General features: G+C 46.0%; 113 protein-coding genes and 2 pseudogenes (1 of these 115 only partly in view). 89 read left to right on the forward strand and 26 right to left on the reverse strand.

Translation table 11 applies throughout. The features are described from left to right. Together ACQY69_RS09025 and ACQY69_RS09030 are read right to left on the reverse strand one after the other, a co-directional pair. Positions 1-124: the 5' portion of an MFS transporter gene (locus ACQY69_RS09025; RefSeq protein ID WP_428260197.1), read on the reverse strand. 1,145 nt of this gene lie to the left of the window's left edge; the window shows 124 of its 1,269 coding nt (coding positions 1-124); its start codon is at positions 122-124; its stop codon lies beyond the left edge, outside the window. Between the two features lie 333 nt (positions 125-457). Next, complete coding sequence (locus ACQY69_RS09030) at positions 458-1,009, reverse strand: S24 family peptidase (protein WP_428260198.1); 552 nt, start codon at positions 1,007-1,009, stop codon at positions 458-460. Between the two features lie 211 nt (positions 1,010-1,220). On the opposite strand from ACQY69_RS09030, the gene ACQY69_RS09035 reads away from it, so the two are divergent. From ACQY69_RS09035 to ACQY69_RS09175, 29 genes and pseudogenes are all read left to right on the forward strand, one after another. Beyond that, positions 1,221-1,445, forward strand: coding sequence for a DUF739 family protein (locus ACQY69_RS09035; protein ID WP_428260199.1), 225 nt, complete (start codon positions 1,221-1,223; stop codon positions 1,443-1,445). A gap of 188 nt (positions 1,446-1,633) precedes the next feature. After that, positions 1,634-3,841 carry a polysaccharide biosynthesis protein gene (locus ACQY69_RS09040; RefSeq protein ID WP_428260200.1) on the forward strand — a complete coding sequence of 736 codons (2,208 nt, stop codon included), beginning with the start codon at positions 1,634-1,636 and terminating at the stop codon, positions 3,839-3,841. Next, positions 3,842-4,678 carry an aldolase/citrate lyase family protein gene (locus ACQY69_RS09045; RefSeq protein ID WP_428260201.1) on the forward strand — a complete coding sequence of 279 codons (837 nt, stop codon included), beginning with the start codon at positions 3,842-3,844 and terminating at the stop codon, positions 4,676-4,678. Further along, on the forward strand, positions 4,675-5,835 hold the full coding sequence (locus ACQY69_RS09050) for a hypothetical protein (protein ID WP_428260202.1): 1,161 nt from the start codon (positions 4,675-4,677) through the stop codon (positions 5,833-5,835). Before ACQY69_RS09045 ends, ACQY69_RS09050 begins: the two co-directional genes overlap by 4 nt. Continuing rightward, a complete protein-coding gene (locus ACQY69_RS09055) occupies positions 5,828-7,360 on the forward strand; it encodes a lipid II flippase MurJ (RefSeq protein ID WP_428260203.1) in 1,533 nt (510 codons plus the stop codon). Before ACQY69_RS09050 ends, ACQY69_RS09055 begins: the two co-directional genes overlap by 8 nt. Positions 7,361-7,371: 11 nt before the next feature. Beyond that, positions 7,372-7,938, forward strand: a complete 567-nt coding sequence (locus ACQY69_RS09060) for a sugar transferase (RefSeq protein WP_428260204.1) — start codon at positions 7,372-7,374, stop codon at positions 7,936-7,938. Positions 7,939-7,959: 21 nt separating this feature from the next. Continuing rightward, complete coding sequence (locus ACQY69_RS09065; RefSeq protein ID WP_428260205.1) at positions 7,960-9,141, forward strand: CDP-glycerol glycerophosphotransferase family protein; 1,182 nt, start codon at positions 7,960-7,962, stop codon at positions 9,139-9,141. A gap of 22 nt (positions 9,142-9,163) precedes the next feature. After that, the gene (locus ACQY69_RS09070) at positions 9,164-10,060 is read left to right on the forward strand and encodes an ATP-grasp domain-containing protein (protein WP_428260206.1); all 897 of its coding nucleotides are present in this window, start codon (positions 9,164-9,166) and stop codon (positions 10,058-10,060) included. A gap of 30 nt (positions 10,061-10,090) precedes the next feature. Further along, complete coding sequence (locus tag ACQY69_RS09075; RefSeq protein ID WP_428260207.1) at positions 10,091-11,071, forward strand: NAD-dependent 4,6-dehydratase LegB; 981 nt, start codon at positions 10,091-10,093, stop codon at positions 11,069-11,071. 8 nt (positions 11,072-11,079) lie between these two features. Beyond that, positions 11,080-12,234, forward strand: coding sequence for a LegC family aminotransferase (locus ACQY69_RS09080; RefSeq protein ID WP_428260208.1), 1,155 nt, complete (start codon positions 11,080-11,082; stop codon positions 12,232-12,234). Continuing rightward, entirely contained in the window at positions 12,224-13,267 is a 1,044-nt protein-coding gene (locus ACQY69_RS09085) for a sugar phosphate nucleotidyltransferase (RefSeq protein ID WP_428260209.1), read from the forward strand. The genes ACQY69_RS09080 and ACQY69_RS09085 overlap by 11 nt, the downstream gene beginning before the upstream one ends. A 14-nt stretch (positions 13,268-13,281) precedes the next feature. After that, a complete protein-coding gene (locus tag ACQY69_RS09090; protein WP_428260210.1) occupies positions 13,282-13,971 on the forward strand; it encodes a cytidylyltransferase domain-containing protein in 690 nt (229 codons plus the stop codon). An 18-nt stretch (positions 13,972-13,989) separates the two neighbouring features. Then, the gene (locus ACQY69_RS09095) at positions 13,990-14,562 is read left to right on the forward strand and encodes a NeuD/PglB/VioB family sugar acetyltransferase (RefSeq protein ID WP_428260211.1); all 573 of its coding nucleotides are present in this window, start codon (positions 13,990-13,992) and stop codon (positions 14,560-14,562) included. Between the two features lie 9 nt (positions 14,563-14,571). Continuing rightward, positions 14,572-15,570, forward strand: a complete 999-nt coding sequence (gene neuB / locus ACQY69_RS09100) for an N-acetylneuraminate synthase (protein WP_428260212.1) — start codon at positions 14,572-14,574, stop codon at positions 15,568-15,570. Further along, entirely contained in the window at positions 15,567-16,454 is an 888-nt protein-coding gene (locus ACQY69_RS09105; RefSeq protein WP_428260213.1) for a hypothetical protein, read from the forward strand. Before neuB ends, ACQY69_RS09105 begins: the two co-directional genes overlap by 4 nt. 14 nt (positions 16,455-16,468) lie before the next feature. Then, positions 16,469-17,626: a UDP-N-acetylglucosamine 2-epimerase gene (gene neuC / locus ACQY69_RS09110; RefSeq protein ID WP_428260214.1), complete on the forward strand. Its 1,158-nt coding sequence runs from the start codon at positions 16,469-16,471 to the stop codon at positions 17,624-17,626. Next, positions 17,623-18,285, forward strand: coding sequence for a PIG-L deacetylase family protein (locus tag ACQY69_RS09115; protein ID WP_428260215.1), 663 nt, complete (start codon positions 17,623-17,625; stop codon positions 18,283-18,285). Before neuC ends, ACQY69_RS09115 begins: the two co-directional genes overlap by 4 nt. 43 nt (positions 18,286-18,328) lie before the next feature. Next, the gene (gene galE / locus ACQY69_RS09120; RefSeq protein ID WP_428260216.1) at positions 18,329-19,342 is read left to right on the forward strand and encodes a UDP-glucose 4-epimerase GalE; all 1,014 of its coding nucleotides are present in this window, start codon (positions 18,329-18,331) and stop codon (positions 19,340-19,342) included. 13 nt (positions 19,343-19,355) lie between these two features. Beyond that, positions 19,356-20,480: a UDP binding domain-containing protein gene (locus tag ACQY69_RS09125; protein WP_428260217.1), complete on the forward strand. Its 1,125-nt coding sequence runs from the start codon at positions 19,356-19,358 to the stop codon at positions 20,478-20,480. A gap of 22 nt (positions 20,481-20,502) precedes the next feature. Beyond that, positions 20,503-21,402 carry a sugar phosphate nucleotidyltransferase gene (locus ACQY69_RS09130; protein WP_428260218.1) on the forward strand — a complete coding sequence of 300 codons (900 nt, stop codon included), beginning with the start codon at positions 20,503-20,505 and terminating at the stop codon, positions 21,400-21,402. Positions 21,403-21,417: 15 nt separating this feature from the next. Continuing rightward, positions 21,418-22,680, forward strand: a complete 1,263-nt coding sequence (locus ACQY69_RS09135) for a glucose-6-phosphate isomerase (protein WP_428260219.1) — start codon at positions 21,418-21,420, stop codon at positions 22,678-22,680. A gap of 142 nt (positions 22,681-22,822) precedes the next feature. Then, positions 22,823-23,542 carry a hypothetical protein gene (locus tag ACQY69_RS09140; RefSeq protein WP_428260220.1) on the forward strand — a complete coding sequence of 240 codons (720 nt, stop codon included), beginning with the start codon at positions 22,823-22,825 and terminating at the stop codon, positions 23,540-23,542. 11 nt (positions 23,543-23,553) lie between these two features. Next, a pseudogene (locus tag ACQY69_RS09145) lies at positions 23,554-23,643 on the forward strand (UDP-N-acetylglucosamine 2-epimerase); the annotation flags it as partial. Positions 23,644-23,656: 13 nt separating this feature from the next. Beyond that, positions 23,657-24,742 (forward strand): TIR domain-containing protein, encoded by a 1,086-nt coding sequence (locus ACQY69_RS09150; protein ID WP_428260221.1) that lies wholly within the window; start codon positions 23,657-23,659, stop codon positions 24,740-24,742. Positions 24,743-24,822: 80 nt separating this feature from the next. Next, entirely contained in the window at positions 24,823-25,332 is a 510-nt protein-coding gene (gene tnpB / locus ACQY69_RS09155; RefSeq protein WP_428257568.1) for an IS66 family insertion sequence element accessory protein TnpB, read from the forward strand. Positions 25,333-25,409: 77 nt separating this feature from the next. Further along, positions 25,410-26,996: an IS66 family transposase gene (gene tnpC / locus ACQY69_RS09160; protein WP_428259588.1), complete on the forward strand. Its 1,587-nt coding sequence runs from the start codon at positions 25,410-25,412 to the stop codon at positions 26,994-26,996. Further along, complete coding sequence (locus ACQY69_RS09165; RefSeq protein ID WP_428260222.1) at positions 26,972-27,241, forward strand: hypothetical protein; 270 nt, start codon at positions 26,972-26,974, stop codon at positions 27,239-27,241. Before tnpC ends, ACQY69_RS09165 begins: the two co-directional genes overlap by 25 nt. Before the next feature lie 126 nt (positions 27,242-27,367). Further along, positions 27,368-27,823: a hypothetical protein gene (locus tag ACQY69_RS09170; RefSeq protein WP_428260223.1), complete on the forward strand. Its 456-nt coding sequence runs from the start codon at positions 27,368-27,370 to the stop codon at positions 27,821-27,823. Between the two features lie 83 nt (positions 27,824-27,906). Further along, on the forward strand, positions 27,907-29,736 hold the full coding sequence (locus tag ACQY69_RS09175; protein WP_428260224.1) for an SIR2 family protein: 1,830 nt from the start codon (positions 27,907-27,909) through the stop codon (positions 29,734-29,736). 47 nt (positions 29,737-29,783) lie between these two features. On the opposite strand, the gene ACQY69_RS09180 is transcribed toward ACQY69_RS09175, so the two are convergent. Both ACQY69_RS09180 and ACQY69_RS09185 read right to left on the reverse strand, forming a co-directional pair. Continuing rightward, on the reverse strand, positions 29,784-30,680 hold the full coding sequence (locus ACQY69_RS09180; protein ID WP_428260225.1) for an IS3 family transposase: 897 nt from the start codon (positions 30,678-30,680) through the stop codon (positions 29,784-29,786). Next, positions 30,677-30,967, reverse strand: a complete 291-nt coding sequence (locus ACQY69_RS09185; protein WP_428260226.1) for a transposase — start codon at positions 30,965-30,967, stop codon at positions 30,677-30,679. Before ACQY69_RS09185 ends, ACQY69_RS09180 begins: the two co-directional genes overlap by 4 nt. A 787-nt stretch (positions 30,968-31,754) precedes the next feature. Here ACQY69_RS09185 and ACQY69_RS09190 point away from each other — a divergent pair. After that, a complete protein-coding gene (locus tag ACQY69_RS09190) occupies positions 31,755-31,958 on the forward strand; it encodes a hypothetical protein (protein ID WP_428260227.1) in 204 nt (67 codons plus the stop codon). Positions 31,959-32,080: 122 nt separating this feature from the next. On the opposite strand, the gene ACQY69_RS09195 is transcribed toward ACQY69_RS09190, so the two are convergent. Further along, positions 32,081-32,290, reverse strand: coding sequence for a hypothetical protein (locus ACQY69_RS09195; protein WP_428260228.1), 210 nt, complete (start codon positions 32,288-32,290; stop codon positions 32,081-32,083). After that, positions 32,287-32,508, reverse strand: a complete 222-nt coding sequence (locus tag ACQY69_RS09200) for a DUF3791 domain-containing protein (protein WP_428260229.1) — start codon at positions 32,506-32,508, stop codon at positions 32,287-32,289. The genes ACQY69_RS09195 and ACQY69_RS09200 overlap by 4 nt, the downstream gene beginning before the upstream one ends. 356 nt (positions 32,509-32,864) lie before the next feature. Between ACQY69_RS09200 and ACQY69_RS09205 the strand changes: the two genes are divergently transcribed. The 4 genes from ACQY69_RS09205 (at position 32,865) to ACQY69_RS09220 (ending at position 39,988) form a co-directional block, all read left to right on the forward strand. Then, on the forward strand, positions 32,865-33,248 hold the full coding sequence (locus ACQY69_RS09205) for a hypothetical protein (RefSeq protein WP_428260230.1): 384 nt from the start codon (positions 32,865-32,867) through the stop codon (positions 33,246-33,248). A gap of 5 nt (positions 33,249-33,253) precedes the next feature. Continuing rightward, positions 33,254-36,763 (forward strand): hypothetical protein, encoded by a 3,510-nt coding sequence (locus tag ACQY69_RS09210; RefSeq protein ID WP_428260231.1) that lies wholly within the window; start codon positions 33,254-33,256, stop codon positions 36,761-36,763. 151 nt (positions 36,764-36,914) lie between these two features. Continuing rightward, the gene (locus tag ACQY69_RS09215; RefSeq protein ID WP_428260232.1) at positions 36,915-38,615 is read left to right on the forward strand and encodes an AAA family ATPase; all 1,701 of its coding nucleotides are present in this window, start codon (positions 36,915-36,917) and stop codon (positions 38,613-38,615) included. Positions 38,616-38,692: 77 nt separating this feature from the next. Beyond that, on the forward strand, positions 38,693-39,988 hold the full coding sequence (locus tag ACQY69_RS09220) for a phosphatidylinositol-specific phospholipase C domain-containing protein (protein WP_428260233.1): 1,296 nt from the start codon (positions 38,693-38,695) through the stop codon (positions 39,986-39,988). Positions 39,989-40,374: 386 nt separating this feature from the next. On the opposite strand, the gene ACQY69_RS09225 is transcribed toward ACQY69_RS09220, so the two are convergent. Further along, the gene (locus ACQY69_RS09225; protein WP_428260234.1) at positions 40,375-40,575 is read right to left on the reverse strand and encodes an AAA family ATPase; all 201 of its coding nucleotides are present in this window, start codon (positions 40,573-40,575) and stop codon (positions 40,375-40,377) included. Between the two features lie 388 nt (positions 40,576-40,963). On the opposite strand from ACQY69_RS09225, the gene ACQY69_RS09230 reads away from it, so the two are divergent. From ACQY69_RS09230 to rpsI, 7 genes are all read left to right on the forward strand, one after another. Next, positions 40,964-42,106, forward strand: a complete 1,143-nt coding sequence (locus tag ACQY69_RS09230; RefSeq protein ID WP_428260235.1) for an LCP family protein — start codon at positions 40,964-40,966, stop codon at positions 42,104-42,106. 11 nt (positions 42,107-42,117) lie between these two features. After that, entirely contained in the window at positions 42,118-42,852 is a 735-nt protein-coding gene (locus ACQY69_RS09235; RefSeq protein ID WP_428260236.1) for a CpsB/CapC family capsule biosynthesis tyrosine phosphatase, read from the forward strand. A 53-nt stretch (positions 42,853-42,905) separates the two neighbouring features. Next, positions 42,906-43,634, forward strand: coding sequence for a YveK family protein (locus tag ACQY69_RS09240; protein WP_428260237.1), 729 nt, complete (start codon positions 42,906-42,908; stop codon positions 43,632-43,634). After that, the gene (locus tag ACQY69_RS09245; protein ID WP_428260238.1) at positions 43,635-44,321 is read left to right on the forward strand and encodes a polysaccharide biosynthesis tyrosine autokinase; all 687 of its coding nucleotides are present in this window, start codon (positions 43,635-43,637) and stop codon (positions 44,319-44,321) included. A 57-nt stretch (positions 44,322-44,378) separates the two neighbouring features. After that, positions 44,379-44,858: an HTH domain-containing protein gene (locus ACQY69_RS09250; RefSeq protein WP_428260239.1), complete on the forward strand. Its 480-nt coding sequence runs from the start codon at positions 44,379-44,381 to the stop codon at positions 44,856-44,858. Positions 44,859-45,246: 388 nt separating this feature from the next. After that, positions 45,247-45,675: a 50S ribosomal protein L13 gene (gene rplM / locus ACQY69_RS09255; protein WP_428260240.1), complete on the forward strand. Its 429-nt coding sequence runs from the start codon at positions 45,247-45,249 to the stop codon at positions 45,673-45,675. 19 nt (positions 45,676-45,694) lie between these two features. After that, a complete protein-coding gene (gene rpsI, locus ACQY69_RS09260) occupies positions 45,695-46,090 on the forward strand; it encodes a 30S ribosomal protein S9 (protein ID WP_428260241.1) in 396 nt (131 codons plus the stop codon). Positions 46,091-46,290: 200 nt separating this feature from the next. Here rpsI and ACQY69_RS09265 read toward each other — a convergent pair whose 3' ends face one another. Together ACQY69_RS09265 and ACQY69_RS09270 are read right to left on the reverse strand one after the other, a co-directional pair. Further along, on the reverse strand, positions 46,291-47,337 hold the full coding sequence (locus ACQY69_RS09265; protein WP_428260242.1) for a tyrosine-type recombinase/integrase: 1,047 nt from the start codon (positions 47,335-47,337) through the stop codon (positions 46,291-46,293). Positions 47,338-47,364: 27 nt separating this feature from the next. Beyond that, complete coding sequence (locus tag ACQY69_RS09270; RefSeq protein ID WP_428260243.1) at positions 47,365-47,898, reverse strand: helix-turn-helix domain-containing protein; 534 nt, start codon at positions 47,896-47,898, stop codon at positions 47,365-47,367. A gap of 90 nt (positions 47,899-47,988) precedes the next feature. On the opposite strand from ACQY69_RS09270, the gene ACQY69_RS09275 reads away from it, so the two are divergent. From ACQY69_RS09275 to ACQY69_RS09315, 9 genes are all read left to right on the forward strand, one after another. Then, a complete protein-coding gene (locus ACQY69_RS09275) occupies positions 47,989-48,261 on the forward strand; it encodes a hypothetical protein (RefSeq protein ID WP_428260244.1) in 273 nt (90 codons plus the stop codon). Between the two features lie 80 nt (positions 48,262-48,341). Continuing rightward, the gene (locus tag ACQY69_RS09280; protein WP_428260245.1) at positions 48,342-49,322 is read left to right on the forward strand and encodes a DUF6017 domain-containing protein; all 981 of its coding nucleotides are present in this window, start codon (positions 48,342-48,344) and stop codon (positions 49,320-49,322) included. A 117-nt stretch (positions 49,323-49,439) separates the two neighbouring features. Further along, positions 49,440-49,637 carry a hypothetical protein gene (locus ACQY69_RS09285; RefSeq protein WP_428260246.1) on the forward strand — a complete coding sequence of 66 codons (198 nt, stop codon included), beginning with the start codon at positions 49,440-49,442 and terminating at the stop codon, positions 49,635-49,637. Positions 49,638-49,740: 103 nt separating this feature from the next. Then, positions 49,741-50,778 carry a MobA/MobL family protein gene (locus ACQY69_RS09290; RefSeq protein ID WP_428260247.1) on the forward strand — a complete coding sequence of 346 codons (1,038 nt, stop codon included), beginning with the start codon at positions 49,741-49,743 and terminating at the stop codon, positions 50,776-50,778. An 88-nt stretch (positions 50,779-50,866) separates the two neighbouring features. After that, entirely contained in the window at positions 50,867-51,196 is a 330-nt protein-coding gene (locus ACQY69_RS09295; RefSeq protein ID WP_428260248.1) for a hypothetical protein, read from the forward strand. A gap of 67 nt (positions 51,197-51,263) precedes the next feature. Next, complete coding sequence (locus ACQY69_RS09300; RefSeq protein ID WP_428260249.1) at positions 51,264-51,836, forward strand: DUF4304 domain-containing protein; 573 nt, start codon at positions 51,264-51,266, stop codon at positions 51,834-51,836. Positions 51,837-51,873: 37 nt separating this feature from the next. After that, entirely contained in the window at positions 51,874-52,095 is a 222-nt protein-coding gene (locus ACQY69_RS09305; protein ID WP_428260250.1) for a hypothetical protein, read from the forward strand. Between the two features lie 39 nt (positions 52,096-52,134). Next, the gene (locus ACQY69_RS09310) at positions 52,135-52,383 is read left to right on the forward strand and encodes a hypothetical protein (RefSeq protein WP_428260251.1); all 249 of its coding nucleotides are present in this window, start codon (positions 52,135-52,137) and stop codon (positions 52,381-52,383) included. Positions 52,384-52,487: 104 nt separating this feature from the next. Further along, a protein-coding gene (locus ACQY69_RS09315) for an IS3 family transposase (RefSeq protein ID WP_428260252.1) occupies positions 52,488-53,911 on the forward strand; the annotation gives its coding sequence in 2 pieces (ribosomal slippage) (positions 52,488-52,977 and positions 52,977-53,911; 1,425 coding nt in all). 304 nt (positions 53,912-54,215) lie between these two features. Here ACQY69_RS09315 and ACQY69_RS09320 read toward each other — a convergent pair. After that, positions 54,216-55,028: a MerR family transcriptional regulator gene (locus tag ACQY69_RS09320; protein WP_428260253.1), complete on the reverse strand. Its 813-nt coding sequence runs from the start codon at positions 55,026-55,028 to the stop codon at positions 54,216-54,218. An 83-nt stretch (positions 55,029-55,111) separates the two neighbouring features. Between ACQY69_RS09320 and speB the strand changes: the two genes are divergently transcribed. Further along, positions 55,112-56,032 (forward strand): agmatinase, encoded by a 921-nt coding sequence (speB, locus tag ACQY69_RS09325; protein WP_428260254.1) that lies wholly within the window; start codon positions 55,112-55,114, stop codon positions 56,030-56,032. 321 nt (positions 56,033-56,353) lie between these two features. Here speB and ACQY69_RS09330 read toward each other — a convergent pair whose 3' ends face one another. Next, on the reverse strand, positions 56,354-57,700 hold the full coding sequence (locus tag ACQY69_RS09330; RefSeq protein WP_428260255.1) for an MATE family efflux transporter: 1,347 nt from the start codon (positions 57,698-57,700) through the stop codon (positions 56,354-56,356). A 2-nt stretch (positions 57,701-57,702) separates the two neighbouring features. After that, a complete protein-coding gene (locus ACQY69_RS09335) occupies positions 57,703-58,143 on the reverse strand; it encodes a MarR family winged helix-turn-helix transcriptional regulator (RefSeq protein WP_428260256.1) in 441 nt (146 codons plus the stop codon). Between the two features lie 317 nt (positions 58,144-58,460). On the opposite strand from ACQY69_RS09335, the gene ACQY69_RS09340 reads away from it, so the two are divergent. The 7 genes from ACQY69_RS09340 (at position 58,461) to ACQY69_RS09370 (ending at position 65,113) form a co-directional block, all read left to right on the forward strand. Next, positions 58,461-58,934: a pyridoxamine 5'-phosphate oxidase family protein gene (locus ACQY69_RS09340; protein WP_428260257.1), complete on the forward strand. Its 474-nt coding sequence runs from the start codon at positions 58,461-58,463 to the stop codon at positions 58,932-58,934. Positions 58,935-59,529: 595 nt separating this feature from the next. Next, complete coding sequence (locus ACQY69_RS09345) at positions 59,530-59,958, forward strand: DMT family transporter (RefSeq protein WP_428260258.1); 429 nt, start codon at positions 59,530-59,532, stop codon at positions 59,956-59,958. 1 nt (position 59,959) lies between these two features. Further along, complete coding sequence (locus ACQY69_RS09350) at positions 59,960-60,274, forward strand: DMT family transporter (RefSeq protein WP_428260259.1); 315 nt, start codon at positions 59,960-59,962, stop codon at positions 60,272-60,274. Between the two features lie 45 nt (positions 60,275-60,319). Next, positions 60,320-60,898, forward strand: coding sequence for a TetR/AcrR family transcriptional regulator (locus ACQY69_RS09355; protein ID WP_428260260.1), 579 nt, complete (start codon positions 60,320-60,322; stop codon positions 60,896-60,898). 122 nt (positions 60,899-61,020) lie between these two features. Then, positions 61,021-62,697 carry a putative manganese-dependent inorganic diphosphatase gene (locus tag ACQY69_RS09360; RefSeq protein ID WP_428260261.1) on the forward strand — a complete coding sequence of 559 codons (1,677 nt, stop codon included), beginning with the start codon at positions 61,021-61,023 and terminating at the stop codon, positions 62,695-62,697. A 127-nt stretch (positions 62,698-62,824) separates the two neighbouring features. Next, complete coding sequence (locus ACQY69_RS09365; RefSeq protein ID WP_428260262.1) at positions 62,825-63,319, forward strand: GNAT family N-acetyltransferase; 495 nt, start codon at positions 62,825-62,827, stop codon at positions 63,317-63,319. 102 nt (positions 63,320-63,421) lie between these two features. Beyond that, complete coding sequence (locus ACQY69_RS09370) at positions 63,422-65,113, forward strand: amidohydrolase (protein WP_428260263.1); 1,692 nt, start codon at positions 63,422-63,424, stop codon at positions 65,111-65,113. 188 nt (positions 65,114-65,301) lie between these two features. Here the strand turns inward: ACQY69_RS09370 and ACQY69_RS09375 are convergent, their stop codons facing one another. Next, positions 65,302-66,657: a butyryl-CoA:acetate CoA-transferase gene (locus ACQY69_RS09375; protein WP_428260264.1), complete on the reverse strand. Its 1,356-nt coding sequence runs from the start codon at positions 66,655-66,657 to the stop codon at positions 65,302-65,304. An 846-nt stretch (positions 66,658-67,503) separates the two neighbouring features. Further along, positions 67,504-69,033 (reverse strand): PucR family transcriptional regulator, encoded by a 1,530-nt coding sequence (locus ACQY69_RS09380; RefSeq protein ID WP_428260265.1) that lies wholly within the window; start codon positions 69,031-69,033, stop codon positions 67,504-67,506. Between the two features lie 189 nt (positions 69,034-69,222). On the opposite strand from ACQY69_RS09380, the gene ACQY69_RS09385 reads away from it, so the two are divergent. The 7 genes from ACQY69_RS09385 (at position 69,223) to ACQY69_RS09415 (ending at position 76,927) form a co-directional block, all read left to right on the forward strand. Continuing rightward, positions 69,223-70,578 (forward strand): APC family permease, encoded by a 1,356-nt coding sequence (locus ACQY69_RS09385; protein WP_428260266.1) that lies wholly within the window; start codon positions 69,223-69,225, stop codon positions 70,576-70,578. A gap of 75 nt (positions 70,579-70,653) precedes the next feature. Beyond that, positions 70,654-71,298 (forward strand): cyclase family protein, encoded by a 645-nt coding sequence (locus tag ACQY69_RS09390; RefSeq protein WP_428260267.1) that lies wholly within the window; start codon positions 70,654-70,656, stop codon positions 71,296-71,298. Positions 71,299-71,319: 21 nt separating this feature from the next. Beyond that, positions 71,320-72,729: an aminotransferase class I/II-fold pyridoxal phosphate-dependent enzyme gene (locus tag ACQY69_RS09395; protein WP_428260268.1), complete on the forward strand. Its 1,410-nt coding sequence runs from the start codon at positions 71,320-71,322 to the stop codon at positions 72,727-72,729. A 312-nt stretch (positions 72,730-73,041) separates the two neighbouring features. Then, entirely contained in the window at positions 73,042-73,950 is a 909-nt protein-coding gene (locus ACQY69_RS09400; protein WP_428260269.1) for a Rossmann-like and DUF2520 domain-containing protein, read from the forward strand. Then, positions 73,947-74,780, forward strand: a complete 834-nt coding sequence (gene panB / locus ACQY69_RS09405; protein ID WP_428260270.1) for a 3-methyl-2-oxobutanoate hydroxymethyltransferase — start codon at positions 73,947-73,949, stop codon at positions 74,778-74,780. Before ACQY69_RS09400 ends, panB begins: the two co-directional genes overlap by 4 nt. 1 nt (position 74,781) lies before the next feature. Further along, positions 74,782-75,663 carry a pantoate--beta-alanine ligase gene (gene panC, locus ACQY69_RS09410; RefSeq protein ID WP_428260271.1) on the forward strand — a complete coding sequence of 294 codons (882 nt, stop codon included), beginning with the start codon at positions 74,782-74,784 and terminating at the stop codon, positions 75,661-75,663. Between the two features lie 451 nt (positions 75,664-76,114). After that, positions 76,115-76,927, forward strand: coding sequence for a hypothetical protein (locus tag ACQY69_RS09415; RefSeq protein WP_428260272.1), 813 nt, complete (start codon positions 76,115-76,117; stop codon positions 76,925-76,927). A gap of 84 nt (positions 76,928-77,011) precedes the next feature. Here ACQY69_RS09415 and ACQY69_RS09420 read toward each other — a convergent pair whose 3' ends face one another. After that, complete coding sequence (locus ACQY69_RS09420; RefSeq protein ID WP_428260273.1) at positions 77,012-78,082, reverse strand: branched-chain amino acid aminotransferase; 1,071 nt, start codon at positions 78,080-78,082, stop codon at positions 77,012-77,014. Between the two features lie 283 nt (positions 78,083-78,365). Here ACQY69_RS09420 and ACQY69_RS09425 point away from each other — a divergent pair, with 283 nt between their 5' ends. The 7 genes from ACQY69_RS09425 (at position 78,366) to ACQY69_RS09455 (ending at position 88,370) form a co-directional block, all read left to right on the forward strand. Then, positions 78,366-79,019, forward strand: a complete 654-nt coding sequence (locus ACQY69_RS09425; protein WP_428260274.1) for a SanA/YdcF family protein — start codon at positions 78,366-78,368, stop codon at positions 79,017-79,019. Positions 79,020-79,057: 38 nt separating this feature from the next. Continuing rightward, positions 79,058-80,323 carry a DUF362 domain-containing protein gene (locus ACQY69_RS09430; RefSeq protein WP_428260275.1) on the forward strand — a complete coding sequence of 422 codons (1,266 nt, stop codon included), beginning with the start codon at positions 79,058-79,060 and terminating at the stop codon, positions 80,321-80,323. Between the two features lie 146 nt (positions 80,324-80,469). Further along, complete coding sequence (locus ACQY69_RS09435; protein ID WP_428260276.1) at positions 80,470-81,663, forward strand: aminotransferase class V-fold PLP-dependent enzyme; 1,194 nt, start codon at positions 80,470-80,472, stop codon at positions 81,661-81,663. Positions 81,664-81,763: 100 nt separating this feature from the next. Beyond that, a complete protein-coding gene (locus ACQY69_RS09440; protein WP_428260277.1) occupies positions 81,764-82,138 on the forward strand; it encodes a hypothetical protein in 375 nt (124 codons plus the stop codon). Between the two features lie 24 nt (positions 82,139-82,162). Then, complete coding sequence (locus tag ACQY69_RS09445; RefSeq protein ID WP_428260278.1) at positions 82,163-84,982, forward strand: FAD-dependent oxidoreductase; 2,820 nt, start codon at positions 82,163-82,165, stop codon at positions 84,980-84,982. Beyond that, a complete protein-coding gene (locus tag ACQY69_RS09450) occupies positions 84,979-86,157 on the forward strand; it encodes an NAD(P)/FAD-dependent oxidoreductase (RefSeq protein WP_428260279.1) in 1,179 nt (392 codons plus the stop codon). The genes ACQY69_RS09445 and ACQY69_RS09450 overlap by 4 nt, the downstream gene beginning before the upstream one ends. Positions 86,158-86,414: 257 nt before the next feature. Continuing rightward, entirely contained in the window at positions 86,415-88,370 is a 1,956-nt protein-coding gene (locus ACQY69_RS09455; RefSeq protein ID WP_428260280.1) for a leucine-rich repeat protein, read from the forward strand. Between the two features lie 473 nt (positions 88,371-88,843). Here the strand turns inward: ACQY69_RS09455 and rlmH are convergent, their stop codons facing one another. Continuing rightward, positions 88,844-89,323 (reverse strand): 23S rRNA (pseudouridine(1915)-N(3))-methyltransferase RlmH, encoded by a 480-nt coding sequence (gene rlmH, locus ACQY69_RS09460; RefSeq protein WP_428260281.1) that lies wholly within the window; start codon positions 89,321-89,323, stop codon positions 88,844-88,846. A gap of 1 nt (position 89,324) precedes the next feature. Then, entirely contained in the window at positions 89,325-90,119 is a 795-nt protein-coding gene (locus ACQY69_RS09465) for an MBL fold metallo-hydrolase (RefSeq protein WP_428260282.1), read from the reverse strand. A 162-nt stretch (positions 90,120-90,281) separates the two neighbouring features. Here ACQY69_RS09465 and ACQY69_RS09470 point away from each other — a divergent pair, with 162 nt between their 5' ends. Together ACQY69_RS09470 and ACQY69_RS09475 are read left to right on the forward strand one after the other, a co-directional pair. Then, positions 90,282-90,833, forward strand: coding sequence for a ribonuclease H family protein (locus ACQY69_RS09470; RefSeq protein WP_428260283.1), 552 nt, complete (start codon positions 90,282-90,284; stop codon positions 90,831-90,833). A gap of 186 nt (positions 90,834-91,019) precedes the next feature. Next, a complete protein-coding gene (locus tag ACQY69_RS09475; RefSeq protein WP_428260284.1) occupies positions 91,020-92,429 on the forward strand; it encodes a metallophosphoesterase in 1,410 nt (469 codons plus the stop codon). Here the strand turns inward: ACQY69_RS09475 and ACQY69_RS09480 are convergent. The 6 genes from ACQY69_RS09480 to ACQY69_RS09505 form a co-directional block, all read right to left on the reverse strand. Beyond that, on the reverse strand, positions 92,397-92,720 hold the full coding sequence (locus tag ACQY69_RS09480; RefSeq protein ID WP_428260285.1) for an ArsR/SmtB family transcription factor: 324 nt from the start codon (positions 92,718-92,720) through the stop codon (positions 92,397-92,399). The two genes, ACQY69_RS09475 and ACQY69_RS09480, sit on opposite strands and share 33 nt — an antisense overlap. Before the next feature lie 116 nt (positions 92,721-92,836). After that, positions 92,837-93,781 carry a DDE-type integrase/transposase/recombinase gene (locus ACQY69_RS09485; protein ID WP_428260286.1) on the reverse strand — a complete coding sequence of 315 codons (945 nt, stop codon included), beginning with the start codon at positions 93,779-93,781 and terminating at the stop codon, positions 92,837-92,839. Positions 93,782-93,920: 139 nt separating this feature from the next. Beyond that, positions 93,921-95,222 carry an O-acetylhomoserine aminocarboxypropyltransferase/cysteine synthase family protein gene (locus ACQY69_RS09490; protein ID WP_428260287.1) on the reverse strand — a complete coding sequence of 434 codons (1,302 nt, stop codon included), beginning with the start codon at positions 95,220-95,222 and terminating at the stop codon, positions 93,921-93,923. A gap of 173 nt (positions 95,223-95,395) precedes the next feature. Next, positions 95,396-95,842 (reverse strand): RrF2 family transcriptional regulator, encoded by a 447-nt coding sequence (locus ACQY69_RS09495; RefSeq protein WP_428260288.1) that lies wholly within the window; start codon positions 95,840-95,842, stop codon positions 95,396-95,398. Positions 95,843-96,333: 491 nt separating this feature from the next. After that, entirely contained in the window at positions 96,334-97,464 is a 1,131-nt protein-coding gene (locus ACQY69_RS09500; RefSeq protein ID WP_428260289.1) for a glycoside hydrolase family 3 protein, read from the reverse strand. Between the two features lie 26 nt (positions 97,465-97,490). Further along, positions 97,491-98,132: a biotin transporter BioY gene (locus ACQY69_RS09505; protein ID WP_428260290.1), complete on the reverse strand. Its 642-nt coding sequence runs from the start codon at positions 98,130-98,132 to the stop codon at positions 97,491-97,493. A 206-nt stretch (positions 98,133-98,338) separates the two neighbouring features. On the opposite strand from ACQY69_RS09505, the gene dapA reads away from it, so the two are divergent. The 5 genes from dapA (at position 98,339) to ACQY69_RS09530 (ending at position 104,090) form a co-directional block, all read left to right on the forward strand. Continuing rightward, positions 98,339-99,217, forward strand: coding sequence for a 4-hydroxy-tetrahydrodipicolinate synthase (gene dapA / locus ACQY69_RS09510; protein ID WP_428260291.1), 879 nt, complete (start codon positions 98,339-98,341; stop codon positions 99,215-99,217). A gap of 179 nt (positions 99,218-99,396) precedes the next feature. Beyond that, positions 99,397-99,834: a MarR family winged helix-turn-helix transcriptional regulator gene (locus tag ACQY69_RS09515; protein ID WP_428260292.1), complete on the forward strand. Its 438-nt coding sequence runs from the start codon at positions 99,397-99,399 to the stop codon at positions 99,832-99,834. Next, positions 99,831-101,570 carry an ABC transporter ATP-binding protein gene (locus tag ACQY69_RS09520; protein ID WP_428260293.1) on the forward strand — a complete coding sequence of 580 codons (1,740 nt, stop codon included), beginning with the start codon at positions 99,831-99,833 and terminating at the stop codon, positions 101,568-101,570. Before ACQY69_RS09515 ends, ACQY69_RS09520 begins: the two co-directional genes overlap by 4 nt. Next, positions 101,570-103,399, forward strand: a complete 1,830-nt coding sequence (locus tag ACQY69_RS09525) for an ABC transporter ATP-binding protein (RefSeq protein ID WP_428260294.1) — start codon at positions 101,570-101,572, stop codon at positions 103,397-103,399. Before ACQY69_RS09520 ends, ACQY69_RS09525 begins: the two co-directional genes overlap by 1 nt. A gap of 88 nt (positions 103,400-103,487) precedes the next feature. After that, a complete protein-coding gene (locus ACQY69_RS09530; RefSeq protein WP_428260295.1) occupies positions 103,488-104,090 on the forward strand; it encodes a DUF4825 domain-containing protein in 603 nt (200 codons plus the stop codon). A 131-nt stretch (positions 104,091-104,221) separates the two neighbouring features. Here the strand turns inward: ACQY69_RS09530 and ACQY69_RS09535 are convergent, their stop codons facing one another. Continuing rightward, the gene (locus ACQY69_RS09535) at positions 104,222-104,602 is read right to left on the reverse strand and encodes a GIY-YIG nuclease family protein (RefSeq protein WP_428260296.1); all 381 of its coding nucleotides are present in this window, start codon (positions 104,600-104,602) and stop codon (positions 104,222-104,224) included. A 175-nt stretch (positions 104,603-104,777) separates the two neighbouring features. Here ACQY69_RS09535 and moaA point away from each other — a divergent pair, with 175 nt between their 5' ends. The 9 genes and pseudogenes from moaA (at position 104,778) to ACQY69_RS09580 (ending at position 112,476) form a co-directional block, all read left to right on the forward strand. Continuing rightward, positions 104,778-105,731, forward strand: a complete 954-nt coding sequence (gene moaA / locus ACQY69_RS09540) for a GTP 3',8-cyclase MoaA (RefSeq protein WP_428260297.1) — start codon at positions 104,778-104,780, stop codon at positions 105,729-105,731. A gap of 2 nt (positions 105,732-105,733) precedes the next feature. After that, positions 105,734-106,234, forward strand: a complete 501-nt coding sequence (moaC, locus tag ACQY69_RS09545) for a cyclic pyranopterin monophosphate synthase MoaC (RefSeq protein ID WP_428260298.1) — start codon at positions 105,734-105,736, stop codon at positions 106,232-106,234. Continuing rightward, a pseudogene (locus tag ACQY69_RS09550) lies at positions 106,213-106,698 on the forward strand (MogA/MoaB family molybdenum cofactor biosynthesis protein); the annotation flags it as partial. The gene moaC and the pseudogene ACQY69_RS09550, both read left to right, overlap by 22 nt. A 24-nt stretch (positions 106,699-106,722) precedes the next feature. After that, on the forward strand, positions 106,723-107,148 hold the full coding sequence (locus ACQY69_RS09555; protein WP_428261044.1) for an MOSC domain-containing protein: 426 nt from the start codon (positions 106,723-106,725) through the stop codon (positions 107,146-107,148). Positions 107,149-107,231: 83 nt separating this feature from the next. Continuing rightward, entirely contained in the window at positions 107,232-108,590 is a 1,359-nt protein-coding gene (locus tag ACQY69_RS09560) for a rubredoxin-like domain-containing protein (protein ID WP_428260299.1), read from the forward strand. A gap of 9 nt (positions 108,591-108,599) precedes the next feature. Continuing rightward, positions 108,600-109,445, forward strand: coding sequence for a deoxyribonuclease IV (locus tag ACQY69_RS09565; RefSeq protein ID WP_428260300.1), 846 nt, complete (start codon positions 108,600-108,602; stop codon positions 109,443-109,445). An 18-nt stretch (positions 109,446-109,463) separates the two neighbouring features. Then, positions 109,464-109,994 (forward strand): TetR/AcrR family transcriptional regulator, encoded by a 531-nt coding sequence (locus ACQY69_RS09570; protein WP_428260301.1) that lies wholly within the window; start codon positions 109,464-109,466, stop codon positions 109,992-109,994. A gap of 113 nt (positions 109,995-110,107) precedes the next feature. After that, positions 110,108-111,934: an ATP-dependent zinc metalloprotease FtsH gene (gene ftsH, locus ACQY69_RS09575; RefSeq protein WP_428260302.1), complete on the forward strand. Its 1,827-nt coding sequence runs from the start codon at positions 110,108-110,110 to the stop codon at positions 111,932-111,934. After that, entirely contained in the window at positions 111,934-112,476 is a 543-nt protein-coding gene (locus tag ACQY69_RS09580) for an HdeD family acid-resistance protein (protein ID WP_428261045.1), read from the forward strand. Before ftsH ends, ACQY69_RS09580 begins: the two co-directional genes overlap by 1 nt. Positions 112,477-112,572: 96 nt before the next feature. On the opposite strand, the gene ACQY69_RS09585 is transcribed toward ACQY69_RS09580, so the two are convergent. Beyond that, the gene (locus tag ACQY69_RS09585) at positions 112,573-113,751 is read right to left on the reverse strand and encodes a cation diffusion facilitator family transporter (protein ID WP_428260303.1); all 1,179 of its coding nucleotides are present in this window, start codon (positions 113,749-113,751) and stop codon (positions 112,573-112,575) included. A gap of 5 nt (positions 113,752-113,756) precedes the next feature. Next, complete coding sequence (locus tag ACQY69_RS09590; protein ID WP_428260304.1) at positions 113,757-114,047, reverse strand: TIGR03905 family TSCPD domain-containing protein; 291 nt, start codon at positions 114,045-114,047, stop codon at positions 113,757-113,759. Positions 114,048-114,120: 73 nt separating this feature from the next. On the opposite strand from ACQY69_RS09590, the gene ACQY69_RS09595 reads away from it, so the two are divergent. Beyond that, positions 114,121-115,167: a DUF3048 domain-containing protein gene (locus tag ACQY69_RS09595; protein WP_428260305.1), complete on the forward strand. Its 1,047-nt coding sequence runs from the start codon at positions 114,121-114,123 to the stop codon at positions 115,165-115,167. The last annotated feature ends 176 nt before the right edge of the window (positions 115,168-115,343 follow it).

Genomic DNA, 115,343 nt, shown 5'->3' on the forward strand with positions numbered 1-115,343 from the left:
GAACGAAGACACTGGTAAGGGATACGAATCCCACGTAAGCAAAAGTCATCAAGATAAGTCCTAAGAACACCACGATCCAACCGTAGAAGAACCGCCCGTTCTGCGTAAATTGGATATCCTTCATAAGTAATACCTCCTAAATAAATGTAAAAATGAAACGTATCGAGGATAGAAATAATTCACGCATATAACTAAAGCAAGTTCCGTGCCAAGAGGCTGGAAATGGGTGTGGGAATAGGTGTGAGAATGGGCGTGGAAATGGCAGGAGTGCCCAAAGGGTGTGGGCCCTGTGGAAATGGCGGGGCGTCAGCGGCTCCGATGGGACAACAAAAAAATGCATCAAAAATTGATGCATGTGATGCATAAATTTATACAGCGCCGCGAAAAATAATCGTATACAGATGATCGTTGTCGTAGGTGAATTGTTTGCGGTGCGCCCGGATAGAAAAGTGACAGGTTATAAGTTTTGAAGGGGCAGCGTGACCTCGGTGGCAACACCTTCGATTTTCAGCGAACCGTCCGAGAGGGCGGAGCTTTCGTATATCAGAGGCGGGTATTCATCAGAGGGCGAAGCGGCGATGAATACCAGCAGATCTTTGTGTCTGTAGAACTTACGGAGATAAGGGCTTGAATCTCCGGCGGAGAAACAAACCACCTGGCCGGATTCGATGGAGTCGGTTTTCCGGATCAAAACGCGGGATCCCTTCAGTATGTGCATGCTCAGCATGCTGTCATCCGGTGCAGTAAAATAGAAGGCATCCGAGGAACCATGAGAGGCTTTTGCAGACACTCTTTCCCGTGGGACGTCATATCCCATGAGCCACGCTTCCGAAACGTTGAGGGCGCGTGCCAGTTCATAGAGGTTTTGCTGCTTAGGAGCGAAAGAACCGCTCAGATATTGACTCATGGCGCTTTTTCCGATACCGGTCTTTCTGCACAAATCGACCTGCCTGATATTGTTTTCTTTTATAACGAGATTAAGTCTTTCCGAAAAAGTAGCTTTTCCCATCTTTTACCTCTTGTTTATAAGCTTCGTAAATATTATAATAGCAAATTTAAAAAACATCAACCAGACAAAAACCATAATTGTGTACAATCTCATCCTTAAAGACTGGATGTTAAATGATGACGAAATTTGTAGAAGGGGGTATTGCTTTTTGTGTAGGGGGTGTATATAATAGTTTATAACTTCTAAACAAAAGAAAGACGAGATGATGTCCATGATTTACAGGTTCAACTATGAAAAGCTTGTCGGTGCGGTCGATGATAAGGGGATGACCAGCAGCGAGGTGGCTGCTTCCCTGGACATCCCGGAACGGCATTATCTCCTGAAATTATGTAATTGCGAGGAGTTTACGATGGAGGAGATAAGCATACTGGCAGACCAGATATTAGAAATATCCCCTGAAGAAATTCCTGAATACTTTTTTTGCAGAGAGATGTAGCGGATAATGAATATGTCATGGCTCTTGCTGCACTGCGGGAAGGGCTATGTTTGTCTGCGAATTTTGTTTAGATAAACTGAAATTTTGTCGGGTAGAGGGCATGAGAACGCAAGGGAACAGAGAGGATACCGAAGATACTTGAAGCAAGGACGCAGTGAAAAGGGCTGCAGTATATAGAACAGGATAATATGAACTACAATCGTGCAGAAATGAGAAAAAAGAAATGGGAACATTGGAAGACTGTTGCCATATACCTGATGATCTACGATATTATCGTGGTAAACGGTTCCTATTTTGCCGGCCTTCTGCTGAGGTTCGATCTGACCTATTCTGCCATCCCGGCGGAATATCTCAACGCTTTTTTTAGATTCGCCCCATTCTACACTGTCTTTTCTCTGATAGTCTTCTGGTTATTCAATCTGTACAACAGCATGTGGCGCTTTGCCGGTTTCAGTGAGCTTAACCGCATCCTGGCGGCGTCCGGGATAACCACGGTTTTCCATGTGATAGGGATAACCGTCTTCGTGCTGCGGATGCCCATTTCCTATTATATCTTCGGCGCGGTGATACAGTTCTGCCTGGTGACGGCCATAAGATTTGCATACAGGTACATAAACCTGGAGCGGGCCCGCAGGGAAAAGAACACGAATGCGTCTCACAACGCCATGATAATCGGAGCAGGCGCTGCGGGACAGGTGATATTGAAGGAGCTTAAAAGTTCCAACGGCGCGGTGGCAAAGCCGCGCTGCGTGATAGATGATAATCCCAACAAGTGGGGCCGCCGGATAGAGGGCATCCCCATCGTAGGCGGCAGGGAAAGCATCCTGGAGGCCGCGGAAAAATACGGGATAGATCAGATAATGCTGGCCATGCCGTCAGCGTCGGCGGAGAAACGGCGGGACATCCTGGACATCTGCAAGGAGACTGGGTGCGAGCTGAAGATACTGCCGGGGATATACCAGCTGGCCAACGGCGAACTGACCCTGAGCAAGATGAAGCCGGTGGCGGTGGAGGACCTGCTGGGCAGGGAGACCATCAAGGTGGATCTGGATGAGATAATGCGGGAGCTGGAGGGGAAGACCATTCTGGTGACCGGCGGCGGAGGGTCCATCGGAAGCGAGCTGTGCAGACAGATCGCAGGACGAAGGCCAAAGCGGCTGATAATCTTCGATATATATGAAAACAACGCTTATGAGATAGAACAGGAGCTGAAGCGGAAGTATCCGCAGCTGGCACTCACCGTGCTGATAGGTTCGGTGAGGGACAGCAGGCGGATGGAGCTGGTCTTCAGGAAATACAGGCCGGACATCGTCTATCATGCGGCCGCTCACAAACATGTGCCGCTGATGGAGACGAGCCCTGCCGAAGCCATAAAGAACAACGTGGTGGGAACCTACGTGACAGCCTACTGGGCCATGAGGTGTGAGGCGAAACGCTTCGTCCTCATCAGCACCGACAAGGCAGTCAACCCTACCAACATCATGGGAGCCAGCAAGCGGCTGTGCGAGATGGTGATACAGTGCATGGACGCCGTCAGCAAGGAAGGCAGGACAGACCTGCTGCCCAGGATGGAAATAGGGATGATGGGAAGCGTTGGCGGTGCCGGTACAGTGTCGGCGGACGAGGAAGGCGGCCTGGGAGATGGAGTTAGAAGTATGACTTTGGGAGCCATGGCCGCGACTGATGATAACTTCGACAGCAAAATCCCTGCCGTAGCCACAGTCGCAGCCGCGGCAGGCGGCATCAGAAGAATGATCCCGGAGGCGGCAGGCGGCACCTTAAGCAGCCGTACATCGGAAACGGATGACTGCGTGAAGATAGCCTGCGTCAGAAACAAGGATCGAAAGGGTACCCAGTTTGTGGCGGTCAGATTCGGCAATGTGCTGGGGAGCAACGGCTCGGTCATCCCGCTGTTCAAGAAGCAGATAGCGGCAGGCGGGCCTGTGACGGTGACCCATCCCGATATCATCAGATATTTCATGACCATACCGGAAGCCGTCAGCCTGGTATTGCAGGCAGGAGCCTATGCCTGGGGCGGGGAAGTGTTCGTGCTGGACATGGGCGAGCCGGTGAAGATAGACACCCTGGCCAGGAACCTGATAAAGCTGTCAGGCTACAAGCCGGACGTGGACATCAAGATAAAATACGTAGGACTTCGGCCGGGTGAAAAGCTTTTCGAGGAAAAGCTGATGGCTGAAGAAGGATTGAAAAAGACAGACAACGAGCTGATACATATAGGAAAGCCGATACCATTCGATACGATGGACTTCTTGAAGAAGCTGGAAAGGCTGGCCTACGCCAGCTACGAAGGCATGGGAGACATCGTCGGGATGGTGGAAGAGATGGTGCCGACCTTTCGGCCCGAGGATAAATTCCATAAATATAGGAAAGCGTGAATGAAAATGCTGAAACTTATGTATATTACAAATAACCCTCAAATTGCGGCCATTGCAGAAGAGACAGGCGTAGATATAGTATTCGTAGATTTAGAGTATATGGGTAAAAAAGAAAGACAACATGGGATGAATACAGTGGTTTCTAATCATAAGGAAAGTGATATTGAACCTATTGCTCAAATACTAAATAAATCTGAAGTATTGGTTAGGGTAAATCCAATAAATGATGACTCTTTTAGGGAAATAAATTCTGTAATATTAAAGGGTGCACAAAAAATAATGTTACCAATGTTTAAAACCCCAGAAGAAGTTAAAACATTTATAGAAATTGTTGATGGAAAAGCTGTAACGGTATTATTGCTAGAGCACATTGATGCGGTACGGTGCCTTGATGATATATTACAGATTCAAGGGATAGATGAGATACATATTGGATTGAATGATCTTCACTTATCAATGCAAATGGATTTTATGTTCGAACCGTTTGCAAATGGAATGGTAGAAAATATAGTAAAAAAGATTAAAGAAAAAGACATTCCGTTTGGAATAGGAGGTATTGCAAGATTAGGTCAGGGTTTATTGCCATCAGATATTATAATTGCGGAACATTATAGACTTGGGTCTTCGGCGGCTATTCTTTCACGAACGTTTTGTGATTTGAAAAAGGTAAAAACATATCATGAAGTAAAAGCGTTATTTGAACAAGGAGTTAAAGATATAAGAAAATATGAAGAAACATTGCTGAAAAAAGACAATGATTTTTTTGAAAAAAACAAAGAACTTATGGACGATAAAATTAATGAAATAGTTAATAAAAAAGGACTGGGGACAGAATGAGAAGCTATAAAATATATGTTCCAAGAAATATAATATTAATTTCTCTAATTATTATATTCATATATATCGCATTTTTTTTTGATAGTTGTGGACTGTTTTGTGTTACAACAGGCTTATTGATTATTGTTGTTGGAAGAAACAGCTTGAGAAACAAGGTTTTTTCATTTTTCACCCTTTGTTTGGTAATATGTGGAGTATATTTAGGGATATACGCTTTCGATTTTATACCACAAGCGTATACCTTGTTAAATATAAATAAAAATGTGGTGTTCTGGTTGCAATCAGGTCATATACACGCAATAAGATTATTGATAGCCTATCCATCATATATAATGTCACAGATTTTTGAAATAGAGTTAAATCTAGCATTTGGATATTATTGTGCAATAGTGTTTTCGATGTTGTACTATTATTTGACATTGCTTTTGGAATTATATGGTAACATGCGGAAAAAAATAGATAATTATGTGCTCCTCATATTTATATTACTTTTGTGTGCGGTAATGAATGGTAGAATTAGTTTTGCATTTTTGGGGTTTGCAATATTATTACGTGAAATGACAGCGTGTTATTGTGAAACAAAACCAAATAAATGGTTAAATCGATATATGAAGGTAATTATAGGCGTTGTTTTAAGTGCGGTTAGTAGCGGTACGATGGTTATAGCAATAAGTTTTACTATAGTGATGTTTATAATGCGAATTATAAAATATAAGACTTTAGGAAAAATTCATTGGGAAGCGATTAGACTGCTAGCAATATGTACAATTTTTTCCGCATTATTACATCGTGGAATGAATTATGTTCTATTTATGATAAATAAAAATTTGACTTTCTTTGATGGTAGTGTATTTAAATTGTTGCAACATGGTTTGGGAAGAATTTTCGGTAATATATCAGGTTCAATTGCCTTAATGGTATGTGTATTTGGAATCGTTGCAATTATTATTAATATTATAGTTTTGCTAAAAATATATCGAAAACAAAAGGATACTTTTCCTTTAGTGTTGGGAAGTAATATGGCACTTTATGGATTACTGGCGGGATTCTCTACAGGATCTATAAGTTTAGTTCCCTTGGTAATAATTATTTTGATTAAAGGAAAGGGGGAAATTGTAATGGAATCGAATGCTGTAGAAAGGATTATAAATGTTTAATAGCAAGAGTATTTCGGGCTCTATAAAAATTGTAATTATAACATTACTGGCAGTTAAACTTGTAGGGTTTTTAAAACAAGCAGTTATTGCGGCATATTTTGGAACATCGGGAGAAATAGACAAATTTCTGTTAGTATCAGAAACAATGGAACAATTCGGAGGTGCAATTTGTTCAGCTATTGCCATAACATTTTTAACAATATACACAGAAGTATTACTTAAAGGAGGAAGAAAGGAAAGTAATAAGTTAATATCTAATGTACTTAGCTTTATTTTACCAGCAGTGATTTTTCTCGCAATAATTTTTATAATTTTTTCAGATCAAATAGCCAACATTATTGCACCAGGATATGATAAAAGCGAAAATGCAATTGTGTCTAAGTACATAAAAATTTTTGCCGTAACACTAATAAACATATTTATATATTACGTATGTAATTCAATACTTGAAGCGGAGAAAATATTTTTTCCCGGGAAAGTTGTAGGAGTGATAAGAAGCTTTTGTATAATAATTTCAATCATAATGTTGTCAAAAAGGTTAGGTATTGATGCAATGCTCGTAGGTACTATGGCATATTATCTGCTAGAAAGTGCGTTTATTTTTATATGTGTAGTTAAAAAAATCGGGTTTTATTTTTGCAAACCATGGAAGGACGAAAGAGTTAAATACTTACTTAAAATAAGTATACCGCTTCTAATAAGCAATGGCATTTTACAGATTCAGGGAATAATAGATAAGGCTATTGCATCAGGATTACCAGAAGGAGGGGTATCAACATTATCATATAGTGGTTATCTTTATAATACGACACATAGTGTTTTAATAGGAAGTATTTGTGCGGTTATATTTTCATATTTTACATCATATGTGGCAGAAAAAAGTAATGATATTTTATTAGAAACCATGTACAGGTGTATAAGAAGTCTGACTTTAATTTTAGTATTTGTTACACTTATTTTTATTGGATATTCATTTGATATAGTTGAAGTAATATATGAAAGAGGAGCCTTTGGTGCATCAGCAACAGAGGATGTTTCGACAGCATTCTGTATGTACAGTATAAGTCTTGTTTTTGTAGGAATTAGAGACATAATAGTAAGAGCCCATTATGCTCATAAAAATAATAAAAAGCCAATGATAAATGGGATTATTGGAGTTATTATAAATTGTTCCGTTAGTATTTTATTAGCTCAGATATGGGGATTTGCAGGAATAGCATTAGGGACAAGTCTTTCATACATAGCAATAGCCGTATTATCCTGCTTTACAATTAAAAGTGATATACAAGAATTTAGAATTATGAAATTAGCGCCTTTCTTTATAGATGTAATAATAATTTCTGTAGGTGTAGTTGTTACAATGTTCTTATGTAATAAATTTATTAATACTAGTATAACTATTATGGATTTTATAATCAAGGTATGCATAACAGGCTTAGTATATATTTGCGGAGTATTTTTATTAAAACTTGAAGAAAGTAACAAAATCAGATCTGCAATATTAAAATTATTGAAACATAATTAGGGAGAAATACTATGTACAAAAAAATTTTTAAAAGAATATTGGACTTGTTGTTTGGGGTCGTTATAGGAGCTATACTAATAATCCCTATAATGTTAATTTATGTATTAATAGTGCTAATGGAAGGTAAACCAGGTATTTTTAAGCAAATAAGAATAGGGCAAAATGAGAAACCATTTTGCATATATAAATTTAGAACCATGGTTAATAATGCGGAAATGATAGGACCGCAATGTACAAAAATAGGAGATAAAAGAATTACAAAAATTGGTAAATTTTTAAGAAAAACAAGTTTAGATGAGCTTCCGCAGATTTTAAATATCATAAAGGGAGATATGAGTTTTGTTGGCTTTAGGCCTGGAGTTCCTGAAAATTATAAGGATACAGATTATCATTCAAGAATGTTTGATGTCAAACCCGGGATTACCGGATATGCGCAAGTTAATGGTAGGAGCAGCATGACGTTAGAAGAAAAGAGAAAATGGGAACAGAAATATATTCAAGATATTTCCTTTAAAACGGATCTAAAAATCATTTTTAAAACTATTGTTTGTGTCTTAAAAAGAAGTGGGGTCACTTAAAAGAAAAAGGTGTTGTGTTGTATGAAAAAAAGAGTGTTTATGGTGTCCTATGGTGGCGGTCATGCAAATATTATTCGTAATATTTATCTTGAATTAAGCAAAGATAGCAATATTGAGATCATATATCTTGCTTTGACGACAGCACCGAATCAGCTAAAGGGGAGGAGTGTTAAATATATTACAGTGAGGGATGCGGCAAAACTCCTTTCTGACAGGGAAGATGTTAAGAAATTAGGAATTTTATATGGTGAACCTTTCCATAATTCACAAATAGGCGTGTCATTAGAAGATACTATCTATTATTACGGTATAGGAATGCATGATCTCATTCAAGAATATGGTAAATATATAGCAGAAGAAAAATTGGAGAGATATGGGAGAAAGATATTTCTGCCGGTTGATTCCATGAAAGAGATTGTAAAAAGCATTAATCCTGATGTCTGTGTTATTACGGCAAGTCCTAGAATGGAAATGGCAACAGGGATTGCTGCTGATGGATTGGGAATACCTGTTGTACGAATTAATGATTTGCCTATTTGCGAAAAGCTTAGTCATAATTGTATCCTTTGTGTAATGAATGAGTGGGCAAAAGCGTACGCAATAGAAAAAGCAGGCGTTTTGGAAGAAAATATTAGAGTAACAGGACAGCCCGTTTTCGATGAAGATGAAGTGGAGCCTGAATGGCTTGCTGAATTTAATAAAGAAGCAGCGAAGTATAAAAGAACAGTTGTGTTTTTTACAGAAAACGGGAAAAATCAAAAAAAAGAGTTGGACAGCTTATATGAAATAGCGGAAGAATTAAAAGATGTTTTGTTTATTGTGAAGATTCATCCGAATCAAGAAGTGGAAAGCTTTTGTGATTCTCCTCAAAAAAACGTTTGGATCAAAAAAGGGTTGGCAAAGAATTATCTGCATGTAGCAGACGTGGTTATCACTACATTTTCGACAACAGGTATGGAAGCGGCTATGAGAAAGATACCATTAATTGAGATTAGGTTTGACGAGGAGACATATGCACTTGATTATGCAGAAATGGGGATAGCGCAGTTGGCAAGAAACAAAGTGGAATTATTTAATGAAATCAAGGCATTGCTTGATACATCCAGCAAAGAATATAAAAGCCTGATGAAACGCTACAAATTATTTAAGAAAATTCCCAATGCAAGCAGAAATATCTGTGCCGTTATTAAAGAACAGCTCTAAATGAATAGAAGGAGGACGAGCTTTGATTGGATTAATAGCAGGGAAAAGCGGAGATTCATTAACAGACGAATTGCATAAGAGAGGATACTCTGTAGCTATTGTTTGTGGCAAAGATAATGAACCGGGGGTCGACAAAGCAGACACTAGTTTGGTTGCGGACTTATCAAGGCACGAAGAGATATATGATTTTTTTTCTTCGCATTCAATATGTAAAGTGATTTTTGGCACAGGGCATAGGTTGGCATTTGATTTAGCAGAATACTTAATTTCAAAGGGATTTCTCGTCAATATTGATGTAGAAAAAAGCAGTATGGCAAAAGATAAATGGAGATTTAAAAAAGCGCTGAATAGTATAAATGTAAATACTCCTCAGGCTGTCATAATAAATAGTGTTAATGAATGTGAACGAATTGAAACTTTTGGATTTCCATGTGTTGTCAAGTCCGTAATAGATACGGTTTTACCATGTAAAGTTGACAATGTATTTGAATTGAGAGAAGCAATTGCTGAAGTTTTAAAAACAAAATCACAAGCATTCGTAGAAAAATATATTGATGGTAATGATTGTACAGTAATGGTTGCAAGTGACGGTTATACGGTTAGAAATTATGGAGTTACATATTATAGTAAGGCTAAAGAGTATAAATTAAGAGGATTCAATAACGCTCATTCAAATAGAATGACTTCAAAAGAAGAAAGAAAAGTATGTGAAATTGCAGAGAAAATTGTTTGCCAATTACAATTTAAAGGGCTTGTTAGGGTGGATTTTATCATCTCTGATGAAGTATATGTATTGGAGTTAAACTCTGTTATTGTAACGGGATATACAGGAAGTGCCTATCCTTTTTTTGAAAAAGGAGGTATCAACGTAGCCAGTTTGGCTATTGACACGGCATTGTCTATATTGAATGAGAAATAAAAGTGTTTATGTAATACAAGGAGAAGCAAAATGGAAAAAATACTTGTAACCGGGGCTGATGGATTCATAGGGAGTCATTTAACAGAAGAACTCGTAAGAAGAGGATACAACGTTAAAGCTTTTGTATACTATAATTCCTTTAACAATTGGGGGTGGTTAGATACTACGCCTAAAGAAATATTGGATGAAATAGAGATTTTCCAAGGGGATATAAGAGACCCAAACGGTGTACGTGAAGCAATGAAGGACGTAAATGCAGTTTTCCATTTGGCAGCGCTGATTGCAATTCCGTTCAGTTATCATTCTCCTGATACATATGTTGATACGAATATCAAAGGGACATTGAATGTTTTACAGGCTGCCAGGGATATGAATATTGAAAGGATTTTAGTGACATCTACGTCAGAAGTTTATGGAACGGCGCAGTATGTACCAATAGATGAACATCATCCGTATCAAGGACAGTCACCGTATTCAGCAACTAAAATAGGAGCAGATAGGTTAGCGGAGTCGTTCTATAGATCTTTCGATTTGCCGGTAACCATTGTCAGACCATTTAATACATATGGGCCGAGACAGTCTGCAAGAGCTGTTATACCAACGATAATAACACAATTATTGGCAGGTAAAACAGAAATAAAGCTGGGGGCACTGACTCCGACGAGAGACTTTAATTATGTTTTGGATACTGTCAATGGATTTATCGAGATATATAAATCTAAAAAGACGATAGGCGAAGAGATAAATATTGCCACACAGAAGGAAATTTCAATAGGACAATTGGCGGAGGAACTTATAAGACAAATAAATCCAAATGCAAAGATAATCTGTGATGAAGAAAGGCTGAGACCTGAGAAAAGTGAAGTCAACAGATTGCTCGGATCAAACTCAAAGATAAGAGAACTCACAAATTGGAAGGCTAAATATACCTTTGAAGAAGGGCTTGCAGAAACTATCGAGTTTTTAAAAAATAATTTGGATAAATATAAGATAGATATATACAATTTATAGGAGAAAAGATGAGTAGAGAGTTCATTCCATTATCAGTGCCTAATATAAAAGGAAACGAATTGAAGTATATTACTGAAGCAATAAAAACTGAATGGGTTTCAACAGGTGGCTCATTTATAAATGATTTTGAACGGCGTACTACTGAATATGTTAAATCTGTTGGAGCAGTAGCTTGCCAAAGTGGAACCGCCGGCATACACTTGGCTCTTGTTGCAAACGGGATCGGTGCAGATGATACTGTCATAGTTCCTGCATTAACATTTATAGCAGCAGTAAATCCTGTCTCATATGTTGGAGCTGAACCGGTATTTATGGATTGTGATGACTCCTTATGTATGGATATGGATAAAGTAGAAGGATTTTGTGAAGAACAGTGTATTTTTTCGGATGGGAAGCTTGTGAATAAAGCGACCGGTAGACAAGTAAAAGCCATGATAGTTGTTCATGTGTTCGGTAATATGGCTGATATGGAAAAAGCCGTAGATATAGCTAACAAATATAACCTTATTCTTGTTGAGGACGCTACAGAAGCATTAGGAAGCTATATTAACAAAGGGAAATTTGAAGGAAAATATGCAGGAACTATAGGAAACGTTGGGATATATTCCTATAATGGCAATAAAATCATAACCACCGGGGGTGGTGGGATGGTTGTATCAAATGATGATAAATTGCTGGAACGTATAAGATATCTATCCACACAAGCAAAGGACGATCCGTTGTATTATATCCATGATAATATCGGATATAATTATAGAATGACAAACCTTCAGGCAGCAGTAGGGTTGGGACAAATGGAAAAGCTTGAAGACTTTATAAAAATAAAAGAAAAGAATTACCGAATGTATAGCGATTTGGGAATAGATTTAATAAAATTCAGAGATAACACACGCCCGAATTATTGGTTTTACAGTTATATTACAGAACACCGGGATAAATTGATAGAGTATTTGGATAGTGTCGGTATACAAACACGACCGATATGGAATTTGATTTGTGACCTAAAGCCGTATAGAAAATGTATAAAATATAAGATAGAAAAAGCAAAACAGTATTGGAATGAAGTGGTAAATATTCCATGCAGCACTAATCTGCATGAGAGCGATCTGGAACGAGTTGCATCTGAGATCAAGAAATTTGAAAGGACAGCAAATGGATATTAAAGAATATATTGCAAGCCCGGAAATATCAGTATTAGATGCGATGCAGGCCATAAATTCGAATGCTAGAGGTGTCATATATATATGTGATGACAATAGATTGTTGGGTGTAGTTACTGATGGAAATATAAGAAGGCATATTTTAAGTAATGGCGCTCTTGATATAAATATATCTGAAATAATGAATACGACTCCAAAGGTCATAAAGCAAAGCGATGATGTGGATTGTTATAGATATATGGAAGAAAACAACATTACTTCTGTTCCAATTGTAAATAGTAAGGGAAATGTCATAACAATTAAATTTTTAAACGCTGAGACTGCATATAGGTCGAGCGATCTGCATATTCCGGTTGTGATAATGGCTGGAGGTAAAGGGACACGGTTAAGTCCTTATACTGATGTATTGCCGAAACCATTGATTCCTGTGGGAAATGAAACGATAACCGAGTTAATAATATCACGCTTTCAAAAATTTGGGTGCAATGAGTTCAATATGATTGTAAACTATAAACGTAATCTGATAAAGGCGTTTTTTTCTGAAGCTGACAAATCATCCAACATTAAATTTACTGATGAAGAGAATTTTCTCGGGACTGCAGGGGGGCTCAAGCTAATAGAAAGTGATTATAAGTCGACATTCTTTCTTACTAACTGCGATATTTTAGTTGAGGCTGATTACGGGGACATATTGGAGTATCATAAGATAAACAAGAATATTTTAACCATGGTCTGTGCTGCGAAAAAAGTAGAAATACCCTATGGAACGATCGAGCTCAATAGCGAAGGGAATATAGTAAAGTTAGAAGAGAAACCAAGTTTTTCTTTTATGGCGAATACTGGTTTTTATGTTATAGAACCAGAATTTATAAAGTATATTCCAGAAAATACATTCGTACATATAACGGAAATAATTGAAAAATGTATAGACATGGGAGAGCGTATTGGGATGTATCCCATTAGTGAGAATGCGTGGTTCGATATGGGGCAAATGGGTGAATTGGAGAGAATGAAGCGATATTTAGAAAAAATGTAACAAGGATGCCGATGATGAAAACATTAGGAATTATTACTGCCAGAAGTGGCTCGAAAGGTCTCAAGGATAAAAACATCAAGATGTTGAACGGGAAAGAGTTGATTGCCTATACTATAGAGGCGGCTATTTCTTCAAAGTGTTTTGATACTGTGATGGTTTCTACTGATTCAGAGAAATACGGGAAGGTAAGTATGAAATATGGTGCAGAAGTCTCTTTTTTGAGAAGTCAAAAGACTTCTGCTGACGAAGCGACAACGAAGGAAGTAGTAATCGAAGTTTTAGATAATTACCAAAAACAAGGGAAAGCATATGATAGATTCGTGATATTGCAGCCGACTTCTCCGTTGCGTACGTCTCGAAATATTCAGGAAGCAGTAGATTTGTTTGATAAGTTATCAGCAAAAGGCGTTGTTAGCGTATGTGAGGTTGAACATTCGCCTCTTTGGTGCAATACGCTGCCAAAGGACAAGTCTTTAAAGGGATTTTTGCAAACTAATCAGAATTATAGACGGCAAAATCTTGAGACATACTATAGGCTAAATGGTGCAATATATTTGTATGATACGGAGTACTATTTAAATAGTGAAGATGTATATGGGGATAAAGTTTTTGCCTATATAATGAAAAGAGAGGAGTCCGTAGATATTGATACACAACTAGATTTCGACTTCGCGGAATTGCTAATGGTGAAAAGATCAAATTGAAATTCAGGTGGATGATATATGGATAATATAATTTTAGTTGGATTTGGTGGCCATGCGAAAAGCTTGGCAGATTCAATTAAAAGAGGAAATACATATAATATAGTAGGCTATACGGATATAGAGGACAAGAATGAATCAGAGTATTGCTATTTAGGAACAGATGATGTGTTACAAGAGTACTATCATAAAGGTATCCAATATGCAATAATTGGATTGGGGTATTTAGGAAAAGGTAATACACGCGAGATGTTGTATAATAGACTGAAGAAAATAGGATATGAGTTGCCCGTAATTATAGATCCTTCGGCAATTGTTTCTAATACTGCGAGTCTGGGAGAAGGAACATTTATCGGAAAGGCTGCTATTATAAATGCACATGTTAAAATTGGTAATGCGGTTATAGTCAATACTGGAGCAATAGTGGAACATGAATGTGAAATAGATGATTTTTCTCATATAGCTGTTTCTACAGTATTATGTGGAAATGTAAAAATAGGAAGAAGCTCTTTTGTAGGAGCTAATGCCACAGTTATTCAAGACATGGAGTTAAGAAGTGGCAGTATTGTACCAGCAGGGGAGACAGTAAGGTAGGAGATTTATATGGAGCATGTTTGTATTATAGCTGAAGCAGGTGTAAATCATAATGGAGACTTTAATCTTGCAAAAAAAATGATAGATGCAGCTAAAAAAGCTGGAGCTGATTATATTAAATTCCAGACATTTAGAACTTCGCAGTTGGTATCAAAAAATGCAGCAAAAGCGGATTATCAGAAAAAAAATGGAAAAAGCGAAGAAAGCCAGTTTGAAATGCTTGAAAAATTGGCTTTAACCAACGGGGATTTTATTGCACTTAAAGAATATTGCCAAGATGTTGGAATAGGATTTATATCGACGCCTTTTGATTTGGCGAGTATAGATTTCTTGGAAAAATTGAATATGGATTTTTGGAAAATCCCTTCTGGAGAGGTGACCAATCTTCCATATCTTGAAAGAATAGGGGGAACTGGTAGGAAAATTATTATGTCTACAGGTATGTGTAATATTTTTGAAATCAAAGATGCTTTAAAAGTGCTGGAAAAGAGCGGAGCAGGTGAAATCGTATTATTACATTGTAATACCGAATACCCGACCCCTTTTGAAGATGTGAATTTGAATGCAATGAGATATATTGAAAGTGTGACAAATAAGAAAGTAGGATATTCAGATCATACAATAGGGCTGGAAGTTCCTATTGCAGCAGTAGCTCTTGGCGCAGTAGTTATTGAAAAACACTTTACTTTAGATAGAAATATGGAAGGGCCGGATCATAAGGCTAGCATTGAAATGAGTGAATTGGCGTCAATGATAAGATCCATAAGGAATGTAGAGAAGGCTCTTGGAAAAGGTATGAAGGAGCCGACTGCTTCGGAGAGGAAGAATATATTGGTTGCGAGGAAAAGTATAGTTGCCAAGAAAGCAATAAAAAGAGGAGAAATTTTTACTGAAGAAAATATAACCGTAAAAAGGCCTGGAACAGGTATAAGCCCTATGAAATGGTATGAAGTGATTGGAAAAAGGGCAAAACGGGATTTCCAAGAGGATGAGTTGATAGAAATATGAATAGGAAAATTGTATACAGAAAGGCAAACTATAAAAATTCATACGAAAAAGAAGAAATTAAGAGGCTTTATAGTGAGATTTTTGACATTGATATTTCAGATAAATATGATTTATGGTTTAAGACAAATGCTTATGGTGAACCATTAGGAATATTAGCTATTGATGAAGAAGCAAATAAAGTAGTAGGGCATTTTGCTACTAGTATGTTTTTAGCAAATATAAATAGCAAACTTATTAATTTCAGAATGTCTATGGGATTTATGACAGACGTAGCGTATAGGGGAAATGGGATTGCGCTAAATTTATATAAGAGACTAAAAGAAGAAATTATATTAGAGGGTAAAGCAAAATTTATTATAGGATTTCCAAACGATGTTTCGGTAAATATGCATTTAAAAAAAATGGAGTATTCTTTATACCGTGAATTTAATTTTGTGAAAATCCCTTTTTTAAAATGTACGAGCAAATTTAAGCATATAGAGTTGAATGAAATTAAAGAAACCGATATAGGTAATAAAACTTGTAATGCAATTGTTCATAATAAAGAATATTTATTGTGGAGATTTAAAGGAACTCAGTACATTAAATGTATTTCTAGTGATAATAAACTTTTTGTATATACAAAATTTAGAAATAAGATAGATTTATTATATTGGGATCAGAATGTCGTTGAGAAAGATATTCTTGAGTTAGCAGGATTTTTATATGAAAACGAAAAAGTTAACTCAGTAGAAACATGGAATTCAGCAGAGTTTTTAGATAGATATCCTAAAGGAGAAAGAAAATATCATATGTGTATTAATTATCTTAATCTTGATAGTGATATGAGAAATAGAATTGATAAAAATTGGCTATTTTATATGGGAGATTGTGAATTGTTTTAGGGGGATTGCAATATATGAGAATATTATCTATAACTGGCAATCGTGCAGATTACGATTTGATGTCATATTTATATAAATATTTTAATAACGATCCAGATATTGATTTTGGGCTCATAGTTACAGGGGCTCATCTGACTACAGGATATGAAGCTTCTATAGAAGCAATAAAGAAAGACGGAAATAAAATAGTTGCGAAAATAGCAGATATTTTTAATTCGGACACAAGAAGTTCACGTGCAAAAAGTACAGGTGTTTTAATTTCTGGTCTCACAGATTTTGTTGATCAGTTTAATCCGGATATAGTAATAGCGCCGGGTGATAGAGAAGAAGTTATCGCGATGGGTATAGTTGCTTCATATATGCAGATACCATTTGTTCATTTCTTTGGAGGGGATTTTGCTGAGTCTGGTCATGTTGATAATATGATACGGCATGCATCTTCTAAGATGGCCTCGGTTCATATGGTATCGCTAGAAGAACATAAAAGAAGACTGATTAGTCTTGGGGAAGATGAAAAGAGTATTTTCAATATAGGTAGTGTAGCACTTGATAAATTCAAAGAAGAACCATATGTTTGTAGAGATGATTTGTTAAAAAGATTGGGAATAGAAGAATTTAGTCAATATGCGTTATTAATTTATCATCCCCCAGCCGAAATTCAGGCAGAGAATGAAGAAATATCAAAAATAATGGAAGTTTTAAGTAGGAAGAAGATTAAAACGGTAGTAAGTTATCCAAATACGGATTTTAACAATAGTAGTATTATTAAAGTATATGAGGAATATAAAGGAAATGATAATTTTTTCTTTTATAAGAACCTTGACAGAAATACATTCGTAAATTTATATAGAAATGCAGCTTTTCAAATAGGGAATTCTAGTTCAGGTGTGTGTGAAGCAGCATCGATTCCCATACCAGTTATTAATATTGGGACTCGTCAAAAAGATAGAGGCAACACTGAAAATGTAATGTATTTAGAAGATGTTTCATATGGGCTGGAAGAAGCAATAGAGTGCGTTATGAGTGATGAATATCGACAGTCGATAAAAGGCATAAAAAATATTTTTGGAGATGGGGATAGTTCACAAAGAGCATATGAATTGATTAAGAAAATAGACTTTTCAAGATGGTTATTGAAAGTATATGACCCACTTAAGGAGGAAGCGCAATGAGTATTTTGGTAATATCTCCTCATATGGATGATGAAACTCTTGGGGCCGGCGGAACTATTTTAAAATATACAGATGCGGGAGAAAAAGTATATTGGCTTAATATATCTAATACAAAAGAAGAATACGGGTATTCAGAAGAACTTTGTAGAAAAAGAGAAAAACGGTATTATGAAGTTATTAGAAGATTACATATAACGGATGCTGTTGATTTTAAATTACAACCAGCCCATTTGGAAAAGTATGATACGGGGGAAATTATAAATAAAATTGGAAATATCGTAGATCGTATTAAACCTGAAATAATAATAACAACAAGTCCCGGAGATGTTCATTCGGACCATAAGACGGTTTTTTCGTGGGCAAAAGCTTTTAGTAAATCTTTTAGAAATCCATGGCTTAAGAAGTTTCTTCTGATGGAAATTGTATCAGAAACTGATTTTGCTTTACCTATGGGATCATTTATACCAAATTATTTTGTTGATATCAGCGATTTTTTGGAAGATAAAATTGAGGCGCTGAAAATCTATGAAGGAGAAATGGGGGAACATCCATTCCCGAGGAGTGTGAAGAATATCAAAGCATTAGCAGTTAATAGAGGTACAATAGCTGGAACTAAATATGCGGAAGCATTCATGTTGTTGAGATGCATCGAAAAGTAAAGTTGGTTGAAGGAAAAGAAATAAGCTTTAGGAAGGTGAAATTATGTCAATTTTATTAACAGGTGGTACAGGCTATATAGGTAGCCACATATGCGTTGAATTGCAGCAAGCTGGATATGATACCGTAATTATCGATAATCTCTCAAATTCATTAAAAGAAGTTCTTAATAGAATAGAAAAGATAACGCGCAAAGCGCCTTTTTTTTTTGAAGGAGATATTCTTGATGAGGACTTATTGAAGAAAATATTTGAGGAAAAAGATATCGAGGCAGTAATTCATCTGGCCGGGCTTAAGGCTGTCGGCGAGTCTGTGGAGAAACCGCTGTACTATTATATAAATAATATTAAAGGGACTCTGACACTTTTAGATGTGATGGATAGGTATGGATGTAAGAATATGATTTTTTCCTCATCTGCTACTGTCTATGGAGAACCGGCGGAGATTCCTATAACAGAACAATGTCCTAAAGGCAGATGTACTAACCCATATGGCTGGACTAAATCAATGCAGGAGCAGATCTTAATAGACATACAGGCTTCAGATCCAGATTGGAATGTGGTCATCCTCAGATATTTTAATCCTGTAGGAGCCCATGAAAGTGGACTTATAGGCGAGGCCCCTAATGGGATCCCCAACAATCTCATGCCCTATATTTTACAGGTGGCGCTTGGCAAGCAAAAGGAATTAAGAGTATTCGGAAATGATTATGACACTCATGATGGAACGGGAGTCAGGGATTACATACATGTAGTTGACCTTGCAAAAGGCCACGTCAATGCTATTAAAAAACTGGATGAAAAATCGGGGCCGGGAATTTATAACCTGGGAACAGGTAAAGGCTATAGCGTGCTGGATATAGTGAAGAATTTTGAGAAAGCGACAGGTGTACACGTACCTTATTCCATAAAACCAAGGAGACCGGGAGATATAGCAACATGCTATTGTGCTCCGGAGAAAGCTGAACGAGAATTGGGATGGAAAGCGGAACATGATATTTTTGATATGTGCAAAGATGCATGGAATTGGCAGATAAACAATCCCAATGGGTATTTATAATTAGGATATCAATATGAAAATAACAGTCATAGGAACGGGATACACGGCACTTGCAGAAGCTGCCGTTCTTTGTTGTGAAAATGATGTAAAGATATTGAGCGATGGCGATATCGATAAGAATGTTCTTGTCCATGCGGCGGAATACGGTCAGCCGGATCTCGCCTCGCATATTACCGACGATGTCTCCATTGCCCTCGAAGGAGCGGAAATCGTTTTTATCAGCAATATTGTATCTTACGATACTGAACTCAATATGTATGATACCCATGATATGGATATGTATATAAATCTGACTGTAAGAACTGCTCCCCAGGCTGCTATCGTTTTGAGAAGTGATGTGCCTGTAGGATACACCGACCGGATCAGACAAAGGTATCCTGAAACTGATATTTCCTTCGTGCCGGATTTCAGCAAAGAAGGAAGTTCGTTACAGGATGCTTTTCATCCGTCGAGGCTTGTCATAGGAGGGGGTAGCCCCGAATTGCAGGAGCAGATCGTGTCTTTGCTGGGACGTTCTTGCGAGGTAGTAGTTACGGACTCCAATGAAGCGGAAAGCGTTAAACTTTTTGCCAACGCATACCTGGCTATGAGGGTCGCGTATTTCAATGAGCTTGATACATATGCTGAGCTTCGAGGACTGGATGCGCAGGCCATCATCAAATCTGTGTCTCTTGATCCGAGGGTCGGTGATCTGTACAACAATCCTTCCTTTGGATATGGAGGACGATATCTGGTCGAGGGAACATGCAGACTCAGACATGATTTCGCCGATATTCCGGAGCGCATAGTGGATGTGGTGGAGGTTTCTAATGAGGTGAGGAAAGCTCATATCGCTGATATGATAATGGAAAGGAAGCCGACCTGCTGCGGGATATATGGTCTCAGTATGAAAACAGGCTCCAAGGACTTCAGGTGTTCGGCGGTCGAGGGAGTTATCAAACGGTTGCAGGCGCGAGGAGTTCGCGTCGTGATTTTTGAGCCTATGATAAACACGGAGAGATACTTGTCTTCGGATGTAATCGCAGACTTTGATATATTCTGTGAAATGAGCGATGTGATCGTTGCCAACAGAGTAGATGCGAGGATAAAAAAATATAGAGAAAAGCTGTATACCAGAGATATATTCGAAAGGGACTAGTGGAATATAAGAGGAGCATGAAATGAAAAAACCTAAATTAGTGGTCATGGCAGCAGGTTTGGGCAGCAGATTCGGCGGTCTTAAGCAGATGGAACCCATAACGGATGAAAACGAGATAATCCTGGATTTTGCTTGCTATGATGCAGTAAAGGCCGGATTTGAAGATATCATTTTCGTCATTAAACCGGAGATGGAGGAATTATTTGAAGAACGGGTTCTTGCGCCAATGGAAAAACATGTGGACACATCATACGTCTTCCAGTCAATGGAGCAGTTACCTGAGGGATACTCTGTGCCTGAAGGACGGAGTAAACCGTGGGGGACATGTCATGCTGTGATGGCAGCGCGAGATTTGCTCGATGGTCCCTTTGCGGTAATAAACAGCGACGATTACTATGGAAAAGACGCGTTCAAAAAAGTATATGACTTCATGACGGCAAATAGCGACGAGAATACCTTCTGCATGGCAGGTTATCGCGTGGAAAACACCTTGTCAGATCAAGGGGCGGTGACTCGTGGTATATGTGAAACGGAGAACGGATATGTGACTCAAATAGATGAGACGCGTGGAATAGAGCGCGGGAAAGACGGAAAGATCATCGATGCTGAGGGGCATGAAATTGCTGAAGGGACTATTGTATCCATGAACTTCTGGGGGTTTACGGAGAAAATGATGGATGAAATGGTTTCCAGATTTCCAGTGTTTCTCGACAATGATGTCGCTGATGATCCGATGAAAGCCGAATATCTGTTGCCTGTTGAAGTCGGCAGATTGCTGAGCGAAGGCAAGTGCCGTGTTCGAGTCCTTGAAACTGCAGATAAATGGTACGGTGTTACATATAAGGAAGATAAGGAAATCGTGACAGAAGCATTCAAGAAGATGAAGGCGAGCGGCAAATATCCGCAAAAGTTATGGAAATGATTTTAAGGAGCTGTTATGAGAATCAAGATTGCTGAAGCAGGAATAGATAACGAGATATTGAAACAACGCTGTGAAGAAATGGCGCAGTGGCATGGGTTGTTGATGTCTGATGATAAAACTCATCTTGGAGCTAATTTCAAAGGTTGGGTAAAACTTCCGGAAACGATAGATGAGAAATTGGTTGATGATATCATAAATACTGCAGAAAAAATCAAGGAAAAGTGCACGCTTTTCATAGTTGTTGGCATCGGAGGTTCGTTTCTCGGTGCTCAAGCGGTGATAGATGCATTTAATGGAAGTCGTGAAGGCTGGCCGGAGATCGTCTTTGCGGGATTTAACATGAACGGTGCCTATATCAATAAATTGAAAAAGCGTATAGCACGCGAATCTGTATGCATGTGTGTCATAAGCAAATCAGGTCGTACCGTTGAGCCATTGCTTTCCTATGCGGTGTTTAAAGAATTGATATTTGGCAAGTATGGATATAAGGAAGCGCGTAAGCGAATATATGTGATAACAGATGAGACGAAAGGCGATTTGCGGCCGGAAGCTTTCGAAAATCAGTTTAAATCCTTCAATATCCCCGAGGATATCGGAGGCAGGTATTCTGTCCTAACAGCTGTAGGACTGTTGCCGATAGCGGTAGCAGGCCATGATATCAGGAAGCTTCTTGATGGAGCCCATGATATGCAGCTCAGCGATTGGAGTGCTGGCAGCGAACTGGTTCCCTATGGGGCCGTGAGAACATTGCTCCAGGAGGAAGGAAAATTTCTGGAGCTTTTTGAATACTTTGAAGGAAATCTCCGGTATTTTGGGGAATGGCTCAAACAGCTATTTGGCGAAACCGAAGGAAAGGATGGCAAAGGAGCATATCCGGCGTGCCTTTTCTTTTCCAGAGATCTCCACAGCATTGGGCAATTTTTGCAGCAAGGCCGACAGATGTTTTTTGAAACGATGATAAGGATAGATAAACGCAATGATGATGTTATTATCCCGTGGCCAGCAGGATACCCATATGCAGGAAAAACCATGGAGCAGATCAATGGATGCGCGGAAGAGGGCGTCATACGCGCTCATATAAAGGCCGGGATTCCGGTGAATGAGATACACATCGATGAGCTTAACGAATTCACTTTAGGGCAGATGATATATTTCTTCGAGATGTCAGCAGCGCTGTCCGCATATGTCATGGGACTGAATCCATTTGATCAGCCGGGAGTGGAAGCATATAAGACAGAGATGAAGCGCCTTATAGAGGATTTGAAAGTCTCCAGATAGTATGCGAAAGCCGATGCCGGAGGCGTTGCCTTTAAAGTGATACATCCATTAGGTCCTTAAAAGTATATACTAAAGATACTTGAGGTGAGCAATTGTGTACGTATACTATTCTTTGGGCGGATGAGAAAGGAATAAGTCTAAAGTGAGTACAGGAATATATATTGCAATCATAAGCATAATTATAAGTGTGTTAATTCCAACATTGTTTAGGATAATTAAGCATGAAACAAAATTAGCAAAAGTTATATGTGTTTTATGTGTAATTGCCGGTATAATAGCAACAATGTATTATTTAAAAGACGATATAACAGATGGTCCAGAGAAAGGAACCACGGAATCTTCAGAAAGAACAACAGAAACTTCCTCAGAAAGAACAGATGAAATAGAATACGAAGAAGTGAGTTTGTTTTCGTTAGATACTTATTACCAGAATACAGATTTTATAGTAGTGGACAACTATTATCAGAAGGCTAATACTGGTGAGCTTTTTGGGGAAGTGATGTCTTATCGGTATAATTGGGCTATTGATGACGATATTACCTCTGTTCAAGAATACAAGCTTGATAAGAAATATGTATCATTTTCGGGAACACTTTTTCTGCCATTTGAGTCGAGAAGTGTTACTGAGCCAGATTATCCATCAGTATTTAAAATATATGGGGATGAAGATTTATTGTATGAAGCGCCTAATTTTATAAGTGGACAAGATCCCGTAGAATTTGAAAAAGACCTTTCAGGATATGAAACGCTAAAGATATTGATGGGAGGTGGATGGTATAAAGGAGATGGGAGTGGTCTTAAACCTCTTATTTGCTTAGCGAATCCAATACTTGTGCGGGAAGTAACGCACGATGAGGATTAGACTATGAATGGTATATTGAGGAGAATGTAAGTACTAAAGTTGTAAAGATCATCCAGAGTTACACCGGAGTGGTGGATAGGATGGTTTGGAGGAAGTATTGAATTAAGGAACAATATGAGCAACGTATTCATTGCATGGAATGACTTGAAGTTAGCGGAAAAAGTAAAGCGAGAGCTTGAGGAAAATCACCCGGAAGATTCCTTTATAATTGGGACGCAGACACAGACAATCAGGCATCTTGGAACAGCCGCGATGGAAGAAATCAAGCAGAGCGAGTATGCGATAATTTTGATCTCGAAGAGCAATAAAGTTGTGAAAAATGGAAACGATGAGGAAATATTCTTCAGCCCCAATGTATTTTTTGAACTGGGATACTGCAGCGCACTTATGCGGAGCGAGAATGTATTGATTTTTACAATAGGTATCAGACCGGAAGATTTACCAGTGGATATAAAGGGAGACCGAGTGAATCCGATAACGGGGTCCCTTGCAAATGTGGCCGGGAAAATCGTAAAGATATTTGGCAGTAAAATAGAGAATAAAAAGTCACCTGAAGATATTTTCAACGATTGGCCGTCTATAAAGAAACAGCTGACGGATATCGCCCCAATTGTCAGTGAGAAGCAGAAGAGAGAGCATATTCTCCACAGTATACAATCTTCTCTCTACTATGGAGAGTTATCTCGCCTATGTGAAGTTACAAAGAATATCAGAACCTCCGACCCTGAGTTGCTGGCGATAAAAGGCATCATAGATCTGGTAGAACGTCATTACGATGACGTTAGGTATTCCGATGATCTTGACGTATTAGAATATGACGGCTCCAATCCATGGATAAAAATAATTGGAAATAATTACATTGCTCTAAGATATAAAAAGCAATACAGAGGCACCTCTGAAGTAAGATATTTAGATAGCGCAGAGAGATGTATAAAAACCGCTATAAAAGAGACTGATGCGGAAGGAGATGGGTTCTATACTCAGATTTGGAAATCGTATCTATACTATAACTATGCGAGAATCTGCGAATTATTCGAAGACAGAACCGATGAGACAAAAGAGTATTATAAGCGGGCAGTCGAATGTAATGCGGAAGCTTTACGTGGATATAGAAAAGGCCTCAGGGGTTTAGACTGGCAGTTGGTAATCATGCTGAGTTTGAAACAGGAATGTTTATTGAGAAAAGTTGATTTTTTGTAAGGGTCAAAACATAGGCACATTGAAAAAAAGAGAACAAGGTAGTATGCTACTAAGTAGCAACTACAGGAGGAATAGCACATATGTGGCGAACATCGGATGAGTGGGAGAAAATAATCAAGGAAGCGTATACAAGTGACCTTCCCTTAAAAAGATGGTGCCTGGAACATAATATAAAAGATATTACCTTTAGAAAGGCCCGGGAAAGGCTCCTTCGAGAAGGGAAATTACGATTTATGGAAGAAAAAGTCCTGTTGCCCATAGATGAGAGTAGGAAGTGGGTACGATTGCCATCAGAAAACATCCGGGCAATTCTCGTTTTAGAACCTATCAGAGGGAATCTGTCTATGGAGTCCATGGCATCTATCATAGCGTTCGATCTGGATCTGCCCCTGATACCGGGGCAGATATTCTTCTTCATAGAAAAGAAATGGAAACAGATCTATGCGCTGAAGATATGCAAGAATGGATATTGCCTTTTCAGCAGAAAGCTCGAATACGGAACATTTTACTGGCCAAAATCTCACAGTTACGCCCGTGATTTCATGTACAGATATGAATATGACAGGCTTCTCAAAACCATTGAAAATTAATATGGAAGGATCCTTAAAACCATGGAATAGTCCTTAAAATCATTGAAATTTCAATGGTTTTTTGATATAATAAAGTCATGAAACAGATAGATCTTTCATCCATGACAAAAGCAGAATTGGAAAAATATGCACTGGACACCTCAAGAAAACTGGATGAGGTTTCAGCAGAGCTTGAATATTACAGAAAGATGTTTCGCCTTAGTCAGGCTAAGAGGTTCGGAAGAAAAAGCGAAAAGTCTTTAATAGATGACGGGCAGCAGGAGTGCTTTTTTAATGAAATAGAGAAAGAAGCCGATCTGAGGTTGCCGGAGCCAAAAGCGGAGAAAGCATGTCCTGTTCGCAAGATTAAACGAAAGGGAAAGAAAGACGCTTTTATCAGTGCCTTAAGAAAAACGGATCCTGTAGAATATGTGCTTACAGAAGAAGAGCAGCTCTGCCCTGTATGCGGCCATAAGCTTCATGAGATGACCAAAAGGATCCACCGCGAAGTGGAGATCATCCCGGCAAAGGCAGTTGTGCGTGAGCATATACAGCATATATACAGCTGCAGGAACTGTGAAAAAAACGGAACCGAAGCTACGATCATCGCCTCTCCAATGACGAGATCTCTGCTTCGTGGAAGCATTCTGTCACCGTCACTTGGTGCATACGTCATAACAAGGAAATATGAAAACCGTGATCCTCTGGATAAGATATCTAAAGATCTTAAGCGCTATGGTGTAAACATCAGCAAAGCAACTCTTTCAAACTGGATGATACTTCTTACGCAGAATTATCTTAAGGCTGTTTACGACAGGATGTACGAGAAGCTCCTGTCATATGATATCATCCAGGCTGACGAGACGAGCCTGTCGGTGCTGAGGGATAAGACGCGGGAAAAGAGCTACATGTGGATGTTCCGAAGCGGAAAGGGTATATCACCTATCGTGCTTTATCATTATGCGGATGGCTCTCGTGCAGGCTATGTCCCGGAAACATTCCTTAAAGAATATCACGGATACCTGCAGACAGACGGATATCAGGGCTACCTGAGTGTGAATGATGATATCATCCACGTAGGCTGTCTGGCCCATGCGAGGCGGTATTATGCAGACGCGCTAGAGGTGTTAAATGATAAAGGAAGTCCCGGGGCCTTAAAGATAAAGGAAGGGATCGTATGGTGTGATAAGCTGTTTCTTTTAGATGCCAAGTGCCATGAATTATCTACCGAAGAAGAACGAAGTGAATTCAGAAAGACCACGATGCGGAAGGTATTTGAGGGCTTCTTTGCGTGGGCGGAAGAAGAATCACAAAAGCCACTTCCCAAGGGGCTTTATCTTAAAGCGCTGAATTACACGATAAACCAGAGGAAACCATTGATGAATACCCTCCTTGATGAGAGGCTTGAGGTTTCCAATAACAGGAGTGAACGTGCGATAAAGCCGTTTGTGATGGGCCGTAAGAACTGGCTGTTCTGCAATACGCCAAGAGGGGCAAAGTCAAGCGCAATTCTGTATAGCATTGTGGTAAGCGCCATAGAAAATGATCTGCTGCCATTTGAATATCTGAGCTATCTGCTTGACCAGCTCCGTAGGATCGATCTGAATGATAAAGAAGCCATAGACAGCCTTATGCCATATTCAGAGCAGTTACCTGATACATGCAGAAGAAAAGAAAACGAATAAAGAAAAAGTCCCCTTGTTCACATCTCTGTGAACAAGGGGATTGTTTTACCTTGTGCCTATGTTTTGACCCTTACGATTTTTTAAAATATAGATATAATATCAAAGAACTGACGAAGGAAGAGGCGAAAAAAGAACTAAACGTTTTAGAGGGCGAAAAAAAGGAGATAGAAGAGAGCCTGAAGAAAAGAGAGTACGTATGGGAGTTATTGGAACAGCGAATCGCAGATCTTAGGAAGCAGTTGTAGGGTGGTAGGGAGGAGTATTACGGAGACAAGCCTTTTGTTTTCCTCGGCGATGCTGTTGCCCTTTCCCACTTTAAAATAGCAGCCATTACAAAAAACATAAGCCAAAATTCGAAAGGAGAGATTGCGATGTATGAAGAAATCCCTATTGAAGAATTAGTAAAATTCCAGCATAAGGGGGGGGTGAAGGAGCGCGTCATTAGTGACGCTGACTACGCCTGCTCTTACATTTGCCGCCTGTCAGGCGGATTTATCTTGTTCGGCGGTTGGCTGAAGGTTTTCGTTGGAGACTTCCTGGGAGATGGAATAGAGCGGGAAGCTTATTGTACCATGGGCGGATTGGGCATTTCGGTCTATAGCGATACAGGCACCTTTACATGCTCCAATGGTGGATGCCCGGAAGGAAAATGGTGGACGCCTGAATACGTATATAATAACATCGCTTCCGTGATGGCCTATGCCGCCAGCGAAGCAAACCCGGGAGGGGAGATCATATTTTTCGATAAACACTCCCATAACATCGCTTCCGTAAAGCCCAATACATCGAGAGCTCCGTTCTTAGACGGCGAAACTGTAAATTGGTAAAAGGCTTAGAGGAGATCGCCAGTAAATATTCTTCATGAATATAGCATAAGTGGATTTTATACGTGTTTTAAAGAAGGTAGAAAATGGATAGTATTAAGTTTATAAACGAGAAAGAGGCAGTAAAATTTATTAAGAGCTGTGATAAGTCAAAATTGGTTTTTTGGGTTGGAGCGGGAATAGATTCTGAAAATCCGACAGGGCTTCCTTTGGGCTATGGATTATCCAAATTTATGCTTAATGCGGCATGTAAAAAATATGAGAGAAAAATAAGTTATGAATGGAGAAAATTATATGAAGCATTAAAAATCAATACTAAAGATTCATTGGAAATTGCAGAGTACCCACGGTTAGAAACTCTTATAGAGACTATTAAAGTATTTGAAGAACATTACCTTGATAAAGGACATTCTGTTATAAATGGGTTGAAAGGATTCACATCAAACAATTTCAAACCAAACCATAATCATTATGTACTTGCTTATTATCTGCATTTGGGTGCTACAATTATTACTACAAATTATGGAGATTTTATTTGCAAAGCATATGAAGAGTTATATGGGCAGAATACAATTATACATAATAAAGAACAATTACATTATTATGAAACCACCCAACCCACTAAAGGGAAAATTTACCACATACATGGAATTTCCGAAGATATAGATACAATAGGTGCGAATTTATCTAATGTAAAGAATAAATTGCCCAAATCTTTGACTGAAAAAATTGAAGATAGAATTAAAAGCTCAGAGGGCTATTATTTTATATATTTAGGATATAGCGGAATGGACACTTTAGATGTTAATCCATATCTATTATCAATAGAAACACCTGTTACTGCAACCTCCAGCGGGATATATATAAGACATACAAACACTAAAGAGTTATCTGCGCCGTACGAGAAAGAAAAAATATTGTTATTCCCATTTGCAAATAAGAACATATGTTGTTGCAATACTAGTGATTTTTTGAGAAATTTAAAAACATATCCCCAATACGATCCGTATCATGAAAAAAAACCAAAAGAAGCGTGGAATAAGATTATGGAATCATATATAAATGATTTTCCTGAGGCTATGCAGGATGCGTTTTTATTAGGCTTGTGTTACAAATTGGGTTTAAATCAAACTATTATTATGGGTAGAGAAAACTGGATTCAGAATATTAAAAGAGAAGAATTAGACAAATGGTATTTAAATTATTATCTTTTTCAAAATGCACGTACAGCAGATCGAAAGCTTTTAATTATTCATTATCTAAAATACAATGCAAAAGATTTTTTGATGTACATTGCATTTAAGGTTTTAAAAGTGCCTATGAATATTTTGAAAAGAGTTTACCCGTTAGAAATGATACGACAAGAGATTAAGACACAGATTCGCGGAGAATCTTATATAGAATGGACCATATCTAATAAATTAAACTGTTGGATTAGTGTGATTTTAAAAATAATTAGTAATTCGCATAATATAAAAAACAAAATTTCACTTTTTTCTTCTGATAATAATATCTTACTTTTACAAAACAATTTTAAAAATATTATTGATGCAGGATATGATAAAGTGGTTGATGTAAATCAGATAAATACTGCGTATAGGGGAATTGCCATTTGTTATATCCTTTTTCCTGATTGTGATTTTGAAAGAGCATTTAAATGCATAGAACAGGCGTTATATAATTATACAGATGTGAGTTCTTTAGATGGAATTATTTCAACTTATGTGTATGGTAGCATTGTATATGCGATTGCGGCATATAGAATAGGAGAGGAGAAATATTTTAAGAAAGCAAATGATTATATAGATACCGCAACAAAATTAAGTCAAGAATTCATGCATCAGCGGCATAATAAAAAAATTTCCATGGCGCAAACGATTATAAAAGGGCTAAAAAAAGAAGGTTTCTCTAAATAAAGAGGACTGGAGTTGTCAATATTTGTGCAGTCTTTAAACCCACAAAATTAAGCAGCTTCTGCTAACGGTTGTTCCAAACGTCTCCTGTAAGCTGCTGGCGGGAGACCATTTGGATTTGAAGTATATATCCTTATTCGGTTGTAGTAGATAAAGACATATCTGAAGATGATTGCTTTAACTTCCTCCATCTTCATCTTGTATGTTGGAATCCTGTAGAGGAGTTCCTTCTTGAGTGTAGCGAAGAAGCTTTCCATCCTGGCGTTATCAAAGCAGCGGTTAACGCCACTGAGGCTCTGCAGAACACCTGCTTTATTGAGTTCTTCACGGAATGCTTCACTTGTATACTGGCTTCCGCGATCTGAATGGAGTATGGCTCCGTTCAAAGGAAACCTTTTGGCTGCTGCATTGAATGTATCAATGCACAGTTCTTTGCACATATTGCTTCGCATTACCAGAGAAAGTATTTCTCCGTTAAAGCAATCCATTATTGGAGATATGTATAGTTTGCCGTCACGGCACGATATCTGAGATATGTCGGTAAGCAACTTCTGATACGGCTGATCTGATCTGAAATCTTGTTTAATCAGGTTTTCCTTCTCATGTATTTCAGTAGTTGCCTTGGTTAAACTTTTAGGACGGCGCTTGCGTTCATGGAGCCAACCATTTCCCTTCATGATTCTGATTATCCTGCGCCTGCCAACCTTGTAACCGCGGTTTCGAAGTGCTATCTGCATTCGATCTACACCGTAGTTATCGTTGTATATATACTCATCGAGTATTTCCTGCATAACTGCCGAAAGAACAGCATCCTTGCTGGGCTTACCGAGATTCCTTTTGAATCTGTAATAACCGGTCTCGCTCACGTTCAGGACATCGCACATAACGCTTACAGGCCATCTGCTGCTGTATTCGCTAATGAACTCAAAACGTTTCCGAGCTCTCACTTCTTACGGCTTTGTGCGAAAAAACCGAGAGCCTCCTTGAGTATATCGTTAGCTCGCTTGGTTTCTCTAAGTTCCTCTTCGAGTTCCTTAATGCGACGATCCTTCTCGCTGAGCGGCATCATTTTGTTACCACTGCCAACGAAAGCTTCTTCGCCGCGAGCCTTGCGCTGACGACGCCAGTCGGCAAGTGTGTAATACTTGATGCCGAGTTGATCTGCAGCTGCCTTGACGCCAATTTCATCGGACAGTTCAAGAGCCTGTAGTTTGAATTCCTTATCGTATTGCATGTCTCCACCTTCCTTAATGATATATTATCATCTTTTGGTGGATTTAACGACTGCATTTAAATGATACTACTCCAGACTGGTTGCTTCGATTAATTAGGAAAAGAATTATTCGTCCAGTTTTGCTAATGGGATGAGCAATTCTTTTTTGTGTGCACCTGGTGGAATAGGTTTTAACGGGGGGGGAAGCCCCAAAGCTACCGTAAACGGTAAATAGCCCATGCCTCGACTAATGAGTCAAAAAGCATTAAAAGGCCTTTAAAGGTTTTTTAGTGCTTTTTAGGTTTTTTTTGTAAAAATATGAACGTTATGTAGAAAATAAAATTGCGTGAATCGGCTATAATAAAGCCAATGATAATGTGTACAAACTTGATACCATATGTTGTAATAGTATCAAGTTATGACGGGAGTGGGTGATGTTATGACCGATTTAGATTCTTTGAAAAAACTTGTCAGAGAAAATGGATAGCTATATACGAAAGATGTAACCAGCGCGGGGATTCGACGGGAAAAGCTCAAAAAATATATGGATGAGGGCAGTCTGGTTCGCGAAAGCCGGGGAATATATTCCTTTGCGGACAGTATTAATGATGAATTTGTATTGCTGCAGAGCAGATGTAAAAAAGGGAATTTCTCTTATGGGACAGCATTGTATTTCCATGGCTTGTCTGATTGCTTCCCGCAGAAGGTTTCCATGACAGTTCCAAAGACCTATAATGTATTTTACCTAAAGGAAGAATTATTTCATGTAGAGTTCCACCGGATCAAGCCGTCGTTATGGAGCATTGGGATGATGGAGATGATCTCACCGCAAGGCGGAAAAATCATAGTCTATGACAGAGAACGGTGTATCTGTGATATAATACGGCATCGCAAACAGACAGACCCGCAGGTTTTTATCCAAGCGATGAAGGAGTATTTTGCTTCCAAAGAGCGCGATAACATCCGATTGATGGAATGCGCCGGGAAATTTCACATTGAGGAGAAGGTGTAGGAGTATATTGAGCTATTGAATTAAAACACCGGAACAACTAACCGGAAAAATGCAGACTGGGCCCTTCTAAAACAGGCGGTCCTTGCTACAGCAAAGAAAAGAAAGCCCTAGCTTAAACTACCTCATGCCGGCTTTTTATCTGCAAATTTATTATACAGGTCGAGAAGATATTCCGGGCTTTCTTTCCAGATGCCGGTATCGAAATCGAAGAGTGCATCATAAATACGAGAGCCGGCAAAAAGAAGAAGTGCGTCCTCGTAAGAAATTTGCTTTTCCTGTGCCAGGAGGGCTACAGCATCTCTCATGGATATGATTGCACAAGTTTCTTTCATACCGTTACACCTCGATTCTTAAGAAGCATCTCAACGTCCGCAAGTGCGCATGCATAACTGTTCAGATGAAGAGAGTCATAGCAGTCTGCGATGAAATCAAAAATGTTATATTTCCTGAAAAGATCGACACAGTCTTTTTTTGATATATTCCATTTGGTCTGTGCCATGCGGACTACCCAGCATTGCATATCGGCGATGTTAATATCGCGTTCGCTCATGAGATATCACCTCCTGAGGGGAATTTTTCAATTTAAAGCATAGCGCCTTTGTTGGCGGCGTTCAAGCTTAAAATTAAAACGTTCAACCTTGACTGCGTGTGTATTACACGTGAATAGAACAGCAATCGGAAAAATGGGAACTCAAAGCAGGGAATTACGGAACGCCGGTTCCGGACTAAGGTTCCTGCCGCTCTTCAATAATATAGCCGCCAACGGGCAATAACCCGTTGCAAAAATCTTCCGGGCGTGAGAAAAGTTCTGTAAAGGCAATTGAATTCATGCAGGCGATGAGCTGCCGGAGGATCGAATATTAAAAAATAGGATATTTAGAGTCAGATGGCGAAGGAGGAAAAATTATGGAGATCGGAATTAAGCTTACAGTCAAGATGGACGAGAAGACGAAGTACAATATGGGCCTGGAGATACCTACCAGCATTTCGGCCAGCGACCCTTTTGATTTCCGGGTGATACAGGAGACCACTTCAGGAAAAGAAGGCAGCGAGACGGTACAGGAGGATATAGTGATGCAGGTGACTTTTGGAGGCTGCGATGCGATCTACGCGAAGGTGGAGCCGCCTAAGAGCATCATAGAGCTTGCTGGAGTAGGGGAGTATATAGACAGTTTCCAGGCCAGCGTCAAGGAAGGGGAGTACGATCCGGAGAAAAACCAGTTTACCGAAGGATCCGACGTTAAGGATGAAAAGAATGGGACAGATGAGAAAGCGGAAAACGCTGACTGACGATAATGCTGGAAGTAACGTTGTCCTCCTGCATTTCCGTTGGCAGGCTGGCGAAGGGGACGAGGGACTGGCTGCTTGAAGTTGGCTTTAAGGGGAATACGGACCGGCAGACTTTTTACATCTGTCTTCGCGAGGATTCCATCGACGCCGGAAAGCTTCTCGAGGATATTGCTGACGGCACTGCCGGGGAATTCTTCCAGGGCTGCCGGCTGGACAGCGCCGGGCTGTTCTTTTCCCACAGCAGTCAGGAGGGACAGTCGGCGTCGGATCCTGACCCCGTTACGAAGGAAGGCGACCTGTATGACGCCCTGATCCAGCTTTTGCAGGAGAAGCGGGAATACATGGAAAAGGGCGTTTGCCTGTGGATGGAGGCGGATATAAGAAATCTCAGCCTGTTCTCCGGGCTCCTGAAGATCGGCTATCATGGAGAGGAAAAGCTGGTGATACTGGGAAGCCTGGACAAAAAGGCTGATACATGGGATCAGTTTTATTACGCGAGCCTTCCTGAGATCGAGCTGCTTCATGCAGTTGTCTTTCGTCATGTACGTCTCGGGTATCAGGTAGTGGATAAAAAGAGCCGGTTTGCTCTCGCCGGGGAAGTGGAGCTTTCTGTGGAAGGGTTCCAGTTGTCTTTCCAGGGAGAGCTGTTCATCGGCGAGGAGGGATACCGGGCGCAGATGGAAGCTGTGAAAGAAAAGGAAGCCCCTGTATTCGCGGTGGGAAGCGAAGGCCTCCTGCAAATGGACGACCTGGTTTTCCATTTGGAATGCGTCTATGGTACCGAAGGTCGTGCGGACGAGAAGAAATGCCGCCTTGAAACGGAAGTCTGGTTTGTCGGGCAGAAATGGAAAGGCGGGTTTTATTATATCTCAGGTGAAGGAGGAACCTGCTGGCAGCTGGAACTGGCGTTGGAGACGGACCTTTCTCTGGCCGGTATGCTGAGGCAGCTGTTTGGCGGCGGGACTGTCGGCAGCGCTCTCTTTGATCTGGAGATCCTGCGGGAAAGCGCGCTGCTCTGCTCCATGTCCAACGGCGGAACTGACCGTGGCGGAGCCGGGGAGTTCAGTCTCAGGCTGCATACTGTGCTGACATTTATAGTCAGTATCGAGCTTTACGGAGAAGTGGAGATTTCCCCCGACACCTTTTCCTTCTCTCTCAGGGCAGGCGATGCGTTGGATCTCGGGGTCCTTCGGATTTCCGGGGTTCAGGGGGCGGCGGGTCCCGCATTTTCCTATCAGCATCGAAAAAATGTTCCGGAGCAGGAAAATTGTATGATGATCGAAGGCGACATCGCGTTTTTTGGGGAACGTTTGCTGGAGGGGAGATTATGGTACAGCGGCGGAAAGGAGGATTGGTGCCTTCAGGCTGAACTGTCGCCGGAAGGAATATTGAAAACCGTGTTTGGCGACCGGCTGACGGTGACCTATGATAAGAAAACAGGTTTTCGCCTGGAAAATATGGACGCTGTCAATTATGCGGACGATGCCTTCGATTTCCTGGAGAGGCTGAAGACGTATCTGGACCGGCTGGGAAAGGCCAACGGCTGCAAGGAGATTTCTGCTGCGATGGATCGGGATGAGCTGCAGACCAGGTGGGAGATACGGCCGGGTTTTGAGGGAATGCCTGACCGGGAAGAAAAGGGTGTGAAGATCACATTTCAAGGCGGCTTCTGCGTAATGGACAGATCCGGGAAAACCCTTCTGGAGCGGCATGTCGGAGTAGACACGCCGCTGGAAATCGCAGTAAGCAGTCAGATGACTGCGAAAGAACTGTGGGAAGGGATCTGCGGGCTCCTGCGGGATACGGCGGATCAGATGGTAGAAGCGTTGTTCGATGAAGGCAATTTTCGGGAGCTGGAAGCTGTACTGACCGTTTTAGCGAAGGGTAAGCTGGAAGATTTCGTCGTCGGGCTTCTGTGCAGGAAACTGGTCAGTGAGAAGACTGCAGCCAGGCTTTTGCCGGAGGAACCGTCCGGCGGAGGCGGTGAAAGCGGTGAAGGCGGGAGCGCGGGGGAAGGCTTTTCCATATTCGCCTCCGGAGGAGGAACCGCCTTTTCTTCCGGCGAGATCGGGGAGTGGATCGGCGCAGGCTTTGGCGGGCTGGCAGTGATCTCGGTAATTGCGTCCGGCGGTGGCGGTGCCGGACCGGATGAGCCATTGCCATGTCCGGAATTCAGGGGGCAGATCGATGGAGCGACTCTCAGGATAGAGCTGCAGCTGGTGGATGGAGCCGTCGGGTATGAGCTGGACATCATGTGGACGGACCCTGCGCGGGAGGACCGCTTCTTTTCATGGAAGGTGTGGGAAAAGCCGCCTCAGATATTCTTCGTGAAAATTCCTGTAAACGGGAAGGTATATCTGGCAGCCCGGGCGCTTCATGAACGTGAAGAGAGGAACAGCCCCTGGAGCGAAGGGAATTATCTGGGGGAAATAGATTATCGGCAGCTGATTTCCTGGGGCGCAAAGAACGGTATGTGCATCCGTGAGTGTCTGCAAATGCTGAGGGAGCATCAGGTAAATACGAAAGACACGAAAGTCATGGAGTTGCTCCTGGCTGAGTATTTCCATCCGGCCAACAGGGAGCAGGTGGTCCGGGAGCATTACAGCAATAATGACAGCGCGCAGGTATGCCTGGAACATCTGGAGAGGGCATTCCCTCACCTTTTCTCCGGGGAGATCATGCTGTGTATGTGGCGTGAAGGCTACGAGGAGGACGACATCCTGCGAGCCCTCAGCAAGCTGCGGCCCGCGCTGAGTCAGGAAGATACGAAAGAGCAGTTTTTGGAAATGATTCGGGAGGAGGCGAAAGATATGGAGCTGAGGGAGCGGTTCAATAAGCTTGCGGAGCAAAAGGCAGGAGGGCAGCTGACAGAAATAGCGTGGAGAAGGGCGCTCGCGGAGCTGTGTGCTGCTTATGACCCCGTGGAGGTGGCGTCATTTTTGAAGGATCAGGGAAATAGTGCGGAAGAGATCGCCTTTTTGCTGCAGGATATCTTCGGTGATCACAGAGCGGTCACCATAGGCGGCATCATTTTAAATGAGAGGATCTATCCGGATACCACCAGGGAAGAAATGGAAGGCATTCTCAGAAAGGTGTTCCCGAAAGAGGATATAGAGAAAGCTCTCGGGATACTCTATCCCGCTGCCGTCATCGTATCGGCTCGGGAAGTTTGGCTGGACACGGGGATACAGGTTGCTGAGGATGAGATCGTGAACGTCAGGTACCTTAGCGGACTCTGGAACGTCAATCCTTCCGCACATTTCAGATCCTATGGCCCGGAGGGTATCGGGATCACCGCGAAGGAAGGGTATGCACTTCCGGGAGAAAACGAAGGTTGCCTGGTCGGGAAAATAGGGAGCGGAAAAGCTTTTTACATAGGAACGGGGGCCGCACTCCCGAAGGAAAGCGGGACTCTGTTCCTGACGGCAAATGATGATCTTTATGGAAAATATGGAAGTGGATATAAGGATAATGAGGGAGCGATCACAGTAGAGATAAGAAAAGAACTGAGATGACGAGCCACCGATTTCGCCTTCAAGTTTCAGGAATACTTCCTGCCCCAACCTTGACTGCCCTGAGGCCCCGTGATAAAGTGGATACATAATAGGCGGTATATACTTTTCGGCATGCTCTATGCCACTGACGTCGGAAAGGAGTGCAGGGAAAGTGAGGAAGAAGCTTCCTATAGGTATCGACGGATTTGAAAAAATCAGGACCAATGATTTCTATTATGTAGATAAAACCATGCTCATTAAAGAGCTGCTGCGAAACTGGGGAAAGGTGAACCTGTTTACGCGCCCCAGGCGTTTCGGAAAGTCCCTCAATATTAGCATGCTGAAGTGCTTTTTTGAGGTGGGAAGCGATCCATCGTATTTTGATGGGCTGAAGATCATGGAGGAAAAAGAGCTGTGTAAAGAGTACATGGGAAAGTTTCCTGTGATCTCCATCAGCCTGAAAGGTGTTGATGGCCTGGACTATGAGTCGGCGGTGGCGGCATTGCAGACAGTCATCGGGAATGAAGCCATGAGGTTTCAGTTTTTAAAAGAAAGCGATACCCTTTCTGAAGAAGAAAAGGAGGCCTATGCCCGTCTGATAGAGATCGGCTCCGGCGAAGGCGGGATGTATGCCATGACGGAGGCGATCGCGGCCTCCGCTCTGAAGACACTTTCACAGCTCCTTGAAAAGCACTACGGCCGGAAAGCCATCCTGCTGATCGATGAGTATGACGTGCCGTTGGATAAAGCTTTCCAGGCAGGCTACTATGATGAGATGGTAAATCTCATTCGCAACCTGCTGGGCAACGCCCTGAAGACCAATGACAGCCTGTACTTCGCGGTGCTTACCGGATGCCTGCGGATTTCCAAGGAGAGCATTTTCACAGGGCTAAACAACCTGAAGGTACACACGATATCGGATGTCCGATATGATGATTTTTTCGGCTTTACAGACGCGGATGTGGATGAAATGCTGGAATTCTACGACCTGTCTTCTCATAAGGATGTGATCCGTGACTGGTATGACGGATACCGTTTCGGAAACGCAGATGTGTATTGCCCATGGGATGTGATCAATTATTGCGATGAGCTGCTTGCGGATCCGTCCGTTCCTCCTAAAAACTACTGGGCCAACACCAGTGGGAACGATTTGATCCGCCGCCTGTTGAAAAAAGCTGACCAGACTACTAAAGAGGAAGTGGAGGAGCTGTTAAACGGCGGGCAGATAACAAAACGGATAAAGCAGGAGCTGACATACCGTGATATAGATGACAGCGTTGAAAATGTGTGGAGCGTGCTGTATGCTACAGGCTATCTGACAGGAACGCATGTAGAGAAGGCAGATGCGGATATATTCAGGCTGTGGATGCCAAATGGTGAGATAAGAAAACTTTTTTATGAATTGGTTGAGGACTGGTTCCGGGAGGTTACCCGTTCTGATACTGCCAGGATCAACCGGTTCTGTGAGGCTTTCCCGGTCGGAGACGTAGCCACGATCCAGGACATGCTGGGCGATTATCTGTGGGATTCCATCAGCGTGAGAGATACTGCCGTACGAAGGAACATGAAGGAAAACTTCTACCACGGCATGCTGCTGGGACTATTGCAGAGCCAGGGCAGCTGGATCGTAAAATCAAACGCAGAAACCGGGGAAGGCTACAGTGATATTTCCATTCAGACTCCGGACAGGATTGGGATGATCATCGAACTGAAATATGCGTACGATGGAAACCTGGAGGCGGCGTGCGGCGAGGCGCTTGAGCAGATCGAAGATAAGAAGTATTCGGAAGGGTTAAAGCGCCGCGGAATGAAGAAGATCCTCAAATACGGCATCGCATTCTGTGAGAAGGAGTGCATGGTGGCGATGGCGTAAATAAGAGCAATATTGATTTCGCTGGAGCGCTTGCATAATATTTGTAAGACATTAAATTGTAATAAAGGAGACCAGCTATGAATACTGATGTTATGAAACAATTGACCGGTAAAGCCATTCGCTTCGGCTCCAAACCTGAAGTTTACCTGCTTTTGCGAGGGGAAAAAAGACATATAATAAATACGCAGGTATTTTTCAGCGTTTTCAGAAGTATGGACGAGGTGATATCTCTTATAGAAGAAGAGGAGGAGCAGATACCTACAGGAGAAAATATTACAGATCTGAAATTGTGTTATAACGATCCAAATCCTGATAATTTCGAAGCGCTCCGTCAATATTATTTGATCATCAATGAGCGTTCTTGCTATAAGGTTAATACTATTCAGCCGATTATCATACAAAATAGCGTCGGAGATCTAGCGACAAACGGATTAAGTCTCAATGACTATGACGTAAGTAAAGCCAAGCCGATGGATAAATCCTATGAACGGTTGATCAAACATAGTTTGTATTCTGCTCTGTTATCATATAATGTCGAAAACAGAGACACGGCACAATGGATGTACTTTCTTGATGATAATGCGCGTCTTTCGGAAGTATCGATTCCCGGCACCCATGATTCAATAACCTTCAATACTCCGTATGTGTTGTCGTCGCTTGCACAGTGTCAGTATTCCGATGCTACTGTAAAGAAACAGCTTGATATGGGAGTTCGATACTTCGACATTCGCGTAGATGAATATTTGAATGTAGTACATGGGATCGTTCATCTTGATATCGGATTTTCGGAGGTCATGGATGAACTGACTTCGTTCGTTTCCAAAACAAAGGAATTCCTCGTGGTAAGGATAAAATCTGAGATCACTTCGCGTGGTGACAGGAAAGAACTCGAGCATACTCTTTTCAAAAATATGGGAAGGATTTCAGGGAATTATCTCGACCACTATGCGTTTACCAATTTTATAAATTTAGATCCTACAGTTCAGGAGCTACGTGGTAAGATAGTGATAATAGATGACATGCCGGCTAAGGATCCTATGCATGCCAATGTGATACTGCAATTTGGTAAGGGCATAAACAAAAAAGATGTTAAAGTGCAGGATGATTATAAACGCCCTGAATTTGATGTCAAATTGCAAAAGATCAAAGATTTTTACAAAGCCGGGCTTAATGACAAAAATATAAGGCTCAATCACGTGAGCGCTATGGCGATTCCACGGAAGAGTCCTAAAGCCTATGCCGATTATTTAAATCCTAAAGTCAAGAGTTATCTGAACCTCAGCCATGACATGCATCTTGGCATTACCATATTCGATTATGTAGATGAAGAACTTTGTAAAAGTGTCATTGCGCATAATCGCTTTAATTACTGATGTTTTTCAGGCAGGAGGTATGAGCAAAGCATTGGGGTCTGCGCTTGTCCGGTAGCAGTGGTGATAGTTTTTGTGGAAAGGAAGATGATAGAAATGAAAACGGTGGATCTATGGCTTAAGGAAAGGAGTATTGTACTCGAAGAAAGTTTTACTTCTGCTTTGCGGCATCTCGCTGTAGAATATAAAAAAATCATCAAATAAAAGTTCTAAACGATGTGTATAAGTTAATTGGGTGCAATAAAACGGATATTTCCAGGTGGGGTAATAACCCGATGAGCACCCATGCTTCTGTCAAACGACATAAGATCAGTGTCATAAAATCAGCAAAAGATATCTTTTCATTATCTGCCGCGGAAGCGGAAGCCCTTGCCAATAAAGCGGGCCTTTCATTGGAAAAGCGCGGGATCATTTCTGGCCATGGCGCGATCTTCAAGATCATCGAGTGTTACATAAGTTCTGTTTCCCTGCATTAGCTGGCACAAAACAGTAGTTTTCCCCACCTGTCTTGGGCCAATGATAAGAATGGCCGAATATTCTTCGGACAACGATAGGATTTTCTCTTCCAGATCTCTTCTGATATATGTCATGTTCGACCCTCCAGATTAAAATCTACTTAATTTTATTATAGCTTAAAAAAGTAAAAACAAGACTAAAATAAGATGCGATCGTATTTTAGCCAGAAAACTCTCGGCGATGAATCTTGTCTGCCTGTGCCTTTACTGCCCTGCAGACTTTTTTATCCCTCCAACTGTAAATACCTGCCTCTCACCCCTTGCGCTCCGGGGGTTTTTATTATATACTTTGTTAAGAAAAACTAAACAAAATGTTCAAAAAAGAAGAACGGATTTATTACTTATGACCTGTTACGGTCTGTAGCCTGTGCCTGTGGCACGGGTTGCGTCAGGCTTGTGCAAAAATCTTTGAACTTGATTTACATAGATGATCTTAAAACAGTCACACTTAAAGGAGACAATCATGAATACTGAAGAAAACAACAAGACTCAACGTCCGCAGAGTGCTCAGCAAAATAAACCACAGAGCGCTTCGCAAAGCAACCTTCAGGGCGCGCCCCAGAGCGGACAGCCAGGCGGACCGAAGAAAAAAAGCAGGCTCATAATAATCATCGCCATCATCGTGGCTCTCGCCGCCCTGGCGGTCATCATCGCCATCGGCGTAACGCGAGGCAACGAAGAGCCGGAGACGGTCAAGGTGGATACGGAGGAAGAAGCGACGGTATACGGCGACGAGACTTTGGGTATCGACCCTGTGGTGGACGAGCAGCTGGCTGATTACCGCAACATCGCTCTTTTCGGCATAGATGCCAAGACGGCGGATTCGGAGACGGGCCACAGAAGCGACGGCATGATAGTGATAAGCATCAACGAGAAGACCGACGACGTGAAAATGTTCTCGGTGTACAGGGACACCTACCTGCAGACCGATGACGGCGGCACCCTCGACAAGGTGAACCATGCCTACGCCTACGGCGGAATGAACAGGAGCATAAAAGCCCTCAACAGGAACCTTGACCTTAACATAAGGGAAGGCATATCCCTCACCTGGGAAGCCGTCCGCGATTTCGTCGATGCCATAGGCGGCGTCGAAGTGGAAGTCCTCGACAGCGAGGTCAGCTATGTCAACGGCGCCATCGCGGAAGGAGCAAAGCTCAGCGGCGCCGGGCTGCAGACATTAAATGGAAATCAGGCCGTGGCGTATTCCAGGATAAGGAAGGATTCCGCCGAAGGGGACCACAGGCGAAACGAGCGTATGCAGATCGTTCTCAAGGCGGCCTTCGACAAGGTGAAAACAATGAAAGAGAGCCAGCTGGTATCCATCCTGGACGACATGCTGCCGAAAACCGATACCAACATGAGCCGCAACCGCATGGTGGACACGCTAAAGGATATCATGTCCATGGAGATAAGCTACAATACCTGCTGGCCTTACGATACGTCAGACTGGATGCACGATTCCATATATTATGGCGTTCCTGTAACGCTCCAGACCAACGTTTCACAGCTCCATTCCGAATTCTTCGGTCAGACTGATTACGTGCCGACCCAGACCGTGCTGGATATAAGCAGCAGGATCCAGTCCATGACCGGGTACGGCCAGTAGCGAGGTGGCCTGTGGGGAAAAGATGGAGATACATGGATATCCACACCCACATCGTTCCCGGGATCGATGACGGCGCATCCAGCATGGAGGAGGCGCTGAAGATGGCAGGGATGGCCTACGATGAAGGGATACGTGTGATAGTGGCGACGCCTCACTACGGGCTTCGAAATCCGGGGTACGACAGAGACAAGGCTGTAAAAACGTGTCGTCAGCTTCGGGAGAAGGTGATGGAAAGACACGGTGACATGAAAGTCTATACGGGCAACGAAATATATTACTCTCCCGGAATCGTGGAAGACCTGGACAAAAAGAAGGCTCTGACCATTGGAGGGACCAGCTACGTGCTCATCGAGTTTTCCGTAAAGGAAGAGCTTGACGTGATGATCAATGCCGTACGCTCCTTGGTGATGGCCGGATACAGGCCTATCCTTGCCCATGTGGAAAGGTATGAAGCTCTTCAGAAAAAGCTGGACGAAATCAAGGAGCTGATTGAACTGGGCGCCTATATCCAGGTAAATACCAATAGCTTTATGGGAGGTAAATTCGACAAGCGTACAGCATGGTGTACCAGGCTCCTGCGGGAGGGGTGCATACATTTTGTTGCCAGCGACTGTCACAACTGTACCAGCCGTAAACCGCTGATGAAGACGGCGGTCCGGAGGATGATAGCATTGTCGGATGAGGAGACGGTGGAGCGTATCGTCCATACTAATGTACTGAAAATAGTCAGGAACCAGTATATATAAATGGGAGCCATACATAAATGGAGGCCATATCGAGTTAAAAGGAGACAGAATCAATGGACTACGAAAGAGAAGAAATTGAAATAGACCTGCGGGAGATATTTCATGTCCTGAAGAAAAAGATACTCATAATCATTCTGAGCGCTGTGATTTTTGCAGCCGGTTCTGCTGTGTACAGCTTTTTTCTGGCGGATCCTGTGTATGAACCCACGTCCAGGCTTTACATATTGACTCAGTCCACATCCATCACGTCCCTGGCGGACATTCAGATGGGCTCGTCGCTGGCTCTGGACTATCTGGAGCTGATAAAGAGCAGACCCGTAGTCGAGGACGTCATCGAAAACCTTAATCTCGATGAGGATTATGAGGAATTGCTGGCCAAAATCACCGTGGAAAATCCGGCTGATACCAGAATACTCAACATAAGTGTTCAGGATACCGACGCCAGGCGAGCCACCCAGATAGCCAACGAGCTTTCGGAAGTGGCAAAGAAACGCATTTCCGACATCATGCAGACCGATGAACCAAGCGTAGTGGAAGTTGCCCACCGTCCTGATGCGCCTGTCAAACCGGAAAAAGCAAAGAACATCATGATAGCCTTTCTGCTGGGGGCCATCCTGTCGGCAGGCGTTATAGTAGTCATGTACGTCTTCAACGACAAGATAAGGACCACGGAAGACGTGGAGCGTTATCTGGGCCTCAATACGCTGGCAGTCGTTCCGTATGAAGGAAAGGGCAAAAAGAAGAAAAAAGCGAAGCATAAAGCTGGAAAGGCGGATAAATAGATGGCAAACCAGATAATTTTCAATAAGATCAAAGAACCGGAATACGCGCGCAGGGAGGCCTTCAATTCATTGAGGACTAATCTGCAGTTCTGCGGTGCGGATATAAAAACCGTCCTTTTCACCAGCTGCGGACCTGACGAAGGAAAGAGTACCGTTACGTTCGAGCTTGCCCGTTCCGTTGCCGAAAGTGGAAAGAACGTGGTCCTTGTAGACGCAGACCTCAGAAAATCCGTCATGTTGAGCCGTTATAAGGCTCAGGCGACACATAAGAGAGTGGGCGGCCTCAGCCATTATCTGTCAGGGCAGGCTACCATCGACGATATTCTCTGCGGTACGAACATACCTCATTTCAACGTCATTCTCACAGGGCCGTTGTCACCTAACCCGACGGAACTGTTGGGAAACGTACTGTTTGAAAAGCTCATGTGGACGCTGCGGGAAAAGTTCGACATGGTCATAATAGATGCGCCGCCTTTGGGGGCCGTCATAGATGCAGCTGTCATAGCTCCTTATTGCGACGGAGCAGTAATAGTGATAGAGAGCGACAACACCAGCCACAGAGCTGCCGTCAACGTCAAGCAGCAGCTGGAACGGACCGGGTGCAAGATACTGGGAGCAGTACTCAACAAAGTCCGCATAGAAAGCAGTGGATACTATTATAAATATTATGGAGAGTACGGCAAGTAGAGGATAATTGCCGGCGGTGATATTGCCGCCGTTTTAAATGTCGGGAAAGGGAAAATCATGGGAAGGGGAAAACTTACTCAAGAAGAGATAAAGATATTGAAGAAAAATCCCAACGTGATATCGGTCAACGAGGATAGGATAGTATATTCCGACTCTTTCAAGAAATATTTCGTGGAGCAGTACTTCATGGGCGAAAAGCCGGGGAACATATTTCGTTCGGCGGGATTTGATTTAAAAATACTGGGATCCAAGCGTATAGAACGGGCCAGTTACAGATGGAGAGAGTCTTTTGAGGCAGGGACGTTGGGATTGTACGCTGATACCGGCATGTCACATGAAGCGGAGATGAAGGATAAAGAGCTGGTCCAAGCCGAAAAGGATGAGAACGATGTTGCTGAGGAGATGAATGAGAACAGGAAACTTCTGTGGAAGACTATAGAGGAGCAGCGAGCGATCATAACAGGATTGCGCAGCGAAGTTAAACGCTTGCAGATGATCAATGGTAAGTTGATGAAGGAACTTGACAGGATCCACTGATCTCATCTAGGGAAGAGTTTGGGCATATGTTTACAGGGAACGGTTAGAGCAGCTCTTGCTGAAAAAACCTTTGACAACGCCTCATCATACGTGTAAAATAAGGCTGTGTCACGTTGTGACGCAGTTTTTTCGTGCCAGCAGGATGGATGGCCGTCCGGGCGAGCACGGCTGAAATAAGTTTTAGTTCGCCGAAAAAATTTCGCGCGAAGCGCGCCTGATAAGGCCTGACGAGTCCATAGAGACCGGCAGACCATTAGGCGGGTCTTTACACGAAATCCAGTAGGCAGAGCCGAACAAGATCGACAGACCTTTCAGCCCATGGCAACAGGGCAGTCGCGTTGCCCGTTGGGTCAGGGCTTCGATCCCAGTAGGTAGAAAGGAAGAGAAGATGAGTTCATTTATCGCTAAGCCTGCGGACGTGGAACGTAAATGGTACGTCGTGGACGCAGAAGGCAAGAACCTGGGAAGAATGGCATCGCAGATCGCCGCTATTCTCAGAGGAAAGAACAAGCCGACTTACACACCTCATGTTGACTGCGGAGATTACGTCATCGTTATCAACGCTGAAAAGGTAGAGGTAACAGGTAAGAAGAGAAAAGAAAAGATCTACAAGAGACATACCGGTTATCCGGGCGGCCTCAGAGAGGTGACCTTCGAACAGATGATGGAAAAGCATCCGACAGAAGTCGTAAGGCACGCTGTAAAGGGCATGATGCCTAACGGAAAGCTGGGAAGACAGATGTACAAGAAGTTAAAGGTTTACGCAGGCCCTGAGCACAACCACGCGGCTCAGAAGCCGGAAGTTCTGGATATTTAAGGAAGGGAGGAATTGAACGATGGCAAAGACACAGTACTACGGAACAGGAAGAAGAAAATCTTCAGTTGCTAGAGTTAGATTGATCCCTGGTAACGGAAATATCACAGTAAACAAGAAGCCTCTTGATGAGTATATCCCTATGGAAATCGTCAAGAGAGAAGTGAAGAGACCTTTTGAGATCGCTGGATGCGAAGGCAAATACGATGTTATCGCTACGGTCCAGGGCGGTGGATATACCGGTCAGGCCGGAGCCCTCAGACACGGTATCTCAAGAGCACTCTGCGAAGCTGACAGAGAGGCTTACAGACCAGCCCTCAAGGCGGCCGGATTCCTTACGAGAGATTCGAGAATGAAGGAAAGAAAGAAATACGGCCTGAAGAAGGCGAGAAGAGCAAGCCAGTTCTCCAAGAGATAATCTCAGAACTGCTGAGGACAACGGAAACCTTGAAATTAGTGGGTTTCTGACAGATTGGATAGTTATGAAAATTGCAGATTTTCGGTTCGTTACTAACACATTGCTAACATGTTACTAACAAACCGCTGCAGATGTGACTATGTAATTCAGAGATGTATTCTATGGAAATAGGATGCATCTCTTTTTTTAATTCGCAACTCTTAAATAAGGTTGATTGCGCTTACTATCTCATCAATATCAAGCTGGGTGTAGGTCTTGTTTATCAAATCCTGTGAATGTCCGAGTATCTTTTTTCGTATGGTTTCTCGAATCTCTGCTTTGTGCATCATGGAGCTGCACGTATATCTGCAGCAGTGAGGGGTGTGATTCATGCCAAGCTGTTCCATCAAAGGCAGGAAGTGTTTTTTGTAATAATTGTCGTATTTGTATTGTTCACCGTTGGAACGATGAATGAGATATTCGCTGTCGGTATCTTCAAACCGGGATTTGTAGAATTGAAATACTTTTTCAGCAATAGGAACTTTGCGAATGCCGCTCTTGGTCTTACTGGCAACTACATCAAAGTACCGTTCTTCAAGGTGAACATTTTCCTTCTTGAGATTAAGAAGCTCATTGACTCGTACTCCGGAATATATCAGCATTAGTACTGTTTGACATATTGAATTATCCTGATGTTCCCAAAGTGTTTTAACCTCTTCGTCAGTAAACTTCTGTCGGTTATACTGATTTGGATTTTTATCTTTGTACTCTGATATGTCTATAAACTCACTATAATCCTTTGATACATAATCATACTTCATTGCGTACTTGTACATTTTTGAAATGAGAATTTTCATTTTCCGCATAGTCGGATGGTTTTTATCGGTTGTATCAAACAGGTATTGAAAATCTTTTGCTTTGAGATTGATAAATGTTTTATTGTGCAAAGGTTCACATGCATTAAATGCAGCCTTGTCAGCCGAAATTGTTGCTTCAGAAGCTGTCTTGTAAGCACGTTCTGACCATTCCTCATAAAGATCTTTGAATGTCATATTAGATGCTTTAACATCGTAAGGGTTGTTATTATAGTTTGCAAGCATTTGAAGCCCTTCAGCTTTTGTCTCTGCATACCCGATTATCATATCGTCACGAACAGATTTCCCGGAGTCGTAATCCACATGATAGCCTAAGGTCTTTTTTACGATGAAGGGCTTTCGTCTCTTGCCGCTTAACTTATAGACACTTCCATATCCGTTAGGTAATCTCATCCATATACCACTTCCTTTCTTAAATTATCATGAATGGTCTTTTGATTTAACTGACAGTTCATCAGCAGCAATCAATGTTTTCTTAACCCATGCCTGATAGATGTCTTCAGGAATTGTGCCGTTTTCTCTGCTTTCCCTATAGAACCTGAATTCTTTAAGAAAATCGCTAAATGTTTTGTTATATTGGAAATCATATTCCATAGCATCACAGTACATAGCTAATACTTTCCTGCTGTCTGAAACCGGCACTTCCTCTATTTCCAGTTTGATGCCTTGAGCGTTTTCTAACTCAAAGATTGCAGAAAATATGTCCGCAAAGGTATCAATGTTAGTTCCGGGCTGTTCTTCTGACAGAAGGTCTTCCAGCGAAACATCCAGTTCATTTGTGATTTTGTTTAATACTTCCAATGGCATGTTGATGTCACCTGACTCATACTTTTGAACTGTCCTGACGGATTTTCCTATAGCATCTGCGAACTCGCTTTGTGAAAGGCCTTTGCGTTTTCTGGCCAGCTTGATATTAATTCCGATTTCTTCGGGCGTTAGAATTACATTTCTCATAACATTCTCCTTTCTGTTAGTAATAAGTATAGCACCTATGATACGAATTGATAAGACGCATATACGAAACGAAAGGGGGGGGTACAAAAGATGAATATGATTAAAAGCGGAGAACAGAAAGTGTATGTTGAGTTTCCGAATTTCACGGGGAGGAACGTACCAATCAGAGAGATTGCTGAAGCAATCGGGAAGGATGCACAGTATATCAGAATCGGACTGCAGGAAGGGTGGCTGAAGTTTGGATATGCTAAGAAGATAGGGGCGTCATCCGAATTCAATTACTATTGTCCGGACAAAAAAGTGTGGGAAGAAACAGGTTATTTCAGAGAAGTCGATAATAAAAGAGTAAAGGCTGCAATCTAAGTGAATGCAGCCTTGCTTGGCGGCAGGTAAAATTTTGCATGGATTAGGCGAAATAATTGAGAAAGGGAGGAGGTAATGCTATGCAAACAATAGTTTCATCAGGGAATCCGATTGTTGATGCAATAGGACAAATTAATATTACCGGAAACATAGTGCCTGCTTCCTGGTTCAGAAAAATAACACTAGGCAGTGGAAGACCGGATACTGTTGCAATAATAATCCTGTCAGAACTCCTGTACTGGTACAGGCCAAAAGAAACAAAATCTAAGACAGGTCAGATTGAATGGAACAAGAAATTTAAGAAGGACTATCTTCAGAAGAACATTAAAGAACTTTGTAGCAAGTTCAATTTCTCGTACGATCAAGTGAAGAGTGCACTTAAGCGACTGGAAGATGGAGGATATATAGTTAAGCACCTGAGAAATGAAACTATTAAAGGGACAAAGTATGGCAACGTTCTCTATATAGAAGTCGTTCCGGAAATGATACGGTTGCTTATGGCGGAGGATGAGTCTGATGACAATGACGTTAACGATAACAATGAGAGAAATCTCCTTATTGTCGGTGACCCTCAGGGAATAGAAACCGGAGGCTCAGAGGATGAAAACTTGAGGGTCAGTGCATCAATACCGGAGGCTCAGGGTCTGGAGTCACGGACAAATACAAAGAATACAACAGAGAATACTACAAAAGATTTCTCATCTATCATAGAAGCGAAGAAGAAATTCATGAATCAAATTGATTATGAAAGTCTGATAATAGACTATCCGAGAAAACAACTGCAACTGATGGAAATAGTGGAGCTGGCTACAGAGGTGCTAACTTCCAGCAAATCAAGCATTGCAGTAAATGGCGAGCAGCGAGATACAGAGTTTGTTAAAGACAGATATCGGAAGCTTGATATCAACAGCATCAAATATGTTCTCGAATCTCTTGGAAACTATACAGGCGGTGCTGCTAATACAAGAGCGTTTCTTATAACAACACTCTTTAATGCTCCTGCAACGATGGATAATTATTATGAACTCGCAGTAAACCATGACCTGAAAGTTGCAAATTAAGCTTCAGGTATGAAAGGTATACTCAAGACATCAAAGAACGAAAAAAGCTTCGCCAGCGAGGCGATTATTGTTAAAAAACGCACCAAATCATGACATAAAAAATGGAGGTGGTACATATTGCCTAGATTGAGTAAAAGAGAAAAAGAAGAGTGGGCATTCTTCATAGATGAAAAAACCGGAAGAAGAACCTATAACGATAAATGCAGGAAGTGCATCCATGAATGCAAGCAGAGCTTCAGAGCTGTAATAGTCAATTGTCCGAACTATAAAAGCAAGCGTTCAGATAATAATACTGAAGAAATCAAACCAGATTAGAGCCCTCGGCGCATGAGAGCGAAATACACCCCTCGCACAAATCGCAGATTTGTTCTTTGGGTATTTCGCCCTGCGGGGCTGGGGCAGAAAGGAGATGCGAAGTATGGAAAGACATGTATATATCAGCATGAACAAGCTATCCAATGTCAGGGGTCGCATCACTTATATCACAAGTACTGCAAAGCAGGAAAACCTGTATGCAGTGTACAGCACTTGTGAGCGGCCTTTCTGGAGTAAGCTGACGAAAGAGAATCAGACAGAGTTCAAGAAAAGCGGAACTTCCGGTAAGTGTATTGAAGCAAGAGAATTGATCATTGCATTACCAGAGAATCATGTTAAATATGATCCACAGGAGCTGTTAAAGGAATATGTGGATTTCTTCAAGAACAGGTACGGAGTGGAATGTATAGCGGCATTGCACCATAACAAAGCCAAAACCAATTACCATATCCATATGATATTTTCTGAACGGAAGATGCTGGATGAACCTGAACGGAAAATAGCTTCAAGAAACCTGTTCTATGATGAAAGTGGGCATCGCTGCAGAACGAAAAAAGAGATACTGAATGATACAGGAGATATAAGAGCAGGATGCAAAACCATCAAGAAAGGAGAAGTGTATGAAGAACGCTTCTTTGATAAAAAGATAAAACAGTTTAAAGATAAAGATTTTCTGAAAGAGATAAAAGTCGCTTACGCAGAACTTATAAATGAACGGATAAATGATGAAAATGAAAAACTGAAAGTCTTCAACAAAGATGGTATATATCTGCCGATGAAGAAGATCGGAAAAAATAATCCGAACGAGAAAAACATCAAAGCAAACAACAGGATGGTGCTGGAATGGAATGATATAGCATCGCAGGTTGCAGAGCGAATGCCAGCGGAGAATATCCGTGAGATAAAGAAAGAAGAAATACAGAAACCACTACAGGAAATATACAAAACAGGGGAAGCAATTGGAAACAGATATGAAAGAATTGTGGATAAGGCCATTACGACATTAGTGAATTTCTTTAACAGATGGATAATGTTATCAAAGGATAGCCGGCCTAAACCGGGTGAAGATTTCTTTTACAGATTATTGGAGAGATGCAGACCAAGAGTGAAAACCAAAGCTGATAAAGAATGGGAAAGATAGTATACCCTCCAAAAGGAAAAATCCAGGAGAGTATTTCCTTTGATGGCGATTTTGATATAATAAATGTATTAATAGTTTGGAGGAGTATATGTTTATTAGAACTTTTGTCCGTGCAAATAATGAAGAAGAAGCATTAAAATATTTAACAGGGTTTGAAAACATTATTTCAAAGTGCATTACAGATATGAAAATTGCAGTGGTAGAGCAGTATTGGAAGTTCCCAGACCTGTATTGTGTTGAGTACTCTTTTGAAAACGTTATATATCATCAAATTTCAGAAGTAATAAAAGAATTAGGAGAGAATGTAAATGTTCTTTCGGATGGAACAGAATATATACTTGCTGACACAACAGGGGAAATCTATTTGGAAAATGTAGAATGGATACTTATAAACCTTGATAAAGAAATGGTTATATAGCTTTGTGAAATAGCGATAAATATCCGCGGTTGTATCAATAAAAGTATTAAAATGGAAAGGGGTATATATGGATAAAGTATTTAAAGAAATAGTCTCAACGGTTTTTAAAGAAAAATTTAAGCCCTATGGATGGAAAAAAGATGGTAATAACTTTAGATACATTAGTAATGATGGACTAGGAAAAATAATTAATTTCCAAAGATCGAAATGGAACACCGCAGAAGAAATAGTGTTCTATATCAATTATGGAATTTATATGGAGGTAGAGGATGTCCTTACTAACATGAAGTTTAAAGAATATGAATGTCAATTCCGCAATAGAACCCAGTATAATAAGGGAGAGTATTTGATTGACTCTACAATAGAAACGAATGATATATTGAAACAAGTTGAACTTGCATTAAATGAAGCTTCCATGGTATTAGATATGATTGATTCAAAAGAAAAATTTATAGAAATGATTATAAATGGGGAAGCAGGAAAATACACCAATATTCCCGTTGATCATTATTACACTTGTAGGTTGCTTTGTGACATGGGATACTACAGAGAAGTGGGGCGTATTATAGCCGATAAAGATGGTAGTTATTTTGATCAACTCCGCGATGAGATAGAAAAACATATTGAATGCGAAGGATAAATACATAATGAGCTGTTTTGTGAAGGTAAGTTAGGACATGGATGAGAAAAACAATAGAGGGATTGATGAGATAAAGTTAGAGGCAGAGTATCAACCTGATTTTATTGAAACCCTGGATGGTGATCAAATATATAATATAAAAGATAAGCCGGAAAAGAAGTCTTCGGCAGAGAAAATATATGATACACAAATAGCAATTGAGCTTATTCTAAGTGTTATAGTGGGACTTATACTTTTGGTCAACTATATAAAAGGCTAATGTTACAGAAGATGTTACTCTGAATAGGGATGGTCAGAAATGAAAGCATACAAAACAAAGACGTGGCAACAGGAAACAACAGGGACAGAAACTAATATAAGATTGCTTGGTATAAATCCATTTGAATATGAATGGGTATCGACAGGCAAGCGAGGAAAAATTAAAAATGCATGTGGTCAGATTCTATCCTGCGCAGTAAAAAAGATTTCTGTTGATGGAAATGACTATGAGTTTATAGCTGTTGAAGCTAGTAACGGTGTTTGGACGTTTTATACATATAAGTTCTAAAGGGAGCTAAGAATATGAAAAAGAAATATAAATGCCCGTGCTGTGGATGAACCGACCCCCAAAAGTTAGACCTAAAATCTAACAGATGGGAGGTCGGTTTTTTCATGGCAAAATATAGTTTTAAATTTAAGAAATCTGTAGTAGAAGCTTATCTTAAAGGTGAAGGTGGTTATAGGTATTTATCTCAAAAGTATGGTGTTGAATCTCACAAACAAGTTTGCAGATGGGTTAAAAATTATCAGGAGTTTGGGGACGCCGGGTTAATACGTTCCAGAGAAAAGAAAACATATTCTTTTGAATTCAAACTTCATGTAGTAGAATTGTATCTGACAAGTGAAGTCTCGTATCAAGAATTGGCACTGTCACAAGGCATGAACAACCCTACACTTATCACCAGGTGGGTCAATGATTTTAGAATTGCAGGACCTGATGCTTTGAGGCCTAAGAAGAAAGGTCGGAAAAAATCAATGGCGAAAGATACAAATCAAAAAAGGAAGAGTCAATCTGCAGATGAAGGAACTGTAGATACAAGCAAAGAATATGTAAAACAACTGGAAGATGAACTGTTGAAACTCAGGATAGAGAATGCATATTTAAAAGAACTGAGGAGGCTGCGTTTAGAGGAAGAAGCTCTTCTGAAAAAACAGCGAGAATCATCCACAGCCTCCGAGAAGAATTCAGATTAAAAGAGATTCTCGCAGTAGTAGGTTTTCCTAAATCGACATATATGTATTGGCAAAAGCGTTTTGACAGAGTAGATCCGAATAAAGAACTGGAAAAACATATCCTTGACTTACACAACGAACATAAAGATTTTGGATATCGACGTATGAAAGCGATGCTTCAAAGAGAAGGCATTTGTGTCAACAAAAAGAAAGTGCAGCGAATAATGCAGAAACTCGGTTTGCAGGTAACATCATACACAAGGAAGAGCAGACGCTACAATTCATACAAAGGCAATGTGGGAAGAATCGCACCAAATAGAATAAACCGAAGATTTCACACTAAAATAGCGCATCAAAAGATCACTACCGATACCACCGAATTTAAGTATTATGAAATTGATGGAAAAGGTAGAATTACGATCAAGAAGTTATACCTCGATCCGTTCCTTGATATGTTTAACGGTGAAATAATGAGCTATTCAATCAGCAAAACTCCTTCTGCAGCAAGTATATTATCTGCCCAAAAGAAAGCAATTGAAGTGACATCTGATTGTCAATACAGAAGGACATTTCACTCTGACAGAGGATGGGCATATCAGATGACGGTATACTGTAACAGATTGAAAGAGAACAAAATCTTTCAAAGTATGTCCCGGAAAGGAAACTGTTATGACAATTCCGTTATGGAGAATTTCTTTGGCATATTAAAGCAGGAAATGTACTATGGGAATACCTATTACAGTTTTGAAGAGTTAAAAGAAGCTATCGAAAAATATATTGTATATTACAATGAAAAACGTATTAAAAAGAAATTAGAATGGAAAAGCCCTGTTGAATACAGGCAATCAGCTATTGCTGCATAAAAACAGCGTAGCAGCTTATAACTGCTACGCTAAAAAGTCTAACTTTTGGGGGTCACCTCATTATCCAAGGTGTCTTTTTTATAAAAATGTCGCAGCACTTCACGAGCGCCATTTTGCCCAAAGAGCGTTAGCGATTTGTCGGCAAAACGGGCAGCGTAGTAGCGAAGCTGTGTAGGAGGATAACGAAGTTATCCGTTGGCGACCAACGACGCAATTCGCTTTCAATGGAAAACGCGAACTCAGTCGCAAATCACATTCGTGTGGAAAACCCCGGACAAATTCCAACCCTTGGAATCGTCAGGAGTTATTTTTTTATCTGTATTAGAATCTTCGTCATATATTCTTCTTCATTTTTTGTTGCTGCCTCTGAAATCAGATATTCTTCATAAGCGTCTCCTACAGGAGTGAAGCCTAAATCAGCAATCTGCTGTAGCATGTGTAGGTAAGAATATTTGACTTTATCATAATTACCTTTGTGATAATAAACTGCATAGAGGCCGCCTTCTCGAAGGTGTTCAGTAGGCGTAGGACTTTCTGCATATAAGAAGCTGATGCGGTCAAAATTGCCATTTATTATATCGGATTCTGCTATCACAGAACCCGTGTTGGTAAGCCCGGATATATCAGTCAGCTTAATAAAAGAATCATGTATTTCTGCCCATTGTTGTTCTGAAGTTTCAAGCGAGCCATCTGTTTTTTCACTGCAAAGTAGATATACAGGAGGGAGATTTTGGACGAGAACTTTATCTGTTTCTGCTTCACTAGCCTCCTGCAGTGCATTTGTGATCTGTGTAAGATGATTCTGAATCTGTACCAGTTTTTCCATCTCAGCTTTTATTTGGTCAAGCTGTGATAATGATAAAGACTCAAGTTTCTCCGGAGAAGGATTCCGGAAATAATCATCAAGTTTTTTTATGGGAACATTAAGTTCACGAAATGAAAGCAGTGTACGAAATGGTTCGATTTGAGAAGCTGTATAATAGCGGTAGCCATTTTCCATTACACCGGCAGGAGAAAACAGATTGATTTTATCATAATAAAACAAAGTGTCTTTTTTTATACCAAAATGTGATGCAAATTCGCCAGTACTATATGTAATTTTCTTATTATATTTCATCTTAAACACCTCTTGACTATGGGGTTACTCCATAGTATATACTCGAATTTAACGAAGCACAATAGCATGAGAGGAGCGATTTTATGTTAGAAAATTCAAGACTGTTGAAAGATTCATGGCTCAGATGGGGTGCAGAAACTAAAGAAGAGGCAAAAATCTGCATTATGGGTGTTCCTTTTGACAATGCCGTAAGTCTTAACAAAGGGGCAGCAAAAGGTCCGGAAACAATGAGAAATTTATCTGTGGATATGTCGGACATAACAGAAGATGATGTGATTATAAAAGAGGATATTTTGTATGATATCGGCGACATTCAGGTAGAGCTGGATTGGAACAGATATTTTGCTACTGTGGCTGAAGAAGCCTACAAATTAATGAGCACAGATAATTTCTGCCTGTTCTTGGGCGGAGATCATTCTGTAACTATTCCATTGCATCAGGCCTTTGGAAAATATCAGAAAGAGAAAAAGGAAAATGCAAAGATAGGAATAATCCATTTTGATGCGCATTATGATTTATGTGATCAGTATGATGGACACAAATGGTCTCATGCCTGTACAGAAGCAAGAAGTCTGGAAACAATAATTACAGGTGAGGACTTATTCTTTGTAGGTATTCGTGTTGCAGAGGTGTCTGAGCTTGAAACCATATCCAAGAACCCTGGAATTACAGTAGTAAAAGCGAAAGAAGTACACAAAGAAGGTGTTGAAAGTGTACTTGAAAAACTGAAAAGTAAGTTTGACGGTTATGATGCTGTTTATTTGACAATAGATATCGATGTGTTGGACCCTGCATATGCACCTGGAACTGGGACTCCGCAGCCTGGAGGATTGACAAGTGAACAGCTTATAAGATTGTTCCAGATGATGCTGGAAGTTTTGCCTATAAAGGCTATGGACATTGTAGAAGTTGCACCGGATCTAGATGTAAATAACATTACTTCATGGGCTGCAATGAGACTTATAGCTGAATTATTTGGGTACTTTTCACGTGATGATATGTGAGAATACAAAAAGGTATGATAAATGACACTAAGGCATAGTCTGAAGCATTCTGCACTTGCAGCTTACTTGCAACAATTGGTTGTAGAGTCCTTGAAAATCAAGGGTTTTCAGCTATCCAAACGTTAATTTCAATTACCGAAGAGATAGGGAGACCTATCCCGGCGAGGAACGAGCCTTGCAAAACACATTCGTGTGGACATCCCCCGAATTCCAACCCTTGGAATCGGGGGATTTTTTTATAGTGCCATAATGTACGAAGCAAAACGAATGCTTTATGCGAAAAGGCGCCTATGCGTTCTTTGGGATTTCAAAGAACGCACCTTAAATGCGCTGGCCTTTGCGGGCGCGCAGGATATAGTAAGCGACACAGGCTGCCAGTGTGAACAGCGCCGCCAGCACTGTCGAGAACCCGATATTGAAGAGGACAGGCTCAGGCCGGGAGCTGGCGAACCAGGCGTAAGGTATCTTCACAAGGAAGATGGCGCATAACCCCTGGGCCATCACAAAAGTCGTTTTCCCGAGTCCGTTGAAGTATCCGGTAAAGCAGTAGGCGATGGAGAGGACGAAGCATTCTATGGATGTAGCTTTCAGGAATTCGGCGGAGGCGGCGATGACAGGAGCGTCGTCTATGAAGGCGGTCGACAGCAGATCTCCCTGGAAAAAGGCGAAAGCGGAAATAGAGCCACCGAGGATAATTGCTGTACGAAGACCGGTCCACATGGTCCTGACAGCCCGCTCATTTTGCCCGGCTCCGGAATTCTGAGCGACGAAAGCGGAGATGGCCTGCATATAAGACATGGGGATCAGCAACATGAACATCACCAGCTTTTCCGCAATGCCGACGCCGGCGGAAATGGTCACACCCAGCGCGTTCACAAAGCCCAGAAGGATCAGATATGAAATTTCATTGCACATATCCTGCAGCGCTATCGGTGAGCCGAGTCTGATGACGGAAAGCGCCGTCTTTTTATCAGGCGCGATGGAACTTTTTGAGAAAGGGAATGGCAGCCCCTTTTTCTTTATCACGACAGCTGAGAGGAAGACGCTTACTGCCTGCGCTGCTATAGTAGCTATGGCTACCCCCTCTGTTCCCATATGGAAAAGCTTTATCAGTGCTATATCGCCGATTATATTAGTGACGCAGGCTACGACTACAAAGAGGAGCGGCGCTTTGGAATTCCCCATGCCGCGAAAAATCGCACTTATCAGGTTATATCCTACGATGAATATGCTGCCGGCGCCGCAGATCTGGATGTAATGTACTGTCTTTTCGAATGCTTCGGGAGGAGCGTTCATAACTGACGCGATGGTTTCCGCGGTCAGGATGGTTATGATGCTCAGCAGGACCGCCAGTACAAGGAATATCCAGAGACTGGTAGTGATCACTCTGGCAGCTCCATGACCGTCGTTTTGCCCTATTTTTTGCCCCAAAAGCACGGTGGTCCCCATGGAAAGCCCGGTCACGAGCCCAGTCACGATGAGCATCGTCTGGCTGCCGGTGGATACGGCTGAGACATCGGCTGCTCCGCAGAAGGTGCCTACCGCCCATAGATCTACGGCTCCGTAGAGAGCCTGCAGTATCAGGGCCAGCAGTATAGGCAGGGAAAATCGGGTAAGTGTGGGAAGGATGGGGCCCGATAAAAATCCGCTAGATGATAGTTTTTCCATGATCAGCCTCCATTTATCTCTTCAAAGTTGATTTGTGAGATCATGTCGAGCATGTCACAGAATTTGCTGACATCCTCTGACGTATATTTTTCCGTGATCCGTTTTATGGCTTCGTTGTCCTGCATCCTGTAGACCTTGTATTTCGGGATGGCCTCCTCATTGACAAAAAGGCAGTTCTTGCGGCGGTCCTTGGGGTCAGGCTCCTTGGTCACCAGACCTTTTCGGATCAGCTCGTTGATCTTCAGAGTCACTGCAGGTTTCGAGATGTGAAGCAGATCCGCTATCTGCGATGCAGTACATTTGCCATTCATCGTAAAAATAAGCTCCAGATAGAGGAGGCTGTTGTATGTTATATTTTCGTCGACAAACTGTTTGTTCATCAGACGCAGATCACACAGCGCCGTGCTGTAGTAAAATTTGTCCAGTGATTTTCGCAGATCCATTGGACCCTCCTTTCCTTTGATTTTCCTTTTGTCTGTTTGTCCTGTCTGCAGCTGACGTGGAAAATCATGCGAACAAAATAGTTAAGCAATAATATTTATTATAGCTTAACTATTTTGCGGAGTCAAGAATTTACGGAGTCAAGAAAAGTGCAGGCCGGATCAGCCAGAATAATAGCGGGCTTACTGTCGTGTATCTCTTCCCGATGGGGCTATTGAGGCAGATGAAAATGGCTTAAATTAGGACTTGCGAAAGCAGGGATTTGATTATATGATTTAAGAAAATACGGTTGATTCTGAAAATGATGAGGAGGGAAGAAATGTTCAGAGAAATGCGACTGAAAGAAGATAACCAGCTGCCTCAGGAACAGGCTCTGGAAATGTTGGAAAAGGCCCGGTATGGCGTAATGGCGCTGGACGGGGACGACGATTATCCTTATACAGTCCCGGTGAATTTCGTATTCGACGACAATAAGATATATTTCCATGGCGCTACAGAGGGACACAAGGTGGATGCCATAAAGCGCAGCGACAAGGCGTCCTTCTGTGTGGTGACCAAAGCGGATATCGTCCCGGACGCATATAATTGCCTGTTCCTCAGTACCGTGGCCTTCGGCAGGGTCAGACCGGCGAAGGGTGAGCAGGAAAAGCGCAGGGCTCTGGAGCTGATGATAGACAAATACTCCAAGGGCTTCGAAGAAGGCGGACGCAAGTACATCAATGCTTCCTGGGATGAGGTGCAGGCTTTTGTCATAGAACTGGAGCACATCACAGGCAAGAAGGGGACACCATAAAGACGCGGGCTGCCGCAGATCCGGCGAGATGCATTTCCGTTGGAGTCTTGTTGCCGGAGTTTGCAAATCAAAGCATTTTTCGGCAGCGTCAACACGGCGTTGTGCCGGATTTCCGTTCTAAAAAGAAAATTCGGCAGGAAGAACCGGGGAAATTTTATTTCCTGGCAAGTTGACGATCCTGATGTGGAAAATATTTGAAATCGATTGCCGAAAAAATACAAGAAACAGAAAATCCGGCACGCCCCTTGCCGGATTTTGATTTAAAACGTGAGATTCGGCAAGGAGCTGTGTCAAGGCTGCCGGAGAATCGGGCCCGACTGAGAATCCGGCAAGAACCCGTGTCAGAGGTGCCGGATCATGAAGGATTTCGTGATATCCGGCAAGGGAGGCCATCCACATACGCCAGCGGAACCAAAGTTTTTTACAAGGCTTAGGTATTTTGCAATTTAGAGCAAAGCGGAGCTGAAACATCCCTCAAAAAACACCTTTACATTCCATGGAGGATATGGTAGGATAATTTCGCTATAAAAATCTAACTAACGTTAGTTAAAAAATAAGTCAAAAAAGAAAAATGCATATATCAAAGGAGGTAAACATGTCTTGGATATATCTTATCGCAGGAAGCTTCATGGAAATTGGCTGGGCCACAGGAGTGTCTCTCATAGATGGTGACGTGAGGCCGGGGATGGTGGTCGCTGTGGCAGCGATGCTGATGATCAGTTTCTGGTTGTTCTCAAAATCGTTGACGGGCATCCCTGTTTCGACGGCATATGCTGTTTTTACAGGGATAGGATCTGTCGGAACAGTGGTAGTGGGGATGGCGTTCCTCGGAGATCATTTCAGTCTGCTGAAAGTTTTGCTTATCGCGGCGTTGATAGGTTGCATAATCGGTCTGAAATTCATACCGGAGAGAAAGGCTGGCGAAGCTGAGTGCCGGACGGGCGGGATCGCTGGCCAAGCTGCTGAAGCTGCAGGTCAAGCGGGAAAGGCTGCCTGCGAGACAGGGAAGGAAGGAGGCAGATGATATGAGCTGGCTGATAATCATTTTGTCGGGTTGTATGGAGATCGGCGTGGTATATAATGTAAAGAAGTCGGAGGGCTTCACGAAGCTCAAGTATACTCTCCTCTGCTTCATGTTCATATTTTTCAGCGTATCCCTGCTGTACGCGGCTCTCAGGGGCATACCCATCAGCGTCGGATATGCGGTATGGACGGGAATTGGCTCCGCGGGAAGTGTCCTGATGGGGATGTTCCTCTTCAAGGAGTCTAAAGACATGAGGAAAATACTGTTGGTGAGTGGTATAATAATATGCGTGATAGGATTGAAGCTGGTGTCATGAATAAATCCGCGGCGGAGAGAATAGCCGCGGGATCGGGAGGCAGTCGTGAAAAAAGGTGAGGAGACGAGACAGAAAATACTGGACGAGGCTATCGTCCTGTTCGCGGAAAGCGGATATGAAAAAGCTTCCATGAGAGAGCTGGCAGGACGGGTCCATATCAAGGCTCCATCCATGTACGCGTATTTTTCGGGAAAGGAGACGCTGTTCATCAGCGTCTGCGATTTCGTATTCGGCGAGTACCGTCGGTTCATTCGCCGATACGCGGCGGAAATCAGGCCTATGCCTGCTGAAGAGAAGCTGCAGGGGCTGATGAAGATGATGAACGAATACTTCTACGGCACGGAGGAAGGCCGCTTTCTCAGACGGTACTTTTTCGCGCCGCCGCCGCAATTCGAAGAGCTCTTCACGAATTTTTACAGGGAAGGAGAGGATGAGATGCGGAAGGTGATATATGAGGCCGTTGAAAGAGAGCCGGAGATATTCCTCTCCGGGGAAACGGTGACTCAGGCATTTATATGTATACTGGATGGTATGTTCTTCCACATGCTCAACGACTCCCGCCAGGCTTATGAGGAAAAATTCCGGGAAGTCTGGAAAGTCTTCTGGAACGGCATAAAAAGATAGAGAGGCGTTAACAGAAATTTTACATTACAATCTTGCGGAAGCGTAGCTTTTCAGATAAACTCCACACAGATTGTGTTATACTAACCACAAAGGATAACCAGGAGGATAAACAGGAATTTACGATGAACCGCGAAGAAGACATCAATAAGGAGAAAGTTAAAGTATACGTCATAGGGCATAAGAACCCGGATACTGATTCCATATGCTCAGCGATCGCCTACAGCGATCTGAAAAATCGCACTGGTGAAGGATGTACGGATTATATCGCCTGCCGGGCGGGGATAGTCAATGAAGAGACTAAGTTCGTACTGGATTATTTCGGAGTACCGGCTCCCCATTATCTGAGCACAGTGCGGCCGGAGATCGGGGATATAGAGCTGAACCTCATAAGAGGTATAGAAAGTGATGATTCTATAAAGGTGGCCTGGGAGCTGATGCGAAAGCAGGATTCCAGATCGGTCCCGGTCCTCTCCGACGGCAAGCTGGAGGGTATCGTTTCCATAACGGATATCGCGCAGTCCTATATGGATGAGAGCGACAGTCATGTGCTGGCCAATGCCGAGACCAGGTTTTCCAGCATCGCCGAAACGCTGAATGGTCAGGTAATCTGTGGAGATAAGGATGCCCTTTATACAGAAGGAAAGGTGACGATAGCAGCATCCAGCCCGGATGTGATGGAAGGCTTCATAGAAGAATCGGATCTGGTGATATCGGGAGACAGGTTCGAGACTCATTTCACTGCCATAGAGCTGGGGGCCAAATGCCTGGTGCTTTGCCAGGGTTCGACGCCTACCAATACCATAAAGAAGCTGGCCATGGAAAGGGGATGTGTGATCATCAGCACTCCATATGACACATTCACTACGGCCAGGTTGATAAACCAGAGTATACCTGTGAAGTTTTTCATGACCGACGAGAATCTGATCTCGTTTCAGATGTCCGACTCACTGGAGGACATCGAGGAGACGATGAAGACATACAGGTTTCACAATTTTCCCGTTATCGACAAGAACGAGCGGTATCTGGGATTTATTTCACGAAGAAGACTGCTCAATATCAATCGCAAGAAGGTGATCCTGGTAGATCACAATGAGATAGCTCAGGCGGTGGACGGTATGGAAAACGCTCAGGTGCTGGAAATAATAGATCATCACAGGCTGGGCGGGTTTGAGACTCTGGGGCCTGTGTATTTCAGGAATCAGCCGGTAGGCTGTACCGCCACTATAATTTTTCAAATGTATACTGAGGCGGGATTGGTGCCTGACGAGAAGATGGCCGGCCTGCTGATGGCTGCCATCATTTCCGATACATTGGTGTTCAGGTCGCCTACCTGTACGGAAGCTGACAAAAAGGCGTGTGAGAAGCTGGCGGAGCTGGCAGGGACGGATATCAGGGAGTTCGCTCATCAGATGTTTGAAGCCGGAAGCAGTCTGCAGAGCAAGACGCCGGAGGAGATCTGTTATCAGGATTTCAAACGTTTCACTAATGAGGGGTATTCCTTTGGAGTGAGTCAGGTAACCTTTATGGATCAGGAGGAGCTGGACAATATAAAGAAAAAGGTAGAGCCATGCCTCAGGACTGTCATGGAAAGCCAGGATCTGGACATGATGTTCATGATGATGACCAACATCGTAGAGACTAATACCGAGTTGCTCTGCTGTGGGCCGATGGCGGATGAAATGGTGCGGGAAGCCTTCGATATTCCGGAGGAAGCGGAACGTATCATACTGAAAGGCATCGTTTCGAGGAAGAAACAGTTCCTGCCTCCTTTTGCCGAGGCATTGCAGAATAACGGATGATTTTTCAGAGAAAAGCCCCGCCGATCAACGGCGGGATTTTTGTATGGCGGACGTTGGATGTCCTGAAAGTGTAAAACCGATCCGGTATGATAAACGATATGATATAATGAAGCTCAGAGGTGAGGATATGAAGAAAAATGAAGTGCGGGAAGCTGCAAGTGGCTGTGATATCAAAGATCTTCGCGGGACGCCGCAGCTCAGAGAAGCTGCCGCCCGGTGGTTTTATGAGAAGTGGGGCGTTGCGGAGGGCGTGCCTGAGCAGGAATACCTGGATAGCATAGATTCGAGCATAAAAGGGGATGAGCCTTTTCCGCGGTGGTATGTGGTCGTGTCGCGGGACGGGGATATCATAGCCGGAGCAGGGGTCATAGATAATGATTTTCACGAGAGAAAGGATCTGGCGCCTAATATATGCGCTCTATACGTGGAGCCGGAGTTTCGCTGCCATGGCATTGCCGGATGCTTGCTGGAAAAGATATGCGGTGATATGAAGCAGGAGAGCATCGAGGCCATGTACCTCGTCACCGACCATACAGGATTTTATGAGAGATATGGATGGGAGTTCATGGGAATGGTGAAGTCGGAAGATGGCGGCGATCTGAGGATGTATGTTCGCAAGTGAATGCGCGGAGATGCAGCAGGTGCTGTTTTTTCGGGGCCTGGTCTTGCGGGGTCAGTTTTTGGACAGCGCATTGAAGACTGATGAAGAGGAAGGGGACGAGTCATGATGGCGGATATGGTGATGAGAAACGGCAGGATCTATACTATGGATGAAGGTTTCACCGTGGCCGAGGCTATAGCGATCAAAGATGGAGAAATACTCTGGACAGGTGATGGCGCGGATGCGGGGAGATTTATTTCGAAAGATACGAAAGTGGTGGATCTGGGCGGCAAGACAGTGCTACCGGGCTTGATAGATATGCATGTCCACGTGCCGGGAAACGCGTACAACGCCCTTCACAACATTGATGTTTATGATGCCAAGACTGCCGAAGAGACAGAGGAGATCATAAGGGATTTCATTAAAACCCATCCGGAAAAGGATGTGTACTATGGCAAAGGTTTCAAGACAGCCCTGTTCCCCGGTGATGAGAAGATCAAAGGGCCGCGAAAGGAACGGCTCGACGCTATCTGCTCCGATAAGCCGATAGGTATCATAGACGAAGGCGGTCATGTGATATGGCTCAATAGCAAAGGACTGGAAGAGGCCGGGATAACCGGGACGACGGAAGATATCCCCGGCGGAGTCATTGAAAAGGATGCTCAGGGGAATCTTTGGGGGATACTCAAGGACGAGGCGAAGAAGCTGTTCAAGGAGCAGCAGTTCTCTCGGGAGGAAAAGATCCAGGCATACCAATGGTTTCAGGATCTGATGAATTCCTATGGTTATACGACCGTTCTGGCGATGCGTCAGTCCGCGTCTTCAGATCCGGTGCCTATATTTGATATCATGAGGTATTTCGAAGACGGCGATAAGCTTTCTCTGAGGATAGATGGCGCTCGTGAGATAAAGGCTGTAGAAAACAAACTATCGCAGATAGACGATCTTGAGAGGACGAGGCGCGATCTGAGCACTGCCGGGAGCTGTATCAGAGCGACTACAGCCAAGTTTTTCCTTGACGGGACGGTCGAAGGATTGAGCGCGTTCCTGAAGGAGCCTTACTGTGTGGAGAAAGACGGCGAACCGTATCGCGGGGAGCTCCTGTGGGATTCGGTCGAGCTGACGGAGACTTTTGAAGAGGTCCTTCGCAGAGGATTCAATATCCATATCCACGGAGTGGGCGATGGTGCTGTCGCTGTAGCTGTCGAAGCGCTGGAGCGGGCGCAGTGTGCTGTCGCCGGCGATCATAGAAACTGTATCACCCACTTGCAGCTTGTTGAAGACGATGATATCAGGAAGATGGGAGAGCTGGGGATGGTGGCCTGTGTCAATACTTACTGGCATCTCAAAGATCCGTCCATATATTTTGACAGTGAAGAGGTTCTTCTGGGTGAAGAACGGGCAGCCCGGGAATATCCGTTGAAAAAATTAATCGATAATGGAGTGCTCGTCACGTGCTCCGCTGATTATCCTTCGTCGCCTGATCCTAACCCTTTCTTCGCGATACAGGCAGGCGTGACGAGAAACCTGTACGATGCCGATTATTTCGGCGTCGGAGCGATAGACGATGAAGATGATCCTCGCTGGCTGCTGGGGCCTGAAGAGCGTGTGAGCGTTGAAGACATGGTGAGAGCCTATACTTCCAATGCTGCGTTTGCCATGCACCGTGAACAGGAGATAGGCACCCTGGAGCCGGGAAAGAAGGCCGACATGATCATCATAGACAGAGATATTTTTGCCATAGATTATCTTGATATAGAGAAAACGAAAGTGCTGGAGACGATATTCGATGGCAGGGTCGTCTACAAAGCGTGATCCCGGGCAATCTCCGAAGATATGCGGTTTGACGCGTACATGAATAAAAGGAGCGCCGGGTCAACGATCTATATCCGTTGACCCGGCGCTCCTTTTTATATACAGTTCATCGATATCATCGGATCTGACAGAGCTGTATGGCCGGACCATCTTTTTGCGAAGATATCCGTGTCCTATCTCTTGTTATCCTATCTCTTGTTGCTCTGTCTCCAGATACCCATCTTTTCGGCGTCTTTTATCAGCTGATCTCTGAAATCAGGATGGGCTATGGAGATGAGAGCTTCGGCTCTCTCCCATGTAGTCAGCCCCTTCAGGATGACTTTGCCGTATTCCGTCACTACATAGTGAGTGTTGGTCCTGGTATCGGTCACGATGGAGCCTTCCGTCAGTGTCGGCTTTATTCTGGATTTTATATTGCCGGCCTTGTCTGTAAAGGTAGAGGAGCAGCAGATAAAGCTCTTTCCGCCTTTGGACAGATACGCTCCCAGCACAAAGTCCAGCTGGCCGCCCGCGCCGCTGATATGTTTGGTTCCTGCCGACTCTGCATTCACCTGCCCGAACAAGTCGATGTCTACTGCGTTGTTGATGGAAATGAAGTTGTCTATGGAGCTCACGACTCTGATATCATTGGTATAATCTACCGGCGCGCTCATGCACTCAGGATTGTTGTTTATGTAATCGTAAAGCTTCTGAGTACCGGCGCCAAAAGCGTATGCTTGCCTGCCTGGATCTACCGTCTTGCATGAGCCGTTGATCTTGCCCGACATGGCGATGTCGACGAACGCGTCTACATACATTTCTGTATGGACGCCCAGGTTTTTCAGGTCAGAACCTGCTATGAGGGATCCTACCGCATTAGGCATTCCACCGATCCCCAGCTGGAGGCATGCGCCGTTAGGTATTTCCTCGACGATGAGCTGAGCCACCTTTTCATCTATCTCGCTGGTAGGACCGGCAGGGAGTTCCTCCATAGCAGTGTTGGAACTTTCCACTATGTGATCGATCTTGGAGATATGTATTTTTTCTCCGCCCGGGTTTCCGCCCAGCGCTACAGGCATATTTTCATTGACTTCAACTACGATACACTTGGCTCTGCTGCACATGTCAGCCATATGGGATGCGCTGGGACCGAAATTGAAGTAGCCTTCCTCGTCCATCGGCGATACCCTGAACATGGCAACGTCTACAGGATCCGGCAGATCCCTGTAATATCTTGGCAGCTCTGAATATCTGATAGGAGCGTAGTAAGCGATGCCCTGAGCGATAGCCTTTCGCTCGATGCCTGTCATATGCCAGCTGTTCCAGCAGAGATGCTTCGGAGCGTCCTCGATCTTGAAGATTTCAGGTACTCTCAATACGATACCGCCGCGAAACTTCAGATCAGTGAGATCCTCTTCTGTGATCCTTTTGGCCAGCGCTTTGTCGAGATCTACCGGAACGCCGACGCCCCATCCAAAATCGACCCAATCGCCTGACTTGACGGTCTCGGTCGCCTTTTCAGCGGAAATAAGTTTGCTTTCATATTCATTTTTAAAATTTGCCATACTGTTTCCCCGTTTCTGTTGATTTTCGAAATTCGTTAATAATATCACAGAACATTATACTATATTTTGGGCTGAGGATAAAGACAAAATAGCCAGGAGACCGGCGGACTCCCTCGGTCTCTTTCGGTCAAAAGCCCGGGCCGTTCGCTCAGCCCAAAGTCCGGCCTGCTGCCTCAGCTTAAAGCCAGGGCCGCCGGGCAGAAAGCAGAATGTGCGAGTGCGAAACACCGAGCCGGGCTGGACAAATACCCCACATAGGTATTCGTTGCTTTGACAGACGGTTTTCGCGGTACATTCCTTCGAAAGCTATACTTGATATTTCGAAAGATGCAATTTAGAGTATAACGTTTCTCTGCGTATCGCCTGGCAAACCGGCAGCTTTGGACAAAGATTCGGCCAGATATTTATTTTTGTATGACTTTTAGAGGGAAAATACCCCCTTGTAATATGTTTTTTTGATGTCGCCAAACGTTGCTGCTATACCTATTTCCCTTTGAGGCAGGGAAATGAGTATAACTTAAATACCAAAAAAACCCATATAGCTCGGATTTCCATTAACAATTGTATAATTTGAGATGTTCAGGGGGGCATGATGAAAGAAATAAAAAAGCCGGCCTTGCAGGCGCGGCGAAGCTTCCGGTATACGGCCCGGTCTGAGTGATGGAGCGTCCGGTGCCGTTATCTTGACGGATACGCGGCATTTCCATATCCGTTATCTGTATTATACACCGCCGCCTGCCCGGAATACATCGCATAGGGGTTAAAGAAAAGTAAAAGCTGCGTAAAGGCTGGCGGGAGCAGCTCTCGTCGGCCACATCGTTCATCCGCCGCCAGCTATCGGCGACATCAGTCCGTATAGGAATTAAAATCCACGTGGAGCCTCATGCAGACTTCCAGCAAAAAGATTTCGTCGTGGTTTTTGAGGGACATACCGGTCAGATCCTCGATTTTCTCAAGCTGGTAGATCAGGGTCTGCCTGTGCCTGTCCAGCTTCCGGGAGACTTCCGAGATGTTCTTGTATGTGAGGAAGGCCCGCAGGGTGTCCATCAGCTTCGTGCTTCTGGTCTTATCGTATTCCACGACAGGGGCCAGTATATTGTAGGCGCTCTCGGTGAAGGCCTCGTCGGAGGACAGGATGGACATCATGTTGTAGATGAGGGTGTTCTCATAGAAATACCGTTTGCCAAGGCGGATGTCGTTCATGCAAAGTTCTTCTGCCAGCTTGGCGTGGAGATAGTAGTTTCTGAAATCCGTCGGTCCTTCCTTTATCTCGCTTACACCCCAGGAAAAGGTCAGCCTGGAAGATACGGCCCGCAGCTTTTCCTCCGCCAGGTCGAGGAACCTGGCAACCTGGTCCTTTCCGGAAGATAGGGACACTTCGAGATAGGCGATGATGGCATTGTTGTGGTAAGTGACCATTGCTTCCCGTCCCAGAGATTTCGCTGTCTTCATGAATACGTTTCGAACGGTATTTATGTTGGAATCTATCCAGTTCTGCCGCCACTCATCACTGTCGTGGGAGTCGAGCCGCACCCGTCCGACGATACAGGTGTAGCTGCGCTTTAAGTTGAGGCCCATCAGCTTGGCTGTGCGCAGTATCTTTTCTGACGACGGGTCGCTGCCGTTGACCAGGCTCCAGATGAGATCGTCCCTGGCCATGCTCTGGGTCCTTTCGATGATCTCATCCCTGTAGAACCACAGAGATAAAGTCGGAGAAAGGGTGTTGCTAAGCAGGGCCAGCAGTTCTCGCGTCTTTTCATCGCTGAGGCACAGATGACCGTACAGGTGACCGTTGGATTTCAGCGCTATCCGTGTCGTTTCAGGGGCAGCAGGGTTCCCTCCCACCACGTTGTCGCTCATGTCTGTGATGGAAACGTCACACCCCAGGCTTTTGGAGATAATACGGGCGGCGGAGCTGATGTCGGCACCGTTGAGGAAGCTTTTCAGCATGTCCGCCTGCAGATTTTCCACCTTCTTGACATCTCTGTTGTAGTCGTCGTGGAGCCTGTCCAGGACAGCCTCGCAGATGTCCGCGAACCGCACGTCCCACGGTATCATCAGGATCGGCAGATCGCCGCTTCTGGCCAGCTCCGCATTTTCCCGGCTCAGGGACATATCGTCGCCCGGAATGGCCAGCAGGAAAATGCTGGCTCCGGCCTGTATCAGACCTTCGATGAACTGGGTCATGAGGGACTCGTCTTTGACGTAAGGCGTGGCAATGCTCAGAACCATCTCGTTTTTCCTTATGAAATCGTCCAGAGGAAGGTCGTTTACGGAGACGTATTCGATGGGTCTGTCCCCCGGGATGTCTGCTCCGGTCAGGTTCTTGTAGCGCGTGATGATGTTGAGTTTTAAAAATTCTTCGATGGTAAACATGGTGTAGGCCCTCCGTGGTTTAATTATATTATGATAGTAGGAAAAGCTTTTCATACAATTTGTCTGAAAAAAATGAAAAAATATTCAGATAAATTGTCGTTGAGATGGAGATCCTGTCGTCGTAAGATTGCCTTAAGATAAGCTTATCAAACGGCCGATGTTGCAAAATTCGTATTCGGGAGGTAGATTATGCAGACAGGAGAAAACCTTAACAAGAAGATGGGCTTCTGGCAGATCTGGGCTCTTGGCGTCGGCGCCGTAGTCGGCGACGGGATGTTTCTGATGGTAGCCTCGGGGGCCGAGCAGGCGGGGCCGGCATGTATCATCTCATATGTAGTGGCCGGTCTTCTGCTGATGTGCATATGCATGAACGCGTCAGAGCTGGCGGTGGGAATGCCGGTGGCGGGTTCGATGTACAACTGGAGTGAGAGAATATTGGGGCCTCGCTGGGGGTTGTTTTCGGCTTTTGGAAATATCCTGATGGATATCGTATTTCTGGGCTCCGTAGGACTTGGAACGGGATATATTTCCAATTACTTCTTCATGTGGACCGATAACGCCGACCTGTCAGCGGTGATATGGGGAATACTGATACTGTCCATAGTGTTCTTCGTAACGCTGCTGGGAGGAGATGTGACGGGCAAAGCGCAGCTGGTCCTCATCGTGATACTGGTAGGTATAATGGCAATTTTTACTGTAGTAGGGATCTTTTCGGGACATATAGACGGTGACAATTACAAACCGTTCATGCCGTTCGGAGGACAGGGAATAATCCTCGCCATGTGCGCCGGGACGTACATGTACATGGGTCCGCTGACGCTGCTGGCCTCAGCGGGAGAGACGAAGGATGTGACCATAATGCCGCGGGCTATGTTCTGGGCCTTCGTGACGATAATACTTCTCTATGCAGCAGCTATCCTGGTATGCCTTGGCCTCGTCAATTATCAGGAGATGTCCACGATGGCATCGCCGTTCACCATGGCTGCTCAGTACGCCTTCGGAGACGCCGCGGGGATCGTGATAAACTTCGCAGCCTGGATAGCCTGCGTTACGTGTCTGATAGGAGAGATATTCTCGGCATCGAGGCTCCTTTATGGCATGAGCTTCTTCGGAGCTACACCTAAAGTCTTTGGAAAGACCAACAGGAGAGGCGTCCCGCATATAGGACTGACGGTATCCTACATCATCGGCGTGGTGCTGATGCTTCTGGGAATAGTGCCTCAGTTGGGAAATGCTTACACGATGCTGGCCAGCGTGGCGACGGCTTGCGGGATAGTGTGCCTGATAATAACCATCATCGCCAGCTATATGTACAAGAAGAAATTCGCAGACGAATACAACGCCCTTCCTTGGAAGCTGAAGGGAAAGACCTTCTTCTTCATAATCGGTCTTATAGGCTGCGGCGTGCTGTTTTACTCGTCCTTCATATCCAGCATTTCCACAGCCATATGCGTTGTTGTCTTCTTCGTACTGCTGATGATCTACTACCAGCTTTACGCCAAACCTAATGCGGAAAAACTGAAGAAGGAAAGAGAGAACCAGTAGAGCATTTACATAACGATGAAAGGCCGCCGGCCGGCGCCCTGAGACGGACGACCCGGCGGAGAAAGGAGCAAAAAGATGAAAGTTATAGACCTTACCCACACTATATCCGAAGATATGCCGGTATATCCGGGAACCGAGCCACCGAAACTCCAGCAGGCTAACACCTACGAAGTGGACGGCTTCAAGGAAACGCTGATGTCCATGTATTCTCACACAGGCACCCACATGGATCCGCCTAACCACCTCTTTGCCGACAGGACCACCCTGGATGCCTTTCCGGCAGAGCAGTTCGTGGGAAAGGCTCTGGTCATAGATTGCAGAGACCTGGGCGAAGGTGATACAATAACTATCGATAGGATAAAGAAGTACGGCAAGAAAGCCGAAGATGCCGATTTCCTCCTCTTTAACCTGGGATGGGACGATAGATGGGGAACCCCGGACTATTACAAGGACTACGCCTGCATTGACGATGACGTGGTGGATTTCATACTGGCGACGAATAAGAAGGGCGTGGGACTGGATGTCATCGGCATCGACCCTATACCGGACGAAGACCTGCCGATACACAAGAGGTTGTTCAGAGAGCACGAGATAGTGAACATCGAGAATCTGAAGAACCTCGACAAGTGCGGCGACGATCTGTTCTGGTTCTTCGCACTGCCGCTGAAGTGGGAAAAGGCGGACGGAGCGCCTATCAGGGCGGTAGCATTTTGGGAGTAACAAAAACACGGAGTGAACGCTATGAGAGAATTTTTACTGCAGCACGCCTGCAAAGACCCGGTATCCTTTCACATGCCGGGCCACAAGGGAGCGGCTATATTCAGAAAGTACGGATACGGGGAATTCCTCGATAATTTCGTGGACTGTGACGTCACCGAGATACCGGGGGCCGACAATCTCTTTCAGGCGGAAGGGATAATAATGGAGGCGCAGAAGAAGTACAGCAGGCTGTACCAGGTGGACCATTCGTACCTGCAGATAAACGGAACCAGCGGCGGACTTATCGCCTCCGTACTGGCGACGGTGAAGCCTGGCCGGAAGCTGATAATGGCCAGGAACTGTCACAAGTCGGTATTCAACGCCCTGATGCTGGGCGGGATACAGCCGGTATACGCCCAGCCGGAGCTGATAAAGGAGCACGGTATAATGGGAGCGGTGTCGCCGGAGGAGATAGAGCGGTGTATCAGGGAAAATCCCGACGCCGACGCCGTGATACTTCCCAGTCCCAATTACTACGGGATATGCAGCGACATTAGGAAGATAGCGGAAGTGGCCCACAGGGCGGGAAAGATCCTGATAGTCGACCAGGCTCACGGGGCTCATCTGAAATTTTTCCACCAGCTGGGATTTGGCGACGGCATGCCGGAGGCGGCCGAAGACTGCGGCGCCGACCTGGTTGTCAACAGCATACACAAAACGCTGGCATCTCTGACCCAGAGCGCGGTGCTGAACCTCAAGTCGGAGCTGGTGGACAGATACGTGCTGGAGGACAAGCTGCAGGCTATCCAGAGCACCAGCCCTTCCTATATCCTCATGAGCTTTCTGGATATCAACGCCGATCTGCTGGCGGATCACGGCAGAGAGGCTATCGGAGAATGGCGGGCTGCCATAGACTATTTTTATGAAGAGGCAGCTGCCATAGCCGGGCTGAAGCTGATGAAGGCTGAAAACATGGATATGACAAAGATAAACCTCGACATGGGGGAACTGGGGATCGATGGAGCCGGATTGGAGCAGCTCCTGATGGAAAGGGGAATTTTCTCGGAGCTGTACACCGGCGATATACTGATGCTGATGACCGGGATAGGCAACACGAAGGCCCATATGGACAGGACGCTGGACGCTCTCAGAGAGATAGCTGAAACGGGGCCTGACCGTGAAGCCGCGGATGAAAGGCGCAGGAGAGATTACCACGTACCGGAAGCGGGGAAGCTGCGGGCCGTACCGGAGGAAAAGATATTTGTTCCGCTGGATGAAGCCGAGGGAAGGGTCTGCGCCGGGTCCATCATTCCTTATCCGCCGGGCATTCCGTTCGTGTGTCCCGGTGAAGAGATAACCGGCGATATCATCACGTACATAAGCGCCCTTCGCCGTGACGGGGAAAAAGTCATCGGCGTCAATGACAAAGGCTGCGTACTGGTAGGGAAATGACCGGGAAAGTCCGGAGCTGTGCCTGCGGTCAGAAGACCGCAGGGAAGCCACAGACAGAGGGGTCCTGCCCGCGTGTCAGCGTTGGAGCGGAGGCGCGGGCAGCAAACTCATTTGAAGTATTTTGGGAAAAAGCCTTTCCTTGGACCCTTGCATATGATATCATATGCGAGGATGGATAGTATTCATGTACGGAAACTATACCATGACAGAAAAAAGACATATTGCTTTCCTGGTATGGCAATAAGCCAGCCGCTTATATCTTAACGGAACGAGACGGAGATGTCGGCGCCCTGAAAAGAGGAGGTCGATAGATTGAAGACAGGGTTTATTGGTGCAGGAAAGGTGGGGTGCAGCCTCGGCAGATATTTTACCGAAAAAGGCAGAGGTCTGGGCCTGAGCGTAGAAGGCTATTTCAGCCGCAGCGTCGAATCGGCGAAGGAAGCGGCACGTTTTACTGATTCAAAGCCATACGAAAGTATAGAAGGTTTGATCAAGCAGTGCGACGTTATCTTCCTGACGGTTCCTGACGGAAGCATTGGCAGTGTCTGGCAACAGGTACGCCGGTGCGATATAAATGGAAAGACGATATGTCACTGTAGTGGTGCGATGTCTGCTCAAGATGCGTTCGAGGGCATAGAGGAGACGGGAGCTTTTGGATATTCAGTCCATCCGCTGTTCGCAGTAAGCGATAAATATAACGCTTACAGAGAACTGACGGGTGTTTTTTTTACTCTTGAAGGAGATGGCGCCAGCGAGAAGGCGCCGGGACAGGGGAGACACGGAACTTTTCATGAGCTGCAGAAGATCCTGGAGATCATGGGGAACCCTACTTATGTTATAGACAGCAGGGACAAGACTATGTATCATTGCGCGGCGGCTGTCGCCAGCAATCTGGTATGCGGTCTCATCGATCAGAGTGTGGCGATGATGCGCAGATGTGGATTTTCCGAAAAGGATGCGGTGAAGGCACTGGCACCTATATTGACAGGCAACATGGCGCATGTAGCCGCTGATGGACCTGCAGCCAGTCTCACAGGTCCTATAGAGAGAAACGATGTGACGACTGTAAAAAAACACCTGGGATGTTTGAGGGATGATGAACTGGAAGTATACAGACTGCTGAGCCGCAGGCTGGTGGGAATGGCACAGAGCCGTCACCCTGAGAGAGATTACGGGGAAATGTCTCTGCTGCTGGACGCAGGAAAGGAAGAAGAACGATGAAGAACACGGTTGCGAGTTTGCTGAAGATGAAGGAAGATGGACAGAAGATCTCAATGCTGACATGTTATGATTATTCTACAGCTAAATTGATGGAGGAGTCAGGGATAAATATGATCCTTGTGGGAGATTCCCTGGGCAACACGATGTTGGGATATAAAGATACTCTGTCGGTGACTATGGAGGATATGATACACCATGGCGCGGCAGTGGTGAGAGGAGTGAAGGATACGTTCGTGGTGGTGGACATGCCTTTCATGTCATACCAGCCGTCCGTATACGACGCGGTAGTCAACGCCGGAAGACTGATAAAGGAAACGGGAGCCAATGCCGTCAAGCTGGAAGGCGGAGCGGCCGTGAAGGAGCATATAAAAGCCATAACTGACGCGGGGATACCGGTAGTCGCCCACATAGGGATGACGCCTCAGTCGGTCAACGCTTTTGGCGGTTTTAAAGTTCAGGGGAAAAGCCATGAAGCGGCAGCGCAGATCCTCCAGGATGCTTATGACGTTCAGGAGGCAGGGGCCTTTTCCGTGGTGCTGGAATGCGTCCCTGCAAAGCTGGCGGCCCTCATCAGCGAGAAGCTGATGATACCGACAATAGGCATAGGAGCCGGTGATGGCTGCGATGGCCAGGTGCTGGTATGGCAGGACATGTTGGGACTGTTTTCCGATTATGTGCCTAAGTTCGTCAAACATTTCGCCAATGTGGGAGATATCATGGTGGGAGCCTTCAGGGATTACGACAGAGAGGTGAAGGAAGGAGCCTTCCCGACAGAAGCCCATGGATTCAAGATAGATGAAGATATTATAGAGAAGCTGAGAGGAAAGTAAGATGATAACGGCCACTACCATAGAAGAAGCCAGAAAGACAATAAAGAAATGGAAGGCGGAGGGACTTACGGTGGGGTTGGTGCCTACTATGGGAGCCCTCCACGACGGTCATGCGTCGCTGGTGACAGCTGCTGTTTCGGATTGCGACAGAGTCGTGACATCTGTATTCGTCAATCCGACTCAGTTTGGAGAAGGCGAGGACCTGGAAAGCTATCCGCGGGATTTTGAGAGAGACTGCAAGATACTCGAGGAAAAGGGCTGCCACATGGTGTTTCATCCTTCTGTGCAGGAGATGTACCCTGATGGCTATGGGACCTATGTGAATCTGGAATCAGAAATGACGAAGCAGCTTTGCGGAAGGAGCAGGCCCGGTCATTTCCGCGGTGTCTGTACTGTGGTCAGCAAGCTGTTCAACATAACGACTCCCGACAGAGCATACTTCGGGCAAAAGGATGCTCAACAGCTGGCAGTCATCCGCCGGATGGTAAAGGATATGGATTTCGATATAGAGATCGTGGGATGCCCTACCGTACGTGAGAAGGATGGGTTGGCTAAGTCCAGCCGTAACTCATATCTCAATGATGAGGAAAGACAAGCTGCTGCCGTCCTTTACCGTTCGATAGAAAAAGCGAAGGAGCTGGCGGCAGCCGGCGCATCGGGGACGTCGGAAGCCAGTGCTGCGGATCCCCATTCCATAGCTGCTGCAGATCTGCTTAAGACAATGACCGACGTGGTCTCATCCGAACCTATGGCCAGGATAGACTATATCGAAGCGGTAGACGGCCATACACTTATGCCTAAGGAATATCTCGCCCCCGGCGACCTGGTAGCTATGGCTGTATATATAGGGGATACGAGGTTGATAGATAATTTCACGATCTGATGAAAAACATGACCGGAAGGAATTTGCCAAATAGGCATCTATGAAGAATGTTTATTGGCATAAATCCCTGTTTTTGCATTAATGGCTGAAGGCGATATGCCAAATGCGGTTTCTGGAGAAGCCTGATTGGCATAAATTCGGAACAGAGACCTGAAAAAATGCCAATGCAATGTATTTGAAGCGGTTCATTAGGCATATCGCTTTTGCCGAAGAGCTGTTCAGAAGGGATTTATGCCAATTTTGATTAATTTTTTTCGCGTTTTAGGCACAGCGACTTAAAAAGAGGAGGCAATGCACGAAATAAAAACCATATATTGACATAAAATGATTTAAATGGTAAAATATCATATATTTATACGAATGATCCTGTGATGGGATAACGGCGTTCTTTATTTCGCTGCTATGTTATAAAGCGATGATCGCTGCGGGGACTGAAAAAAAGGGGGATATCATGGGAGGTAATGCAGATATGAGAAACAGGGGAATGTTGGCTGCAGGACTTGAAGCGGAGCTGAGGAAAAACCGGATGCGCCTTGAAAGACTGCGGGATGAGTATAACAGATTGCCGGAGGGGGATATATTTATCGTCAATAAAGGAAAACAGTGCAGCTATTATTTTTACAAGGATAAGAAAACGAGATCACTGAGAAAAAACGACGAGATGACGGGGAAGCTCATACGGAAGCGGGTGTTGACCAATACTATCACAGCACTGAGCATCTATTGCGCTACATTGGAAAAAGCTGACTGTCAGTTTAGAAAAGCGCTTGAGAAGACAGGGAAAGGCAGGGCTGTCAAAACCTTGGCCAGGATAGGTGAACTGCCTGACCGTGACCGGTATATCCTTTCGCCGGGTGAATACGCGTGGAAATATGAAGATTATCCGAAGAACGGATACAGGCGCGAAATGCTGCGATATAAAACGGAAAAAGGGATCAGAGTCAGATCCAAGTCGGAAAAGCTCATAGGGGATAAGCTGGAAAAGCATGGGATCGTTTACAGATATGAAGCCCGGCTGACTATCGATGGACAGGATCTTTATCCTGACTTCATGATAATGTCAAGAGATGGAAAGATCGTGGTGTGGGAGCATTTTGGGCTGATGGACAACAGCGATTATTTCTTCAGAGCCTGCAGGAAAATCGAATATTACAGGAGAGCAGGGTTCACACAGCATACAAATCTCATATGCACATACGAAGAAGATGTGGAGGACGGGGCGATACTGGATGGAATAATCGAAAGGTTTGAGCTGACCATTTGAAAAAGCCGCTGCTGCGTCCGGATTTGACGGCCGGTCGCAGCAGCGGCTTTTTTGAAAATCTGAAACAGTGATCCGGGATCAGGCCTATTCCACTTCGACGGTCCAACCCATGTCGTCTTCGATGGTACCAGTCTGGATACCGTAAAGAGTATCGTAGAGCTCCTGAGCGATAGGGCCGATACCACCGCCGTTTATTACCATCGTCTCGCCTTTGTAACAGAGCTCGCCGACCGGTGAGATGACGGCTGCCGTGCCGGACGCGAACATTTCCTTGAAGTTGCCTTTCTTGTAGGCGTCTACTACTTCGTCGATGGTAAGTCGCCTTTCGACAATGTTCATGCCCTTCTTCCTGAGAAGCGCGATAACGGAATCTCTGGTGATACCAGGCAGGATGGTGCCGTCCAGCGGAGCGGTGACGATCTCATCGCCGATAACGAAGAACGCATTGGAAGTACCGATCTCTTCGACGTATTTCCTTTCGACGCCGTCAAGCCACAGGATCTGCTCGTATCCCTTTTCGTGGGCTTCTTCCTGGGCCTTGAGGCTGGCTGCGTAGTTCCCTCCGCACTTGGCTTCACCTGTTCCGCCATCGGTAGCCCTTACATACTTGTCTTCGACATAGATCTTAGTAGGGGTCAGGCCACCTTCATAGTAAGGGCCTACAGGGCTCAGTATTATTATGAATTTATAATGTCTGGAACGGCGAACACCAAGGAACGGTTCGTCTGCGATGATGAAAGGCCTTATATAGAGAGACGTGCCTTCCTTTTGCGGGATCCAGTCGGCGTCCACCTTTACCAGCGCTTTGATGGCGTCCACATAGAGCTCCTCGTCTATCTGAGGTATGCAGAGTCTGTCATTGGTCCTGTTGGTCCTCTTGGCATTCATGTCAGGCCTGAAAAGCTGTATCTTTCCGGCAGGAGTCTTGTAGGCCTTGAGGCCTTCGAACATTTCCTGAGCATAGTGGAAACATACGGCTGCGGGATCCAGCGAAAGAGGCCCGTAAGGAACGATACGTCCGTCGTGCCAGCCCTTGCCGTCCTCGTAATCCATGATGAACATGTGGTCCGTAAAGTCAGTACCGAATCTCAATGTTTCAGGATCCGGCTTCGCCTTCGGATCAGGGTTTTTTGTGATTGGAAAATTGTATTTCATGGCGTTCTCCTTTATATGATGATAAAAATTTTTGTCGTTTGTTATATGCCTTTATTTTACAACAAAATATACGTGAAGTCCAATAATACAACAATAAATATACCACTAAACTTGTTGATGTTCAACAATAAAAATAAAAAAATATTATAAAATATAACAAAAACAATAAAAGCGGCGATATTTCCCTCCATTTCGTTAAATGTACATAAAAGGACGATATAATAAACGAGTTATGAGCGAAAGAGGAAAGAACAGAAGCATCTTCAGGCAGGTGCTCTTTGCGTTGATAAAATTAGCAATAATAGGGATGATACTTGTGATAGGCATCAACTTCTATGTCATAAAGGCTACGGAAGGTCAGATAGGAGCGGTGTTCGATTCTCCTGAAGACTCGGCTACGGAAGAGGAGGTATCAGAGCTTTCTGCCATAGAGCCGGAATGCATAATGGTACTGGGAGCTTCGGTCACTGCTGACGGCCGGCCCAGCTCTATCCTGAGGGACAGGCTGGATACGGCCATAGATCTGTATAATAAAGGCGTAGCCCCTAAGCTGCTGCTGTCGGGAGATAATGGGCAGATGGTGTATAACGAAGTACAGGGAATGAAGAATTACGCGCTGGAAGCAGGCGTGGCCGAAGAAGATATATTCATGGATCACGCAGGATTTTCCACATACGAATCGGTGTACAGAGCCAAGTACATTTTCGGAGTGGACAGTATGGTGGTGGTCACCCAGACATATCACCTTTACAGAGCGTTATACGGATGTAATCGATTTGGGATAGAAGCGGCGGGTGCCGCCGCTGACCAGAACAGCTATGGAGGGCAGGAACGGCGGGAGATAAGAGAAGTGCTGGCTCGCGATAAGGATTTTGTGAAATGGATATTCAAGCCCGAGCCGACGTTCCTGGGAGATAAGATACCTATCTCGGAATAGCGCGGGCAAAGATGGAGTAAAGGAGATATGCGACGGATATGGGAACGAAAGACAGCGTCAAAAGGAGCACCTGTGAAAGGGACAGGAGCATGAGCGGCAGAGGACGAGTGGCGCTGGTCAGGTGTGACAGCTACGACAGCCAGCAGGTGGAACGAGCTGTGTCAAAGGCTATCGAGCTGCTGGGAGGTCTGGAAGAGATCCTTTCTTCGGGAGAAGACCCGCTGACGAAAGCAAGTTCCATAGTCCTCAAGCCTAATATGCTGGCAAAGACAGACCCGGATAAGGCATGTACCACACATCCTGCCGTATTTGGCGCAGTTGGGAGACTTCTGAGGGAAAGCGGCTTCGATGATCTGAGATACGGGGATTCACCAGGGAATCCCATGATAAAAGTGGGATCGGTGGCAGAAGGCTGTGGTATCAAAGCTGTTGCTGACGATCTTGGCATCCCTCTGGGGCAATTCGAAAGCGGTACCCAGGTGGAATTCCCTGACGGGAGAGTGGCTGACAGCTTCGTGTTGTGTGATGAGATAATAAACGCTGACGCGGTGATAAATATCTGTAAGATGAAGACTCATCAGCTGGAACGGATAACAGGGGCAGTCAAGAACACTTTCGGCTGTGTCTTCGGTATCAACAAAGGTGCTTCCCATGCCAGGTTCGCTACGGCGGAAGTGTTTGCCAAGATGACGGCGGATCTGAACAATCTTGTGAAGCCCAGGCTCCATATAATGGATGGCGTGACAGCTATGGAGGGAAATGGCCCGAGATCCGGCAGCCCCAAAGCGATGAATGTCATCATGGCGGCGACCGACCCGGTAGCGATGGACGCGGTGTTTTGTCATTTGGTCCATCTGAGGCCGGAATTGGTACCCACTAACGTCAGCGGTATGGAGCAGGGTGTCGGCACGTGGAAAGAGCTGTGTGTCGTGACAGAGGACGGCACGATCACAGCAGAGGAAGCGTCGGCGATCTACGGAGATAAGGATTTCAATGTGCAGCGGGGAACGGAATACAGAGGAGCGCTCAGGCCTGTCAGGTTCCTGGCTCCATTGCTTGAGAAGAAGCCTGTCGTCAGGCAGGAGCGCTGTATAGGGTGCGGCGTGTGTGCAAGCGTATGCCCTGTGGAAGGAAAAGCGATCCGCATCGAAGAAGGGGCAGGGAAGGGTCGCGGCAGCGTGGCGGTCTACGATTACGACAAGTGTATAAAATGCTACTGCTGCCAGGAAATGTGCCCTGAGGAGGCTATCACAGTCAGGAAATCGCTGCTGGCCAGGATAGCCGACAGGAAATGGAGAATATGAGGCGCGGCGGCGTGACGGAGCATATACATAATACAGGTTACGGATACGAATTGATATCCATAGCCTGTATTTTTTGTGATGTGGGGAAATATCCACGGGATAAATATCCACGGGGATGCTTTCCCCTGTTATGCGGAGGTGTGAAGATGATATATCTTGATAACGGAGCTACATCCTTTCCGAAACCGCCTGAGGTGACGGAAGCCATCGTGACCGCGGTTACGGATTACTGCGCGAATCCCGGCAGAGCAGGGCATGCCATGGCAGCCAGGACAGCCGAAGGAGTGTTCCGGGCAAGGGATTCCATAGCTGAGCTTTTTTCCATAGAAGATCCGGCAAGGATAGTATTCACGAAGAACTGCACGGAATCGCTGAATCTGGCTCTCAAAGGGCTGCTGAGGCCGGGAGATCACGTGATAACCACGTCTATGGAACACAATTCTGTGATACGGCCGTTGCATCAGCTGAGCTGCAAAGGCGTCAGTTACACGATGGTCGGATGCGATATGCAGGGACGGCTCCATGTAGATGAGATGAAAAAAGCTATCAGGCCGGAGACGCGGATGATAGTCATGACGGCAGCATCCAATGTGACAGGGACAAAGATGCCACTGGAGGAAGCGGGCCGTGTAGCGCTGAGGCATGGTCTGATATTTTTGGTAGATGGAGCTCAGGGCGCGGGGCATATGGAGATCGACGTGAAGAAACAACACATAGATGTATTGGCGGTTCCCGGGCATAAAGGATTGTTGGGGCCTCAGGGGACAGGGGCTCTTTATGTGAGGAAGGGACTGAAGCTGCGGCCATTGATGGAGGGCGGTACGGGGACCCGCTCCAGAGAGCGGGAACAGCCGATGGAGTTTCCTGAAGGATATGAAGCAGGGACTGTAAACAGCCCGGGGATCATCGCTCTGGGTGAAGGCGCGCGTGTAGTACAGCGCATGGGTATCAGCGCTATAGAAGAGTATGAAAGACACTTGACTGAGCGGCTGGGGAAAGCCCTTGCCGGGGTGGACGGCGTCAGCATTTATGGGCCGGAAGATGCGGGGGAGAAGACAGCGGTGGTGGCCATCAATATCGATGGGATGGATTGCGAGGAGGTCGCCGATATCCTCGACAGGAGGTATGGGATCGCGGTGCGGGCCGGGTTCCACTGCAGCGGATGCGCTCACGATACCATAGGGACGGGCGATATAGGCTGTGTCAGGATATGTCCCGGGATCTACACGACGGAGAATGAGATAGATGCGGCAGTGGCGGCCATAAAGGAGATAAGCTCACAGGCGATGGAGCAAAGCCGCTGTCAGACCGGGGCGCCGGAGGATAACGTCGGAAGCTGAAGGATGCGGGAAAGCGCGGGAAGGAAGTGGTAAATAAGGGGTTCATATTGTGCCGGGCGCTAAAGCCATGATATAATAGAAAATCAAAGGAGGTGCCGCGATGTCTGAGGGACAGGGTGTTTATGAAGGGCGAAAAGGCCAGAAGCGTCTCAGAGCCATAGAAAAGCAGATAGTCAGCGTGAGGGAGGAATTTGACAACAGATATGCCGACAGCCCTGAGATGAAATATCTCAGCAGCCAGATACAATGGGTAGGAACGGCCGGTCTGATCTTTATCATGGCTCAGCGAGATGTGAACTTCAAGTGGAACGGACTGATGGATTACGGATTCATCAGACTCTGTAAAAGATGGCTGGAAGAGCATGGGCTGCAGTCCGTGACATCAGAGGAGACAGCCGATATGATGAGAGATATACTGCCGGAGGAAATGTGCTCGGAGCTGAGCGACGAGCTGGCTGCGCTGGAAATCGTGTAACAGCGCCTTCATTGGGAGGATGCCATGAGATTTGATTTGACTGTAGATAAAAAGGCTGAAGCGTCGATCGACGATAGGCTGTGTATGAACTGTGGAAAGTGTGGGGAAATATGTCCGACTGGAGCTATCGACGAGTATCGCAGGACGGTCTGCCGGTTGTTTCCAAGAGGGAGTTGGCGTGGAGCGAGCGCTGCAGTAGGCGGGGAATCCGCCGTGTCATTCAGGGAAGCCAGAAGAATGGCTGTTGAGACAGGCTGCAGGGAGAGCTGTCCGCTGGGCATCGTCCCTCAGGCGATAGCATCTCTGGTGAAGTCCGGGGATGTGGAAAGCGCGAGGGAGATGATAGAAGAGAAAAACCCTATGCCGTGGGTCTGTGCGTCGCTCTGTGAAAACCCGTGCGGCGATCAGTGCGCGCGAGGAAGACTGATAGATGAGCCTCTCAACATGAGAGGGCTGGAGGGGTATGTTCTCAACAGCGTCGGGGAAACAATGCCGAAGCACGTAAGGCGTTTTGACAGCGAAGTAGCCATCATAGGAGGCGGCCCGGCCGGGTTGGCGGCAGCCTTCCGGCTTTCCGGAGCAGGATACGGTGTAACAGTGTTCGAAAAGGATGGAAGCCCAGGTGGCGCTCTCAGATGGGGAGTGCCGGATTTCAGGCTCAGCAGAGAAAAGCTGACGGCAGAGACCGGGCGTATCGCTGCCGCCGGTGTGGAGATAAGATGCGGATATGAGATAGGACGGGATCATACGCTGGAAGATCTTCGCGGCCAGGGATTCGCGGCCTGCCTGATAGCTGTCGGAGCCTCGGAAGGAATGACACCGCAGATACCTGGTGGAGACGCACAGGGGATATATGACGCGGTGAGGGTGATGCGTCAGATCAACGGCGGTGAGGACGAAGGAATCCAGCTGGGCGAACGTATCGCGGTCATCGGACGCGGGCGTCTGGTGGTAAATACGGCAAGACTCTTGAGGAGAATGGGGAAAATCGTCACTTGTGCTGTGGTGGAAAGTGATGATGAGCCGGAAATGAGTGAAGGAAGCTTCCAGGCCATGGTCGGAGAAGGTATAGATCTGAGAACCGGAGCTGTCGCTAAGCAGATAATAAGCGAAGGCGGCCAAGTCAAGGCGGTGGAACTGGTAAAAGCCGGATATACCATGGACGGCAATGGAATGAGAAAGCTGCAGATAATCAAAGGAAGCGAGACCAATCTGTTCTGTGATACGGTGATATTTGCTGACGGGCGCAGATGCGCCGCGTCGGAGCTGGGGAACATGGAGACTCATCCGGGAGGCAGAGTGCGGGTCGATGGGAGATACAGGACTAACAAGGATATGATCTTTGCGTGCGGAGACGCTATCGGCCAGTGTGGGTCGGTAGCGGAGGCGATGGCGTCCGGAAAAGCTGCCGCTGCGGAGATAGACAGGACCCTCAGAGAAAACTTTTTCCCGAAGAGAAAAACGGCAGTGAAGAACGCTCCGGACAGCGCCATCATATATGCGGAAAATGTAAGGGATATGATCCCTCAGACAGAGGATGCGGTGACGGATGAGGACAGGATAAACGGCACCGTTGATCATACAGAAGATATCATGCCGTTGCTTCGGGCAGCGGGGATAGGAAAAGAGCTAGAGAGGTTTTCTCAGCTGGATGAGGACGGAAGACCTAAGAGAAAGATAGCGGTCATAGGAGGCGGCATCGCGGGGATGACCGCGGCTCTGGATCTGGCCGGAGAGGGGTATGCTCCGACTATATTGGAAAAGGAGCATGCTCTGGGCGGCAGCTATCGGTGGCTGGCGTCCTGCAAACGTGTGGATAAAGAGCTTCTGGACAGGGAAACGAAAAAGATAAGCGATGCCGGCATCGATGTGGTATATGGAGTTGCGGCAGGAGCCTTCCCCAACATCAAGGGACTGTTTTCCATGGGATATGAAGCGGTGCTTTTCGCCATCGGTGAGAGCACCGGCAGGAGACCTCCGATGAAAAATGTCCGTTGCCGCGGAGTTTTTGAGATAGTCTCGCTGATGGGAAAGCTGCTCGACAATGAACGAGTTGCTGACGTGGGCAAGCAGGTCATCGTCGCCGGATACGATGAGCTTGCTTTCGATACAGCTAGGCTTTTAAAGCAGTTTTGTCAGCAGGTCACGGTGTTGTCGCCTATGAGCAAGGGAAAGCTGAAAGCAAGCGTGGCGTCTGTGGCGGCAGCCCTCGATGAAGGTGTCCACCTGGTAACAGGGGCTGAGCCGGTGGAGATAGAAGCTCAGAACGGCAGGCTTACAGGTGTGAAGTGCAGGATAAAGGAAAAGAACATGATGCTGGATATAACGTGCGATACGCTGGTGCTGGGAGGGACGCAGAGCCCTGACACGGCGGCTGTCGCCGCTGCTAATCCTGATCTGGATATGGATGACAGAGGTTATATCCAGACAGATGATAAATTGATCACCAGCATCTACGGAGTATTTGCGATAGGCGATTTTGATATGACGTCTGTGGAAGCGGGTCACGCCGGTGCGGCCGCTGTCAAAACGTTCATGGAATCGGGAGAATTCAGGGCGGTGGGAAAGCTCAGGGAAGCGGAAGCCCCTCTCACCGGCGCGTCGGTGAAGTATGAGATATTCGAAGGGCGAGGAGCCGCCGGAAACGGACAGATGGAGGTGGGCAGGAGACCTTTGGATAAGTACAGAGCTGAAGCGGAAGCGTCCAGGTGCATGGAATGCGGTTACTGCGGGGAAACGGCCGGACGTTGTATAGGGTGCGGCGTGTGCGCGGAAGTATGCCCTGTAAGGGCGATCACCTTTAAGGCTGTAGCAACGGCGGGAGAAGAGGAGGTTCGGTCATGACGGTTTTTGAGAGAGAAGTTACCATAGTTGGGGCAGGACCTTCCGGAGCGCTGTGCGCCGCTTATCTGGCCAAAGCCGGAATAGATGTACTGCTGCTGGAAAGAGATATATTTCCACGGGAAAAGGCGTGCGGAGACGTGTTGAGAGAAGGCTTCGTCAGTCATGTTGAAGCGTTGGGGATAGCAGGAGATCTGGACGCCATGAGTACGTGCGTCAGGAGATTGAAGCTCATCAGTGACGATGGCCATACCACCACGATCCCTTTCGAATGCTACTGCGCTCCCAGACGAGATGTGGACAGTCTTCTGGTCGATACGGCCATATCACTGGGGGCTGAAGTGAAGCAGGGCTGTACTGTGACTGACGTGCTGACAGAGCAGGGGATAGTCAGAGGTGTGAAGGCCGTATACAGAGGCGAAGAGATATCTGTCAGAAGTAGGCTGACCATAGGCGCTGACGGAGCGTTTTCGACGCTGGCCGCAGCTGCGGGTGTCGTGAAAGAGGAGGTGGGCAGCATGTGGATAGGCAGACGCGCCTATTTCACGGGTGTCAGGCTGGACCGGGCGTTGGCGAAGGGCCAGTATGACGCCTATGGTGTCATAGGCTTTTCTTCGCTGTTGGGAACAGGATATTTCTGGATCATCCCCGTGGGAAAAGAAGGTGTCCGGCATGGGATATGCAATGTTGGGATGCTGATAAATGGAAGAGAGGAATACGAGAGCGTCGACATAGAACGGTGCTTCAGCCGATGGCTGGAAAGCCGTCCTGAGATGGCCGCCATGTTTGAAGGCGCTTCAATCATCAGCCCGTGGCAGGGAGGAAGGATAAGCGATATGAGCTGCGGAATACATAAAGCGGGCCATGGATTCATGGTCATCGGCGATGCGGCAGCCCTGATGACCCCACTCTCCCACGACGGACTTTCTCCGGCCGCAGACTCAGCTAAGGCTGCTGCTGAGGCGGCGACAGACGCGCTGGCGGCAGGTGATTTTTCACAGAACATGCTGATATCGTCATATGGGAAGCATTTCAGAACAAAAGGCGAGAAGGCTCTTTCCGAGGAAATGAAGGAAAAGCGGCTGCTTATGGAATCTATGCGGGATCCGGGCACTATGAACAGGATCGTGGAACTGTTGGAGTCGGATCAGGTATTCAGGAGAAAACATTTGAAATAAGAGATAGCCGGATGAAGCCGGCACGGGAAAATGAGGGGCTGTCGCACAGCTGACCAAATCAGGTCAGCTGTGCGACAGCCCCTCATTTCATAGAAAAGAACAGTTTACGTTTGAGATATATGCTGAATGTTTGTGAATGTATTGCAAAATAAAAAACAGATTGACACAATTGGGGGGTGAGATAATAAAACTGATTACAATTCGTACAAAAATTCTATAATGAATTCTTGTGAGGAGAGAAGAAAGGAAGTAAGACAATGCAAGCAAAACGAAAATTGTTGACTGCCCTGCTTACACTCTGTATGGTACTCATGCTCGTTCCAACGGCAGCACTGGCGTATGGGGAAGGGCAGCATATGTCAGTAAAGACGGGAGGTTTTGTAGATGAGGATGAGTGCGGGTGTTTTGAGATTGATGGGATCACATATGCGCCTTTGAGTGAAAGTACAGTTGCGGTTGTAAATCCTAAACAACATCCCGTAGTTTCTGGAGCCGAATCTCCTTATGACGGGGAAATCATTATTCCTTCAACTGTTACAAGTGACGGTAAAACATATACCGTTACCATGATCTACAACAATGCTTTTGACAGGTCGCCTTATGCAGGGGGAACAGTAACAAAAATCACATTGCCGGATACTATAACCGAGATAGGAGATTCAGCATTTCGCAATGCTACGCAGCTTGAAGCTCTAAACATTCCGGATAGCGTGACTGCGATCGGTAGTAATGCATTTTCTAATTGTCAGAACCTTAAGGAACTTATGATCCCCGCAAGTGTGACTGATGGAGTAAAAGAGGCGTTGACCTCTTCTGTCAGCAGCGGTTATCCAAATGCAAAGGATGTTGTTTTTGCCGATGGCTCGCCGTATTCGAATGAAGATGGGGTACTTTATAAAGGGACAACGCTCGAAGTCCTTCTTGATAAAGAAAAAGATTCTGTTGCTGTTAAACCAGGGACAGAAACAATAGGTGAAAGTGCATTTCGGAACGCAAGTGTATCGACTGTGACGATGCCGGATAGTGTGACGGAGATTGGTGAGTATGCTTTTTATAGCTCCTCTGTAGTTAATGTTGATTTGTCAAAAAATGTTAAGACTATTGGTAAGTCAGTTTTCGCTCGTTCCGATGTTTCAGCTATAGATCTTTCCAATGTAACGACGATTGGTGAGTATGCATTTCAGGGATGCGACTCTCTTAATTCCGTTGAACTTTCTTCCGAATTAACATCGATAGGAGAATGGGCTTTTGAAGAAACGTCCATTGAAAAAGTAATTATTCCGGGCAATGTAAAAAACATATCGGCTGGAGCTTTTAGCGAAGTAGAAACATTAAGAACGATCATTATCGCAGGCAGTGTTGAAAGTATTGGGGAGTATGCTTTTTCTGGATTAGCAAACCGTACTGAGAATACGACAATGATTTTTCTTGGAAACGAACCGCCTGAAATGGATGATAACGCATTCGGATCAGGAGAAAAACTTGAAGACCTCATAGTAGTTGTTCCTGAAAGCGCCGAAGAAAATTATAAAGAAAACAATGTTTTAGGAAGCTATATTCCTGAAACACCTACTGATGATACTCCGGAGTTCAGATTTGCTCTTTCCGTTCCGGAAATAGCCAGTGTAAATAATGGCACGAAGTCAGATATAGAAATGAGCGCTACGATTCCTGTCGGTGCGGTGCTTAATGCCGTAAGTAGCGATGAAGAAGTGGCTACCGCAAAAATAACTGATGAAGGGAAGCTGCAAGTGACAGGGGTTAGTGAAGGAACAGCTCATATCACAGTAACTATGACATTGAGCGGAACAGAGTTGATGAGCGATACAGTTAAGGTTACTATCGAGCATGTACACGACATGGTAAAAACGGAGGCAAAGGATGCTGATTGTACCAATGAGGGGAATATCGCATACTGGCATTGTGAAAGCTGCGGCAAGTATTTTGCAGATGAAAGTGGTACAAATGAAATAACATTAGAAAAAACTGTTGTCCCGGTTAAGGAACATAATTATGAAAATGGAATATGTACAGTATGTGGAGATAAAGATCCAAATTATGTTCCTCCTGTAGATCCACAGAAGCCGCAGAAAGATACAAATGCTGCAACAGGCGATGACAGCAACATTGCTCTTTTGGCAGGTCTCTTAGTACTTGCGGCAGCCGTAGCAGCAGGGACTGTTGTTTACGGGAGAAAGAGAAGAGAACAATAGTCTGTTGTACTAATTCAAAAGAGAATGCGCTTTTTTGGCTGTATAGTTTTGGGTAATCAAAGTTTCTTGAGGCCTCTTCCAAAGAAGGCGACAGCAAAGTCCTGTTATCGCTTCATCAGAAATGCCAATAACAGAGGATTTTGCTTATCAATGGGCATAATTCCCTTTGTATTTCAAGCTCTTGCGATGGCGAAATAATAAAAAGTCAGTTCCAGCATATTGTTTTAGGCATATTTCGGACAGGTGACCGCTGATTTTATGCCAAAAGGGCGAGTATTTTATTGATTTTAGGCATTTTGCATTGTCTGCGAACATCATTTGACCGTGATTTATGCCTATTGAGCATTGATAACAGACTCATTTTAGCAATTCTGCCGTGGCAGATCCTTAGGAGCAGTGCGTGCATCGGATGGAATGGATTTTAAAAAGCGCTCTGGGCTGATCCGGTCTTTCTCAAAAGGATTCGAAGCCTGTCACTTGTGATAGGCTTCGTTTTTCATTATCTTGAAAGCGCGGTATATCTGCTCCAGCAGTATGACCCGCATCATCTGATGAGGGAAGGTCATGGCTGAGAAGGAAAGCTTCAGGTCAGCTCTGGCGCTGACTTCCCGGGACAGCCCCAGGGATCCGCCGATGACGAAAAGGACGCTGCTCTTTCCGGAGATCGTCAGCTTTTCCATGTGCTCTGCCAGCTTTTCCGAGGAAAAGGACTTGCCGTTGATTTCCAACGACACCACATAATCGGAAGGGCGTATCTTTTCCAGTATGTCCCGGCCTTCAGCTGCCTTGACGGCCTCTTCGTCGGCTGCCGAAGGATTGGCCCGCAGTGGGCTTTCTCTGATTTCAGTGATGTTGAGGCGGCAGAATCTCCCCAATCGCTTGGAGTATTCGTCAATGGCGTCACGCCAGTATTTTTCCTTGAGTTTTCCAACTGCCAGTACGGTTATATTCACATCACACCTCGTATATGTAGCTCATGCAGTCTCTCATGGCGATACCCAGCTTCAGCTGGCCGCCGGGGATTATATTTTTTTCCATCAGAGTATTTTTGACAGTCAGCATCGCTACCGCCGGATCGTTGTTCTCGTGGCTCAGATGCCCCAGCAGTATCTGACGCGGTTTGTCTATGGTCCTGGTCAGCCTGCACAGGCACTCTCCCGCAGAGACGTTGGACAGATGTCCCTTATCTCCAAGTATCCTGTGCTTCAGATGGTACGGATATCTGCTCATCAGCAGTATTTCCTTTTCGTGGTTTGCCTCCAGCAGCAGCAGATCGGCGCCCACGATCTCGTCGAATATAGCTTCGGTGATGCAGCCTACGTCGGTGACAATGCTTATCTGTCTGTCTTCGCAGTATATGGAAAAGCCCACCGGGTCAGCCGCGTCATGAGGGATGGAGAAGGGACGTATCATGAAATCGTCTATGTAAAAGTCCTCTCCGGTTTGGAAAAAACGCTGCTGCTGAGGCGGCACCGGTTTCTTTATGCCTTCCCATGTAGCTTCGTTGGCGTATATGGAGATCCCGGGAAGTTTTTTGGCAAGTACCGAGACACTCTTGACGTGGTCTATATGCTCATGGGTGATGAGCAGTGACTTCACGTGGCTCTCGGGCGTGTCAGTAGCCGTCAGACCCTCCAATATCTTTTTCCCGGATATTCCCGCGTCTACCAACAGGGCTGAGCGCTGGTTCTTTATCAGGTAACAGTTGCCGCTGCTTCCGCTGGCAAGTGAACAGAATTTCAATGGCATATATCTTCAAGTCTCCTTTACCATATTAAGATACTCCAATGGACGAAAAAAGTCAATTTATACTACATATGGATATTCAGAAGGATGTGGACAGCAGACGACTCATGTGATAAATTCTATAGAGAAAAGCGAAAAGAGACAGGAAAAAGGAGATGCGGCTCAATGAAAAACGACAGGATACTGAGGATATATACGGATGGCGGTTGCGCCGGTAACCAGAGCGATGAAAACCTGGGAGGCTGGGGCGCTATCATGGAATTCGCCGATGCCAGCAAGGAATTGTATGGGAGCTGTCCCAATACCACCAACAACAGGATGGAGATGACTGCCCTGCTGGAGGCTTTCAAGGCTATCAGGAAGGATGGCCAGCAGATACAGGTCTTTTCTGACAGCAGCTATCTCATGGACTGCTTCCGCAAGAAGTGGTACGCCGGATGGCAGAAAAACGGATGGCTGACAGCGTCTAAGAAGCCTGTGGAGAATCAGGATCTGTGGAAACAATTGCTTCCCTATATAAAGAAGCACGATATATCCTTCTTTCGTGTCAAGGGCCATGTGAATCTGAACAGCAAATCCGTGAATCTGGATAAGCTGTACGAAAAATTCGTTCAGTGGAACGGCGCGGAATTTTCATACGATGATTTCATCTATGTGACGGAAAAGAACAACAGGGCTGATGAGCTGGCAAACATGGGGATAGATCAGCTGCGTTGAATTTCCCGGTAAATGATCTTAATAAAAACCTTCGCGGATGTATATGCTTACTATGTGGAAGATATCGCTTCGTGGGATCTGCCGGATGTCGGAAAGGTCTGCGGTGACAGAAGATACCTGCTGACGAAGTGCTGCTTCCGGCGGATGATAAAGCCATCGGCTTCGTTCTCTGCGGAGGTTTTTTTGATGAGAAAATTTCTTCTTTTGGAAAATATAGTCGCGACTGCTTCCGGCGGTAAGGAGCGGGCAACGTCGCAGGAGCGCCCCGGCCTTGCTCCGGCCGGGAGGCGGGGCGTGACACAGGCATCGCTGTCGGCGCTGATATCGATGTTGATGATGGCTGCGATGCTGTTTGCCATGGTTGTCGTATCGGCTGCGACGTCATGTTATGCCGGTGAAGCGGCGATAACGATATCGTCAGACAGGCAGACTGTGATCTCGCCGGGAGAGGCGGCTGACGCTGTGTACATAAGCTGGAAAGGCGAAAAAGACGGGCCGTCCTTCCTTCGGGTGAGTCAGAGCCGGGAAAGCCTGCCGAGAAGCCAGGCAATTGAAGGACGCCGTGAGAGGGTCTTGGGCGGCGCTTATTTCAGATACACAGCGCAGCTGAAGGGACTGGAGCCGGGGGAGACCTATTATTATGAAATAGGAGACGGGATGGTGTTCGATAAACCTTCTTCTTTTCGTACGCCTCAGGAATCAGGAGAAGGTACTTTCCTGTATCTGGGTGATGTGCAGTTTGATATTTCAATAGATGAATACCGGCGATGGGGTGAAGATATGGAAGATATACGGGCCCGTCATCCCGATCTGGATTGTGCCGTCATAGGCGGAGACATGGTCAATGTGCCGTGGCGATTGGAGCAGTGGAACGGATTCCTGGAAAACTGCGATGTTTTCTCGTCGCTGCCGCTGATGACAGTCCCGGGGAATCACGAGGGCGTGAAAGGGAATATCACTTACAGAAAGATGTTCCCTGCGCCGGATAACGGTCCGTTTATGTCCGGTCTGTCCGGAGAAGCTGCGTCAGCGGGGAATTTCTATTATTTCGACTGGGGATATTGCCGTTTTATCATGACCGACAGTTCCTTTCTGACAGACGCGAGAATGGAGAGCCTGGGACCGGAGGCGTGGGCGCGGGCGGAAAAAAAGGTGGAAGAGTGGCTGGCGGAAGCCTTGGAGGGGAGCGACAAAACGTGGAATATCGTTGTTACCCATCATCCTCCTTACGGGATGCATGATAAGGCCACTGTTTCTCCGGAGCTGAGAAAGCTGTGGGTGCCGATAATGGAGGAATACGGAGCTGATCTGGTGCTATGTGGTCATCAGCACATGTATATGAGGACGGAGCGCATAAACGGCATACTTTACGTGATGGGCAATTCAGGGCAGCGGAAGAGCGGTTTTTTCAACGGCAGTGATGTGCCGCGCTACAGCGCCTCCGTCTACGGCGAAGGGATGAGTTATCAGATAATAAAGGCAGGATGGAAGGAGCTGCGGATAACAGCATACAATGAAAAAGGCCTCATCGTCGATGAGGCTCTGCTTGAAAAAAATATTTTCTTACATATTCTCGAATTTTTTGGTAGCCACTAGATAATCGTTTAGCGTACCCAGGTGGACGTAGTAATAGGAATATCTGTCTTCCTTCTTTACCTGCAGCAGGCCGGCATCTTTGAGCTTCTTCACATGCTGTGAGATGGTAGCCTGAGAGTAGTCGAAATGACCCACCAGATCCTTGTTACAGATGCGCTCGCGTTTCTTGTTGGCTTCCATGATGTATCTGAATATCTTTATTCTGGCGGGATGCGCCAGAGCGTCTGAAATCTTTGCTATAAGCAGGATATCCCCTTCCTGCATTTCGTCGATTTCCTTCCTCAATCTCATATACTGTTACTTCTCCTGTTTGATATATTTCACTTAGTCAACAATACTAGTATACTTATGAGGAAAAACTCTGTCAATATTTGATTTTTGTTGACATCGGCAACTTTGTAGGTTTGTCAAACATATGTTACACCGTCATTTAAAAAATTAAGCAAGGTCTGTCTGGGAGAGAGCCATCCAAGAGGTCTCATGGGAAAGTCGTTGTATCGCCTGTTATGGACTTTGAGTTGTCTGCTGAAATCTTCGAATGAATAGAAGCGATGAGCTGCATAAAAGTACTCATTGTCTTTCCTGTGGGAGCGTTCTACTTTGCCGTTATGTCTGGGGGTGAAGGGCTTGATTTTACGATGTTGAATGTCAAGGTCTTTCAATTTTTTCTCAAACATCGTGAGATCATTGTCTGCCTTGCTGTTACCAAAACGTTTTGTGAACTCAAATCCATTATCCGTCTGGACGCATTGGACTTTGAAGGGGAAGGCTTTCAGCATATGCTCCAGAAATACTGCAGATGAATAAGTGGATGCTTCCTGAAAGGCTTCTACATAACGGAACCGCGAGAACTCGTCGATAGCGGTATACTGGTAGAATTTTTCTCCTTTCACATCGCCGACCATGCAGGAAGAAGGTACGTGCTTCACGTCGATCTGCACACGCTGACCGGGGTACAGCATCTGTTCATAAGGCTTAGGAGTGTATTTCGGGTTTGGAAGCTTTTGAGGAGCCATATCAAGCCTTTTGAGGACACGCCAAAGACCTGTGATGGAGCGTGAATAACCGCGCTGTGTAAGCTTAACCCAAAAGACGACCAGACCTGTGTGAGGGTTCCTCCTGCGCATATCCCGGATAAGTTTGAGCTCTTCGGGAGTATGCTGGTTGGGATGGGAATGAGGACGTCTGGAACGATCGCGCAGGGAATCCCAGGAGCCATCGTAGCGAGCTTTCCAACGATAGATATACTGACGGTTAGTCTTGTATTTGATAGCTGCTTTGGTGACTCCATAACGTTCAGCGTATTTAATAAGTGATAGACGGTATCTCATATCCTGTGTTATACTTGCCATGCGAGGATGCTCCTTTATGTATTTTTGTTTTGTGGTGATTCAAATATAACACAAAGTGAACCTATCCTCGCTTTTTATTTATTCACTTGTAACATATGTATTGTAATCCTACATGATTTTTGTTGACATCGGCAACTTTTTATTGATATCGTCGGCTGTCGATGGCGGCAAAGCCTTTCTCCAGGTCGGCGATAATATCGGCGATATGTTCCGTCCCGATCGAGAGGCGCACGGTATTCGGTTTTATGCCTTGTGCTTCCAGCTCTTCCTCAGTACACTGGCTATGTGTCGTAGTCGCAGGGTGTATCACAAGGGACTTCATATCGGCTACATTTGCCAGCAGCGAGAACAGCTGCAGAGCATCGATGAAATCCTTGGTATCCTGAAGATCACCTTTTATGTCGAAGGTGAAGATCGAGCCGCCTCCGTCAGGGAAATACTTGTTATACAGCCTTCTTTGAGATTCACTGTTTGATACCGACGGATGGTGTACGGCTTCTACCTGAGGATGGCTCTTGAGAAAATCGATGACGGCCAGCGCGTTGGATACGTGACGTTCTACCCGAAGAGACAGGGTCTCCAGCCCTTGCAGGAACATGAACGCGTGGAAGGGAGAGATCGCCGCTCCGGTATCTCTCAGCAGTACAGCCCGGACCCTGGTGACGAAGGCCGCGCTGCCGGCTGCTTCGGTGAACCTGATGCCATGATAGCCTGGGTCGGGTTCTGAAAGAGTTGGGAATTTTCCCGGGATATCCCAATCGAACGAACCTCCGTCAACGATGACTCCGCCCAGCGATGTGCCGTGGCCGCCAATGAACTTAGTGGCCGAGTGGATGACGATGTCGGCGCCATATTCGAAAGGCCTTACAAGGTATGGCGTGGCGAAGGTGTTGTCTATGATGAGAGGTATGCCGTGGGAATGGGCTATATCCGCCAGTTTTCTGATGTCGGTCACATCAGAATGAGGATTGCCTAAAGTTTCGGCAAACAGAAGCTTTGTTTCATCTTTGATGGCTCTTTCCACAGCGTCAAAATCAGAGATATCGACAAAGGTGGTGGATATCCCGTATTGTGGCAGCGTGTTGGCCAGTAGATTGTACGTGCCGCCGTATATGTTGCCTGCGGAGACTATGTGATCTCCGTTGCAGGCGATGTTCTGGAAAGAATATGAAAGAGCTGCCGCTCCTGAGGCCACAGCCAGCGCAGCGGCGCCGCCTTCCAGTACAGCCATTCTTTTTTCGAAAACTTCCTGGGTGGGATTTGTCAGGCGGCCGTATATGTTTCCGGGTTCGCGCAGTCCGAACCTGGCGGCTGCATGGTCACAGTCGTCGAATACAAAAGAAGTCGTCTGATATATGGGAACGGCTCTGGCGCCTGTGGATGGGTCAGGGGTTTCCTGACCTGAATGCAGCTGGAGTGTCTCGAAGCGATAACTTTTCATGATCTATATACATCCCCTTTCTGATTACCTATTGAATAGATAGGTATATGAATGATACCATCTCGACTTGTTCCAGTCAATACAGTTGGCGGAAAATTTACGGCTGGTGAGAAATCGTGTGGTACGGCCGGAGCTGCGACATCCGGCATGCAGACGTTGAGACGTTGGCATCGTCATGGCTGACGGTCATTTGTATCCTGCTTCGGAAGGGAAATGTTGCCGTTGGCAAGGTCTTCCAGCGTAATCCCCTCCAGGTATTTGTCGACTATCCTGTCAAGTTCCCGCCATACGGGAAGAGTCGGGCAGTCATCGGCTCTGTCACATTGGATCGATCCGGGTTTCAGACAGGCTACGGGAGCCAGAGACCCTTCTGTAAGTTTCAGTATACTTCCTATAGTATACGATGAAGGCTCAGCAGAAAGCTTGTAACCGCCGCCTTTGCCTCGGAGGCCGATCACCATTCTGTTTTTTACGAGAACCTTGATTATGGATTCCAGATATTTTTCAGAAATGTTCTGATCACACGCTATATCCTTGAGAGGGATATATTTACCACTGTCATCTGATGCCAGTGCGACCATTACCCGCAGCGCGTAGCGGCCTTTTGTGGATATCATCATAAGGTCAACCTCCTTTCATTGATTTATCGCGCGAAGCACGATGTCCGGATGCCCCGGAGCTGTTTACGGGCGGCGCGGAAGGGCGTACCCTGTCATCGGGCTCCTGCTTCATAGTCATATTATACACATAAGGGACACCTTTAAAAAGCAAAAAGTGTAAAACAATGCATATTGACAATAGGCGTTGCCTTAGAGTGACAGCGTTGTATCGATGAGATTACGCTTTGCAGGCTTCGAACAGTAAAAAAGAGCCGTCGCAGGCTCTCTTTTACTGTCGTTATCATTATTATCATTTACTAGGAGGTGTAATCCTAAAATTGAGAAGGGGCTGCTGTGTTTTAGGGATTGAGAAGAAGAAGTGTTTATTTTTTTTAAAGCAAGCCCCTTCTGTAATTTTGCTCAGCAATGTATTTTCTTGCTGTGGCTATATAGTAGCAAGAAAATATGCTGTTTTTAGGGTGCTATTGTGAAGACTTGTTGAAAAAAACATGTCAGATCAATGACATATCGCGTTTCCAGCTTAGTATACGCCTGACGGATGCATCCAGTCTTTCCTCCGAGATGACGCCGTTTTTTACAGCTTCGATGACAACATTGTATTGGGACGCATAGTCGCCGGTACAGAGGAGATCATTGCCGGCGAGGATGGCGGTCACGGCGCTGCTGGTGGTCGGTGAAAATGACGAGACGGCGCCCATGGAAAGGTCGTCAGTCACGATGACGCCGTCGAAGCCCATGTCGTAGCGCAGCAGTCGGTGTACGGCCGGTGAGAGGGATGCCGGAAGATCTTCATCCAGAGCTGATACGATGTTATGGGAAACGAGGACAGCAGGAGCCCCGGCCTTGATCCCCGCGGCAAAAGGCAGCAAATCGCTTTGCTCCAGCTGCTCTATCGTCCTGTCGTCGACAGCCGCGCCTTTGTGAGTGTCTTTCGAATTACCGTAGCCGGGAAAATGCTTGAGGCAGCAGCCCATGTTATCTGCGAGACAGGCCCTGACCACTTTTGCCGCGTATTCTGATGTGGCTTCGGCATCCAGACCGATACTCCTGGAATACATGAAGTCGTCAGAGTCGGTGGAAATGTCGCATACGGGCGCCAGATTCAAGTCTATGCCTATTTCTGAAAGAAGGGCGTTTTTTTCGTGGACATCGGCGATGACAGCGTCCATGCCGCCCTGGGCAAAGAGCTGGCGAGGCGATTTGAACGGTTCGCTTCGGAAAGCGGGTGAGGAGCTGACTCTGTTAACTGTGCCTCCTTCCTCGTCCACAGCTATGATAGGCGTGATCTCGCAGGCGGCGTCGATATCGTCCAGCGCCGCCTTTAAGGAAGGTTTGTCGCTGTCTGTAAAGCTGGGCTGGAACAGCAGTACGCTGCCCAGGTTATACTGAGTCACTGTTTCAGGTGACGGAGTGCCGCTGTAAAAGCATCCCATGAACATTTGGCCGGCTTTTTCCTCCAAGGTCATATCATCCAGCAGCGCTTCTATGTGAGGGTCGCGCCGGGCATTGATGATTTCCGTCAGCGTCAGCTGTTGGCGGGTACCGGTAATGCTGAGGGCTGCCAGAACAGCGCCGCATAATATCAAGATACAGAATGATGTCGTGAGGATCCTTCGTTTCATATCTATCCTTTTCTCCTGCCCGCGCTTTATATTTTCCGTTTCAGAGCAGGCTCAAGTCTCGTCGTCAGGATCGCGGCGGCCGCGATCTTGATAGCATCTCCCGGTAAAAACGGGAACACGCATGAGACCAGCGATGCCCAGAGCGGTGTCGATGTGCTGAACATGAACCAGGCTGTTCCCAATGCGTAACATATCAGAAGTCCGGCGGTCATGGTCGCAGCGCAGGCTAATACTACAGGTATGCGTTTTTTTCTCGCGGAAGAACCGATGGGAGAGGATTTTTTCTCCGCTGCCGAAAGCTCGCTCTCCGAACTGGAGCTGCCGGAGGTCTTCACGGTGTTTTCCATGAGGAGGCCGATGATCAGTACGGCCACTATGTATCCTATTATATATCCTCCCGTCGGTCCTGCCAAGACTCCTATGCCGCCTCTGAATCCTGAGAAAACGGGGACACCTGCGGCGCCCAGCAGGACGTAGACCGCCATGCTGAGAGTGCCGTATTTTTTCCCCAGGATACCGCCGGTGAGAAATACGGACAGAGTGCCCAGATTGACAGGGACAGGCGTGAACCCCAGCGGTATGGTTATGAGAGAGCATATGGCGGTGACTGCTGCGAATATGCCGCACAGTATCATCATTGTCGTTCTTGAATATGTTCCTGAAGTCATAAGTAGGATCTCCTTTTAAATATTATGGTAAATCTATAGTTTGTCGTGGGGACAATTGTAAACTATATAAAAACAATTGTCAACATAAATCGGTGCGGACGTATCACCTGTCCGTTGAACCAAAGATTTTTCTGTGCATATTATGGAGATAAGACCATAGGTATATAAGATTGAACTTTTCAGGAGGTAAATTTCAGGAGGTAAAAATGATAAGAGGATCTATCGTGGCTCTCGTGACTCCTTTCGATCAGGACGGACATGTCGATTACAGGCGGCTTGGAGAGCTGATAAACTGGCATATAGAATGGGGCACCGACGCGGTACTGGTGCTCGGGACGACAGGGGAGACTCCGGCTCTTTCAGAGGAGGAACAGGAGGAGATCGTAAGGGTCTCAATAGAGGAGGCCGGCGGCCGTATCCCCGTCATAGCCAACAGCGGCTGCAACAACACGGAAAAGACGGTGGCCAAGAGTGTGAAATATGAGAAGATGGGAGCGGATGGCCTGCTGGTGATAACACCGTATTACAATAAGCCTAATGAGACGGGGATGATGGAGCATTTCCGCAGTGTCGCCGACAGTGTCGCCATACCGATATATATCTACAACGTTCCCGCCAGGACAGGGATCTCCATAAGCCCGGAAACGGTAGCCAAGCTGGCGGTCCATGAAAACATCGCAGGAATAAAAGAGGCCAGCGGCGATATGTCTTATGCGGCCAGGATAGCCAGGCTGACGGGAGATGACTTCGCCATGTATTCCGGGAATGACGATATAACAGTGGCTCTCATGTCTATGGGAGCAGTGGGCGCTGTATCGGTCTGGGCCAATCTGATGCCGGGAAAGGTCAGGGAGATGACCCATGCCTTCCTGGATGGGGACACGGATAAGGCCAGGAAGATACAACTGGAGAACCTGAATCTGATAAACGCTCTGTTTTGTGAGACCAATCCGGTACCTGTGAAGGCGCTGATGAATATGAAGGGAATGAACGTGGGAGGATGCAGGCTCCCGCTGGGGCCTCTTTGCGGTGCCAGCAGAAGAGTCCTGAGGAATCTGGCCGACAGCCTGGAGCTGCCGCGGTGAGGACTGCGGCGTCATATCGGATAGTATGAGCAGGACGGCAGAGACGACGCACCCACTGTAAAGGTTTTGTGAAAATAAAAATAGTTGCCTTGACAACCATATATCTGGTGAGTAGAATAGTCATTACGTGCCAAGAAGGTTGTAAAGACAACTATTTTTTTGAAAGGAAGATGATACATATGAAACGGCCGCTGCCGGTATACTTTTCCATAATATACAGACATGGAAGGGTGATGCATGATAAAGCCATGAAGCAGTTTGGCATAACGGGCCAACAGATGGGATATATAAGGTGGATAGGGGAAAATCCCGGGATATCTCAGGAGGATCTGGCCAGGCGGATGCAGATAGATAAGGGAGCCGTCGCTAAAGCGGTAGGGAACCTGGTAGAAAAAGGATTCGTCGAGAGGCGAAAGAATCCGGACGACAGGAGGGCCTATTGCCTTTTCCCCACGGAAAAGGCAAGGAACATACGGAGCAGGATAGAGCAGTGCGCGCGGAGGATAGAGGGAGAGCTCTTCGATGGATTGACTCCTGAGGAGACTGAGCTCTTCGAAAATCTGCTGGGCAGAGTAACGGAAAATATGATGAGGATGCTGGAAGGAGGCAAATTATGAGGACGGTGATGAAGTATTACAAGCCCTATGTGTGGCTCATAGTTTTCAATCTGCTGTTTTTGCTGGGACAGGCCATGTGCGAGCTGGCGCTGCCAGGGTATATGTCCGATATAATAAATAACGGTATAGTGGTCCAGGATATGGATTATATAAAGAGGACAGGACTGATAATGCTGGCTGTATCGGCGGCCACAGTCTGTTGCTCTCTTCTCAGCAGCTTTCTGGCGGCCAGGGCATCGGCAAAATCATCGCGGGATATAAGACACGCGTTGTTCATGCGAGTCACAGCATTTTCGGCGGCTGAGCTGGAAGAGTTTTCTACAGCGTCGCTGATAACCAGATCTACCAATGATGTGCAGATGGTACAGCAGGCTACGGTGATGATACTCAGGCTTGCCTGCTTCGCGCCTATAATGGGTATAGGAGCTGTTATCAGAGCGCTGGATACCAGTCTCTCCCTTTCATGGACCATCGGACTGGCGCTGCTGGTGATAATCGGTATCATGGCGGTCTCCTTCTTTCTCGTGTTCCCGAAATTCAAGGTGCTTCAGAGCAAACTGGACGGGTTGAACCTGATAATGAAAGAACGGCTGTCGGGGATGCTGGTCATCAGGGCCTTCAATACTCAGAAGACGGAAGAACAGCGGTTCACCGCAGCCAACAGAGAGCTTACCAGGATAAACATGTTTGTCAACAGAGCCATGTCCTTCATGATGCCGTCGCTGATGTTCGTGATGAATGCTGTCAGCATCCTCATCGTATGGGCGGGAGCTCATCTGATAGAAGGCGGCGATCTGATGATAGGCGATATGCTGGCTTACCTCCAGTACGCCATGCATGTCATCATGTCTTTCCTTTTCATAACCATGATGTTCATCATGATACCGAGGGCAGCTGTTTCAGCACAGAGGATAGGACAGGTCATCGACACTGAGCCTACCATAGAGGATCCGGAGAAGGCGGAAACGCTGGCAGATCCTCGGGGACTGGTGGAGTTCAGGAACGTGTCCTTCGCTTACCCGGATGCCGAGGAGAAGACCCTGGAGAATATCAACTTCACTGTGGAGCCGGGGAAGACTACTGCTATCATCGGAGGGACAGGCAGCGGCAAGAGCACGCTGGTAAGCCTGATACCGAGATTCTACGATGTGACGGAAGGGCAGGTGCTGATGGATGGTGTAGATATCAGGGAACTGACTCAGCATCAGCTGCGCGATCAGATAGGATATGTGCCGCAGAAAGGGCTGCTGTTTTCCGGGACCATAGCTTCAAATCTACAGTACGGTAAGGAAGACGCCACAGCAGAGGAGATGATGGATGCTGCGAAGACAGCTCAGGCGGCGGATTTCATCGGCGAGAAAGAGCATGGACTGGACGAGGAGGTGGCCCAGGGCGGCACCAATGTATCGGGAGGTCAGAAACAGCGTCTTTCCATAGCCAGAGCTTTGGTTAAGAAACCGAAGATATATATATTTGACGACAGCTTTTCAGCGCTGGACTTCAAGACAGATAAAGCTCTCAGGAGCGCTTTGAAGGCCAAGGTAGGAGACAGCACCATCATAATCGTGGCTCAGCGCATCAATACCATAATAGACGCGGAGCAGATCGTGGTGATGGATGAAGGAAAAGTTGCCGGCATCGGTACTCACGATCAGCTGATGGAATGCTGTGACGTCTACAGAGAGATAGCGCTGTCGCAGCTCAGCGAAGAAGAACTGGAAAGGGGGCGTAAATAATGGCGGCAAAGAGAAGAGGGGGCGGCGACCCGGGCGGTCATGGAGCGAACATGATGCCGGGTGAGAAGGCCAAGGACTTCGGCAAGACGATGAAGACTCTGGCCCGATACCTGGCGCCGCATAAATTCAGACTGGCGGCAGTCTTCGTATTCGCCATAGCCAGTACTGTATTTTCCATAATATCGCCGACAATACTGGGAGATGCCACCGATAAGGTGGTGGAAGGATTGATGAGCGGTGCCGGCATAGATTTTCAGGGCTTGTTTTCCATATTGATGTTGCTTTTGATACTCTATGGCCTGAGCCTGCTGTTTGGAGCTGCTCAGGGCTGGATCATGGCAGACGCGTCTCAGAAGGTCATATATACATTGCGTGACAAGATGTCCGTCAAGCTGGACCGGCTGCCTCTCAAATATTTTGACACTAAGACTCATGGCGAGATACAGAGCAGGATGATAAATGACATCGAGACGGTCAATCAGACCTTGTCAGTCAGCCTGACACAGATGATAACCAGCTTTACTACCATAATCGGCATATTGATAATGATGCTCAGGATAAGCGTCATCATGACCGTGACCGCGCTGGTAGTGCTGCCTCTTTCCATGATAGTGATACGGCTGGTGGTCTCTAAATCTCAAGGCCATTTCAAGAACCAGCAGAAATACCTGGGGCTGGTCAACGGACATGTGGAGGAAATGTACGCCGGACATGATATCATCAAGGCGTTCAATCGTGAAGAGGAGTCGGCTCAGGTCTTCGAGGAATACAACGAAAAGCTTTGCGAATCGGCATGGAAATCCCAGTTCCTGTCGGGGACGATGATGCCGATAACCAATTTCATAGGTAACGCCGCGTACGTGGCTGTCTGCCTGCTGGGTGGGTATCTGGCAATAAACGGCAGGGTATCTATCGGAAACATACAGGCGTTCATACAGTATGTAAGGAGCTTCAACCAGCCTATTTCCCAGGTGGCCAATGTGGCCAATCAGCTGCAGTCCACCGCTGCCGCGGCTGAGCGTATCTTTGAGCTGATAGAGGAAGAAGAGGCAGTGGATATCGATACGGATCCTGCGGAGAAAATAGACGCGGACCGTGTGGAAGGACGAGTGGAGTTTGATCATGTGAAATTTGGGTACACGCCGGATGAGCCTGTGATCAAGGATTTCTCGTTCACGGCTCAACCTGGCCAGCGAGTGGCGATAGTCGGACCGACAGGAGCGGGGAAGACCACCATCGTCAAGCTGTTGATGCGATTCTATGAGCTGGACGGCGGCAGGATCACCATAGATGGTCATGATATCACGGCTCTTTCCAGGAGCAATCTGAGAGAGATGTTCGGGATGGTGCTCCAGGATACGTGGCTCAACAATGGGACTCTGAGAGAAAACATAAGATATGGCAATCCGGACGCCACTGATGAAGAAGTGGAGGCTGCAGCCAAGGCCGCTCATATAGACCATTTTATAAAGACCCAGAGCAAGGGATATGATATGGAGGTCAACGAGGAAGCCACCAATATATCTCAGGGGCAGAAACAGCTTCTGACCATCGCCAGAGCTTTTCTGGCGGACGCGCCTATATTGATCCTGGACGAGGCCACCAGCTCTGTCGATACCAGGACCGAGGCGTTGATACAGAAGGCCATGGCCAGGCTGATGGAAGGTCGTACAAGCTTCGTCATCGCCCACAGATTGTCCACGATAAAAGACGCCGATCATATACTGGTGTTGAATCATGGAGATATAATAGAGCAGGGTACCCACGAGGAGCTTCTGGCACAAAATGGATTTTATACCAGCCTTTACAACAGTCAATTTGCACAATAGATACATCGTTGTCACAAACTCGTCATAAAAGGGTGATATAACTATACACATCGTTGAAGTGAGGATATTGAAGCGAGGAAGTGGTGACATGGGCAAACTCATTAACAACAGACGTGCGATGAAGCTGGCTCTTGCAGGACTGATCGTCGTGATAGTCGGATTCGCTGCGGTACTTTTCTTCATGAGCTATGGAGGAAGAGGCGAGGCGGCAGCCGAGAGCAGTGTGGAAACGACAGGCTCTCAGGCGATGAAAATCGACACATCATCCGACTATGCCGAGGAACTTTACGGTTGCAAGGTAGATGATGTCAACGACACCGCCGCTGTGGTGAAGTTGCTGGAAACCATGGGTCTGGAGAACGTGACGGGAAAATATACCGCTACGATCGCCGCGGAGGGAGATATCCGTGTACTGACGGTGACCTTTGAAGATTCGGTTCAGAAGGCGAACAAGAAGACCCTCGATGACAATATGGTGATATGCGCTCAGCAGATGATGGCTCTGATGCCGTCGGTGGATAAGGTGCAGTGGACCTATTCTCTCAGATCGGCGGACGCGGAAGAGGAAACGACGACTGTTTCCCTCGATGAAGCGGGAGCCAGAGAACAGCTGTCACGTAATATAGATAAATATGGGGAGTCGGCCAGGGCATTCAGGAACTTACTGCAGGAACAGGCCGGAGAAGAATAATGATTTTCGACAGGGGTATAAAAAGATAGATATTGGGAGAAGCTGTCTTCCCGCCGGTCTCGGCGGGAGACAGCTTTTTTGTTCGCCCGGGAATTATCGCATGAAAAATATCGCGGCAGGCCGACTCTGTCCTATTTGCCCTGCTTTTCAAGAGCATTCAGCGGCGAATATCGCAGCAGCAGCTTTTTTTCGCGAGGCAGCTTCTTGATGGCTGCCTCACGCCTGATGGCAGAAGACTTGTCCGGCATGTATTCCAGATAGAAGGGTGTCAGAGGCCCGCGCCCCCTGGTGTACTTGGCGCCGGTGCCGCTCCTGTGAGCTGCCAGCCGTTTCTCGAAGTGATTGGTCCAGCCGGTGTAGAGGGAGCCGTCCCCGCACTTGAGGATGTACACGCATGGGCCATTGGGACAGGGAGTGTCGGTACGAGGGCTGAGACTGCCGGCTCCACTCCCGTGGGCCGGAGCTGTCGTCGGAGCCGGCTTCCGCACTTTTGTTCCCGTCTTTTTTCCCATGGGAAGCCTCCTTTCTGTCATCTGCGCAATGTCGATAATCAGATTATGACGGCGAGGAGCGGGAAAGTCAAGGGGCGCCCGTCACAGGAAGGATAGTTAAAAAACTGACAAAACATTGCTGACGTGAAAGGCCTTTTCTGATATAATGAGGTTAAAATGGAGCGATTATTGATTTATGATAGATAAATACGGCAGACAAATAGATTATATGAGGATCTCGGTCACCGAGCTGTGCAATCTCAGGTGCAGATACTGCATGCCGGAGGAAGGCATCGTAAAGAGGGATCATGAGGAGATGATGACAGCAGAGGAGACCATCGATGCGGTGAAAGCCGCCGTATCCCTCGGAGTGAAGAAGATAAGAGTCACAGGCGGAGAGCCTCTCGTAAAGAGAGGCATCGTTGAGCTGTGCGAAAATATCGCGGCTATAGACGGAGTCGAGGAATTGTGCATGACCACCAATGGCACACTGCTTCCCGGATATGCCCGGGAGTTGAGGGCTGCCGGAGTCGACAGAGTCAACATCAGCCTGGATACATTGAAGGCAGACAGGTACAGGGAAATAACCAGGATAGGGGAACTGTCGGAGGCATTGTCAGGCATAGAGGCAGCCTTTGAGGCGGGATTTGAGAAAGTGAAGATAAATACGGTCCTGATGGGCGGCTTCAACGACGATGAAATCGAGGATTTCGTCAGGCTTACGATAGATCGTCCTCTGGAAGTAAGGTTCATCGAGCTGATGCCCATAGGCGGTGGCATAGAGTTTGAAAAGGCCCGGTTCATAAGCTGCGTCAGGGTGTTGGAAAGCGTGCCGGGGCTTGAACCTCTCGATATGACCGATGGCGTCGCGGCCATGTATGCTTTGCCGGGAGCGAAGGGCAGGGTTGGCCTCATAAGACCCATAAGCTGTGATTTTTGCGAGGGCTGCAACAAGATAAGGCTGACAGCTGATGGGATGCTGAAGCCATGTCTTCATTCGGGAGCCGAGATTTCTATCAAGGGCAGGAGTCGCGAGGAGATGACTGAAGTGATCCGGGAGGCGATCCTCAGCAAACCGCAGATGAGGGAGACCCTTGACGCGGAGAATCCCAGCCATGCGGGAAGGAATATGAACAGCATAGGAGGCTGACGATGGGAGATTTCACTCATTTCAATGACGAAGGACGGGCGAAGATGGTGGACGTAGGCTCCAAGCAGGAGACGGAGCGTATCGCCGTGGCTGCCGGGAGAGTCCTGGTGAACAGGGAAACATTTGATTTGATAAAGAGCGGCGGTATGAAGAAAGGTGACGTACTGGGCACGGCGCAGATAGCCGGGATAATGGCAGCCAAGAAGACGTCGGATATTATACCGATGTGTCATCCGTTGATGCTCAGCGGCATAGACATAAAGTTCGAGCTTAACAGCGAGATCCCGGCGGTAGAAATACAGGCTCAGGTCAAATGCAGGGGTGTCACCGGTGTGGAGATGGAAGCGCTGACCGCAGTTTCGGCAGCAGCGCTGACGGTGTACGACATGTGTAAGGCCGTGCAGAAGGATATGGTGATCGAGCGTATCTGCCTCCTTTCCAAGAGAGGCGGGAAAAGCGGGGATATACATCAGGAGGAACTATGGAATACAGAGCAGCGGTAATAACCATGAGCGATAAAGGCTCGCAGGGATTACGGAAGGATACGGCCGGAGATGCCGTAGTGGAGATACTGGAGAAAAACGGCTGGACGGTAGCCTACAGGACGCTGATACCTGACGACATGGAGAGGATAAAAGAAGAGCTGATAAAGTGTGCTGACGAGCTTAAGGTCACGCTGACGGTCACTACCGGAGGCACCGGATTCTCCATGAGGGATGTGACGCCGGAGGCGACGCTGGCAGTTGTCGACAGAGAAGTGAGGGGGATACCTGAAGCTATGAGGGCCGAGAGCATGAAGATAACTCCCATGGGGATGTTGTCGAGAGCAGCCGCGGGCCTGAGGAAACAGACTCTCATCATTAATCTGCCGGGGAGCCGTAAGGCGGCCTCGGAGTGTCTGGAGGCTGTGATAAAACCTGTAAAACACGGTGTAGAAGTGCTTCTGGGAGAGGCCGGCGATTGCGCCGCTATCCATCTGCCAAAGGGCAGAGTGAAGGCTGTCTGCATCAGCGAGGAAAAGGGCCAGCAGAAGCATGATATCGGGGAAGCATATCTGAGAGCCGATCATGGGATAGAAGGGGACGCTCACGCCGGGAAATGGCACAGACAGGTGAGTCTGTTGGCGGCAGAAAGCGTGGCCAAGGTGCAGAAGGCTCTTGATTTTCAACTGAAGAGCGGCGACTTTGCCGAAAATATCCTGACGGAAGGGATAGAGCTGTTCACGCTGCCGGTGGGAACGAAGATGAAGATAGGTCAGGCCGAAGGAGAAGTGACACAGATAGGGAAGGAATGTCACCAGGGCTGCGCCATCAGAGAGCTTGCGGGAGATTGTGTAATGCCGAGAGAAGGCATATTCATAAAGGTGACGAAGAGCGGGCCGGTAAAGACCGGCGATGAGATAAAAGTGCTGGGATAACAACCGCTGAGGATTTATTTAAAGATTCCCCTCAAGGGAACACGGACGTCCGGCTGTGCCGGACAAACAGAAGGAGGAAAAAGATGATAAACAATATTACTGATTCGGTCGTTTACGTGGGAGCTAACGACCACGAACTGGATCTGTTCGAGAGCCAGTATATCGTACCTAACGGGATGGCCTACAATTCATATGTCATAAAGGATGATAAGATCGCGGTGATCGATACCATAGACAAGAGGAAGACAGACGAGTGGATGGCCAATGTGGAAGAAGCGCTGGCGGGAGCAGTCCCTGATTATCTGATAATACAGCACATGGAGCCGGATCATTCGGCATCCATCGGCGCGTTCAGGGACAAGTATCCTGATGTGACGATAGTGGGGAATAAGAAAACGTTCAAGATGATAGGTCAGTTTTTCCCGGCAATGGAGACGGGAAGCACGCTTGAGGTGGCCGATGGTGACGAGCTCGATCTGGGCGCTCATCAACTGACGTTCATATTCGCGCCTATGGTCCACTGGCCTGAGGTGATGATGACATATGAGTCCAGCGAAAAGATACTTTTCTCCGCTGACGCGTTTGGTAAGTTTGGCGCCCTCGATAAGGACGAGGAGTGGGCCTGTGAAGCCAGACGGTATTATATCGGCATCGTCGGCAAGTACGGAGCTCAGGTGCAGAATGTACTGAAGAAGGCGGCAAAGCTGGACATAGAAAAAATATGTCCGCTTCACGGGCCGGTGCTGGATGAAGATCTGGGCTATTATATCGGGCTTTACGATACGTGGTCCAGCTACAGACCTGAGGATTCAGGCGTGTGCATCTGCTATACATCGGTCTACGGCAATACCAGACAGGCTGTAGAGCTGCTGGCGCAGGAGCTGAAGAGCAGAGGTGTGGAAACGGTGGAGATCAGCGATCTGGCCAGGTGTGACATGGCGGAAGCTGTGGAAGACGCGTTCAGATATGACAGACTGGTGCTTGCGACTACTACATACAATTCCGATATCTTCCCGTTCATGAAGGAGTTCATCGATCATCTTAAGGAGAGAAATTTCCAGAACAGGATGATAGGCTTCATAGAAAACGGGTCATGGGCTCCGACCGCTCTCAAGATAATGAAAAAAGCCTTTGAGGATTCAAAGGACATCACTATGGCCGAAAATAACGTGACCATAACATCGGCGGTGAACGATGACACTAAGAAGCAGATAATCGCATTGGCCGCAGAAATGGCAGGAGACAGGAAGGCCGGAGAAGAGAAGACAGCCGATCTGGAGGAAGCGCAGAAGGAGGAGGCCGAAAAAGAAGCCGCCGCTGCCGGAAACAAAGGCTTCGTATGCACGATATGCGGTTATGTATACGAAGGAGATACGCTGCCTGATGATTTTGTCTGCCCACTCTGCAAGCAGGGAGCGGATGCCTTCAAACCAGTTGAATGAGGCCGCAGTATGAATGAAGAGGCACTTATAATAGGATGCCACCTGTCGTCGGTAAAAGGGTTTGAGCACATGGGCCGTGAGGCCGTTTCCATAGGCGCTAATACGTTCCAGTTTTTTACCAGAAACCCGCGGGGCGGACGGGCCAAGGATATCGATCCGGAAGACGTGAAACGATTTTTGACGTTGGCGGAGGAAAACAGCTTCGGGAAGCTGGTGGCGCATGCGCCATATACCCTGAATCCGTGTTCCGCCACTGAGAAGGTAAGAGCCTTCGCTTATACAGCCATGGAAGACGATATGAGGCGTATGGAACACATCCCGGGGAATTACTATAACTTTCATCCGGGAAGTCATGTGGGACAAGGTGTTGAAACAGGGATAGCGCTGATCGTTGAGCTTCTCAACAGGATAATAACGCCGCAGCAGAGCACTATGATCCTGCTGGAGACCATGGCAGGCAAAGGCAGCGAGATAGGCGGCCGCTTCGAGGAACTGAAGGCGATAATCGACGGAGTGGATATAGATGAAAAGATAGGAGTATGTCTCGATACGTGCCACGTCAGCGATGCCGGCTATGATATAGCCGGAGATCTGGACGGCGTATTGGACGAGTTTGACAGGGTGATAGGCCTGGAAAGGCTCAAAGCCCTTCATATAAATGACAGTCAAAATCCAGTGGGTGCCCATAAGGACAGGCACGCGAAGATAGGAGAAGGGTGTATCGGATATGAGGCTATAGCGCGGGTGATAAATCATCCGAAGCTGAAAGGGCTGCCGTGTATATTGGAGACGCCCAATCAGCTGCCGGGGTATGCGAGGGAGATAGAGATGCTTAAGGAAAGCAGAGGAATGTAAAAAAGGGGGGATTTAACCGTGCCTAGAGTATCAAAGGACATGAAGGTGATAATTGCGGAAGCGGCAAAGAAACGCGTAACAGAAAAGAATGTAAAAAGATTGACAGTGAAGGATATCGTTGGAGACTGCGGTATAACACGCCAGACCTTTTACTATCATTTCAAAGATATAAGAGCGCTGCTCCAGTGGATCGTGGAGCGGGAAAGTGAAAAATTCCTGTCAGATGCACAGAGCAAGGACTCGCCGGAGGAAAAGCTCAAATGTTTTTTCCTGGCGGCGATAGAGATGCTGCCGTATGTGAGGAAAAGTTTTGAGACAAATTACGGCCCTGAAATCGAGGATCTGCTGGAAAAGTCTCTGTACTGGATGCTTGAAAGATCTGCCAGAGAGGAGAATATGTACGCTGACTGCAGCTACTGGGAGAGGGAGCTGCGGCTAAGATACCACACCAAGGCGGTGATGGGACTGCTGCGGGGATGGTCGGATGAAGACTCCGATAATCTGGATGGGATAGTGCATCAGGTATATTTGCTTATGAGCGGAGTGTAATTTTACACTCCGTATTTTTTGTACATACACGATATGCCTTTTGATAATTGACATGACTGCAGGGTGGAAGCCACAATAGTATCAAAGGATATACAAGGAGGGATCATCAAAGGATGAAGGAAGTAAAACCACCGAAGAGACCTCTCGCTTATTACTATGGCATCGTGTTGCTGATAATAATCCTTTTCAATATTATCGGTACGCCGTTGATGATGAGGGAACAGGTCACAGAAGTAAGATACAGTACGTTCATGAAGGCCATCGAGAATCAGAAGATCGATGAGGTACAGATAGAGGATAACAGGATCGTATTCACTGAGAAGGACAAGAATAAAGTCTACGAGACAGGTATCGTTGAAGATCCTGATCTGACTCAGCGGCTCTATGATTCGGGCGCCAGGTTTTCCAAGGAGATAGAGAATACTATGTCGCCTCTGTTGTCAGGCCTGCTTTCCATACTGCTGCCGCTGGTGATTTTCATAGCTCTGGGTCAGTATATGAGCAGGAAGCTGACTCAGCAAATGGGCGGGAAGAACGCTCTTTCCTTTGGGATGGGCAAGAGCAACGCCAAGCTCTATGTCCAGTCGACCAAGGGCATACGGTTCAGCGACGTGGCGGGAGAGGACGAGGCCAAGGAGAATCTGGCTGAGATCGTGGACTATCTCCACGATCCGGACAAGTATACGGAAGTGGGAGCTACCATGCCCAGAGGAGTGCTGTTGGTGGGCCCTCCGGGTACAGGAAAGACCATGCTGGCCAAGGCTGTTGCCGGAGAATCGGGCGTCCCGTTCTTTTCCATATCGGGTTCGGAATTCGTGGAAATGTTCGTCGGCATGGGGGCATCCAAAGTCCGCGATCTGTTCAAGCAGGCCAAGGAAAAGGCTCCGTGCATCGTGTTCATAGACGAGATAGACGCCATTGGAAAGAAACGTAACGGAAACATCAGCGGCAACGACGAGCGGGAGCAGACTCTCAACCAGCTGTTGACGGAAATGGACGGCTTCGACGACAATACCGGGGTAATAATACTGGCGGCCACCAACCAGCCTGATTCCCTGGATCCGGCGCTGACAAGGCCGGGGCGGTTCGACAGGAGAGTCCCGGTGGAGCTGCCGGATCTGGCCGGCAGGGAAGCCATACTCAAGGTGCATGCTAAAAAGATAAAAATGGAAGGGAAGATAGATTTCCACGCCATAGCCAGGATGGCTTCGGGAGCATCAGGCGCCGAGCTGGCCAATATAATCAACGAAGCGGCGCTGCGGGCTGTGAGAAATGGCAGGAACGCGGTGATACAGGAGGATCTGGAAGAGAGCATAGAAGTGGTCATCGCCGGCTATCAGAAGAAGAACACCGTGCTTTCGGAGCACGAGAAACAGGTGGTGGCATACCACGAGACAGGACACGCTCTGGTGGCAGCCATGCAGAGCCATTCGGCTCCGGTGCAGAAGATAACCATTATTCCGAGGACGTCCGGTGCGCTGGGATATACGATGCAGGTAGACCAGGGCGACAAGTATCTCCTTTCCAAGGAAGAGATAGAGAACAAGATAGCGACATTCACAGGAGGCCGTGCCGCCGAGGAAGTGGTGTTCGGAGAGATAACTACGGGAGCGGCAAACGATATCGAGCAGGCGACCAAACTGGCCAGAGCCATGATAACCAGGTACGGGATGAGCGATCAGTTCGATATGGTCGCGCTGGAAACAGTCAACAATCAGTATCTGGGCGGCGATACGTCGCTGGTATGCTCGGCCGATACCCAGAAAGAGATAGACAGACGGGTAGTGGAGCTGGTGAAGCAGCAGCATGAGAAGGCCAGGAAGATACTGGAGGAAAACAGAGAAAAGCTGGATCAGCTGGCTAAGGTCCTGTACGAGAATGAGACTATTACAGGCGACGAGTTCATGGAAATACTGGATGAAGGGAGTGACGGCGAGTGATGAACAGGAAAACAGGGAGACCTGACTGGCTGGAGCTTGCGGTGGGGATACTGCTCATCTTACTGGGGTTCTTCACCTTTGTCAGCCCTGGGAGCATCCTCACGGGACTGGTTATGATATATGGCGTGATCGCTATGATCACAGGGATCGCCGATATTGTGCTGTATGTTAAAGTGGGGCATCATATGGGGCTGGGGCCTACCGTATCTCTGGTAGCTGGCGTCTTCAGCGTCATGGTAGGCGTGATGCTGCTCATCTATCCGGGTACAGCTGAATGGGTGATATCGATCATGCTGCCTGTCTGGTTCATCGCGCACTGTGTGTCCAGGCTGGCTCACATCGGGATGCTGAGAAAAGAGATGGGGAAGGGTTTCGCCGTCTCAATGGCAGTGCTCAACGCGGCAGGACTGCTGCTGGGCGTAGCTATGCTGCTGGATCCCGTCCTTTCGCTGATCTCGCTGGGATATATCATAGGCTTTTGTCTGATATTGCTTGGAGCGGAAAGCATAGCGAGAGCCTTTGAAAGGAGAAAATATCTGTAAAAATCATTTCCGGCCACAGACGGCGCTTTCTCGACGCTTCTGTGGCCGGATCTTTTGTGCAGCTCTGATTTTCACGGACAGGAGGCCGTTTCGGCCTCATCCTTGCAGGTCAGTATAGGCCTTATCGAAGGTGATGACGACGAAGTAACTGTCGTCTACTGTCTTTACCGCGTCTTTCGCTATTTTGAGGATCTGTTCCTCGGGATACCGGCAGCCTGCGCCCAGGACCACGTCGAAGATGACGTTCGTATGGGTCGGTCCCGGGACTATCCTGAAGTCATGGATGCTTTCTACTCCCTCGAGAGGAGCGAATGCTTTTTCGATGACGCCGCGGAGCTTGTTTATCAATGGATCATCTGTTCTGACAGGATCCATGTGTATTACGAATTCTATGTGAAGGGTCTCCTTGACGAGCCTTTCGATGTTGTCTATCATGTCGTGACTTTTCATCAAGTCGCCGTCGGCATCTACTTCCACATGCATGGATGCGAATATTTTTCCCGGCCCGTAGTTGTGGACCATCAGATCATGCATCCCCAGAACGCCAGGCTCTTTGCCTACGATTTCTGTGATAGAATTGACCAGCGATTCGTCAGGAGCTTCTCCCAGCAGCGGGCTGGAGGTCTCCCTGACCAGCTGTATGCCTGACCACAGGATAAAGAGGGCGACCAGACAGCCCATGTATCCGTCTATTTGCAGTCCGGTGAATTTACCTACCAGGACACTTATGAGTACGACGCTGGTTGATATCACGTCGTTTCTGCTGTCGGCGCCGGTAGCCATCAGAGTCACCGAGTCTATCCTCCTGCCGACCATCATATTGAAAAGAGACTGCCACAGTTTTATCGCGATGGCGGCGATCAGTACGATGATGGTCAGATAGTTGAATTCCAGCGGTTCAGGATCTATTATCTTTTCTACGGAAGTCTTGAAGAGCTGCACGCCGATGATTATTATCAATATGGAAACGAACAGTCCTGTCAGGTATTCTATGCGGGCATGGCCGTAGGGGTGATTTTTGTCTTCCGGCTGAGATGCCAGCTTGAAGCCTACGAGGGTCATCACCGATGACGACGCGTCGGCCAGATTGTTGATGCCGTCGGCTACGATGGCGATGCTCCTGGAGAAGAGCCCGATGATGATTTTCATGACGCACAATATGACATTGGATATGATGCCGATGACGCCGGCGAATTTGCCATATCGCTCTCTGACTATGGGGTCAGATGTGTTTTCGTAGTCCTTGATGAATAGCTTTATGAGAAATTTTCCCATGTTTATCAGTCCTTCCGGGCAGCCTGGCCCTGACCCTGGGCATTAGCCTGCTGCTTGCTGGCTTCTATGAGCGCGTGAGCAAACTGGTCGGAGCAGGAAGTGTTCTTGAGGCCGCATGTTATACCCAAAAGGCGGTCTTTTACCTGGTCGACCGTCATGCCCTCGGTGAGAGCCGCCAATGCTTTCAGATTACCGTTGCAGCCGCCCTTGAACTTTACATTCCTGACGATGTCGCCGTCCAGTTCGAATTCCAGCCTGGTGGAACAGACACCCTGTGGTGAAAAAGAGTATTTCATAGTTCTAAGCCCTCCTAAATTATGGTACAATACAGTATAACAAATAAACGCTGAAAGGGAAAGTAGAAGAATCATGGATATCATAAGGCGGATATTCCGGGGGAAAAAGCCTGACAGGCTGGTGACAGCCGTGATAGTGCTGGCTGTGGCTGTGGTGGCCATCGGCATAGTCGGGGCTGTTTCAGCCGGAGGCAGGGTAATAGGCGGACTGCCGGGAATCGAAGAAAAAGAAACGTATCTCAATCCTCTCACAGGTCAGGAGTCGGAAGAGGAAATGCCGGCACGACCTCTTGTCGTATCGATAGACAATGTGGGGGACGCTGTGCCTCAATCCTGGCTTTCCATGACAGATCTGGTCTATGAATTCCCGGTAGAAGGGGAGCAGACCAGGCTTCAGGCTATATATTACGGACAGTTCCCGGAGGATTTCGGACCTATCAGGAGCACCAGACCGTATTTTGTCGATCTTACCAGGGAATACAAGGGCATATTCCTGGCCCATGGCTGGAGCCCGCAGGCCAAAGAATATCTGCTCACTGATGTCGTCCCTTACATAAACGCCATGAACAGCGACTGTCAGTTCTACAGAGTGGACGATAAGAGTGCTCCGCACAATTCCTATATAACCTGGGATGAAGTGAAAAACGAGATAGACAGCCGTGGATGGTGGGATGAAAAGCAGGAGATCAGTCCCTTTGCCTTTCTCAAGGGGGCTCAGGCTAACGAAGGCGCTGCCGCTGCTTACATAGAGTTCAGATACACGGGGAGCGAATATGAATATACTTATGATGAAGCGACCGGGCGTTATACCAGAACCATAAATGGCGGCGAGGAATATGTCGACCATGAGACTGGTGAGCCGATAACCACCTGCAATATACTGGTACAGAAGGTGAGCAGCAGCGTCATCGACAGTACCGGCAGGCTGGAGATAGATATGTGCGCCGGAGGAGAAGCTATCCTGTTTACCAACGGCGTGGCTGTGGAGGGAACATGGTCAAGGGAAGACCTGGATTCAAGGACTGTATTTACCGATACGGAGGGCAATGAGTTCAAACTCACGCCGGGAAATACATGGGTAGAGGTGACGGATCAGAACTGCGAACTAAGCTATCGTTGATCATGCCTGGATATTGAAACGGGCCTTTGCCATTTACAGATAACGAAAAAGGGCTGTCTCATCAGATAAAGATCTGATGGGACAGCCCCGTTTTTTTTCGGTTCTATAATAAATGTTGGGGTATGATGCCTCAACATTTTTTATGCAATAAAAAATTGAGCATAATATCAAGCTCA

Source organism: Gallibacter sp. Marseille-QA0791 (assembly GCF_965119705.1).
Lineage (GTDB): Bacteria > Bacillota > Clostridia > Peptostreptococcales > Anaerovoracaceae > Lentihominibacter > Lentihominibacter excrementipullorum.

Coding starts and splice junctions, on each gene's coding strand:
- ACQY69_RS09455 (WP_428260280.1), top strand. CDS start 86,415: ATGCAAGCAAAACGAAAATTGTTGACTGCCCTGCTTACACTCTGTATG.
- ACQY69_RS09490 (WP_428260287.1), bottom strand. CDS start 95,222: ATGAAAAGTTATCGCTTCGAGACACTCCAGCTGCATTCAGGTCAGGAA.
- ACQY69_RS09230 (WP_428260235.1), top strand. CDS start 40,964: ATGAATACTGAAGAAAACAACAAGACTCAACGTCCGCAGAGTGCTCAG.
- ACQY69_RS09220 (WP_428260233.1), top strand. CDS start 38,693: ATGAATACTGATGTTATGAAACAATTGACCGGTAAAGCCATTCGCTTC.
- ftsH (WP_428260302.1), top strand. CDS start 110,108: ATGAAGGAAGTAAAACCACCGAAGAGACCTCTCGCTTATTACTATGGC.
- ACQY69_RS09470 (WP_428260283.1), top strand. CDS start 90,282: ATGAAAAACGACAGGATACTGAGGATATATACGGATGGCGGTTGCGCC.
- ACQY69_RS09370 (WP_428260263.1), top strand. CDS start 63,422: ATGATGGCGGATATGGTGATGAGAAACGGCAGGATCTATACTATGGAT.
- ACQY69_RS09580 (WP_428261045.1), top strand. CDS start 111,934: ATGAACAGGAAAACAGGGAGACCTGACTGGCTGGAGCTTGCGGTGGGG.
- ACQY69_RS09105 (WP_428260213.1), top strand. CDS start 15,567: ATGAATAGGAAAATTGTATACAGAAAGGCAAACTATAAAAATTCATAC.
- ACQY69_RS09115 (WP_428260215.1), top strand. CDS start 17,623: ATGAGTATTTTGGTAATATCTCCTCATATGGATGATGAAACTCTTGGG.
- ACQY69_RS09505 (WP_428260290.1), bottom strand. CDS start 98,132: ATGACTTCAGGAACATATTCAAGAACGACAATGATGATACTGTGCGGC.
- ACQY69_RS09150 (WP_428260221.1), top strand. CDS start 23,657: ATGAGCAACGTATTCATTGCATGGAATGACTTGAAGTTAGCGGAAAAA.
- ACQY69_RS09320 (WP_428260253.1), bottom strand. CDS start 55,028: ATGAAATATAATAAGAAAATTACATATAGTACTGGCGAATTTGCATCA.
- tnpC (WP_428259588.1), top strand. CDS start 25,410: ATGAAACAGATAGATCTTTCATCCATGACAAAAGCAGAATTGGAAAAA.
- ACQY69_RS09165 (WP_428260222.1), top strand. CDS start 26,972: ATGCAGAAGAAAAGAAAACGAATAAAGAAAAAGTCCCCTTGTTCACAT.
- ACQY69_RS09175 (WP_428260224.1), top strand. CDS start 27,907: ATGGATAGTATTAAGTTTATAAACGAGAAAGAGGCAGTAAAATTTATT.
- ACQY69_RS09275 (WP_428260244.1), top strand. CDS start 47,989: ATGAATATGATTAAAAGCGGAGAACAGAAAGTGTATGTTGAGTTTCCG.
- ACQY69_RS09360 (WP_428260261.1), top strand. CDS start 61,021: ATGAACCGCGAAGAAGACATCAATAAGGAGAAAGTTAAAGTATACGTC.
- rpsI (WP_428260241.1), top strand. CDS start 45,695: ATGGCAAAGACACAGTACTACGGAACAGGAAGAAGAAAATCTTCAGTT.
- ACQY69_RS09065 (WP_428260205.1), top strand. CDS start 7,960: ATGAAAAAAAGAGTGTTTATGGTGTCCTATGGTGGCGGTCATGCAAAT.
- ACQY69_RS09345 (WP_428260258.1), top strand. CDS start 59,530: ATGTCTTGGATATATCTTATCGCAGGAAGCTTCATGGAAATTGGCTGG.
- ACQY69_RS09445 (WP_428260278.1), top strand. CDS start 82,163: ATGAGATTTGATTTGACTGTAGATAAAAAGGCTGAAGCGTCGATCGAC.
- ACQY69_RS09055 (WP_428260203.1), top strand. CDS start 5,828: ATGTTTAATAGCAAGAGTATTTCGGGCTCTATAAAAATTGTAATTATA.
- ACQY69_RS09245 (WP_428260238.1), top strand. CDS start 43,635: ATGGCAAACCAGATAATTTTCAATAAGATCAAAGAACCGGAATACGCG.
- ACQY69_RS09130 (WP_428260218.1), top strand. CDS start 20,503: ATGAAAAAACCTAAATTAGTGGTCATGGCAGCAGGTTTGGGCAGCAGA.
- ACQY69_RS09240 (WP_428260237.1), top strand. CDS start 42,906: ATGGACTACGAAAGAGAAGAAATTGAAATAGACCTGCGGGAGATATTT.
- ACQY69_RS09440 (WP_428260277.1), top strand. CDS start 81,764: ATGTCTGAGGGACAGGGTGTTTATGAAGGGCGAAAAGGCCAGAAGCGT.
- ACQY69_RS09420 (WP_428260273.1), bottom strand. CDS start 78,082: ATGAAATACAATTTTCCAATCACAAAAAACCCTGATCCGAAGGCGAAG.
- ACQY69_RS09395 (WP_428260268.1), top strand. CDS start 71,320: ATGAGAGAATTTTTACTGCAGCACGCCTGCAAAGACCCGGTATCCTTT.
- ACQY69_RS09595 (WP_428260305.1), top strand. CDS start 114,121: ATGGATATCATAAGGCGGATATTCCGGGGGAAAAAGCCTGACAGGCTG.
- ACQY69_RS09300 (WP_428260249.1), top strand. CDS start 51,264: ATGGATAAAGTATTTAAAGAAATAGTCTCAACGGTTTTTAAAGAAAAA.
- ACQY69_RS09380 (WP_428260265.1), bottom strand. CDS start 69,033: ATGTTTACCATCGAAGAATTTTTAAAACTCAACATCATCACGCGCTAC.
- ACQY69_RS09485 (WP_428260286.1), bottom strand. CDS start 93,781: ATGGCAAGTATAACACAGGATATGAGATACCGTCTATCACTTATTAAA.
- ACQY69_RS09095 (WP_428260211.1), top strand. CDS start 13,990: ATGGATAATATAATTTTAGTTGGATTTGGTGGCCATGCGAAAAGCTTG.
- ACQY69_RS09430 (WP_428260275.1), top strand. CDS start 79,058: ATGGGAACGAAAGACAGCGTCAAAAGGAGCACCTGTGAAAGGGACAGG.
- panB (WP_428260270.1), top strand. CDS start 73,947: ATGAAGAACACGGTTGCGAGTTTGCTGAAGATGAAGGAAGATGGACAG.
- ACQY69_RS09435 (WP_428260276.1), top strand. CDS start 80,470: ATGATATATCTTGATAACGGAGCTACATCCTTTCCGAAACCGCCTGAG.
- ACQY69_RS09585 (WP_428260303.1), bottom strand. CDS start 113,751: ATGGGAAAATTTCTCATAAAGCTATTCATCAAGGACTACGAAAACACA.
- moaC (WP_428260298.1), top strand. CDS start 105,734: ATGGGAGATTTCACTCATTTCAATGACGAAGGACGGGCGAAGATGGTG.
- ACQY69_RS09265 (WP_428260242.1), bottom strand. CDS start 47,337: ATGAGATTACCTAACGGATATGGAAGTGTCTATAAGTTAAGCGGCAAG.
- ACQY69_RS09090 (WP_428260210.1), top strand. CDS start 13,282: ATGAAAACATTAGGAATTATTACTGCCAGAAGTGGCTCGAAAGGTCTC.
- ACQY69_RS09535 (WP_428260296.1), bottom strand. CDS start 104,602: ATGGGAAAAAAGACGGGAACAAAAGTGCGGAAGCCGGCTCCGACGACA.
- ACQY69_RS09290 (WP_428260247.1), top strand. CDS start 49,741: ATGGAAAGACATGTATATATCAGCATGAACAAGCTATCCAATGTCAGG.
- ACQY69_RS09415 (WP_428260272.1), top strand. CDS start 76,115: ATGGGAGGTAATGCAGATATGAGAAACAGGGGAATGTTGGCTGCAGGA.
- ACQY69_RS09385 (WP_428260266.1), top strand. CDS start 69,223: ATGCAGACAGGAGAAAACCTTAACAAGAAGATGGGCTTCTGGCAGATC.
- ACQY69_RS09375 (WP_428260264.1), bottom strand. CDS start 66,657: ATGGCAAATTTTAAAAATGAATATGAAAGCAAACTTATTTCCGCTGAA.
- tnpB (WP_428257568.1), top strand. CDS start 24,823: ATGTGGCGAACATCGGATGAGTGGGAGAAAATAATCAAGGAAGCGTAT.
- ACQY69_RS09305 (WP_428260250.1), top strand. CDS start 51,874: ATGGATGAGAAAAACAATAGAGGGATTGATGAGATAAAGTTAGAGGCA.
- ACQY69_RS09310 (WP_428260251.1), top strand. CDS start 52,135: ATGAAAGCATACAAAACAAAGACGTGGCAACAGGAAACAACAGGGACA.
- ACQY69_RS09365 (WP_428260262.1), top strand. CDS start 62,825: ATGAAGAAAAATGAAGTGCGGGAAGCTGCAAGTGGCTGTGATATCAAA.
- ACQY69_RS09270 (WP_428260243.1), bottom strand. CDS start 47,898: ATGAGAAATGTAATTCTAACGCCCGAAGAAATCGGAATTAATATCAAG.
- ACQY69_RS09085 (WP_428260209.1), top strand. CDS start 12,224: ATGGATATTAAAGAATATATTGCAAGCCCGGAAATATCAGTATTAGAT.
- ACQY69_RS09030 (WP_428260198.1), bottom strand. CDS start 1,009: ATGGGAAAAGCTACTTTTTCGGAAAGACTTAATCTCGTTATAAAAGAA.
- ACQY69_RS09200 (WP_428260229.1), bottom strand. CDS start 32,508: ATGAGCGAACGCGATATTAACATCGCCGATATGCAATGCTGGGTAGTC.
- ACQY69_RS09075 (WP_428260207.1), top strand. CDS start 10,091: ATGGAAAAAATACTTGTAACCGGGGCTGATGGATTCATAGGGAGTCAT.
- ACQY69_RS09500 (WP_428260289.1), bottom strand. CDS start 97,464: ATGAAACGAAGGATCCTCACGACATCATTCTGTATCTTGATATTATGC.
- ACQY69_RS09525 (WP_428260294.1), top strand. CDS start 101,570: ATGGCGGCAAAGAGAAGAGGGGGCGGCGACCCGGGCGGTCATGGAGCG.
- neuB (WP_428260212.1), top strand. CDS start 14,572: ATGGAGCATGTTTGTATTATAGCTGAAGCAGGTGTAAATCATAATGGA.
- ACQY69_RS09250 (WP_428260239.1), top strand. CDS start 44,379: ATGGGAAGGGGAAAACTTACTCAAGAAGAGATAAAGATATTGAAGAAA.
- ACQY69_RS09350 (WP_428260259.1), top strand. CDS start 59,960: ATGAGCTGGCTGATAATCATTTTGTCGGGTTGTATGGAGATCGGCGTG.
- ACQY69_RS09340 (WP_428260257.1), top strand. CDS start 58,461: ATGTTCAGAGAAATGCGACTGAAAGAAGATAACCAGCTGCCTCAGGAA.
- ACQY69_RS09125 (WP_428260217.1), top strand. CDS start 19,356: ATGAAAATAACAGTCATAGGAACGGGATACACGGCACTTGCAGAAGCT.
- ACQY69_RS09190 (WP_428260227.1), top strand. CDS start 31,755: ATGATGGAGATGATCTCACCGCAAGGCGGAAAAATCATAGTCTATGAC.
- panC (WP_428260271.1), top strand. CDS start 74,782: ATGATAACGGCCACTACCATAGAAGAAGCCAGAAAGACAATAAAGAAA.
- ACQY69_RS09185 (WP_428260226.1), bottom strand. CDS start 30,967: ATGCAATACGATAAGGAATTCAAACTACAGGCTCTTGAACTGTCCGAT.
- rplM (WP_428260240.1), top strand. CDS start 45,247: ATGAGTTCATTTATCGCTAAGCCTGCGGACGTGGAACGTAAATGGTAC.
- ACQY69_RS09515 (WP_428260292.1), top strand. CDS start 99,397: ATGAAACGGCCGCTGCCGGTATACTTTTCCATAATATACAGACATGGA.
- ACQY69_RS09465 (WP_428260282.1), bottom strand. CDS start 90,119: ATGCCATTGAAATTCTGTTCACTTGCCAGCGGAAGCAGCGGCAACTGT.
- ACQY69_RS09280 (WP_428260245.1), top strand. CDS start 48,342: ATGCAAACAATAGTTTCATCAGGGAATCCGATTGTTGATGCAATAGGA.
- ACQY69_RS09495 (WP_428260288.1), bottom strand. CDS start 95,842: ATGATGATATCCACAAAAGGCCGCTACGCGCTGCGGGTAATGGTCGCA.
- ACQY69_RS09390 (WP_428260267.1), top strand. CDS start 70,654: ATGAAAGTTATAGACCTTACCCACACTATATCCGAAGATATGCCGGTA.
- moaA (WP_428260297.1), top strand. CDS start 104,778: ATGATAGATAAATACGGCAGACAAATAGATTATATGAGGATCTCGGTC.
- ACQY69_RS09050 (WP_428260202.1), top strand. CDS start 4,675: ATGAGAAGCTATAAAATATATGTTCCAAGAAATATAATATTAATTTCT.
- ACQY69_RS09170 (WP_428260223.1), top strand. CDS start 27,368: ATGTATGAAGAAATCCCTATTGAAGAATTAGTAAAATTCCAGCATAAG.
- ACQY69_RS09045 (WP_428260201.1), top strand. CDS start 3,842: ATGAAAATGCTGAAACTTATGTATATTACAAATAACCCTCAAATTGCG.
- ACQY69_RS09475 (WP_428260284.1), top strand. CDS start 91,020: ATGAGAAAATTTCTTCTTTTGGAAAATATAGTCGCGACTGCTTCCGGC.
- ACQY69_RS09060 (WP_428260204.1), top strand. CDS start 7,372: ATGTACAAAAAAATTTTTAAAAGAATATTGGACTTGTTGTTTGGGGTC.
- ACQY69_RS09295 (WP_428260248.1), top strand. CDS start 50,867: ATGTTTATTAGAACTTTTGTCCGTGCAAATAATGAAGAAGAAGCATTA.
- ACQY69_RS09195 (WP_428260228.1), bottom strand. CDS start 32,290: ATGAAAGAAACTTGTGCAATCATATCCATGAGAGATGCTGTAGCCCTC.
- ACQY69_RS09480 (WP_428260285.1), bottom strand. CDS start 92,720: ATGAGATTGAGGAAGGAAATCGACGAAATGCAGGAAGGGGATATCCTG.
- ACQY69_RS09225 (WP_428260234.1), bottom strand. CDS start 40,575: ATGACATATATCAGAAGAGATCTGGAAGAGAAAATCCTATCGTTGTCC.
- galE (WP_428260216.1), top strand. CDS start 18,329: ATGTCAATTTTATTAACAGGTGGTACAGGCTATATAGGTAGCCACATA.
- ACQY69_RS09520 (WP_428260293.1), top strand. CDS start 99,831: ATGAGGACGGTGATGAAGTATTACAAGCCCTATGTGTGGCTCATAGTT.
- neuC (WP_428260214.1), top strand. CDS start 16,469: ATGAGAATATTATCTATAACTGGCAATCGTGCAGATTACGATTTGATG.
- ACQY69_RS09205 (WP_428260230.1), top strand. CDS start 32,865: ATGGAGATCGGAATTAAGCTTACAGTCAAGATGGACGAGAAGACGAAG.
- ACQY69_RS09590 (WP_428260304.1), bottom strand. CDS start 114,047: ATGAAATACTCTTTTTCACCACAGGGTGTCTGTTCCACCAGGCTGGAA.
- ACQY69_RS09335 (WP_428260256.1), bottom strand. CDS start 58,143: ATGGATCTGCGAAAATCACTGGACAAATTTTACTACAGCACGGCGCTG.
- ACQY69_RS09560 (WP_428260299.1), top strand. CDS start 107,232: ATGATAAACAATATTACTGATTCGGTCGTTTACGTGGGAGCTAACGAC.
- ACQY69_RS09035 (WP_428260199.1), top strand. CDS start 1,221: ATGATTTACAGGTTCAACTATGAAAAGCTTGTCGGTGCGGTCGATGAT.
- ACQY69_RS09210 (WP_428260231.1), top strand. CDS start 33,254: ATGCTGGAAGTAACGTTGTCCTCCTGCATTTCCGTTGGCAGGCTGGCG.
- ACQY69_RS09530 (WP_428260295.1), top strand. CDS start 103,488: ATGGGCAAACTCATTAACAACAGACGTGCGATGAAGCTGGCTCTTGCA.
- speB (WP_428260254.1), top strand. CDS start 55,112: ATGTTAGAAAATTCAAGACTGTTGAAAGATTCATGGCTCAGATGGGGT.
- ACQY69_RS09565 (WP_428260300.1), top strand. CDS start 108,600: ATGAATGAAGAGGCACTTATAATAGGATGCCACCTGTCGTCGGTAAAA.
- ACQY69_RS09450 (WP_428260279.1), top strand. CDS start 84,979: ATGACGGTTTTTGAGAGAGAAGTTACCATAGTTGGGGCAGGACCTTCC.
- ACQY69_RS09040 (WP_428260200.1), top strand. CDS start 1,634: ATGAACTACAATCGTGCAGAAATGAGAAAAAAGAAATGGGAACATTGG.
- ACQY69_RS09330 (WP_428260255.1), bottom strand. CDS start 57,700: ATGGAAAAACTATCATCTAGCGGATTTTTATCGGGCCCCATCCTTCCC.
- ACQY69_RS09135 (WP_428260219.1), top strand. CDS start 21,418: ATGAGAATCAAGATTGCTGAAGCAGGAATAGATAACGAGATATTGAAA.
- dapA (WP_428260291.1), top strand. CDS start 98,339: ATGATAAGAGGATCTATCGTGGCTCTCGTGACTCCTTTCGATCAGGAC.
- ACQY69_RS09080 (WP_428260208.1), top strand. CDS start 11,080: ATGAGTAGAGAGTTCATTCCATTATCAGTGCCTAATATAAAAGGAAAC.